This window comes from Zobellia russellii (assembly GCF_018728565.1).
Classification (GTDB): Bacteria; Bacteroidota; Bacteroidia; order Flavobacteriales; family Flavobacteriaceae; genus Zobellia; species Zobellia russellii.
In genome coordinates this window covers 1-115,343 of sequence record NZ_JACSOI010000008.1, presented here as the reverse complement: position 1 = coordinate 115,343, position 115,343 = coordinate 1, and the positions used below count along the sequence as shown (strand labels likewise).

At 38.4% G+C, this 115,343-nt stretch carries 114 protein-coding genes and 2 tRNA genes (1 of these 116 running past the window's edge); 48 read left to right on the top strand and 68 right to left on the bottom strand.

Translation table 11 applies throughout. The features are described from left to right. Positions 1–472, top strand: the 3' end of a protein-coding gene (ald, locus tag H9565_RS17275) for an alanine dehydrogenase (RefSeq protein WP_215441528.1). 608 nt of this gene lie to the left of the window's left edge; 472 of the gene's 1,080 nt are visible here — the last part of the coding sequence; its start codon lies beyond the left edge, outside the window; the stop codon is at positions 470–472. Between the two features lie 66 nt (positions 473–538). Here the strand turns inward: ald and H9565_RS17270 are convergent, their stop codons facing one another. The 3 genes from H9565_RS17270 to H9565_RS17260 form a co-directional block, all read right to left on the bottom strand. After that, positions 539–889: a hypothetical protein gene (locus H9565_RS17270; protein ID WP_215441526.1), complete on the bottom strand. Its 351-nt coding sequence runs from the start codon at positions 887–889 to the stop codon at positions 539–541. Positions 890–1,148: 259 nt separating this feature from the next. After that, on the bottom strand, positions 1,149–2,342 hold the full coding sequence (gene sucC / locus H9565_RS17265) for an ADP-forming succinate--CoA ligase subunit beta (RefSeq protein WP_215441524.1): 1,194 nt from the start codon (positions 2,340–2,342) through the stop codon (positions 1,149–1,151). 187 nt (positions 2,343–2,529) lie between these two features. Next, positions 2,530–3,168 carry an LON peptidase substrate-binding domain-containing protein gene (locus H9565_RS17260; protein ID WP_215441522.1) on the bottom strand — a complete coding sequence of 213 codons (639 nt, stop codon included), beginning with the start codon at positions 3,166–3,168 and terminating at the stop codon, positions 2,530–2,532. Between the two features lie 164 nt (positions 3,169–3,332). Between H9565_RS17260 and lysA the strand changes: the two genes are divergently transcribed. From lysA to H9565_RS17245, 3 genes are all read left to right on the top strand, one after another. Then, positions 3,333–4,574, top strand: a complete 1,242-nt coding sequence (gene lysA / locus H9565_RS17255; protein ID WP_215441520.1) for a diaminopimelate decarboxylase — start codon at positions 3,333–3,335, stop codon at positions 4,572–4,574. A gap of 59 nt (positions 4,575–4,633) precedes the next feature. After that, positions 4,634–5,167 carry a thioredoxin family protein gene (locus H9565_RS17250; RefSeq protein ID WP_215441518.1) on the top strand — a complete coding sequence of 178 codons (534 nt, stop codon included), beginning with the start codon at positions 4,634–4,636 and terminating at the stop codon, positions 5,165–5,167. Positions 5,168–5,325: 158 nt separating this feature from the next. Next, a complete protein-coding gene (locus H9565_RS17245; RefSeq protein WP_215441516.1) occupies positions 5,326–7,902 on the top strand; it encodes a M1 family metallopeptidase in 2,577 nt (858 codons plus the stop codon). A 27-nt stretch (positions 7,903–7,929) separates the two neighbouring features. On the opposite strand, the gene guaB is transcribed toward H9565_RS17245, so the two are convergent. The 5 genes from guaB to H9565_RS17220 all read right to left on the bottom strand — a co-directional run bounded on the left by guaB (position 7,930) and on the right by H9565_RS17220 (position 15,935). Continuing rightward, positions 7,930–9,402 (bottom strand): IMP dehydrogenase, encoded by a 1,473-nt coding sequence (guaB, locus tag H9565_RS17240; RefSeq protein ID WP_215441514.1) that lies wholly within the window; start codon positions 9,400–9,402, stop codon positions 7,930–7,932. A 230-nt stretch (positions 9,403–9,632) separates the two neighbouring features. Continuing rightward, entirely contained in the window at positions 9,633–12,107 is a 2,475-nt protein-coding gene (locus H9565_RS17235) for a TonB-dependent receptor domain-containing protein (protein ID WP_215441513.1), read from the bottom strand. Continuing rightward, positions 12,088–13,455, bottom strand: a complete 1,368-nt coding sequence (locus tag H9565_RS17230; protein WP_215441511.1) for an HTTM domain-containing protein — start codon at positions 13,453–13,455, stop codon at positions 12,088–12,090. Before H9565_RS17230 ends, H9565_RS17235 begins: the two co-directional genes overlap by 20 nt. 3 nt (positions 13,456–13,458) lie before the next feature. After that, positions 13,459–14,598 (bottom strand): imelysin family protein, encoded by a 1,140-nt coding sequence (locus H9565_RS17225; RefSeq protein WP_215441509.1) that lies wholly within the window; start codon positions 14,596–14,598, stop codon positions 13,459–13,461. 113 nt (positions 14,599–14,711) lie between these two features. Next, positions 14,712–15,935 carry a DUF4856 domain-containing protein gene (locus H9565_RS17220; RefSeq protein ID WP_215441507.1) on the bottom strand — a complete coding sequence of 408 codons (1,224 nt, stop codon included), beginning with the start codon at positions 15,933–15,935 and terminating at the stop codon, positions 14,712–14,714. Positions 15,936–16,216: 281 nt separating this feature from the next. Here H9565_RS17220 and H9565_RS17215 point away from each other — a divergent pair, with 281 nt between their 5' ends. Further along, positions 16,217–16,576, top strand: coding sequence for a hypothetical protein (locus H9565_RS17215; RefSeq protein WP_215441506.1), 360 nt, complete (start codon positions 16,217–16,219; stop codon positions 16,574–16,576). Between the two features lie 2 nt (positions 16,577–16,578). Here H9565_RS17215 and H9565_RS17210 read toward each other — a convergent pair whose 3' ends face one another. Together H9565_RS17210 and H9565_RS17205 are read right to left on the bottom strand one after the other, a co-directional pair. After that, positions 16,579–17,445 (bottom strand): hydroxymethylglutaryl-CoA lyase, encoded by an 867-nt coding sequence (locus H9565_RS17210; RefSeq protein ID WP_215441504.1) that lies wholly within the window; start codon positions 17,443–17,445, stop codon positions 16,579–16,581. Positions 17,446–17,503: 58 nt separating this feature from the next. Further along, complete coding sequence (locus H9565_RS17205; RefSeq protein ID WP_215441502.1) at positions 17,504–18,130, bottom strand: LysE family translocator; 627 nt, start codon at positions 18,128–18,130, stop codon at positions 17,504–17,506. 213 nt (positions 18,131–18,343) lie between these two features. On the opposite strand from H9565_RS17205, the gene H9565_RS17200 reads away from it, so the two are divergent. Beyond that, positions 18,344–18,763 carry a Dabb family protein gene (locus tag H9565_RS17200; RefSeq protein WP_215441500.1) on the top strand — a complete coding sequence of 140 codons (420 nt, stop codon included), beginning with the start codon at positions 18,344–18,346 and terminating at the stop codon, positions 18,761–18,763. Between the two features lie 39 nt (positions 18,764–18,802). Here H9565_RS17200 and H9565_RS17195 read toward each other — a convergent pair whose 3' ends face one another. The 3 genes from H9565_RS17195 to H9565_RS17185 all read right to left on the bottom strand — a co-directional run bounded on the left by H9565_RS17195 (position 18,803) and on the right by H9565_RS17185 (position 23,400). Further along, positions 18,803–19,840, bottom strand: coding sequence for a quinone-dependent dihydroorotate dehydrogenase (locus tag H9565_RS17195; RefSeq protein WP_215441498.1), 1,038 nt, complete (start codon positions 19,838–19,840; stop codon positions 18,803–18,805). Between the two features lie 120 nt (positions 19,841–19,960). Further along, positions 19,961–20,398, bottom strand: coding sequence for a hypothetical protein (locus tag H9565_RS17190; RefSeq protein ID WP_215441496.1), 438 nt, complete (start codon positions 20,396–20,398; stop codon positions 19,961–19,963). A 143-nt stretch (positions 20,399–20,541) separates the two neighbouring features. Continuing rightward, on the bottom strand, positions 20,542–23,400 hold the full coding sequence (locus H9565_RS17185) for a TonB-dependent receptor (protein ID WP_215441494.1): 2,859 nt from the start codon (positions 23,398–23,400) through the stop codon (positions 20,542–20,544). 143 nt (positions 23,401–23,543) lie between these two features. Here H9565_RS17185 and pepT point away from each other — a divergent pair, with 143 nt between their 5' ends. Both pepT and H9565_RS17175 read left to right on the top strand, forming a co-directional pair. Next, positions 23,544–24,773: a peptidase T gene (gene pepT, locus H9565_RS17180; protein WP_215441492.1), complete on the top strand. Its 1,230-nt coding sequence runs from the start codon at positions 23,544–23,546 to the stop codon at positions 24,771–24,773. 47 nt (positions 24,774–24,820) lie between these two features. Next, positions 24,821–25,420 (top strand): YdeI/OmpD-associated family protein, encoded by a 600-nt coding sequence (locus H9565_RS17175; RefSeq protein ID WP_215441490.1) that lies wholly within the window; start codon positions 24,821–24,823, stop codon positions 25,418–25,420. 48 nt (positions 25,421–25,468) lie between these two features. On the opposite strand, the gene H9565_RS17170 is transcribed toward H9565_RS17175, so the two are convergent. From H9565_RS17170 to nusB, 4 genes are all read right to left on the bottom strand, one after another. Beyond that, positions 25,469–26,818 carry a Gfo/Idh/MocA family protein gene (locus H9565_RS17170; protein WP_215441573.1) on the bottom strand — a complete coding sequence of 450 codons (1,350 nt, stop codon included), beginning with the start codon at positions 26,816–26,818 and terminating at the stop codon, positions 25,469–25,471. Positions 26,819–26,930: 112 nt separating this feature from the next. After that, complete coding sequence (gene yajC / locus H9565_RS17165) at positions 26,931–27,218, bottom strand: preprotein translocase subunit YajC (protein WP_215441488.1); 288 nt, start codon at positions 27,216–27,218, stop codon at positions 26,931–26,933. Positions 27,219–27,240: 22 nt separating this feature from the next. Continuing rightward, a complete protein-coding gene (locus tag H9565_RS17160) occupies positions 27,241–27,711 on the bottom strand; it encodes a DUF1573 domain-containing protein (protein WP_215441486.1) in 471 nt (156 codons plus the stop codon). 39 nt (positions 27,712–27,750) lie between these two features. Continuing rightward, positions 27,751–28,698 carry a transcription antitermination factor NusB gene (nusB, locus tag H9565_RS17155; protein ID WP_215441484.1) on the bottom strand — a complete coding sequence of 316 codons (948 nt, stop codon included), beginning with the start codon at positions 28,696–28,698 and terminating at the stop codon, positions 27,751–27,753. A 322-nt stretch (positions 28,699–29,020) separates the two neighbouring features. Between nusB and H9565_RS17150 the strand changes: the two genes are divergently transcribed. Beyond that, the gene (locus H9565_RS17150; RefSeq protein ID WP_215441482.1) at positions 29,021–30,775 is read left to right on the top strand and encodes an ABC transporter ATP-binding protein; all 1,755 of its coding nucleotides are present in this window, start codon (positions 29,021–29,023) and stop codon (positions 30,773–30,775) included. A 73-nt stretch (positions 30,776–30,848) separates the two neighbouring features. Continuing rightward, complete coding sequence (locus H9565_RS17145; protein ID WP_215441480.1) at positions 30,849–31,229, top strand: PUR family DNA/RNA-binding protein; 381 nt, start codon at positions 30,849–30,851, stop codon at positions 31,227–31,229. A gap of 77 nt (positions 31,230–31,306) precedes the next feature. Here H9565_RS17145 and H9565_RS17140 read toward each other — a convergent pair whose 3' ends face one another. The 3 genes from H9565_RS17140 to H9565_RS17130 are packed head-to-tail and all read right to left on the bottom strand — an operon-like array spanning position 31,307 to position 33,610. Next, positions 31,307–32,350 carry a 1-acyl-sn-glycerol-3-phosphate acyltransferase gene (locus H9565_RS17140; RefSeq protein WP_215441478.1) on the bottom strand — a complete coding sequence of 348 codons (1,044 nt, stop codon included), beginning with the start codon at positions 32,348–32,350 and terminating at the stop codon, positions 31,307–31,309. After that, positions 32,347–33,267, bottom strand: a complete 921-nt coding sequence (locus H9565_RS17135; protein ID WP_215441476.1) for a bile acid:sodium symporter family protein — start codon at positions 33,265–33,267, stop codon at positions 32,347–32,349. Before H9565_RS17135 ends, H9565_RS17140 begins: the two co-directional genes overlap by 4 nt. Before the next feature lie 4 nt (positions 33,268–33,271). After that, positions 33,272–33,610 carry a tRNA-binding protein gene (locus tag H9565_RS17130; RefSeq protein ID WP_215441474.1) on the bottom strand — a complete coding sequence of 113 codons (339 nt, stop codon included), beginning with the start codon at positions 33,608–33,610 and terminating at the stop codon, positions 33,272–33,274. 109 nt (positions 33,611–33,719) lie between these two features. On the opposite strand from H9565_RS17130, the gene H9565_RS17125 reads away from it, so the two are divergent. Next, positions 33,720–34,277 carry a thioredoxin family protein gene (locus H9565_RS17125; RefSeq protein ID WP_215441472.1) on the top strand — a complete coding sequence of 186 codons (558 nt, stop codon included), beginning with the start codon at positions 33,720–33,722 and terminating at the stop codon, positions 34,275–34,277. A gap of 22 nt (positions 34,278–34,299) precedes the next feature. Here H9565_RS17125 and H9565_RS17120 read toward each other — a convergent pair whose 3' ends face one another. Then, a complete protein-coding gene (locus H9565_RS17120; protein ID WP_215441470.1) occupies positions 34,300–34,842 on the bottom strand; it encodes a YfiT family bacillithiol transferase in 543 nt (180 codons plus the stop codon). Positions 34,843–34,951: 109 nt separating this feature from the next. On the opposite strand from H9565_RS17120, the gene H9565_RS17115 reads away from it, so the two are divergent. Together H9565_RS17115 and H9565_RS17110 are read left to right on the top strand one after the other, a co-directional pair. After that, positions 34,952–35,590 (top strand): peroxiredoxin, encoded by a 639-nt coding sequence (locus H9565_RS17115; protein WP_215441468.1) that lies wholly within the window; start codon positions 34,952–34,954, stop codon positions 35,588–35,590. A gap of 300 nt (positions 35,591–35,890) precedes the next feature. Further along, positions 35,891–36,085, top strand: a complete 195-nt coding sequence (locus H9565_RS17110; RefSeq protein ID WP_013994176.1) for a cold-shock protein — start codon at positions 35,891–35,893, stop codon at positions 36,083–36,085. 530 nt (positions 36,086–36,615) lie between these two features. Here H9565_RS17110 and H9565_RS17105 read toward each other — a convergent pair. The 3 genes from H9565_RS17105 to H9565_RS17095 form a co-directional block, all read right to left on the bottom strand. Beyond that, a complete protein-coding gene (locus H9565_RS17105) occupies positions 36,616–37,548 on the bottom strand; it encodes a peptidylprolyl isomerase (RefSeq protein ID WP_215441466.1) in 933 nt (310 codons plus the stop codon). Positions 37,549–37,655: 107 nt separating this feature from the next. After that, on the bottom strand, positions 37,656–39,038 hold the full coding sequence (locus tag H9565_RS17100; protein WP_215441464.1) for a M20/M25/M40 family metallo-hydrolase: 1,383 nt from the start codon (positions 39,036–39,038) through the stop codon (positions 37,656–37,658). Continuing rightward, positions 39,035–39,919 (bottom strand): PPK2 family polyphosphate kinase, encoded by an 885-nt coding sequence (locus H9565_RS17095; RefSeq protein ID WP_215441462.1) that lies wholly within the window; start codon positions 39,917–39,919, stop codon positions 39,035–39,037. Before H9565_RS17095 ends, H9565_RS17100 begins: the two co-directional genes overlap by 4 nt. Before the next feature lie 200 nt (positions 39,920–40,119). Here H9565_RS17095 and H9565_RS17090 point away from each other — a divergent pair, with 200 nt between their 5' ends. Continuing rightward, positions 40,120–40,806 carry a hypothetical protein gene (locus H9565_RS17090; RefSeq protein ID WP_215441460.1) on the top strand — a complete coding sequence of 229 codons (687 nt, stop codon included), beginning with the start codon at positions 40,120–40,122 and terminating at the stop codon, positions 40,804–40,806. 40 nt (positions 40,807–40,846) lie between these two features. On the opposite strand, the gene H9565_RS17085 is transcribed toward H9565_RS17090, so the two are convergent. The 10 genes from H9565_RS17085 to H9565_RS17040 form a co-directional block, all read right to left on the bottom strand. Further along, on the bottom strand, positions 40,847–42,010 hold the full coding sequence (locus H9565_RS17085) for a sigma-54-dependent transcriptional regulator (protein ID WP_215441459.1): 1,164 nt from the start codon (positions 42,008–42,010) through the stop codon (positions 40,847–40,849). A gap of 12 nt (positions 42,011–42,022) precedes the next feature. Continuing rightward, entirely contained in the window at positions 42,023–42,898 is an 876-nt protein-coding gene (locus tag H9565_RS17080; protein WP_215441457.1) for a DUF6268 family outer membrane beta-barrel protein, read from the bottom strand. After that, positions 42,891–43,826, bottom strand: coding sequence for a mechanosensitive ion channel family protein (locus H9565_RS17075; RefSeq protein WP_215441455.1), 936 nt, complete (start codon positions 43,824–43,826; stop codon positions 42,891–42,893). The genes H9565_RS17080 and H9565_RS17075 overlap by 8 nt, the downstream gene beginning before the upstream one ends. A gap of 2 nt (positions 43,827–43,828) precedes the next feature. Further along, positions 43,829–45,157 (bottom strand): ABC transporter permease, encoded by a 1,329-nt coding sequence (locus H9565_RS17070; protein ID WP_215441453.1) that lies wholly within the window; start codon positions 45,155–45,157, stop codon positions 43,829–43,831. Beyond that, on the bottom strand, positions 45,150–46,091 hold the full coding sequence (locus H9565_RS17065) for an ABC transporter ATP-binding protein (protein WP_215441451.1): 942 nt from the start codon (positions 46,089–46,091) through the stop codon (positions 45,150–45,152). The genes H9565_RS17070 and H9565_RS17065 overlap by 8 nt, the downstream gene beginning before the upstream one ends. Before the next feature lie 185 nt (positions 46,092–46,276). Beyond that, complete coding sequence (gene dnaJ / locus H9565_RS17060; RefSeq protein WP_215441449.1) at positions 46,277–47,410, bottom strand: molecular chaperone DnaJ; 1,134 nt, start codon at positions 47,408–47,410, stop codon at positions 46,277–46,279. Between the two features lie 9 nt (positions 47,411–47,419). After that, entirely contained in the window at positions 47,420–47,965 is a 546-nt protein-coding gene (locus H9565_RS17055; RefSeq protein WP_215441447.1) for a nucleotide exchange factor GrpE, read from the bottom strand. 203 nt (positions 47,966–48,168) lie between these two features. Then, positions 48,169–49,134 carry a TIGR01777 family oxidoreductase gene (locus H9565_RS17050; RefSeq protein WP_215441445.1) on the bottom strand — a complete coding sequence of 322 codons (966 nt, stop codon included), beginning with the start codon at positions 49,132–49,134 and terminating at the stop codon, positions 48,169–48,171. A gap of 127 nt (positions 49,135–49,261) precedes the next feature. Beyond that, positions 49,262–49,921: a tRNA (5-methylaminomethyl-2-thiouridine)(34)-methyltransferase MnmD gene (mnmD, locus tag H9565_RS17045; protein ID WP_215441443.1), complete on the bottom strand. Its 660-nt coding sequence runs from the start codon at positions 49,919–49,921 to the stop codon at positions 49,262–49,264. 1 nt (position 49,922) lies between these two features. Continuing rightward, positions 49,923–50,417, bottom strand: coding sequence for a DUF4920 domain-containing protein (locus tag H9565_RS17040; RefSeq protein WP_215441441.1), 495 nt, complete (start codon positions 50,415–50,417; stop codon positions 49,923–49,925). Between the two features lie 106 nt (positions 50,418–50,523). On the opposite strand from H9565_RS17040, the gene H9565_RS17035 reads away from it, so the two are divergent. After that, positions 50,524–51,588, top strand: coding sequence for a branched-chain amino acid aminotransferase (locus H9565_RS17035; RefSeq protein WP_215441439.1), 1,065 nt, complete (start codon positions 50,524–50,526; stop codon positions 51,586–51,588). 96 nt (positions 51,589–51,684) lie between these two features. On the opposite strand, the gene H9565_RS17030 is transcribed toward H9565_RS17035, so the two are convergent. Then, entirely contained in the window at positions 51,685–52,071 is a 387-nt protein-coding gene (locus H9565_RS17030) for a pyrophosphohydrolase domain-containing protein (RefSeq protein ID WP_215441437.1), read from the bottom strand. A 372-nt stretch (positions 52,072–52,443) separates the two neighbouring features. On the opposite strand from H9565_RS17030, the gene H9565_RS17025 reads away from it, so the two are divergent. The 5 genes from H9565_RS17025 (at position 52,444) to H9565_RS17005 (ending at position 56,117) form a co-directional block, all read left to right on the top strand. After that, on the top strand, positions 52,444–52,623 hold the full coding sequence (locus H9565_RS17025) for a hypothetical protein (RefSeq protein ID WP_215441435.1): 180 nt from the start codon (positions 52,444–52,446) through the stop codon (positions 52,621–52,623). Between the two features lie 55 nt (positions 52,624–52,678). Beyond that, the gene (crcB, locus tag H9565_RS17020) at positions 52,679–53,050 is read left to right on the top strand and encodes a fluoride efflux transporter CrcB (protein ID WP_215441433.1); all 372 of its coding nucleotides are present in this window, start codon (positions 52,679–52,681) and stop codon (positions 53,048–53,050) included. A 286-nt stretch (positions 53,051–53,336) separates the two neighbouring features. Then, the gene (locus H9565_RS17015; RefSeq protein ID WP_215441431.1) at positions 53,337–53,675 is read left to right on the top strand and encodes a P-II family nitrogen regulator; all 339 of its coding nucleotides are present in this window, start codon (positions 53,337–53,339) and stop codon (positions 53,673–53,675) included. A gap of 29 nt (positions 53,676–53,704) precedes the next feature. Further along, on the top strand, positions 53,705–54,937 hold the full coding sequence (locus H9565_RS17010; protein ID WP_215441429.1) for an ammonium transporter: 1,233 nt from the start codon (positions 53,705–53,707) through the stop codon (positions 54,935–54,937). A gap of 115 nt (positions 54,938–55,052) precedes the next feature. Then, positions 55,053–56,117 (top strand): porin, encoded by a 1,065-nt coding sequence (locus H9565_RS17005; RefSeq protein WP_215441427.1) that lies wholly within the window; start codon positions 55,053–55,055, stop codon positions 56,115–56,117. 77 nt (positions 56,118–56,194) lie between these two features. Here the strand turns inward: H9565_RS17005 and H9565_RS17000 are convergent, their stop codons facing one another. Continuing rightward, a complete protein-coding gene (locus tag H9565_RS17000; RefSeq protein ID WP_215441425.1) occupies positions 56,195–56,845 on the bottom strand; it encodes a DUF1684 domain-containing protein in 651 nt (216 codons plus the stop codon). An 83-nt stretch (positions 56,846–56,928) separates the two neighbouring features. On the opposite strand from H9565_RS17000, the gene H9565_RS16995 reads away from it, so the two are divergent. Continuing rightward, positions 56,929–57,669 (top strand): DJ-1/PfpI family protein, encoded by a 741-nt coding sequence (locus H9565_RS16995; RefSeq protein ID WP_215441424.1) that lies wholly within the window; start codon positions 56,929–56,931, stop codon positions 57,667–57,669. A 2-nt stretch (positions 57,670–57,671) separates the two neighbouring features. On the opposite strand, the gene H9565_RS16990 is transcribed toward H9565_RS16995, so the two are convergent. The 4 genes from H9565_RS16990 to H9565_RS16975 form a co-directional block, all read right to left on the bottom strand. Next, on the bottom strand, positions 57,672–59,084 hold the full coding sequence (locus H9565_RS16990; RefSeq protein ID WP_215441422.1) for an alpha/beta hydrolase: 1,413 nt from the start codon (positions 59,082–59,084) through the stop codon (positions 57,672–57,674). Between the two features lie 89 nt (positions 59,085–59,173). Next, entirely contained in the window at positions 59,174–59,998 is an 825-nt protein-coding gene (locus tag H9565_RS16985; protein WP_215441420.1) for a mechanosensitive ion channel family protein, read from the bottom strand. Between the two features lie 128 nt (positions 59,999–60,126). Continuing rightward, positions 60,127–62,196 (bottom strand): T9SS type B sorting domain-containing protein, encoded by a 2,070-nt coding sequence (locus H9565_RS16980; protein WP_215441418.1) that lies wholly within the window; start codon positions 62,194–62,196, stop codon positions 60,127–60,129. A 115-nt stretch (positions 62,197–62,311) separates the two neighbouring features. Beyond that, on the bottom strand, positions 62,312–62,758 hold the full coding sequence (locus H9565_RS16975) for an Lrp/AsnC family transcriptional regulator (RefSeq protein ID WP_215441416.1): 447 nt from the start codon (positions 62,756–62,758) through the stop codon (positions 62,312–62,314). A gap of 127 nt (positions 62,759–62,885) precedes the next feature. Between H9565_RS16975 and H9565_RS16970 the strand changes: the two genes are divergently transcribed. The 3 genes from H9565_RS16970 to H9565_RS16960 all read left to right on the top strand — a co-directional run bounded on the left by H9565_RS16970 (position 62,886) and on the right by H9565_RS16960 (position 65,042). Continuing rightward, complete coding sequence (locus tag H9565_RS16970) at positions 62,886–63,299, top strand: hypothetical protein (protein ID WP_215441414.1); 414 nt, start codon at positions 62,886–62,888, stop codon at positions 63,297–63,299. Between the two features lie 89 nt (positions 63,300–63,388). After that, positions 63,389–64,240: a formyltetrahydrofolate deformylase gene (gene purU / locus H9565_RS16965; protein ID WP_215441412.1), complete on the top strand. Its 852-nt coding sequence runs from the start codon at positions 63,389–63,391 to the stop codon at positions 64,238–64,240. Between the two features lie 97 nt (positions 64,241–64,337). Then, positions 64,338–65,042 carry a DUF4197 domain-containing protein gene (locus tag H9565_RS16960; RefSeq protein WP_215441410.1) on the top strand — a complete coding sequence of 235 codons (705 nt, stop codon included), beginning with the start codon at positions 64,338–64,340 and terminating at the stop codon, positions 65,040–65,042. A gap of 261 nt (positions 65,043–65,303) precedes the next feature. Here the strand turns inward: H9565_RS16960 and H9565_RS16955 are convergent, their stop codons facing one another. Next, positions 65,304–66,092 carry an alpha/beta fold hydrolase gene (locus H9565_RS16955; protein ID WP_215441408.1) on the bottom strand — a complete coding sequence of 263 codons (789 nt, stop codon included), beginning with the start codon at positions 66,090–66,092 and terminating at the stop codon, positions 65,304–65,306. Between the two features lie 352 nt (positions 66,093–66,444). Here H9565_RS16955 and H9565_RS16950 point away from each other — a divergent pair, with 352 nt between their 5' ends. Further along, complete coding sequence (locus tag H9565_RS16950; protein ID WP_289041435.1) at positions 66,445–66,675, top strand: hypothetical protein; 231 nt, start codon at positions 66,445–66,447, stop codon at positions 66,673–66,675. A 12-nt stretch (positions 66,676–66,687) separates the two neighbouring features. On the opposite strand, the gene pyrF is transcribed toward H9565_RS16950, so the two are convergent. Both pyrF and prfA read right to left on the bottom strand, forming a co-directional pair. Continuing rightward, entirely contained in the window at positions 66,688–67,497 is an 810-nt protein-coding gene (gene pyrF, locus H9565_RS16945) for an orotidine-5'-phosphate decarboxylase (protein WP_215441406.1), read from the bottom strand. A gap of 45 nt (positions 67,498–67,542) precedes the next feature. Beyond that, positions 67,543–68,619 (bottom strand): peptide chain release factor 1, encoded by a 1,077-nt coding sequence (prfA, locus tag H9565_RS16940; RefSeq protein ID WP_215441404.1) that lies wholly within the window; start codon positions 68,617–68,619, stop codon positions 67,543–67,545. Between the two features lie 387 nt (positions 68,620–69,006). On the opposite strand from prfA, the gene H9565_RS16935 reads away from it, so the two are divergent. Further along, a complete protein-coding gene (locus tag H9565_RS16935; RefSeq protein WP_215441402.1) occupies positions 69,007–69,654 on the top strand; it encodes an ATP-binding cassette domain-containing protein in 648 nt (215 codons plus the stop codon). Positions 69,655–69,681: 27 nt separating this feature from the next. Here H9565_RS16935 and H9565_RS16930 read toward each other — a convergent pair whose 3' ends face one another. The 5 genes from H9565_RS16930 to H9565_RS16910 all read right to left on the bottom strand — a co-directional run bounded on the left by H9565_RS16930 (position 69,682) and on the right by H9565_RS16910 (position 75,119). After that, positions 69,682–70,632 (bottom strand): FAD:protein FMN transferase, encoded by a 951-nt coding sequence (locus tag H9565_RS16930; protein WP_246560752.1) that lies wholly within the window; start codon positions 70,630–70,632, stop codon positions 69,682–69,684. A 35-nt stretch (positions 70,633–70,667) separates the two neighbouring features. Next, positions 70,668–71,102 carry a thioredoxin family protein gene (locus tag H9565_RS16925; RefSeq protein WP_215441400.1) on the bottom strand — a complete coding sequence of 145 codons (435 nt, stop codon included), beginning with the start codon at positions 71,100–71,102 and terminating at the stop codon, positions 70,668–70,670. A 28-nt stretch (positions 71,103–71,130) separates the two neighbouring features. Next, positions 71,131–71,583 carry a QcrA and Rieske domain-containing protein gene (locus H9565_RS16920; RefSeq protein WP_215441398.1) on the bottom strand — a complete coding sequence of 151 codons (453 nt, stop codon included), beginning with the start codon at positions 71,581–71,583 and terminating at the stop codon, positions 71,131–71,133. 50 nt (positions 71,584–71,633) lie between these two features. Continuing rightward, positions 71,634–72,815, bottom strand: coding sequence for an AIR synthase related protein (locus tag H9565_RS16915; RefSeq protein WP_215441397.1), 1,182 nt, complete (start codon positions 72,813–72,815; stop codon positions 71,634–71,636). 117 nt (positions 72,816–72,932) lie between these two features. Next, complete coding sequence (locus H9565_RS16910; RefSeq protein ID WP_215441396.1) at positions 72,933–75,119, bottom strand: glutamine synthetase III family protein; 2,187 nt, start codon at positions 75,117–75,119, stop codon at positions 72,933–72,935. A gap of 211 nt (positions 75,120–75,330) precedes the next feature. Here H9565_RS16910 and H9565_RS16905 point away from each other — a divergent pair, with 211 nt between their 5' ends. Then, positions 75,331–76,347 (top strand): glutamine synthetase beta-grasp domain-containing protein, encoded by a 1,017-nt coding sequence (locus H9565_RS16905; protein WP_215441395.1) that lies wholly within the window; start codon positions 75,331–75,333, stop codon positions 76,345–76,347. Between the two features lie 96 nt (positions 76,348–76,443). Here the strand turns inward: H9565_RS16905 and H9565_RS16900 are convergent, their stop codons facing one another. The 3 genes from H9565_RS16900 to H9565_RS16890 form a co-directional block, all read right to left on the bottom strand. Beyond that, the gene (locus tag H9565_RS16900) at positions 76,444–77,598 is read right to left on the bottom strand and encodes a glycerophosphodiester phosphodiesterase (RefSeq protein WP_215441394.1); all 1,155 of its coding nucleotides are present in this window, start codon (positions 77,596–77,598) and stop codon (positions 76,444–76,446) included. A 174-nt stretch (positions 77,599–77,772) separates the two neighbouring features. Next, a complete protein-coding gene (locus H9565_RS16895; protein WP_215441393.1) occupies positions 77,773–79,614 on the bottom strand; it encodes a M61 family metallopeptidase in 1,842 nt (613 codons plus the stop codon). Positions 79,615–79,641: 27 nt separating this feature from the next. Beyond that, positions 79,642–80,580 carry a calcium/sodium antiporter gene (locus H9565_RS16890; RefSeq protein ID WP_215441392.1) on the bottom strand — a complete coding sequence of 313 codons (939 nt, stop codon included), beginning with the start codon at positions 80,578–80,580 and terminating at the stop codon, positions 79,642–79,644. Positions 80,581–81,151: 571 nt separating this feature from the next. On the opposite strand from H9565_RS16890, the gene H9565_RS16885 reads away from it, so the two are divergent. Then, positions 81,152–81,304 (top strand): SsrA-binding protein, encoded by a 153-nt coding sequence (locus tag H9565_RS16885; protein ID WP_215441391.1) that lies wholly within the window; start codon positions 81,152–81,154, stop codon positions 81,302–81,304. On the opposite strand, the gene H9565_RS16880 is transcribed toward H9565_RS16885, so the two are convergent. Then, a complete protein-coding gene (locus tag H9565_RS16880) occupies positions 81,301–81,813 on the bottom strand; it encodes an adenine phosphoribosyltransferase (protein ID WP_215441390.1) in 513 nt (170 codons plus the stop codon). The two genes, H9565_RS16885 and H9565_RS16880, sit on opposite strands and share 4 nt — an antisense overlap. A gap of 130 nt (positions 81,814–81,943) precedes the next feature. Here H9565_RS16880 and H9565_RS16875 point away from each other — a divergent pair. The 5 genes from H9565_RS16875 (at position 81,944) to H9565_RS16855 (ending at position 84,474) form a co-directional block, all read left to right on the top strand. After that, positions 81,944–82,017, top strand: a tRNA-Arg gene (locus H9565_RS16875). Between the two features lie 192 nt (positions 82,018–82,209). Beyond that, the gene (locus tag H9565_RS16870) at positions 82,210–82,590 is read left to right on the top strand and encodes a hypothetical protein (RefSeq protein WP_215441389.1); all 381 of its coding nucleotides are present in this window, start codon (positions 82,210–82,212) and stop codon (positions 82,588–82,590) included. A 50-nt stretch (positions 82,591–82,640) separates the two neighbouring features. Then, on the top strand, positions 82,641–83,420 hold the full coding sequence (locus tag H9565_RS16865) for a DUF2971 domain-containing protein (protein ID WP_215441387.1): 780 nt from the start codon (positions 82,641–82,643) through the stop codon (positions 83,418–83,420). A 79-nt stretch (positions 83,421–83,499) separates the two neighbouring features. After that, positions 83,500–84,057, top strand: coding sequence for a YeeE/YedE family protein (locus H9565_RS16860; protein WP_215441386.1), 558 nt, complete (start codon positions 83,500–83,502; stop codon positions 84,055–84,057). Between the two features lie 3 nt (positions 84,058–84,060). After that, positions 84,061–84,474: a DUF6691 family protein gene (locus tag H9565_RS16855; RefSeq protein ID WP_215441385.1), complete on the top strand. Its 414-nt coding sequence runs from the start codon at positions 84,061–84,063 to the stop codon at positions 84,472–84,474. 14 nt (positions 84,475–84,488) lie between these two features. On the opposite strand, the gene H9565_RS16850 is transcribed toward H9565_RS16855, so the two are convergent. The 5 genes from H9565_RS16850 to H9565_RS16830 all read right to left on the bottom strand — a co-directional run bounded on the left by H9565_RS16850 (position 84,489) and on the right by H9565_RS16830 (position 88,240). Then, positions 84,489–84,764, bottom strand: a complete 276-nt coding sequence (locus tag H9565_RS16850; protein WP_215441384.1) for an ATP-dependent Clp protease adaptor ClpS — start codon at positions 84,762–84,764, stop codon at positions 84,489–84,491. A 27-nt stretch (positions 84,765–84,791) separates the two neighbouring features. Continuing rightward, the gene (gene prmA / locus H9565_RS16845) at positions 84,792–85,628 is read right to left on the bottom strand and encodes a 50S ribosomal protein L11 methyltransferase (protein ID WP_215441383.1); all 837 of its coding nucleotides are present in this window, start codon (positions 85,626–85,628) and stop codon (positions 84,792–84,794) included. Positions 85,629–85,785: 157 nt separating this feature from the next. Further along, a complete protein-coding gene (tpiA, locus tag H9565_RS16840; RefSeq protein WP_215441382.1) occupies positions 85,786–86,535 on the bottom strand; it encodes a triose-phosphate isomerase in 750 nt (249 codons plus the stop codon). Between the two features lie 57 nt (positions 86,536–86,592). Next, positions 86,593–87,690 (bottom strand): BT_3928 family protein, encoded by a 1,098-nt coding sequence (locus H9565_RS16835; RefSeq protein ID WP_215441381.1) that lies wholly within the window; start codon positions 87,688–87,690, stop codon positions 86,593–86,595. Between the two features lies 1 nt (position 87,691). Continuing rightward, a complete protein-coding gene (locus tag H9565_RS16830; protein ID WP_215441380.1) occupies positions 87,692–88,240 on the bottom strand; it encodes a DUF1599 domain-containing protein in 549 nt (182 codons plus the stop codon). Positions 88,241–88,347: 107 nt separating this feature from the next. Here H9565_RS16830 and folP point away from each other — a divergent pair, with 107 nt between their 5' ends. Both folP and H9565_RS16820 read left to right on the top strand, forming a co-directional pair. Then, positions 88,348–89,175 carry a dihydropteroate synthase gene (folP, locus tag H9565_RS16825; RefSeq protein WP_215441379.1) on the top strand — a complete coding sequence of 276 codons (828 nt, stop codon included), beginning with the start codon at positions 88,348–88,350 and terminating at the stop codon, positions 89,173–89,175. A 41-nt stretch (positions 89,176–89,216) separates the two neighbouring features. Further along, a complete protein-coding gene (locus tag H9565_RS16820) occupies positions 89,217–90,005 on the top strand; it encodes a diadenylate cyclase (RefSeq protein ID WP_215441378.1) in 789 nt (262 codons plus the stop codon). Here the strand turns inward: H9565_RS16820 and H9565_RS16815 are convergent. Then, positions 90,002–91,768, bottom strand: a complete 1,767-nt coding sequence (locus H9565_RS16815; RefSeq protein WP_215441377.1) for an ABC transporter ATP-binding protein — start codon at positions 91,766–91,768, stop codon at positions 90,002–90,004. The genes H9565_RS16820 and H9565_RS16815 overlap by 4 nt on opposite strands. Further along, positions 91,761–92,513, bottom strand: a complete 753-nt coding sequence (gene truA / locus H9565_RS16810; RefSeq protein WP_215441376.1) for a tRNA pseudouridine(38-40) synthase TruA — start codon at positions 92,511–92,513, stop codon at positions 91,761–91,763. Before truA ends, H9565_RS16815 begins: the two co-directional genes overlap by 8 nt. Positions 92,514–92,625: 112 nt before the next feature. On the opposite strand from truA, the gene H9565_RS16805 reads away from it, so the two are divergent. Next, the gene (locus H9565_RS16805) at positions 92,626–93,120 is read left to right on the top strand and encodes a metallophosphoesterase family protein (protein ID WP_215441374.1); all 495 of its coding nucleotides are present in this window, start codon (positions 92,626–92,628) and stop codon (positions 93,118–93,120) included. A 47-nt stretch (positions 93,121–93,167) separates the two neighbouring features. On the opposite strand, the gene H9565_RS16800 is transcribed toward H9565_RS16805, so the two are convergent. The 3 genes from H9565_RS16800 to H9565_RS16790 all read right to left on the bottom strand — a co-directional run bounded on the left by H9565_RS16800 (position 93,168) and on the right by H9565_RS16790 (position 95,333). Next, positions 93,168–94,028 (bottom strand): hypothetical protein, encoded by an 861-nt coding sequence (locus tag H9565_RS16800; RefSeq protein ID WP_215441373.1) that lies wholly within the window; start codon positions 94,026–94,028, stop codon positions 93,168–93,170. 126 nt (positions 94,029–94,154) lie between these two features. After that, positions 94,155–94,652: a DM13 domain-containing protein gene (locus H9565_RS16795; RefSeq protein WP_215441372.1), complete on the bottom strand. Its 498-nt coding sequence runs from the start codon at positions 94,650–94,652 to the stop codon at positions 94,155–94,157. Between the two features lie 270 nt (positions 94,653–94,922). Beyond that, positions 94,923–95,333, bottom strand: coding sequence for a DUF4293 domain-containing protein (locus tag H9565_RS16790; protein WP_215441371.1), 411 nt, complete (start codon positions 95,331–95,333; stop codon positions 94,923–94,925). A gap of 193 nt (positions 95,334–95,526) precedes the next feature. Here H9565_RS16790 and rho point away from each other — a divergent pair, with 193 nt between their 5' ends. Together rho and H9565_RS16780 are read left to right on the top strand one after the other, a co-directional pair. Next, positions 95,527–97,146 carry a transcription termination factor Rho gene (rho, locus tag H9565_RS16785; RefSeq protein ID WP_215441370.1) on the top strand — a complete coding sequence of 540 codons (1,620 nt, stop codon included), beginning with the start codon at positions 95,527–95,529 and terminating at the stop codon, positions 97,144–97,146. A 276-nt stretch (positions 97,147–97,422) separates the two neighbouring features. Then, the gene (locus tag H9565_RS16780) at positions 97,423–98,169 is read left to right on the top strand and encodes a hypothetical protein (RefSeq protein WP_215441369.1); all 747 of its coding nucleotides are present in this window, start codon (positions 97,423–97,425) and stop codon (positions 98,167–98,169) included. 792 nt (positions 98,170–98,961) lie between these two features. Here H9565_RS16780 and rpsT read toward each other — a convergent pair. From rpsT to proS, 3 genes are all read right to left on the bottom strand, one after another. Then, positions 98,962–99,213, bottom strand: a complete 252-nt coding sequence (rpsT, locus tag H9565_RS16775; protein ID WP_215441368.1) for a 30S ribosomal protein S20 — start codon at positions 99,211–99,213, stop codon at positions 98,962–98,964. A 51-nt stretch (positions 99,214–99,264) separates the two neighbouring features. Beyond that, positions 99,265–99,336: transfer RNA gene (locus H9565_RS16770), tRNA-Glu, on the bottom strand. Between the two features lie 69 nt (positions 99,337–99,405). After that, the gene (gene proS, locus H9565_RS16765; protein ID WP_215441366.1) at positions 99,406–100,884 is read right to left on the bottom strand and encodes a proline--tRNA ligase; all 1,479 of its coding nucleotides are present in this window, start codon (positions 100,882–100,884) and stop codon (positions 99,406–99,408) included. A gap of 95 nt (positions 100,885–100,979) precedes the next feature. Here proS and H9565_RS16760 point away from each other — a divergent pair, with 95 nt between their 5' ends. After that, entirely contained in the window at positions 100,980–102,227 is a 1,248-nt protein-coding gene (locus H9565_RS16760; protein WP_215441365.1) for a hypothetical protein, read from the top strand. Between the two features lie 40 nt (positions 102,228–102,267). Then, positions 102,268–103,785, top strand: a complete 1,518-nt coding sequence (locus tag H9565_RS16755; RefSeq protein WP_215441364.1) for an OmpP1/FadL family transporter — start codon at positions 102,268–102,270, stop codon at positions 103,783–103,785. A 48-nt stretch (positions 103,786–103,833) separates the two neighbouring features. Here H9565_RS16755 and H9565_RS16750 read toward each other — a convergent pair whose 3' ends face one another. Both H9565_RS16750 and H9565_RS16745 read right to left on the bottom strand, forming a co-directional pair. Beyond that, positions 103,834–105,258: a T9SS type B sorting domain-containing protein gene (locus H9565_RS16750; RefSeq protein WP_215441363.1), complete on the bottom strand. Its 1,425-nt coding sequence runs from the start codon at positions 105,256–105,258 to the stop codon at positions 103,834–103,836. Positions 105,259–105,378: 120 nt separating this feature from the next. After that, the gene (locus H9565_RS16745) at positions 105,379–107,181 is read right to left on the bottom strand and encodes a T9SS type B sorting domain-containing protein (RefSeq protein WP_215441362.1); all 1,803 of its coding nucleotides are present in this window, start codon (positions 107,179–107,181) and stop codon (positions 105,379–105,381) included. A gap of 201 nt (positions 107,182–107,382) precedes the next feature. Here H9565_RS16745 and folE point away from each other — a divergent pair, with 201 nt between their 5' ends. Both folE and cysS read left to right on the top strand, forming a co-directional pair. Next, on the top strand, positions 107,383–108,063 hold the full coding sequence (gene folE / locus H9565_RS16740; protein ID WP_215441361.1) for a GTP cyclohydrolase I FolE: 681 nt from the start codon (positions 107,383–107,385) through the stop codon (positions 108,061–108,063). Between the two features lie 15 nt (positions 108,064–108,078). After that, positions 108,079–109,557: a cysteine--tRNA ligase gene (gene cysS / locus H9565_RS16735; RefSeq protein ID WP_215441360.1), complete on the top strand. Its 1,479-nt coding sequence runs from the start codon at positions 108,079–108,081 to the stop codon at positions 109,555–109,557. A gap of 2 nt (positions 109,558–109,559) precedes the next feature. Here the strand turns inward: cysS and H9565_RS16730 are convergent, their stop codons facing one another. Next, positions 109,560–110,483 carry an AraC family transcriptional regulator gene (locus H9565_RS16730; protein ID WP_215441358.1) on the bottom strand — a complete coding sequence of 308 codons (924 nt, stop codon included), beginning with the start codon at positions 110,481–110,483 and terminating at the stop codon, positions 109,560–109,562. Between the two features lie 221 nt (positions 110,484–110,704). Here H9565_RS16730 and H9565_RS16725 point away from each other — a divergent pair, with 221 nt between their 5' ends. From H9565_RS16725 to H9565_RS16700, 6 genes are all read left to right on the top strand, one after another. Further along, positions 110,705–112,225 carry an aldehyde dehydrogenase family protein gene (locus H9565_RS16725; RefSeq protein ID WP_215441356.1) on the top strand — a complete coding sequence of 507 codons (1,521 nt, stop codon included), beginning with the start codon at positions 110,705–110,707 and terminating at the stop codon, positions 112,223–112,225. Between the two features lies 1 nt (position 112,226). Further along, positions 112,227–112,598 (top strand): DUF779 domain-containing protein, encoded by a 372-nt coding sequence (locus H9565_RS16720; RefSeq protein WP_215441354.1) that lies wholly within the window; start codon positions 112,227–112,229, stop codon positions 112,596–112,598. 157 nt (positions 112,599–112,755) lie between these two features. Then, positions 112,756–112,965 (top strand): membrane protein insertion efficiency factor YidD, encoded by a 210-nt coding sequence (gene yidD, locus H9565_RS16715; protein ID WP_215441352.1) that lies wholly within the window; start codon positions 112,756–112,758, stop codon positions 112,963–112,965. A gap of 81 nt (positions 112,966–113,046) precedes the next feature. Further along, positions 113,047–114,009: a prolipoprotein diacylglyceryl transferase gene (gene lgt / locus H9565_RS16710; RefSeq protein WP_215441350.1), complete on the top strand. Its 963-nt coding sequence runs from the start codon at positions 113,047–113,049 to the stop codon at positions 114,007–114,009. Between the two features lie 101 nt (positions 114,010–114,110). Further along, positions 114,111–114,599, top strand: a complete 489-nt coding sequence (locus H9565_RS16705; RefSeq protein ID WP_215441348.1) for a DUF192 domain-containing protein — start codon at positions 114,111–114,113, stop codon at positions 114,597–114,599. A gap of 6 nt (positions 114,600–114,605) precedes the next feature. Beyond that, positions 114,606–115,124, top strand: coding sequence for a GNAT family N-acetyltransferase (locus H9565_RS16700; RefSeq protein ID WP_215441346.1), 519 nt, complete (start codon positions 114,606–114,608; stop codon positions 115,122–115,124). The last annotated feature ends 219 nt before the right edge of the window (positions 115,125–115,343 follow it).

Sequence of the window (115,343 nt, the reverse complement as noted above, 5' to 3'; positions counted from 1 at the left end):
ACTTAGACACATAAATGATGTGATGCCCCCACATGTTATTACTGAGTTTTCCAATGAATTCAATATCCGTAAACACATAAAGACCCACGACCTAATTGTTGGCGGGGTTCTTTTGAAAGGTGCAAAAGCACCCAATCTTATAACTAGGGATATGCTTAAAGAAATGCGTCCGGGAACCGTTATTGTTGATGTTGCCGTAGATCAAGGCGGCTGTGTGGAAACTACAAGACCCACCACTCACGAAGACCCAATCTATATTATAGATGATGTGGTACATTATTCCGTGGCGAATATGCCGGGAGCTGTGCCCTACACTTCTACTGTAGCCTTAACAAACGTTACTTTACCCTATGTGCTGAAGCTCGCCAATTTAGGCTGGGCAAATGCAACAGATACCGATGCCTCGTTAAGAAAAGGACTGAATATCATTAATGGTGAAATTGTTTATGATGAAATAATGCAAGCATTTTAACCGACCAATAATCATAAAAAAAGGTCTCCAATGGAGACCTTTTTTCAATTATAAAATGATTGACTTTTATCGCTTAGCTACTTCAATTGGAATGCGATAAACAATACCCTTTTCAAAAGTTCCTTTTGATAATTTCTCAAAGTCAATAGCACTTTTCAAAAAATCTTTTAAGGCTTCATTCTCCGTTTCTATAGAAAGGATTCTTAGGTAATTCCCTTCATCAACAGCTACTCTAACTTCTGCTTTAGAGCCTCTAATATCATTAGGAATAACGTTTGTTCCTAACATCTCATAAATTTGTGAAGTAAGAACTTTTAATGCTTTTGGTTCGTGTACTTCAACTTCGGGTGTGTTGGCCAGAACATAACCTATGTTAAATACCATCATCACCATTAATGCATAAATTGATTTTTTCATGGCGTTTGTTGTTTTGTTTTGCTAATTCAGATAACTAATTCACGTTAAAGATATTACAAAATAGAGCCCGTATACTGACTATTTACTAAAATTTAACACTAGAAAACAGTAATGTCATAAAACGAGTAAAAAATCTAACGATACCTCAGCTTTTTACTCGACCTGAGTAAAACACAAATTGTAAAATGTTTAATTATGCGTATAAAAAAAGGGATGAACCATGTGATTCATCCCTTTCAAAATTTATAAAAAGATAGTTTTAGCTTAAAACTTCTTTTACTTTATCAGCAGCTTCTTGGAACTGTACTGCGGAATGTACCGCCAAACCGGAATTATCAATAATTTCCTTAGCAATTTCTGCATTGGTACCTTGCAATCTAACAATAATTGGAACTTTAATAGCATCTCCCATATTCTTGTAAGCCTCTACAATACCATTTGCAACACGGTCACAACGTACGATACCGCCAAAGATATTCACCAAAATAGCTTTAACACCTTCGTCTTTTAAGATAATACGGAAAGCTTCTTCTACCCTTTTAGCATCGGCTGTACCACCAACATCTAAAAAGTTAGCTGGTTCACCACCGGCCATTTTAATCAAATCCATCGTGGCCATTGCCAATCCGGCTCCGTTTACCATACAGCCCACATTTCCATCTAAATCAACATAATTTAGACCCAATGCACCAGCTTCAACTTCAATTGCGTTCTCTTCACGTAAATCACGCATTTCTGCATATTGCTTTCTACGGTAAAGCGCATTATCATCAATAGATACCTTAGCATCTACCGCCATTATCTTGTCATCCGATGTTTTCAACACTGGGTTGATTTCAAACATACTGGAATCACTCTCTACATAAGCCTTGTACAAAGAAGCAACAAATTTGGTCATTTCTTTAAAAGCAGTACCTGACAACCCTAGGTTAAAAGCAATTTTTCTAGCTTGAAACGGTAAAAGACCTGTAGCAGGATCAATTTCTTCAGTAAAAATAAGATGTGGAGTGCTTTCGGCAACCTCCTCAATGTCCATTCCACCTTCGGTAGAGTACATGATCATATTTCTTCCTGTACCTCTGTTCAAAAGAACTGACATATAGAATTCACTAGTTTCACTATCGCCTGGGTAGTATACATCTTCGGCAACTAAAACTTGGTGAACTTTTTTACCCGCCGCAGAAGTCTGTGGGGTAATCAGGTTCATTCCTATAATGTTTCCTGCAATTTCTTCTACTTCCTTAAGGTTTTTGGCCAATTTTACACCTCCACCTTTACCACGGCCACCTGCATGTACCTGGGCTTTTATAACGTGCCAACCTGTTCCGGTCTCGGCAGTTAATTGTTTTGCAGCCTCTACGGCTTCCTTTGAATTATGGGCCACGATACCGCGCTGAATGCGCACACCGAAACTGGCCAAAATCTCTTTTCCTTGGTACTCGTGAAGATTCATATATTAAGGTATATTTAGATTCGAAAGCAAAAATAGGAAACGTAGAGGATTTAGACTAATGAAATATAGAGTTAGTTGCGTAGATATATCCTAAGCCTTAAAAACTCTTACCTATAACTGGTCCATCCACCTAAATCACGTTCTTTTTTTTACTTTATAAGTTTTACAATGGTCTATGAGAACAGAATTATAAATTAAAATCCTTAAAATCTAAGGGGTCAAAGTTTTTAAAGTTGCCGTTCATTTCTATGGTCTTTTTGGTACGATTAACTTCGCTCAACATTGATATGGTTGAAATTAAATGCGACTTCATAAATAACAAACGATCCCGCTCACTTGGCATTTGCAATAATTGGTACTCTTGGTCAAACGAAAGCCCCATTTTATGTACCAATACATAACTATTGAACTTCTCTAACGGCAACGGGGTATAGGGCACGGCCATAAGCTCGTACAGTTCGTGAATCTTATCTAGCACCTCCTTTTTCAAGGATTTATCCGCATCTCTTACGCTATCAATAAATTTTATGGTTCCGCCTGCATAAAGCTTGCCATCCATTTGGTTTTTGAAACTTAGGATACGAAAAACTTGGCGTGCTACGCAGGTTACATCCATAGCTCCGTCTTCGTAAGTATTTACAATTTCTACCAATTGAACTTCTGTTCCATAAGTCATACTATCATTAATATAAACAGGAATACCAAAGGTAACCGCCTCATTTCTACAATCTTTAATCAATTGCTTGTAGCGGTCCTCAAAAATATGTAGCGGTACGGTTTCGCCCGGAAAAAATATAGATTGCAGTGGTAATAACGCCAATTTCATAGTGTAATATTTGCTCTAAAAATACGACCGAAATTACGAACCGCAAATTTAAATTACACAGACCCATGTTTCAAAAATAACAATTTGTTGTATTTTTTATATTTGTAACGGTTTTTTTGCCCATATAAGATTAACGGGTTAAATTTGCTTTAAATACCGAAGATATGAATAATGCCGATTTGCTAAATATAGCAAAAACATATGGAGACCCCGTTTACGTTTACGATTCGGAAAAAATAATTTCTCAGTTTGAAAGACTTACAAATGCCTTTAGCAGTGTAAAGAAGTTGAAACTTAATTACGCCGCCAAAGCTTTATCCAATATAGCTATCTTAAAACTAATGAACAGTTTGGGAAGTGGCCTGGATACGGTTTCCATACAAGAGGTTCAATTAGGTCTTCTGGCAGGATTCAAACCAGAATCTATCATTTTCACACCTAACGGTGTTTCTTTGGAAGAAATAGAGGAAGCATCAAAATTGGGGGTTCGCATTAATATAGACAACCTTTCTATTTTAGAGCAATTTGGCAGCAAGCACCCAGATGTTCCCGTTTGTATTCGCATCAACCCACATGTTATGGCAGGTGGAAATGCTAATATATCCGTAGGTCATATTGATTCCAAATTTGGTATCAGTATTCATCAAATTCCACATTTGTTACGCATTGTTAATGTTACCAACATGAACATTAACGGTATACACATGCATACCGGAAGTGATATTTTGGATATTGATGTTTTCCTTTATGCATCGGAGATACTTTTTGAAACTGCTAAAAACTTTAAAAACCTTGATTTTATAGATTTTGGTAGTGGTTTTAAAGTACCTTATAAAGATGGTGATATTGAAACCAACGTTGAAGAGCTTGGCAAAAAACTAGGTTCCCGCTTTAACGAGTTCTGTAAAGAATACGGCAAACAACTTACATTGGCTTTTGAACCTGGGAAATTCTTGGTTAGTGAAGCCGGTAATTTCCTTGCTAAAGTAAATGTAGTAAAACAAACTACTTCAACGGTATTTGCTAGTATTGATTCTGGTTTTAACCATTTAATTAGACCCATGCTTTATGGGGCTACGCATCGCATCCTTAACATATCCAACCCAGAAGGTAGGGAACGTTACTATTCTGTGGTAGGCTATATTTGTGAGACCGATACTTTTGCCAGTAACAAGCGAATAAACGAAATAAGTGAAGGTGATATTCTTTGCTTTAAAAATGCAGGGGCATATTGCTTTACCATGGCCAGCAATTACAACTCTAGGTTTAGACCTGCAGAAGTACTTTGGCATGAAGGCAAAGCTATTTTAATTAGGGAGCGAGAAACTTTTGATGACCTGATCAAACATCAAATAGATGTTAAAAATCTCTTTGCTACCAAGAAGGAAAAGGCCTTAGCAAAATAAACTTGTTGGATTTTCGTTAGTTTTGGTACATTAGTTGGACTAATACCGCAAAAATCAGAATGAAAATACGCACCACATACGCCTTAAAATTTGTCCTGTTTGCCTTTATAGGGCTAACTATCACAACCATGAACGCTCAAGAGGTAAAATGGTTGAGCTGGAACGAAGCGGCAGAATTAGTTGCAACGGAAAAAAATCCTAAGAAAATTTTTATAGATGTCTATACAGATTGGTGTGGATGGTGTAAAAAGATGGACAAGGATACCTTTCAAAATTCTGAGGTTGCTGCCTACATGGTCGATAATTTTTATATGGTGAAGTTAGATGGTGAAGGTAAGGAACCCATTGAATTTAAAGGAAAAACCTATAAGTTTATCCCCTCCGGAAGAAAAGGATATCATGAATTTGCCGCAGCCCTTATGCAAGGCAGGTTAAGTTACCCAACCACTATCTTTCTGGACGAAGAAATGAACATGCTTTCTCCTGTACCGGGCTATCAAAAACCAGAGCCTTTCTTAAATATTGCCAGATACTTTGGCGATAATATTTACAAGGACCAAGACTGGAAGACTTATGCCGGTGAAAGCAAATAAACAAAAGAGCTACATATAACATTTTAAAACCCTGATATTGTAAAATAATATCAGGGTTTTTTATTCTCTAAAAGTTAGATTAGTTAAACCTCTTGTATTCGTTTTTACTTTTAAGTACTTTCATTTCATCAAAGTAAATACTCCCCGTTCAAAAGTTCATGAAAGCACTCTATATTACATTAGTTACAGCCTTAATTTTCTTATCCTGTAAAGACCGTACCAACACAGCTCTTCAGTTAGAAGATGGGGTTTCTTTAGAGTTGGCAACTTACAGGAAAAACCAAGTTTCCAACGTCAATTATCAACTTAATTTTAAAATTCCGGAAGCGAAAACCCAGCCTATTCCGGCACAACTGGTTTTAACTTTTCAAATTTCTGACGTAGATACCCCACTGTATCTTGATTTTAAAGAACAAACTTCCCATTTAAAATCTATTGACGTCAACTCTAAAACCACAGTCATTGTTCACGAACATGAACACATTAAAATAGACTCCAAGTACCTAAAAACCGGGAAGAACATAATAGAGATAGATTTCATTGCAGGGGAATCTTCTTTAAACCGAAATGATGACTATCTCTACACCCTTTTAGTTCCGGACCGTGCCCGAACGCTCTTTCCATGTTTTGACCAGCCTAACTTAAAGGCTACCTATTCTCTGGAAATTACGGCGCCAAAAGATTGGACTGTACTATGCGGAGCTCCAGAAATAAGTAAAGAGGATAATAACGGGGTTACCACTCATCATTTTGGCCAAACGGACCTAATGAGCACTTATCTATTCTCTTTTGTAGCCGGTAAATTCAATCTTACGCATCAAAATCCAAATGGTTTTGACATGACTATGTTGTACCGGGAAACGGATAAAAAGAAGGTTGCCTATAGCACGGATACCATTTTTAACCTTCACCAACAATCCATAGCTTTTTTAGAGGATTACACCCAATACAAATTCCCTTTTCAGAAGCTGGATTTTGCTACCATTCCGGGGTTCCAGTATGGCGGCATGGAGCACGTGGGTGCAATACAATATAAAGAAAGTGTCCTGTTTTTAGATGAAACTTCTACTGAGAACCAAAAATTAAGAAGGTTAAAACTCATAGCCCATGAAACCAGCCATATGTGGTTTGGAGATTTGGTAACCATGGATTGGTTCAATGATGTTTGGATGAAGGAAGTCTTTGCCAATTTCATAGCGGATAAAATTGCCAACCCGGCTTTCCCGGATATAAACCACGACCTTTCCTTTATGACCACGCACTACCCAAGAGCGTACGGTGAGGATAGAACCAAAGGCTCCAACCCTATTCGCCAAGAATTAAACAACCTCAACAATGCAGGTTCGCTTTACGGAAGTATCATCTACAGCAAAGCTCCGATAATGATGCGCCAGTTAGAAACCATTTTAGGAAAAAAAACCTTTCAAAAGGGTATTCAAGAATACATAAAAACCTACAGTAATGGCAATGCCACTTGGAACGACCTTATACAGATACTTGCAAAAAACACTGAAGTAGATGTTGAAAAATGGAGTGAAACTTGGGTAAATGCTGCTGGGCGCCCTTTATTTCACGACCAAATAGTATATGATTCTAACCAAAACATAGCCTCTTTTGAAATAAGCCAGACCGCAGAAGACGATAGTTACCACATATGGCCCCAGACTTTTGATTTAACCTTGGTATACCAAGATAGCTTAGTAAACATTCCCGTTCAAATGACAGGGAGCAGCATTACCCTTCCTGAAGCCATTGGCAAACCCAAACCTTTATCTATCCTGTACAATTCCAATGGTATGGGGTATGGTGTTTTCCCGCTGCACGAATCAGAAACGGAAAACCTGCCTAAAATTACGGATGATGTGGCACGAGGATATCTGTTCATCAACATCTATGAAAATTTTCTAAGGGGTAATATTACACCAAAGGAGGCACTCCAATTCTATCGCAAGCACTTGGTCCATGAAAATAATGAACTTGTAGCCAATTTACTTTCGGGCTATATAACCCATATTTTCTGGACATTTTTATCCGCTGATGAAAGAACAGAGCATCAACCTATACTAGCCGAGCAACTTTGGTCCCAATTGCAATCGGACCTACCTTCCAATCTAAAGAAAACCTTGTTTTCAACTTTTCGTTCCATTGCCTACTTGAAGGAATCACGTACACAATTGTATCAAGTTTGGCATAAGGATATTACGCTGCCAAATTTAAAATTGAATACGGATGATTATACCACTATGGCAGAAAGCTTAGTTCTTTTTCATCACCCAGATTCGGAAAATATAGTATTGGAAGCCAAGAAAGCTATAGACAATCCTGATAAATTGGCGGAATTTAACTTTCTCCTCCCTTCTTTATCTAATGATGAAACGGTTAGAAATGAATTCTTCAACGCTCTTCTAAACGAAAAAAACCGACAGAAAGAATCGTGGGTCTTAGATGCCTTAAGCCATCTAAATCATCCGCTTCGCGAAAAACAAAGCCTAAAAAACCTGAGAGCAAGTCTTGATATACTGGAAGAAATTCAAAAAACCGGAGATATATTCTTTCCAAAAGGCTGGCTGAAAAATACCATCGGGAAACATACATCCGCTGAAGCATATACCATATTGGAGAATTTCCTAACCGAAAATCCCGATTTAAAACCAACACTCAAAAACAAACTAATGCAAGCTGCAGATGACCTTTATCGGGTACATACCTTAAAAAACAAAGGCCAAAACAATTAATTTTGGCCTTTGTTTTTAATTGATGAACTATCTACTATAGTTAGGTGATTCCTTTGTTATGGTTACATCATGCGGGTGGCTTTCATTAATACCGCTAGACGTAATTTTTACAAAACGCCCATTTTCCTTTAGCGTATCAATATCTTTTGCCCCACAATATCCCATACCGGCACGAAGACCGCCAACAAATTGGTGAATACTCTCGTACAACTCTCCTTTGTAAGGAACACGGCCAACAATACCCTCTGGCACCAGTTTCTTTATATCATCCTCTACATCTTGGAAATAACGGTCTTTACTACCCTCTTTCATGGCTTCAACAGAACCCATACCACGGTAAGACTTAAATTTTCTTCCCTCATAAATGATGGTCTCACCAGGAGACTCTTTTGTTCCTGCCAAAAGAGAACCTAACATTACCGTATCCGCCCCTGCAGCAATCGCTTTTGGAATATCACCTGTATAGCGGATTCCTCCATCGGCAATAACAGGTACTCCAGAACCTTTAATAGCGGCAGCCACTTCTAGCACGGCCGAAAATTGAGGAAAACCAACACCTGCAACCACACGGGTGGTACAAATAGAACCAGGTCCAATACCTACTTTAACGGCATCTGCTCCTGCTTCTACCAAATATTTTGCAGCTTCGCCTGTTGCAATGTTACCAACAATAACATCCAAATCCGGGAATTTCTTTTTCACTTCCTTTAAAACGGAAACCACACCTTTCGTATGTCCGTGTGCGGTATCTATCACTACGGCATCAACTCCCGCATTTACCAAAGCTTCGGCCCTGTCTACGGCATCAGGAGTAACTCCTATGGCCGCAGCAACACGTAACCTTCCGTAAGTATCTTTATTGGCTATTGGCTTTTGGGTAAGTTTTGTAATATCCCTAAAAGTAATTAGCCCAACCAGTTTATAATCCTTATCAACAACCGGTAATTTTTCAATTTTATTTTCTTGAAGAATATCTTCGGCCTGGGCCAATGATGTTCCTTCACTAACCGTAACCAAATTTTTAGAGGTCATTACCTCAGAAATAGGTCGGTCATTATTTTTCTCAAAACGAAGATCCCTGTTGGTAACAATACCTATTAGCTTTCCTTCATCATCTACAATAGGTATTCCTCCAATACTGTATTCTTTCATATTGGCCTTTGCATCACGTACAAAAGAATCTAGGGGTAGCGTAACCGGGTCTATGATCATACCACTTTCCGCACGTTTTACTTTACGCACCTTAATGGCCTGTTGCGCTATAGTCATGTTTTTATGAAGAACACCAATACCGCCTTCTTGCGCTATGGCAATAGCCATTCGCGATTCCGTAACCGTATCCATAGCAGCCGAAACGACCGGTACGTTTATTGTAATGTTACGAGTGAATTTGGTTTGAATATTTACTTCTCTTGGGAGTACTTCAGAAAAGGCAGGGACTAAGAGTACGTCATCATAAGTGAGACCTTCTCCAACAATTTTATTCAGGTGGGCTTCCATAGCAATTAAAGATTTAATTGCGTGCAAATGTAGTAAAATTAATTGGTTATCACCTTATTATCAATGTTGGATTACGAGCAAACTAAAACCTACAGAAATCACCCACATTCTTACGGCGAATATCTCTAATTCACATCAAAAAACTACTTCTATATATTTTGTTTTAAATCGATATAAAAAAGAAAAACACAACTACACGAATATCAACTGATTATATCTTTGGAAACCGTTTATAATTTAAGCTGAAGGGTGGTGTAAAATGTTCTTGGTTCAGATGGAATAATGCCCGGCCCGGGATAACCCGTAGCCCTCCGGGTAAAATAGGAATTGTCCAAAAGGTTGTTGACACCCGCTTCCAACTTCCATTTTTTATAGGTGTAAGAAAGCGAAAAATCTAAAATATCATACGCAGGAATTTCCCCCTCTATGCCTCTCTGGTTGTCCTCTACGTCCTGAAGGGCGTTGGTTGCATCTGTAAATTGTTTGTCAAAATACGTATACTGTAGGCTTCCCAACAGGTTTCCATACCCAAAGTTCAAACCTGTTTTTAGATTTACCTTTGGAATAAATTCTACTTCTTTCCCTTCCACATTATTCCTTTCGGAAGAAAGATACTCAGATTGTGTCAAAGCCAAATTAGCAAAATAATTAAGCTTCACCTTTTCCGACTGCGGAAAGAAAGTTTCTTTTAGACTCCAATTGGCAAAACTCTCCAGCCCATAAATAAAGGCGGTTCCTATATTTCCTCTTGCCCTTAGCAATCTTCCTGTAGAAACTTCTTCGCCAGCTGCATTAACCCGCGTTTCTTCTTTTAGAATTTCTCCCAGTCTATTGTCATAATACAGGCCATACACACTTACATCATAGGAGAGCACATCTTTAAACCTTCCTCTGGCACCAAAATCTGCCGTAAAACCATCTTCATCAGAAATATTCGGGTCAACTTGAAAAGAAGGATTCACTACACGTATATCACTAAAAGTTACAGAACGATAATTCTGCGAAAAGTTACCGTAGAGTTCTACGCTAGGCGACACTTTATAGGTAGCCCCCAAACCTAAGAGTAAAAATGTTCGCTCAAAATCCCTATTATCATCTACCTCTCTGTTCAACAGCGGGTTATCCGCCAAGTCTAACGTAATTTCTCGATAGCTCCCTATACTCTCAGTCTTAATATGTTCCAATCTAAAACCGGGTGTCAAGGCCAACCTATCCGAAAGATTGAAAATGTTTTCACCAAAAAAAGCGACATTAAAATTGGGAAAATTAAACTGGGATTGTCTCTCATAATTCGGGAAATCAACATCGGCAAATGTAAAATCAGCATCGGCGGCAGCGGTACCAGGGCCTTGCCTTTGGTCATTATCCGTTTTATAAATTTTGGAACCTAACAAAAGTGCAGATTCAGTGCCTCCTAAATTATAGCGGGTCAATACTCTTGCCTCTGCGCCCCAGTTACTAAAGTCATCTATCAATAATTCTCTAGGGGTGTCAATATTATCAACTTCAGAAACCCTGTTAGTTCGGAAACCCAAAGCTCTACGCGAGGCATTTAGACCAAATATGTTTAGGCTAAAATCTGTTTTGGCAGAAAACGCATGGTCTAATCGCAATGAATACAAACGCCAGTCTACTTCAAACCAGTTTCGGTCTCTATTGCTAAAAGTGGGGTCTGCATAAAACTGGGCATCGGTCAGTCCGCCAGGCTGCTTAGCCAAATAATGCATAAATGTGGTTTCCAAGCTCACCTTTGTCCTATCCGATATTTCATAGCCCAAATGGGTAAAATAATTCTTACTGTTAAAATTAGAATTAGGTCTAAACCCGTTACCATCCTTATAATTTAGATAAGTGTAATAACTGAACTTACCCACTGTACCACTTAAACTATTAAAGCTCGTAAACAAATCGTACGAACCAACGGTCTGGCGAGAAATGAGTTCTATTTCCTTATTTGGATTCGGTTTTTTGAACTTAAAATTAATCAAGCCTCCAAATTGGGTACCGTACTGCAAAGAAGCGGCACCACGCACCACCTGAATTTCCTCGAGGGATTCCGCAGGTGGGGTGTAATAACTTTCTGGATAACCCAGTACATCTGCACTAATATCATATCCGTTCTGACGCGTGTTAAAATTGGCGGTACGGTTAGGGTCCAATCCCCTACCCCCAATATTCAGCTGTAGGCCGGCATCGCCATTATCATAAATATTAAGCCCCACAACCTGACTATATATTTGACGCGCGTTATTGGCCGCAAGGTTTCCCGTAAGGCCTTCCAAAAGAACTACCTCTGTCTTCTTTCCTGCATATATAGCGGTACCCTCTACTTTTTTAAGTTGTTTTAAAGCGAATACTTTCTCTCGTCTTTCAGTTAGAACTACTTCTGAAAGCGCTTGCGACTTTATTCGCTCTAGCTGAATATTAAGATTGAAGGCCGTGTCAAAAGTCAGTTCCTTTTCATAGACTTCATACTCAAAAGCAAACACCACAATAGTGTATTTACCCCCCGGAATGTTGGAAAAAACAAAATTGCCATCTGCCTTTGTAGTTTCTAAAAGCCTGAGTTCCTTTAGGTAGACCTCTGCATCTTGTACAGCGTTACCTTTGTTATCTACCACTTTACCGGTAATACTAATTTGGCCAACAGCACTTAATGCGGTTAGAAATGCTATAAGTACAATACTAAATTCCCTTAATTTCATCAGTAAAAGGTATTATCCATTTTTTATGTTCAAACGACTCCCGCTCTTGGCCAAGGTCTACTTTGGGGTCTATATAGGTAGTGCTTAATCTACCATTTAGCGCCACCCGGCTATCTACAAATATTTGTACGTTTTTGTGCCCGTCATTTTCAAAATGCTTTTTCAGGTACTGGGCATATTCTAAAATAAAGTCTGGCTGAAAAGACATTTGCTTTTCCTGAAATGGCGTTAAAAAATCGGAATTATCCACGTAAAACCATTTACCTGAATCTTTACTGACTACTTTGTATTGTGCATAGCCCGATTTTTCCATTAACATTACCCGCCAAGAAAACCGGTAACCTTCTTCCGTCCAGAACAACTCTCCCGGGTATGCTAAATAACGCCAGGGCATTACCAACTGCACCACAAAAAACAGTGCTATTAAAATCAGTTTTGGGTTGGCTTTTTCCCTAACTGACAAAGCCAAAACCTTTCCATTATCAAATCGGTTTTTGTTTATGCGAAAAAAGCTTGCCAAGTAGTTTAGAAACTTATGGTGAAAAGACGAATCAAAAAATATTAAGGTTGATATGATCATGATATACGGAAACATGCCTATAGGGAACAACACCCGCGTCATCACATGAAAAATAACCACCATAATAAAAGCAAAAGGACGTGTTTTCTTGCACAAAAGCAAAAATGGAATTGCCAGGTCATATCCAGCTCCAAACCAGCTGAAAGCGTATTGCACCCACTCTTCATGCAAAAACTGCCCAAAAAAAGGCGTATCAAACTTGGAGGGCAACCAAATTTTTAGGGGCATGGCCTTAAGGAGCCAATCGGAATTTAGTTTGGCAAGTCCAGCATAAAAATAGACAATGCCCAACATGAGCTTTATACTGTTGACCGTCCACGCCGGAATTTTCTGAAATGCTATTTGCGGCCTTTGTTTGGCATCCAAAGAGAAATAGGCATTGGCCGGCAAAAAAATCATTAAAAAGCTAAGCAGACTTATAAAGTAGTAATGGTTAAGATAGGTAGTCTTATCCATTAGTTCTATGTACGTAAAGCTTAAAAAGAAGGTAACAATAGCCACTTTGTATTTATAGCCCAATGTCACAAAGATGGCAGATAATGCACAGATGACAAATATGAAATAGGTATAGACACCCAAGGGCTTGACCCATTCAAAACCATAATACGAGAAGAAAAATTTAGGCCGAATGTATAATTTTTCTATCCATCCATAACTCCAAAATCTTACAATACTAAGCAACATCATTACGCCAAATAAAATGCGAAAGACCGCCAAAGGGGCGGCCTCTATTGGGGCTGATATATGTTTACTAATGAAACGGGTCATTTTCTAATCGCCATCTGCATCAACAAAATCAATACTTACGCTCATGGCAGATACCATGTCTACCTTTAGCAATGGAACAATACGTTGCACCTCATCATAGGCCAAAAGCATATTGGTAGGTGGCACATTGTCTTCTATTTCTTTTCGAAAAGGCTCCAATTCCTGAACCTTGGTTCTTGCTAAATTAAACTGATCGTTTATCAATTTCTTTAAATCATCTCCATCCTTAACTGTGTTCAATGCATCTAAATAAGAGGCCAAACTTTCTCCGGAAGTGGTTTTACCATAATGAACACCATTGAAAAAATCCTGAACAGCTTCAAGCCCTTCTAAGAATAGTTCATTAGAAATATCTGCCTTATAATAGGCCTCTACGTTTTGAGGAAGTACATTTTCAGAAAAAGCACCTACGGGAATACCCATTTTTCCCGCTCTCAAAAATTTCTCATAGTAAAAAACATAGTCGTTAATAAAACGATCTACGGACGCGGTTGAGGACGCTCCGTTATTGGCCACAAAGGTTGCTCTGTATCCCGAGTTCCATTCTGCAAGAACACCTTGGGTAAGACTTACCATGTCTGCAATAATATCACCTGAATACGAAACCAAATTCTCTTTTTCGGTTCCATTGAATCTGTCCAAAATAGCTTGGTCCGTATCACCCAGACCATTAATCAGGTAGTCCAAAGCAGGGAAACCTTTTGCGTCCCTGTTAGAGGCCAAAGCCAAATCATACCCTCCTGAACTTATAAAACCGTCCATTTTATCATTATCCGCAGGGTAAATATTCATATTCAAACGAAAACCTACTGTTTCTGCCGGTCCAATTTCGAACATAGAAACCCTTTGCCACATTTTATAGGCGGACAACCATGATGCTCTAAAAGCAATAAAATTAGCCTCGTTTGAATCAGTTTTAAACGCATCAAACGCCGTTTGCAAGTCCGTTATTTCGGTAGAAAATGCCTCGTAAGAAGGTATAATTATATTATCTGCCCAATTCACCAGCATGGGGCCACGCTCAAAACTTACCGGATCCGGGTTTGGATCTACTACAACATCATCTGTGGGATCACTTCCTCCATCAGAGCTACAAGCCCAAATCATTGCCGCTACAGCTACAATGGCAAAAAACCTCCTCATACCTTATTTTTATTTATTCTAAGTAAGCAAAAATATAAAAAGCAGCCTGTTAAACCTTAACAGAAGCTGCTTTTTTTTTACAACACTTAAATTTTAGTAATTACAACCCTTTGTTACTCGGCTGCTTGGGCAACAGTAAAATCGAATCTTGATGCAATATCCTCTGAAATCATATCAATAGTTTCAGCCTTAACATCCCATAATCCATTAGCACCATCTCCCATTAAATCTTCCAAAAGTGCCTCAGATTCAGCTTTGGTAAAGTAAGGAGCATCCGTACCCGGTTTGCGGGTAAAACGTAAGCTATAGATAAAGCCGTATGCTTCAGAGAGAGCATGAAAAGCACTTCCATAATTTGGAGTCTCCTCGGCCAATGTTTCTTTCGCACGTTGCATGTAAAAAACACCTCTAACAGCAATTACTTCTGATATTTTTTCTCTAATTATATCTGCCTGAGCATCACGAACTTCGTAATCTCCAGCTACAATAGCAGCACGACCTAATTTAAAAGCCTGAAAAATCTCATCAGCAATTCCAGCAAAATCAGAATCCTCCTCTAATTTCCCGATGTACTCGTTCAAAAAGCTATCCGCACCAAGATCTGCATTAGGGTTGGAAGCATCGGCATTAAGTCCGTAAACGTATCCATAAGCTTCATCCCACTTATGCTCCATATTGGTATAGGACTTGCCTTCCAATACAGTTCCCGCGTCATTATCAGCACGGCTAGAACCTTCATCTAAAACCGCTGTGCTCAAATAGTTGTTTAATGCTTGATCGGTCATTAAGGCTCCAATCAACCCTTTGGCGAACAATTGATTGTATTCAAGACCTTTTGCATTTACGTAACGGGTTCTCTCCCCATCCGCCAATTGACCTGCAACTCCAGCTTCGGCAGCAACATTCCAGTTGGCAAAAACTTCATTTACCTGACCGTCTATCCATGATTCAAAATCTACACGAATAAGGGCTTGATCTGTTGCGTTGGTTGAAAAATAATCGGCAGAAGCCGCAGTCTTACTACGAAGACTCTTATCCGAAGCATTCAAATCTGCATCTTCAAAATCATCCGCACCCTCTTCATGGGCATACATAGCCTGCAAAGTTTCTGCAGTATTGGTATTAGTAGTGAAACCTCCTAAAAGCTCCTGAGCCATTAAGATACGTGTAGTCTGACCTCCAAAGCTAACCGTAGTTGCTCCATCTCTTTCAAAAGAATAACTAGTGGGGTTGTCAATCATGATATCTTCGTTCATATCCGAAGCATTATCATCCGAGCTACAAGATGTAAGAAGAACTGCAGAGCTAATAGCCAATGTGTAAAGAATCTTTTTCATTTTTATGTGCGAAATTTATTTAGACTTGATTTAAATAAAGCGCCAAATTTAATACATGAAAATGTGCCTCGCAACATTATTCTTATTAAATCTAAATAATATTGAATTTAGTATTTGCTCTGCCTAGTTATAGTGCGTGCATTAGCTATACTAAAATATATTTTGTTACTATTTATAATTAATCTAAATAAAAATACTACTTTTGAAATGAGACTTAAGGCACTGAAGTCTTGAATATTTTATCATAGAATTGTTTAACCCCAAATGAATTAGCACATATTATGGAAGACATTAACCCTATTTACCACAACCCTTTTGGCGTAGCTTTCCAATGGAAAAGAAACTCAACAAAAGATATTAGAAAAATACAGATTGTTTTTAGGGATACCGGGTTGTTATTGTCCCAAAACGAACTGGAACAGTTTAAAAAGAATATTGAATGCACAAAGAACAGTAATGCCATGTGCAGCGAGTGTGGCCAACACGAAACCTGCAGGTCTTTACTCTTAGACACTCCGGCTCCGCAAATAACCCTTGCCATGAACAAAAAAGAATTAGATGCCGTACATGATTTGGTAGATGGCACCTTGTTTCAATTAAACTTGAACAACTATCTGGACAAAATGTGTGGTGGACAATAGAATTAATGATAGGCAGTAAACAGTTCGGTAGCTTTGTTATAGGCAGCCTCGAACACCATCCAATTAACTCCTGAATCTGCCTTTTCCGCAGTAAAATAAGAGAGCATTTTTTCCGTAGGCATATTACCGGTCAACTCGTCCTTTGCCATAGGACAACCCCCGAAACCTTGAACGGCCCCGTCAAACCTACGGCAACCGGATTTGTATGCAGCATCTACCTTTTCGTGCCATTTGGTAGGTGTTGTATGCAAATGCGCTCCAAACTCTATTTCTGGGTACCTTGGTATTAATTGCGAGAAGAGATATTGAATAACTTCTGGTGTTGAAGACCCTACCGTATCCGATAGAGATAAAATTTTAGCTCCCATTGCACTCAATTTCTCTGTCCATTCACCTACAATATCCACATCCCAGGGGTCACCGTACGGGTTTCCAAAACCCATAGAAATATAAGTTACCACTTCCTTGCCCGAAGCATCCGCAATATTCAGTATTTCTTGAAGTATTCCTACGGATTGGTCTATGGTCTTATGTGTATTACGCATCTGAAAATTTTCGGAAATAGAAAAAGGATATCCCAGATACTGAATTTCAGGATGGCGAGAAGCATCTTCAGCCCCTCTAACATTGGCTACGATACTCAAAAGTTTACTTGTTGTTTTTGACAGGTCTAGTTGTGAAAGCACTCTGGCAGTATCCACCATCTGCGGAATAGCCTTGGGAGAAACAAAACTTCCAAAATCTATGGTATCAAAACCACAACCCAATAAAGCCTGAATGTACCTTACCTTTTCCTTGGTTGGAATAAAAGGTTTGATGCCTTGCATGGCATCCCTGGGACATTCAATAACTTTCACCTTTTCCATCATGCGTATTCCTTTCTAATGGACCGGCCATGCCAACCCTTAAACCTACTCAAAATTAGCATTAATTATCCGATACTAAAATATAGACGGCAATACCAATGAACACAATGATTTGAAGCCATTTTAGATACAGGCCCACTTTAGAATTTTCTGTAAAATAAGATGATATACTACCGGAAAGCACCGCTATTAAACTAAAAACGATAGAAGATATGAACATAAAAATAAGACCCAGCACATAAAACTGTACCGTAGTACTTATTTCTTCACTAAAGAGAAAACCAGGAAAGAACGCCAAAAAGAAAATAGTAACCTTAGGGTTTAACACATTCATTATAAACCCTTGCTTAAACAATTGCCAAAGTCCTTTTTTAGGTACGGAACCTTCCGTCAGCTCCAAGGTACTGCTACTTTTAAATACTTTATAGGCCAAGTAAAATAGGTATATGGCCCCCAGTAATTTTATACCAAAAAACAGCGTTTCACTTTCTTTTATTAGAACAGATACTCCAAAGGCTAACAAACTTGTATGAATCAAACAACCGGAAATAAGCCCGGCCGTAGTTGCCAATCCATACTTTTTGCCGTTTACCAAACTCTGCATCAACACATAAATATTATCGGGTCCCGGCGAAACGGACAAGGCTGCCGTAGCCAACATAAACGCATAAAGAGTTTCGTAATTCATGGTAATCTAATTCCTGCTTAAATTTAATACAAATCTTAGCCATCCCAGTTTTAGACTGGAAACCTTGTTATTTACGCTAAAGTAACTACTCTTTTTTATATCTTGTGTAAAATCTGGAGTTCAAAAAAAATGTGCTTGGATTGTATTTTTTTAGTTGGTCGCAATTCCCCTTATGCTGGACCATAACCGTTATTGCATCTTAAAAATAAGGCCATGAAACAAAGTCAGATTACCTTTACCCTAAGTTTAGTTCTAGTAGCGTTGCTTTTAGTGGCGTTTGAAATCAGGAACGAAACAAAACCCGCAGCCGAAACCGTTATGCAAAAAGATAGTTTATTACGCCATGTAGTATTGTTTAAATTCAAACCTGAAACTTCTAAGGAAGATATTAAAAAAGTGGAGGACGCCTTTACCGCTTTACCCTCAAAAATTCCACAAATTGTAGGCTACGAATGGGGATTGAACAATAGCCCCGAAGGTCTGAACGACGGTTTTACCCATTGTTTTTTCTTAACTTTTAATAGCGAAGAAGACCGTGCCACTTATTTACCACACCCAGACCACAAAGCTTTTGCAGATGCTCTAGGCCCATACCTAGATGGTGTTTTAGTGGTTGATTATTGGACAAAGTAAAACCGAGGACAATCTAATTAAAACTATATCCTTAGGTTTTTAGGACTGCTTTAGTATAGCCTTATTAATGCGCTTTATCAATGCTGGGCCTTCGTATATAAAACCCGTGTACAGCTGAACCAAATCTGCACCGGCTTCCAATTTATCCAAAGCATCTTTTTCGGAGTGAATTCCACCTACACCAATTATAGGGAAAGCTTTATTGCTTTTTTCCGCCAAGAAACGGATTACCTCTGTACTTCTTTGCGTTAGTGGTTTTCCGCTTAGTCCGCCCATTTCCTTCGTGAGCGATTCTTCGGATTTTAAATTTTTCCTTTCTATAGTCGTATTAGTGGCTATAACACCATCAATCTTTGTATCGGCCACAATAGCAATAATATCCAGCAATTGGTCGTCCGTTAGGTCTGGTGCTATTTTTAAAAGAATAGGTTTTTCTTTTTGCTGCTTCTGCGAAGCTAATTTTGAGTTTTCTTTTTTAAGTTCCAGTAAAAGAGCTGTTAAAGGTTCTTTATCCTGAAGCTCACGCAAGCCTGGCGTATTGGGAGAACTTACATTAACCACAAAATAATCTACATGGTCAAAAAGCGCATTAAAACAGATAAGGTAATCTGAAACGGCGTCCTCATTAGGAGTTATTTTATTCTTACCTATGTTGCCCCCAATAAGAACTTTATGTTCTTTTTTTAATCGTTCTACAGCATCTACGACCCCCATATTATTGAACCCCATTCGGTTTACTATGGCTTGGTCCGGCTTTAACCTGAATAATCTTGTTTTAAGGTTTCCTTCCTGTGGTTTTGGAGTTAATGTACCTATTTCAACAAAACCAAAACCAAAGTTGGACAATTCATTGTAAAGTTTGGCGTCTTTATCAAAACCAGCGGCCAGTCCCACTGGGTTTTTAAACCTAATCCCAAAAACTTCCTTTTCCAAGCGCGGGTCCTCAATCTTATAAATAGCCCTGAACAAACCGGAAAAACCGATCTTACAAAGAAAACGAACTAATGAAAAGGTAACGTGATGGGCTTTTTCTGCATCTAGCGAGAAAAGTAACGGCTGAAGAAAGGTCTTATACATGAAGGTGTGTAGTGTTTGCGCAAAAATACAAACTTAGCCTAGTATAGACACAACTTATTACAATTTTAAAATCCTAAGTACTGAATTGAAATAGGTCATCACGGCCTAACCGGCGACTCTTTACTCCTCCTCTACAGGTATTTCGTAACTCTTTGGCACCACTTTTATAGGAAGCCTTATAGCTTCGTTACAGAGCTGAAGATAACGCTCATATTGTTTAGTGTTGAAAGCAGATAGCAGTTTTTTATCACTATCATAAGCTGCCTGTACCAATTGCTGTTGCAGCCCTTTATATTTTTCGGCCAGTTTTATAAGATCTTCCTGCGTACTTTGCGGATGTTGCGCGAGTAGCTTTTCAATTTGCTCCTCAACACTTTTTGTAGTCACTGCCAATTCTCCCTGAAGCGCCTCCATGAGAACTATCTGCTCCTCGTTCAGTTGAAAAATCGTTTTAATGGTTTCACTGTTTTTTCCACCTATATCCAATGTACAACTTTGTGCATATCCCACAGAAAAAAACATCATGAATGCTATAAAACCATATATTTTACGATACATATAATCTTGATTAAAATTCAACTTCGTTTATATAAACAACTATTTAACCAAAAAATTATATTTCTCCTGTGTATGATTCATTTACATAAAAAAAGCTGCCCCAGTGGGGCAGCCTTTCTAAACTAATTTTTCTCTTTAAAGTCTTACTTTAATGTAAAGTTTACCCTAGCAAATAAGAAGCGACCTCCAATACCAAATTGTTGCGCTCTACGGGACCAATCAAAACGACCTGAACTACGGTTATTAAACTGCTCTTCCGCTCTATCCGGATAGATATCAAATAAATTGTTGGCTCCTACCGTAAGTGTTAAAGCATCCGTGGCTTTGTAACCAATGGAAAGATCCGTCACCAACTTGGTGCCAAAAACCTGCTGATTTTCCACAACCGTAGTGGCTTCCGTTACTTCTCCAAAGTATACGTTTCTTAAGAACATTATCCACTTATCGGAAGTTAAACTATTAGATAGGTTGATTTTTGTACGTGGCACGGCCTCTTCCAAATACACCCTGCTATCCTCTGGAAAATACGTATCAACTAAACCAGCATCCTCTAAAACCTGCGATGCGTTAATATCACCTATTTGATTGGTTTTAGAAAAAGTACCGGCTAAATCTGATTTTAACCTCCAATTATCGCTTAAGTTAGCTTGATGAGTAAGCACTACATCCAACCCACGAGACTCCGTATTAATAGCGTTCGCAAAGAAGGAGGCTGCGGTAGCATTGGCCTGGCGGAGCAAATTGTCCAATTCAGTTCCTGTACCTGGGCCGCTAAACTGTCCAGTATACACTACTCTGTCATTAATTTCTACATAATAACCATCTACCGTTAATGTAAGATTTGCATCTGGAATTTTCGCTGTGAATCCAACACTAACACTACTTGAAGTTTCTTCCTTCAATTCCGGAATTCCCAAAAGCTTTGCTGCTCTACTATCATTTGCAAAAGTTCCCACTTCCTGCGGATCTCCGTTCTGGTCAAAAATTGTAGAGGTGGAATTAAAGTTTATCTGATGTAAAGAGGGCGCTCTAAAACCTGTATTGGCTGCTGCCCTAATATTTAAGTTGTCATTGATTTTGTAACGCGTGGCCAATTTAAAATTGATAGTAGAACCAAAATCGCTATAATTCTCAAAACGCGTGGCAAAACTGGCCAAGAATTTTTCAGAGAAATCTGCCTCTATATCTATATAACCTGCAACACTGCTCCTACCTCTAGATAATTCATTATTAGGACTAAACCCAGGGAATACTTGAGAACCTCCTGGTCTTCCATTTCCAAAGAAATCTTGTGATGGCTGTTGCGATGCTAAAGTGATACGTTGACCATCTGCCGTATATTGAGAATACGAAGCTTCTTCTCCTGCTTCAATATCATAATTCTCAACTCTATATTCCCCTCCAAAGGCAACATTTAAACCAGATAATGCATCTTCAAAAAAACGGGAAACATCCAAATTGGCCGTATTCTGAGCAAATGAGAAACCACCTGCATCAAAAATTGTTGGCGAGGCATTTTGCATGGAAGCATTAAAAGTATTTCCTATAGTATATAGAAAAGAGTTTTTTCCATAGGTGTTGCTTAAATCAACATCCCACTCATTAATTTTTCCTTTAATCCCTACAGATAAAGACCTGTCTTTTATCGTGGAATTAATTTCAGGTAAAAATCCGTTATTATATGCAGGTGTAAATGTCCTGCTTTGGTTGGGTAATCTGTAAAAACCTGCAGAATTACCAGTTCTAGAACTAATACCCGCAAAAGAATACACTTCCGTTCCATTATCATCTAAAGGCATAGAAAAGTTGGCGAAAATTCGACCACCACGTAATGCAGACTGACCCACTCTCATGTTATAGTCACTTCTTTCCTGTCCCCTTGCAGCAAGTTCCGCGTCCGTTGCATCCGCAGATAAAATGGGCTGAAGTTCCGCTTTTGTAGATGCACCGTTCAAATTTATCCCTGCTTGATTTGCATATTGAATTACATCCGCCACATCATCATCCAATAAATTAGTCAAATCATAACCATCGTTCCTCGCAAACCTTTCAACCACGTTGTATTGATTAAAAACATCACCTTCCCACTCTCTCATTCTACTGTAATCCTGACGAACATCAAAATCACCGGAAAGATTTAAAAAGCCTCCATTTTGCCCCAATGGAACCCCATAACTTGCAGAAACGTTAGTTGTTGCACCATCAACACCACCCGTTTGATCGTTGGCATTTTTAGAGAAATTAGCTCCTGTTGTAACTGTTGTATTTAATTCGTTTACACTCTTGTTCAAGACTATATTAATAACACCTGCTATGGCATCAGAGCCATACTGGGCAGCTGCACCGTCTCTTAAAACTTCTATACGTTGAATTGCTGCCGCTGGTATAGCATTTAAATCCGTACCAACACTACCCCGTCCAAAAGTACCGTTAACATTTATAAGGGAAGAAGTGTGCCTTCTTTTACCATTGATCAATACCAAAACCTGATCAGGCCCTAAACCTCTTAAAGAAGCTGGGTCAATGTGATCCGTACCATCTGAAATGGTCTGGGTATTTGAAGTAAACGAGGGAGCTACATAATTTAAAATTTGGTTCAGGTTTACCTGAGGCGCAACGCTATTCAGTTCCTTCATACTGATTACATCTACCGGAACCATACTCTCCGTAGCCGTCCTGTTAGGATTACGCGAACCAATAATCACAACTTCGGACAACGCTACTCCTGAAGATAATTGCACACTCATGCCACCGGCCGCAGCGGTTACTTCTTTGGTTTCATAACCAATGTAGGAAATGACCAGCTTGTCCCCCACTTCTGCATCAATAGAAAATAAACCATCAAAATCCGTAGTAGATCCTGTAGTTGTACCCTTCACAACTACCGAAGCTCCGGGCAGAGGTTCACCATCTTCGTCTAACACCGTACCCGTTATCTGGGCACTAGCAATTCCTATGACACTCATAAAGAGCACATAGCACATTAAATACTGCTTTTTCATAATTAGTTATTTGAGTTAATTCATTGAAAAGTTAAGTATTTTTTATTTTTAACGTAAGAAAAACACTAAAAACATAATCTTAAAAAAAGTTTCTATTGTTTCTAGTACCCCCAATTTTGTACTTTTGGTTTAAAAATATACCAATGCAAAATATCATTGATCGCTTTCTAAACTATGTAAAAATAGATACCCAAAGCGACCCCAGTTCCAGCACCACCCCAAGCACCGAAAAACAATGGTATTTAGCAGATTTGCTCGTTGAGGAGTTATTGGAAATTGGAATGGAGGAAGTCTCTATTGACAATAAGGCCTACATTACAGCTACCTTGCCCAGCAACCTTAATATAGAGGTACCCACTATTGGTTTTATTTCTCATTTTGACACATCTCCGGACTATTCGGGAGCCAATGTGAACCCTCAAATTATTGAGAATTACGATGGAAAGGACATTGTTCTAAACCATATGGAAAACATTGTTCTTTCTCCTGATTATTTTGAAGATTTACTACAATATAAGGGCCAGACGTTGATTACTACAGATGGCACTACCCTACTTGGCGCAGATGACAAGGCCGGAATTACGGAAATAATCACCGCGATGGAATATCTTATTAATCATCCCGAAATAAAACACGGTAAGATTAGAATAGGTTTTACTCCTGACGAGGAAATAGGTAGAGGGGCACATCATTTTGATGTTGAAAAATTTGGCGCAGATTGGGCCTACACTATGGACGGAAGCCAAGTTGGTGAGTTGGAATATGAAAATTTTAATGCAGCTAGCGCCAAAGTAACCATCAAAGGAAAAAGTGTTCACCCGGGATATGCCAAGAACAAAATGGTAAATGCCATAAGCATTGCCAGCGAATTTTTAGAAATCCTGCCCCCGGAAGAAACACCCCAGAATACCTCGGGTAGAGAGGGGTTCTTTCATGTACACCATATAAAGGGCGAAATAGAACATGCCGAATTTGAATTGATTGTAAGGGACCATGATAAAACGCACTTTGAAAACAGGAAGCAACTGCTTCGTGATATCACCGAAAAACTGAACCACATTCACGGCAATTGTATTAGCTTGGAAATTAAAGACCAGTATTTTAACATGCGCGAAAAGGTAGAACCTGTTTTTCATATTGTGGAACTGGCAAAAGAAGCTATGGAAGCCATGCGTGTTACCCCGATCATAAAACCCATACGTGGCGGAACAGATGGTTCGCAATTAAGCTATATGGGGCTACCATGTCCTAATATCTTTGCCGGAGGACATAATTTTCATGGTAAATACGAATACGTTCCCGTGGAAAGTATGATAAAAGCTACTGAAGTCATAATTAAAATATGTGAGCTTGTAGCCAAAAGAGCGGTGTAAAGACAAATGCTTACCTTTAAGAGAGAATCTTAAAAGTCCATAAGCACATGGATACATCCGAAAAAATTGAGGCCTATTTTGCCGAAGAACATCACTTTAAAAAAGCCATTGGCCAACTGCGAGATCTGGTTTTAAAAACCGATGTTGTTGAGACCTATAAGTGGAATTTTCCAACCTATACTATCAACCAGAAGAATGTATTGGCCATTTGTAAATTCAAGAATCATTTTGGTATTTGGTTCTTTAACGGTGTCTTTTTAGGCGACCCCGGAAACATTCTTGAAAACGCCCAAGAAGGAAAGACCCAAGCCATGCGCCACTGGAAATTTTTCTCAGAAAAAGATATTGACCCCATTAAAGTTTCGGCATATATAAACGAAGCTATTGAAAACCAAAAGAAAGGTATTGAACTGGCCAGAAGTCCTAAAAGCAAAATTACCCGCGTAACCGTTCCTCCTGAACTGGAAAAGGTATTCAAAGCACAGCCCAAAGTAAAGGGGTGTTTTAAAAAACTATCGCCATATAAACAGAAAGAATATGCGGAATACATTGCAAACGCCAAGCGAGAACAAACGAAAGCAAGTAGAATGGAAAAGATTTTACCTATGATAATCGAAGGCAAAGGCCTTAACGATTTATACCGATAAATAATGCTCCCAAACTTAAATAGATGTTAGGTTTGGAAGCATTTTTCTCTACAACATTGGTAATTTCCAGCCGTTTTGATAATTGGCCGTAATGAGCTTGTTTGCTTCTTCTTCTTTAAATTTTCCGGAAGTACCGTCCCAATAGATACGGTTGCCCGTTTTAAAGGCCACATTGCCCATGTGAGAAACCAAAGCGGCATCATACCCGACTTTAATAGGTGCATTTAGTTTAGAATTATCCCTGGTTTTTACCGCTTCAATAAAATTCTTGGTGTGTAGGTCCAATCCGCTCGCATTTCCTTTATCATACGAGACAGCTTCCATTTTAGGGGTTCCTTTTTTACCCCATCCGGCAAACTCTTCCTCAGGTATTACTTCCCACCCGTTCCGATCTACGACCAGTGTACCGTTATTACCTATAAAGGCTATGCCGTGGTTACGTCCATAATTGCCGCCATCAATGCCAGTGGCATGTTCCCAAAGAATAGAAAAACCATCATATTCAAAAACGGTCTGTAACGTATCCGGTGTTTCGGAAGCATCTTCCGGGTAAGCAAACTTCCCTCCTAATGCCATAACCGATTTTGGAGTTCCCGCTTTCATTCCGTACAAGGCATAATCCAACAAATGTACTCCCCAATCCGTCATTAATCCGCCAGCATAATCCCAAAACCACCTAAAGTTAAAATGGAATCGGTTTGCATTAAAAGCACGTTCCGGAGCGGGACCTAGCCACATTTTATAATCTACACCTTCTGGAACAGCAGAATCCGGAACAACGGGAACAGGTTTCATCCAACCTTGATAAGCCCATGCTTTTGCCAGACGTATATTTCCTAATTTACCCGAATGCACAAAATTAATAGCATCCACAAAGTGCGGCTGACTACGTTGCCATTGGCCAATCTGTACCATGCGATCACTCGCACCTACATAATTAAGCATGATATTGGATTCCTGTATTGAATTTGCTATTGGTTTTTCACAATACACATCCTTACCTGCCATAAGGGCATCTGTTAACTGAAGACAATGCCAATGATCGGGAGTACCAATAATGACCACATCAATATCTTTGTTTTCTAAAAGCTTCCGATAGTCACGATACCATAGCGGCTTATTAATTCCCGCTTTTTCAAGGTCAGCAGTTCTAGTCTTTAGAACGGCTTCATCTACATCGCAAAGTGCAATCACATTAATTTCGCTAATCTTCAGCATAGAGGTTAGGTCACTAAACCCCATACCCTTACAACCAATAAGCCCAACATTGATTTGGTCATTGGGTCCTACCCTTTTTCTTAAAGTAGCCAAAAGCTCCATTGGAAATAAAAATGCGGCACTAGAGCCTGCTAAGGCCAAAGTACTTTTTTTGATAAAGTTTCGTCTATTATGGTACATCATTCCGGTTTGTTTGTTCAGAACATGAATATACTAATTTACCTTAGCACAAGACCAAAAAAAAACACCGCTACTAATAGCGGTGTTTCTTAACATACATTAAAGTGTACGCTTATTTCTTTTCGGGTGCGTTCAGTTTTTTGCTCATTTCCATAGAAATAGCAGAACGGTCAAATTTTAATTTACCGGCCATAGTTTCAAGAATGCAAGAAAAGTCATTGTCATTCAAATCCATGATTTTACCGTGTAAACCACTTTTAGTAATTACCCTATCGCCTCTTTTTAATTCAGCTGCGAATTTCTTTTCATCCTTTTGACGTTTCATTTGTGGGCGTATCATAAAGAAATACGCAACCACAAAAATCAAGATCATTGGAAGAAACTGTCCTATATCACCCATAATTTTATTATCTGATCAATTATTATTTTGTTGGTCCTACCGGAGCAGCTCCTTTAGGATTTACAAACGCTTTAATACGTAATTGCTCTGTACCTTTCTCGGTATTTGCGTTTACAGTAATGGTTTTAGTTACTTGGTTCTGTCCTGATCCATTAAACTTAACTACCAACTCACCTGTTTCTCCTGGTGCGATAGGGTCTTTTGGAGGATTAGGAACCGTACAACCACAAGAACTAGTTGCGTTTGTAATTATCAAAGGTGCGTTGCCCGTGTTTTTAAAAGTAAAAACAGTTTCTTGGGGCGTACCTTGCTCAATAGTACCAAAGTCATGTTCCGCTTTTTCAAATTCCATTACCGGAATTTGCTTACCAGCCTCATCACGTTGTGCAGCTTCTACAACGTTATCCGTTTTTACTTTGCTCGATGCATTTTCTTTACAGGAAGCGAACGCGATAAGCGAACATAAACTCAGGGCAAAAAATGTTTTTCTCATATCTCTAACTTTAATTTGAGGTAAAATTAATCAATTATTTTAAATCAGCCCCCTACCTATTTTGTTAAGCTTTCCTTCCTTTTTGTATTCTTTTACAAGGTTATCCAAAATACCGTTAATAAAAATGCTACTCTTTGGAGTAGAATACTCCTTGGCTATTTCCAAAAACTCATTAATGGTAACTTTTTCGGGAATTGACGGAAAGTTCAATAGTTCGCAAATGGCCATCTTTAAAAGAATTGCATCCATATCGGCAATCCGATCCTTGTCCCAATTAGGTGTTTTACCCTCTATTTCTTTGGTAAGCTCCCCATCTTTTAACAATGTTTTCCTAAGAAGTTTTTGGGCAAACTCCATATCTTCTTTATCCTTTAATAAACGAGGCAGAAAGAAAGATGTAGATTGATCGTTCTTTACCTTCTTGAACATTTTTAAGATATAGGTATTTACGATAGGAATATCATCTACCCAAGTAAGGTTATTATCTTCAAAATAATCGTAGATTTTTTCGTCTGGAGCAATGACCTCTTTGAACAACGTAATTATAAACTCTTTGTCCGCCGAATATGTGCTGCCTTCCGTGGACATATATTTTTGGTAAGCATCACTTGCAACAATGTTGTTGTAGATAATTTTCACATATTCTTCGTTCAAATACCAATTATCCAACTTTCGCTTCTTAAGCTCAGCTTTTAAAGGCTCATTGTGCACCAACTGAAGCAATAGTTTGTTGTTTACAAATTTTGCCTTATCCGGAAAATCATCCGATGCGTTAGCCAAATATTTTTTAGAGGAAATCCGTAATTGGTCCGATCCTCGTTGCTGAATTTCTATGATCAAGCTCAGCATTAAGAGGTAGAGCGTATACATATTGTCTATGCTAAACCGCAGAAATTTTTCTTGTTTCTCTAAAGATTCGTCTTTAGATTGGGTAATTGCATAAATACATTGCATTACTTTTACCCGTATATGTCTTCGTGTTAGCATTTTAAAGAACTTTTTTGGAATAGTATTGGTTTGACTTTCACGTGGCAAAAATAAGAATAAAGCCCAAAAGACTACTATACAAAACGATGAAACAACGGCTACTTTTTCCAATCCCCACCCACCAACACGCCAAAGCCTTGTTTTTAAGCCTTTTGAGGCTTGATAAAATATAAAATGTTACCGTAAATTTAACTTTCGGAAATCGTTGAATCGAATTTAAGACTAATTAAGTCTCCTAACATCTTATGGTATTTATAACATATGGTTTATCACCAAACCCTTATCTTTGATCCATTAAAAATAGCTCTAGCCTAAACCTTTCATGAAGGAACTTGCACACCTAAACAAATACTTTAAAAAATATTGGTCTAAATTATTGATCGGGGTAGTCATAACCATTGTTGCTCGTGTGCTACAATTGGTAATGCCCAGATACGTAAAAGAGTCTATCCAAGTCATTGAAAACTTTATGGACGGGCAGGTTGGTGAATCGGCTGCAAAAACACTACTGTTAGAGTATATTCTTATAATTGTTGGTGCCGCACTGCTTTCCGGATTTTTCACCTTCTTGATGCGCCAGACCATAATTAACGTATCCAGATATATTGAATACGACCTTAAGAATGAAATATTTGATCACTACCAGTTTTTAAGCCTCAATTTTTATAAAAAAAATAGGACCGGTGATTTAATGAACCGTATTAGCGAAGACGTAAATCAGGTTCGGATGTACACGGGTCCGGCATTAATGTATGGTATAAATACTATTACACTGTTTGCCTGCATTATTCCTATTATGTTTATGACGGCCCCCACATTGGCCGCATATACACTAATTCCATTACCTATTTTATCCGTACTTATCTATTATATAAGTAAAGTTATTCATGAACGCAGTACCATTGTTCAGCAATACCTCTCCAATTTATCAACCTTCACCCAAGAAATATTTTCCGGTGTTTCCGTAATAAAGGCATATGCTTTGGAACCGCAAACAAATAACGACCTAAGTGCCTTGGCAATTGAAGGAAAAGACAAAAGCATGAACCTGGCCAAAGTAAATGCATGGTTCTTTCCCCTAATGATCTTATTGATAGGTATTAGCAATATATTCGTTATTTATATAGGCGGAAAACAATATATAAATGGCGAAATAGCTTCCGCCGGTGTCATTGCCGAATTTGTTCTTTATGTGAATATGCTAACGTGGCCGGTAGCTATAATTGGTTGGTTAACCTCCATTGTACAGCGTGCCGAAGCTTCTCAAAAACGTATAAACGAATTCTTGAACGAAACACCGGATATTACGAACACCGTTCTTGAAGAAACACCGATCAAGGGAAAAATAGAGTTCAAAAATGTAACATTTACCTATGAGGATACAGAAATAACCGCCCTTAAGAACATTTCCTTTACCATTAATGAAGGGGAAACTGTAGCTATTCTAGGCAAAACCGGCTCCGGAAAATCTACAATCCTAGACCTTATTGCCAGATTGTACGATGTAACTTCCGGAGAAATCTTAATTGATGACACCCCTATAAAGCAATTGAACATTGACAGCCTCCGAAAATCTATTGGTGCCGTTCCCCAAGACGCTTTCTTATTCTCGGACTCCATCAAGAACAACATCAAGTTCGGTAAGGAAAATGCTACTGAAGAAGAAGTTATGGAAGCTGCCAAAAATGCTGTAGTACACCAAAACATAAGTGGTTTTCAAAAAGGATATGAAACTGTTTTGGGAGAAAGGGGAATTACCTTAAGTGGAGGGCAAAAACAGCGGGTTTCCATTGCAAGGGCCCTACTTAAAAAACCAGAGGTTTATTTATTTGATGATTGCCTATCTGCGGTAGATACCGAAACCGAAGAAGAAATCCTCAACAATCTTAAAAACGCCTCCAAAAACCGCACCACACTCATCGTTAGCCACAGGGTATCATCGGCTAAAAATGCAGACAAGGTACTGGTTCTCTCCAATGGAGAACTTCTTCAAGAAGGCAACCACACTGATTTAAACGGTGTTGAAGGGTATTACAAAGAGTTGTACTACACGCAACTGTCAGAGAAAGAAAACTAAAAAATTGTTGTCGTATTGGCTTTTTTTTTACATTTTTGAAAGATTAACAACTATTAACTAGACACTAAACGCGATGAACGAAAAAGATTCAATGGACCAGGAGGAAATTCATTCCAAAGTATTACGGGCAGGAAGACGAACCTATTTCTTTGATGTACGAAGTACAAAGGCAGGCGATTATTATTTGACTATTACCGAGAGCAAAAAATTTACACATGATGACGGCTCTTTTCATTACAAAAAACATAAAATTTACCTCTACAAAGAAGATTTTGAGGCTTTTAGGGAAAACGTAGAGGAAATGATGAACTTTATTATTGAGGAAAAAGGCTCTGAAGTTATCTCTGAGCGTCACCAAAAAGATTTCAAGAAAGAAGAAGAAATCCCAACTAACGGAGAGTTGAAATCTACCGAAACAGGAAGCTTTACAGATGTTAGTTTTGACGACATCTAAAGCTCATATAATCAATATAAAAACGACCCTTAAAGGGTCGTTTTTTATTTTATAGAGTCTTGTTTCGTCATCAAAAATCAGTTATTACGAACATACGCCCAGTTGTAAATAAATAGGAACAATATTACCATTAGTCCTACAATACCACTGCACAGTAAAGCAATTACGGTAAACAAAAGTGCATAGTATACAGGATAGGCCAATAGCGCAAATCCAAAACGTAACGTTCCCATAAACTCAGGCTCCCAAACTTTAGGCTTGGCCCATTTTCGCCATATAAAAAGTATGGGGAAATTTAGAAATGTAAAAAGAGTATTAACCAAGATTCCTAGAATTCCTTTTTTCTTTTTTACAGGCTCCACAGATATAGAGCTATCTAAGGTTCCTACAACCTTATTGGTCTCAAAAGGATTCAAAAAATCTATATCCAAAGCATTCAGTTGCCCAGAAATGTTTTCATAGGCCTTTTCATCTTCAATATGTGTTGTAAGTTGCTTCAACCTATCGGATACTAGCCCTTTTACATTATTTACAGAACCTTGCACGTCATCAGCATCATACATAGTATTCACTAAAATACTTTTATCAAAGTATATGGCCACTTGATCTGGAAAGCCCGAATTGCTCTTATAATTAAGTCCTACGGGTACAATATGTATTTCCGTATCCGGCAATCTCTCTACGGCATTAAAAAGAATACGTGTAAAACCTTTACTCAAGGGGCGTACGCGACGCTTAATATTATGATTGGCTTCTGGAAACATTACAATAGCATGCCCGTTCCCGAAAATTTCCGCACATTGATCAAAAACCGCTTGGTTGTTCTTTAAGGCTTCCCTCCCATCCCTAATCCTATAAATGGGAATCATTCGTAAATAGGCAAAAAATTTCTTTAGCGTAGGTTTTGTAAACACATCTGATCGCGTTAGAAAGAAAGGTTTCCTATTGCAATCTACCGCAATTAGGAGTACATCTAACAATGCGCTTTGGTGGTTTGGCAAAAAGAGCACTGGTTTATTTTTTGGCACATTTTCCAGTCCTGAGACCTGTATTTTACCGTAGTAGAGATACAATCCGGTCTTAATCCAGGTTTTCAATAGTTGATAGCCTATATTTTTCAAGTCAGTGTTTCTGTTTTAATTGGTTTATAGCTCCAAACTGCAGCAAGCACAAGACCTGAGATCAAGTGCCAAATTCCCCAAAATGCGGCCAACAGGGCCATTCCGCCTAGGCCGTCAAAAAAGGAAAAAATTAAAAGTAAGCCCAGTCCAGAATTTTGAATACCCGTTTCTATAGTTATTGAGCGTATATTTCTTTTGGATAGTCCCATAACTTTCGCAAACGAAAATCCCGTTACAAAGGCCAATATATTATGCAAAACTACAATCCAGAAAACATACATTACATAATCATAAAATACGGCCCTATTGTTATACAGTGCCAAAAATACCAATAGTATAAAAAACACCAATGAAACCACTTTAAGAACTTTACCCAAAGTCCTTGCAAATTCAGGTCTTAGGTAGTTTACCCATATACCTAAAACCAATGGCAGTCCCAAGAGCAATGAAACCAGTTGAATCATTTGCCAAGGAGACAGAGCTACTTCCTTTAGGATTTGATGGGTTGGTTCATACAGACTTCCCCAAAACTGAAGATTTAAAGGCGTAAAAATAACGGCCAACAAGGTTGCCGCAGCGGTAAGACTAACGGACAATGCCGTGTTTCCTCCAGCCAAATGCGATATGAAATTAGAAATATTACCACCAGGGCAAGCCGCCACCATAATCATACCCAAAGCAATACTGGGTATAGGCTCAATTAACCATACCAAGACAAAGGTTAATAGAGGAAGTAAAATAAATTGACTGATCAGTCCCGCAAAAATGGGCTTGGGATTTTGGAAAAGGCCCTTAAAATCGGAAACAGAAATTTCTAGTGCAATGCCAAACATTACCAAAGCAAGGGAAATATTCAGTACCCATTGTGCTTGGGCATCAAAATTAAGTGGTACGTTATCTAGAAGGTTTTCTGTCAATCAGTTATGATATTTTCAATCCGTTGGCAACAACTGCTTTTGGTTCTAAAAGCTCTACATCTTTGCCGTTGACAGCACCCAATATAAGACATTCGCTCATAAAATTTGCAATTTGTTTTTTAGGAAAGTTAACCACTGCAACTACCTGTGAACCTAAAAGTTGTTCTTTGGTGTAAAGTGTAGTGACCTGGGCAGATGTCTTTTTTACTCCAATTTCCTCACCAAAATCTATATGTAATTGATATGCCGGATTTCTGGCTTCCGGGAAATCTTCTGCTCTTACAACCGTTCCCACACGCATATCTATTTTTGCAAAATCTTCCCAATTTATCGTTTTCTCCATGTTATAAAAAAATTAACCCACTTCTAGAAGATGAAGGTAAAAATAGATTACGGTTTGGCAAAGACACTCAAAATTCTTTTTATAACTTTAAGCTTTAAACATAATAAAAATGGCAAATACACCCAGTAACATGCTCCCGCTTGGCACTATAGCACCGGATTTTAACTTATTGAACACCATAACCAATTCCCAAGCCGGCCTAACCGAACTAAAAGGTAGCAAAGGAACGGTTATTGCTTTTATATGCAACCATTGCCCTTTTGTAAAACATGTAAACCCTGAACTGGCTAAAATGGCCAAAATCTATCAGACCAAAGGAATAGGTTTCATTGCCATCTCAAGTAACGATGTTATAAACTACCCACAGGATGCACCACATCTCATGAAAAAAACAGCTCAAGAAGAAGGGTATACTTTTCCTTATTTGTATGATGAAACACAAGCTGTAGCTCAAGCTTACGATGCCGCCTGTACTCCTGATTTTTATGTATTTGATGCCGATTTAAAGTTGGTATACCGTGGGCAGTTTGATGATTCCAGACCTGGAAATGGAATACCCGTAACCGGGAATGACCTAAAAAATGCCCTTGATGCCTTAATAAATAATACGCCGGTAAATGCACTCCAAAAACCAAGTATTGGCTGTAATATAAAATGGAAAAAATAGTCCCCAACTTTTGGATTACCGGCTACCAGCCCTTTCTCTCTATTAAATTAAAAATTTGGGCAAAATGATGTCTTCCATGCCATGCATAATGACCAATATTAAGGTCTAGAGGTACTTGAACATTTCCGCTGGGATGGGTAAATGTTCTTTGGAGTTGTACATTTGAGAGTCCCTTTAACAAGTGAACCAGTTTACCGTGCACCGCCTTTAAATGATCAAGTGATAGCTGAATAGGTGCCGTTCTAGTATCAAAAAGTTCGGCCCAAGCTTTTTCATCGTAAGCTTTTATGACGGGATTATCCTCTGTTAGTGCCCATTTAAAACGAATATAGCTGTTGTGGTGACTGTCTGCAATATGATGCACCGTTTGTCTTACCGTCCACCCCTCAGGACGGTATGGTGTCTCTAACTGTTCTTCGGTTAAATTCTTGACCAAATTCTCCAATTCTTGAGGAATCATCTCCAAAACATGAATCCATTCTTTTATGTGTTCATGGGTTATTTGCGCAGGCGCCTCAAATTTTCCTATTGGGTATTTTAACTGTTCCAACTCGTTCTTTTCCATGCTTTAAAAGTAAGAAACTTTAATACATTTTTAACCATAAAATTAAGGTTGTGCTTCATTAATCTACTAAATTTATAGGATTAAATTTCAACCCTAAAAACATATTATAATGGCAACAATACGATTGGGCGATAAAGCCCCTAACTTTACGGCAGACAGTTCCATAGGCGAAATTAACCTATACGATTATCTAGGTGATAGCTGGGGAATTCTATTTTCCCACCCTGCAGACTTTACACCGGTTTGTACTACGGAATTAGGTACCGCTGCACAATTTAAAGGCGAATTTGATAAACGTAACGTTAAAATGATTGCACTGAGTGTAGATGGTGCCGCATCTCATGTAGAGTGGATCAAAGACATTAATGAAGTTCAGAATACTAATGTAGAATTTCCGATTATAGCAGATGAAGACCGAAAGGTTTCCGATTTATATGACATGATTCACCCAAAAGCGGATAGTACACTAACTGTACGTTCCGTATTTATTATTGCTCCGGACAGAACGGTTAAACTTATGTTGACCTACCCTGCTTCTACGGGTCGTAATTTTTATGAATTGTTACGGGTTATTGACTCATTACAACTTACTGCAAATCATAAGGTAGCAACACCCGCTAACTGGAAAAATGGTGAAGACGTTGTTGTTAGCCCGGCAATTTCTACAGAAGATGCCAAAACAATTTTTAGTAAAGGCGTTAATGAAGTAAAACCTTATTTACGTATGACACCGGACCCAACTGCATAAAAAGGTCCTTTAATATTTTTACAGAGCCATCTACTTTTTAATTAAAATAGATGGCTTTATCATTTCTAAAATTCTTACATAAAAAAGTAGCTTAACTTACTAGGTCCAAACTAAAAAACTTTACTGGATACTTAACGATAGGATGTAAGAAACTCAAAGAAAAGCTATTAGGTAGGTTTTGGCAAAAACAGAAAGTTTAACCCTAACCCTCAGTTAAAGTAAAGATAACTTGGTAAAAATCATTGAATTAATTTTTTATAGTTATCTTTGCGGCATAATTTAATTTAATTTTTTTGTATTATGAGTAAAGGAACAGTAAAATTCTTCAATGATTCCAAAGGTTACGGATTTATCACTGAAGATGGTTCAAGCGAAGATCACTTTGTACACATTTCTGGTTTAATCGATGAAATTCGTGAAGGTGACGTTGTAGAATTTGAGCTACAACAAGGTAAAAAAGGACTGAACGCGGTAAATGTGAAAGTAGTTGACTAAGAAAGACGCAAAAACTTTTTTTATACAAAAGCCCTGTTACCAATGGTAACGGGGCTTTTTTCTTTCCCACATACAAGAAATTCTATTTTTGTCGTAATTTTCGTACATTTGTTTTTAAGTTTTTAACGCAACCCTTTTACTTATTGTGCGTCTAGTTAGAAACTAGGTTTTCCCCACTTAACCAAACAATAGAATATGCTTACTTTTTTTGGTATTATTTTCGTATTGCTTGTAGTAAATATTGTTTTACTCATATTAAGCACAAATAGAGCCAAGAACTCCCGATAATCATTATTGGCGGGGGCATTGATTCTTTAGCAGAGCGACCTAAAAATTGCGCTGCCCTTCCTTCTTTTGTTTTTTTCCAGCATAAATTTCAGCGTTTATATAACTCCACCTGCTTTTACATAGGCTGACAAAGCTTAGAATAAACTCTTTATTCTAAGTACAGCTTCCACCTATAACATAAAAAAGCCCTGACATTTCTGCCAAGGCTTTGTATACTGTAACAAAGAATAAATTACTTTTCTTTATTTCACATCCATCAATTCTACATCAAATAATAATGTGGCATTAGGAGGAATAACCCCACCTGCACCAGCACTACCATATCCTAAACTAGACGGAATAACCAATCTTGCTTTGTCTCCTACTTGCAGAAGTTGAATACCTTCATCCCATCCTGGGATTACTTGGCCAACCCCTAATTGAAAATCAATAGGTTGATTACGCTTGTACGAAGAATCAAAAACTTGGCCGTTCACTAAAGAACCTTCATAGTGTACTGATACGGTTTTACCATTTTCAGCTTGCACACCACTCCCTTTTTGAATCATTTTGTAACGTAACCCACTTGCAGTTTCATCAAAACCTGCAGCTATTTTATCTAATTCTGCAGCTTGCTTTGCTTTCTCTTCCGCTAGGCGCTCTTCCTTGGAACTTTTAAATTTTTCAAAACTAGCCAGTGCATCCCAATTTTGGGCTTCATCACCTACACGAACAATCTCTAAACTATTTATTTTATCGCCTTGAGCAATAGCATCAACCACATCTTGACCACTTTCTACATGACCAAACACAGTATGTTTATTATCTAACCACGGTGTTGGCACATGCGTAATGAAAAACTGGCTACCGTTGGTTCCAGGACCGGCGTTAGCCATAGAAAGTACTCCTGGTGCAGAATGGTTTAAGTCCGGATGAAATTCGTCATCAAATTTATAACCGGCATCACCTGTACCTGTTCCTTGAGGGCATCCGCCTTGTATCATAAAATCAGGAATTACCCTATGGAATTTTAATCCATCATAATAAGGTTCACCTGCTGCTTTTGCAGTATTTTCTTGTTTTCCTTCGGCAAGGGCAACAAAGTTACCTACCGTACCCGGAGTTTTATCATGGGTGAGTTTTACTACTACTTCACCTTTGTCCGTATTGAATTTTGCGTAGATTCCGTCTTGCATTTTTCATTTTTTTAATGAGCGGCAAAGATAAGCAAATTTGTTCGGAAAAATTGGAGGGAAAAGTCTCCTTACAACTATTCCGTTACGCTCCCAAATCAGTTAAAAAATTACTTTACAATACCATATTTATCAAACAAATACACTAAACTGGCCATACTGGCGGCACCTAGTTCCAGCTCACGTTTATTAACATGTTCAAAAGTATCGTTCTCTGCATGGTGATGCACAAAATAGCGTTGTGAATCCGGTCTTAAGCCGGCCAATACCATTTGGTCATCTTTTAACGGGCGAATATCCGCACCGCTATAGCCTTTCTCAAAAAGGTGAATATAATACGGTTCAAACAAAATTTTCCAACTTTGAACCTGTTTTAGGTTTTCATCGGAACAATCAAAAGAAAATCCGCGAGGGGTAAAACCACCTGCATCACTCTCTAAAGCAAAAACGTGTTTTTCTTTTTTATTGCTGGCTACCTCGGCATACTTATTACCACCTCTCAATCCGTTTTCCTCGTTCATGAACAAAACCACCCTTATAGTTCTTTTAGGTTTATAACCCGTAGTTTTCAACAAGCGTAATACATCCATACTCTGTACACATCCCGCTCCGTCATCATGAGAACCGTCTCCAAGGTCCCAAGAATCCAAATGTCCTCCTACTACCATAATTTCGTTCGGGAACTCGCTCCCTTTAATCTCTCCAATTACGTTAAACGACTCCACATCATCAAACTGTTTGCAGTTCTGTTTAAAATAAAATTGAGTATCCTCACTCAACTTTAAGGTTGTACTCAACAGCTCTGCTCCCTTTGTGCTAATGGCCGCAGCCGGAATCCTTTTTGACACAGGTGTGTCTCCATACCCCATAGATCCCGTATGTGGGTAATCATCCAATCGCAAATTCATTGATCTTACGATTACACCAACCGCTCCATACTTAGCGGCTTCCTCCGCTCCGGAATAACGTTGATCTACGCAACCCGTATATGCGGCAAATGTGCTGATCAGCGTTGGGTCCATAGGACGGTTATAAAAAATAATTTTGCCCTCTATTTTTGATTTGCCCAACTTTTCCAAGTCTTCTATTCCTTGTACTTCTACCACACCAGCTTTTAGTCCGCCCAATGGAGTAGCCACAGAACCTCCCAAGGCACAAATTGACACGTTTGTAGATAAGCCCGGACTGGTTTCAAAATATGCGAATTCAGGAGTGCCCCGTACCCATTTTGGAACTTTTACCGGCTGAAGCCATACTCTATCAAGACCCAAGGAATCTAACTGTGCCTTAGTATAATCTACTGCCAATTGCGCCTGCACACTGCCGGATAACCTACCTCCTATCTGATTGGAAAGGTAATTGAGCCAATCATAAGCCTTCCCTTTAGTAAGCGCTTGATTATATATTTTTTTTATTTGTTTCTCATCATCGTTCTGAGCGTATCCATAGGTACTAAAGATTAAGCCCAACAAGAGAACTATAACTTTCTTCATTCTGCTTCTTTTTCCAATTGTTCTTTATAGAGTGCCAAATTGGCCTTTATCTTATCGTCTAGCTCCGGTTCCTTAATATCCTTATACTTTTTAAGTTCTTCCAGTAAAACGGATGCTACAATAACCCGTGCCGCTTTTTTATTGTCCGCAGGTACAATGTACCAAGGCGCATGGGCTTTGGATGTTTCATTAATAGCTTCTTCGTAACAGTTCCGGTACGTATCCCAAAGTTTGCGTTCTTTAAGATCTCGCGGGGAAAATTTCCAATTTTTACGTTTTAAAGCTAGCCTTCTAAGTAATCTTAAGCGCTGTTCCTCTTTAGATAGGTGCAGGTAAAATTTAAAGATAATCGTACCATTTTCGGCAATGTGGCGCTCAAAATTATTGATTTGTTCAAAACGTTTATCCCAAAATTTTTGATCTATATCTGCTACCGAATGAATCCCAGGAATGTGCTCTCCCATAATATATTCAGGATGTACACGGGTTACCAGGACATTCTCATAATGTGTTCTATTAAAAACCCCAAATTTACCTTTGGCAGGCAAAGCTATGTAATGCCTCCACAAATAATCATGGCCCAGCTCCAACTCCGTAGGCACTTTAAAACTGTGTACCACAACACCGCGTGCATTAAAGTCCTTGAATACCTCCCGGATCAAACTGTCCTTACCAGCGGTATCCATACCTTGTAGACAGATAAGAACACTATACTTCCCATGAGCATATAGTGTGTCTTGAAAATCACCTAGCTCTTCACGGATGTTTTCTAAATCCTTTTTTAATTCTTTATCGGTCTTACCGAAATCCTCTCTCGTGGGCCGCTCTAGAAGTTTAACCTTCCCGTCCACTCTAAATGAAGTAATTTTTGACTCGTACATAGGTTGAATATAAAACTATTTTACCGTTGAACGGTATCAAATGTTAAAAAAAATGACCGTTTAACAACAGAACTGCCCGGTTTATCCAAAATACCACACACAGTAGGTTGTCCATCGAAAAAACTGCAGGTTAACAAGCTGGCGTGCTTAACTTTACACCGTAAATAACCCCAAATTTTACAGCAGAAAAAGCCTAGCCTATGAAGTTATACTACTTTATATTATTTCTTTTCATGTTTTCATTTTCGCACTCTTTTGGAGCCACCCAAGATTGCGATTATGCCAACTCTAACTTGGGCTACGTAAAAAATCAGACCAAAAAAGCACTTTCTATGAAAGATTTGCAAATGGCTAGATTCTATACATTTAAGGCCCTAAATGCACTTGAAAAATCTAAAAATCAAATAGCGGATTGCGGTTGTGAATATGCTTCGGACAGTGTCATAGAGAATATTGAATATCTAAAAAATGCCACCAGAGCCACCTCTCTTGCCGGTACCCGTATATTACTTAACAAAGCGCTTGAATTCAGTAAAGAAAGTTTAGAAGCCATTGCCAACCATGATGAGCATGGCAGCATATATGGTTCCAATAATCTGGTCATGAATGTTGAAAATCCTGAAGAAGAAGTTACCATGTCCTTCCTTGATAATACCAAAATACAACAAAAGATAGATACTTCTTTATTGAAGTACAAAGCTTCATTGGACAAGGTTATAAATACAGTAGATTGTGCCGAAGCCAGAGCATTTGCACAAAACATCTATGAAAACTGTGAGCAAGAACTTCTTAAGCCGCACCTGTCCGAAAGTAAGAAATACTACAATCTAAAGACAAAAGAGATAACCGCACAAGCCTTGGAGCGTTTAGGTAAATGTGGAAGATAGAATTCTTCTTAACCTTTGCTTATTTCCATACACACGCTTGCTACTTGCTTGCGAAGAGTTTTACATCCTCTTCCGTAACTTCTTTTCCTCCCAAGATAATTAAACGTTCAACTACGTTTCTAAGTTCTCTTATATTCCCGGTCCAATCGTAACTTTTTAAAAGTTTTATGGCTTTCGCCGAAAACGTTTTGGAGGCACTGCCCTGTTCCGAAGCTATTTTTTTCGCAAAATGTTCAATAAGCAAAGGAATATCATCACGCCTATCGTTCAAAGCTGGAACCTGAATTAATATAACCGCCAATCTATGGTATAGATCTTCACGGAAATTACCTTCTTCTATTTCCTTTTTTAGATTTTTGTTGGTTGCCGCTATAACGCGTACATCTACTTTTATATCCTTATCCGTTCCTACACGAGATATTTTACTTTCCTGAAGCGCTCTCAGTACCTTAGCCTGAGCAGATAGACTCATATCACCAATTTCATCTAGAAAAATGGTTCCTTTGTTGGCCGCCTCAAATTTACCGGCACGATCGCGAACGGCAGATGTAAAGGCGCCTTTTACATGGCCAAAGAGTTCGCTCTCTATTAATTCCGAAGGTATGGCCGCACAGTTCACCTCAACAAAAGGAGCTGAACTTCGTTCACTCTTTTCATGCACCCAATGCGCAACCAACTCCTTACCGGTACCATTTGAGCCCGTAATCAGTACACGGGCATCCGTAGGCGCAACTTTTTCAATCATATCTTTAATGACGGTGATTTCTTTACTCTCACCTATCATCTCGTAATTCTTGCTTACCTTTTTCTTTAACTTCTTATTCTCTACCACCAATACTTTTCTATCCACCGCATTACGAACGGTAGTCAGAAGCCTATTAAGGTCCGGTGGTTTTGAAATGTAATCAAAAGCTCCTAGCCTCATTGTATTGACCGCAGTATCCAAATCTCCGTGCCCGGAAATCATGATAAATGGTGTTTCCGGTTTTATCTTACGAGCTGCCTCCAACACTTCTACCCCATCCATTTTAGGCATTTTTATATCACAAAGCACAAGATCATAATCATTGTTCTTAACTGCCTCTAGACCTTTAACTCCATCTTCCGCCTCTTCTAACTGATAGCTATCGCTCTCTTCTGAGAGAATCTTGACCAATACACGTCTAATTGCGGCTTCGTCTTCAATTATTAAAATTTTGGGCATAGTATCTTAATTTTAAAGTCCTATTCTAAATCCTGTTCTAAAATAAAAACTAGGGTTATCGTTTAACGTAAAAATATCATTTCTTTCTTCATCTCTCAAAACACCGTCTTGAAATACCGTATGACCAGCGTAGGCGTAAACGAACGTACTCGCCGCCAACTTAAACTGGTAACCTACCGTTACCAAGGCCGCAGACGAGGATACGGAAGAAGCACTTATCGTATTTGGCAGCACTATATTATTCTGCAAATTCACATAATACCCATCAAATATAAACTCCGTTTGAAATTGGTGTCTTTCTTTTAAATGGTATTTCATTCCCGTTTTGGGTATCCCAACTACAAAACTCCAGTTTTTATGAAAACGCTGTTCGTAATAAAAAATAGGAATGGGGACACGAAGTGCTACCGTAGAATTATAGGCAAGACCTAACACCATTATACTTGGTTTGTCTATATTTTTCTTCTCTTTTAAAAAACCGATTGTTGAGTTCACCGAAAAATCCCCATTCTCAATTGGGTTTGTTAAGGTAGATGACAAACGGGGCGTGACTACTCCAATAAAGCGCCAATTTGGATTGAATTTCCAAACATAGGCCATATTAAAATCCACTACATGAAACTGTTTTAACCCTGCATTACTGAACGGAAGCTCCCGCGCGAGATTATAGGCTAGACGGTTATACTCCGCTCCAATAACAAGGTTATTGGAATCCTTAACTTTTATTGGCACGTTTACCAAAAGCTTCATTCGGGACAACTCCGCATCGGAATTGTTCCTTGGCATCATCATGTACTCTAATCTTACTACGTCGGGGGTTTGTCCGAACCCCACAAAAGACCATAAAAGAAAAAAGATAATACGGGCACTAAACTTGCTACTATTCACCCTGTTTTGGTTCAATATTACTTGTATTACTATATTGAAACGGCTTTTGCTGAATAATATGTATATCTCTTTGCGGAAAAGGTATAGAAATATTGTTACTTCTAAATTCCGCGTCTAACTTATAACGCATTTCACTTTTTATTTTGGGGACACTAAAACTATCGTTCGTATAGAAATTAAGGGAAAACATTAAGGCCGAATCGCCAAAATCTTCAAAAATTACAAATGGTTTGGGGCTTTTTAACAGCCCTTTTTGCTTTGCAGCAATTCCTTCTAAAATACTGGTGGCCAAATTAACATCACTACCATAAGCAATTCCTATTTTAATCTGCTCCCTAGTGGTTTTATGGTTTTGGGTGTAATTGTAAATTATATCACTAATGAACTTGTGGTTGGGAATAATAATAACCTTATCATCTCTTGTAATGGCGCGGGTGGTTCTCAATTTTATTTCAAACACCTTACCTACCTTACTGTCTACCTCTATAATATCCCCAACATGGAGAGACTTGTCAATTATTATAAAAATACCACCTATTACATCTTGAAAAAGCTCCTGTAAAGCCAACCCCAAACCTACAAAAAGTGCTGCCGAAGCCGTAAGAAGCAGAGTTATATCTATTCCTGCCGCACTCATGGTCAAAAGTATGACCACCATATAGACAACGTACCTAATAAACTTGAAAACGCTAATAAACTTAAGCTTATCGTCTCCGGACATACGCCTGGTTAAAAGGGTACGCAACCATTTTAAAACCACTCCGGTAATCAAAAATGCAGCAACTAGCAAAAGTAGAAGACCAATGGTTATGTTAATGGTGTTCTCGCCTTCGCCATATTTGAGGCCTAGATTAAGAAAGTCTTTAATGGCTCCCCAAATATCTTCTTCTATTATTTCCTCTACTTTACTTTGTGTGTCCTGAATCATGATCAATATCTTAACCACTTGAACAATTCTTTGTAGGTTGGCTTTTTACCGTACATAAGGATACCTACTCTATATATTTTTGCCGCCAACCAAACGATACCTATAAATGTAACGATTAAAAGAATAATAGATGTTATCAACTCCCAAACAGGCACACCTCCTTCTCCAATTCCTCCAGGTAAGCGCATGAGCATAACAATTGGAGATGTTAATGGAAATAACGAAAAACCAACTGCTATGGGGCCATGAGGATTACTAAAAACCGAAAAGAAACCCACGTAAATGGCCAACATTAGAGGAAGAATAATAGGAAATATAAATTGCTGAGTATCCGTTTCATTGTCTACCGCAGCACCAATAGCTGCATAAATTGAACTGTAGATCAAGTATCCCAGAACAAAATAGATAAGAAAGAAGGTAATGAGCATTACCCATGGAATCTTGAACAATTCCTGAGCGTACAGTTGCATGGTATGATCCACGGAAGGTAACCCGCCCCCCATACTGGAAGCTATAGTAGCCCCAGTATTTAGAGCCACAGGATCAATGTCAAAAACCGCAAATGATATTAATAAAAGAATACCTGCGGAGATAATCCATATGGCAAACTGAGTGATTCCCGCCAAGGAAGTACCTATAATTTTACCCAGCATAAGTTGAAAAGGCTTAACGGAAGAGATAATAACCTCAATAATACGGCTGGTCTTTTCCTCTATTACACTACGCATTACAAAACCACCATAAATGATTATAAACATCATGATGAGATAACCAAAACCTCCACCAATAAAAGCTTTTATTTCATTGATTCCCTTAAGATTGGTTTCCCCCGAAAAGGTTGCGGTGTTCATCTCAAAATTTGCATCCATCTTGGCAAAATCTGCTGCCGAGATACCCATTTCGTGTAACCGTTCTTGCCGCAATCGTTCTTGGATGGTATTCTCCAAACGTTCTACCACCTGTGTAGGTGGAGCGTCTTTGGTATAAAAAAACGAATTTTCAGTTACTTCTCTTAAACTAGAGTCCTTAGGAAGGTATAGCAGCCCATCAAAGCCTAAACTGGCGACGGAATCTTTTGCTTCCTCTAAGGTTACATCACTAAACTCTACAAATGAAGTAGTCTCACTAGGAACAAAATCATTTGAAAAATAATCGCTTTGGTTCAATATACCGATAACCCTAGATTCATTATCGTTCACTTTGGCCAGATATGCAACAAGCACCACCATGGCAACCATAAGAATGGGACTTAAAAATGTCATTATTACAAAGGACTTATTCCGCACCTTTGCCAAATACTCCCTTTTTATAATAAGTGATAGCTTATTCATTTAGACCTTTACTTTTGCTTTGTACGGTTTGTATAAAAATTTCGCTTGTAGACGGAATGGTCTCTACAAAGTGATTGATGTTTGCTTTGGACGATAAATAGGTGAGCACCTCACGAGAATCATTAGTGGGTAATTGCAGTGTAAGATCCAACTGATTTTCTTCGGCGTCAAATTGGGAGGTGTTAATGGTAAATTTATCCGTTAGCTCTTTTAAGAGCATATCTGCATGCTGGGTCTGTAAGCCCACTTTAAAAACATTGTTTTTATATGCTTTTTTAATGTCCGATAGCTTACCGTCCAATATTTTTTCGGAACGATGAATCAGTGCAATGTACTCGCAAAGTTCCTCTACAGATTCCATCCTATGCGTAGAAAAAATAATTGATGTACCCTTCTCCTTCAACTTAAGAATTTCATCCTTTATAATATTGGCATTAATAGGATCAAACCCACTAAAGGGCTCGTCAAAAATCAATAATTTGGGTTCATGTAATACGGTTACAATAAACTGTATCTTTTGAGCCATACCTTTAGAAAGTTCCTGGATTTTTTTGTTCCACCAATCCCCAATTTCTAAACGCTCAAACCAAAATTTAAGTCTTTTTTTAGCTTCAGCTTTAGATAAGCCTTTTAATTGTGCCAAGTAGAGTGCTTGCTCGCCCACTTTCATGCTCTTGTAAAGACCCCGCTCTTCCGGCAGATATCCTATTTGTGCTACGTGTTCCGCCTTTAAGGGTTTCCCATCAAACAAAACCTCACCACTGTCCGGATACGTAATCTGATTTATAATACGAATAAGGGTAGTCTTCCCAGCACCGTTTGGACCTAGGAGTCCGTAAATACTATTTTTGGGAATCTCTAACGATACATTATTTAGAGCGGTATATTCCCCAAATTGTTTGGTGACCTCTTTAGTGACCAAAATATTATCCATGTAAGCAATTTTGTCAAAGATAGTTTTTTGTCCTCACAAGACATTGCCAATATATTCCTAAAAACAAAACCCACCCTTAAGCAAATAAGGATGGGAAAAAAATTGCTATGAAAAAGAAAATCAATATTGGAATACCAATATTAAATCAAATATACGTTTTTTATTTAAAACGCAATTCATATGAATTATGAGAACATATCTTTTACTTTTTCAAAGAAAGATTTGTCAGATTTCTCAGGTTTTGGCAAAAAGTTTTCATTGTTCTGCATTCGTTCAAAGAACTCTTTTTGCTCTTTGTTCAACTCTTTTGGAGTCCAAACGTTAACATGAACCAATAAATCACCACTACCGTAACCATTAATACTAGAGATACCCTTACCTCTTAAACGTAATATTTTACCGGACTGGATACCTGACTCTAATTTTATACGCACCTTTCCACCAACGGCATCAATTTCTTTGGACGTACCTAAAACGGCTTCTGAAAAGCTAATATATAGGTCATAGTGAAGGTTGTCTCCCTCGCGCTTTAAAGTCTCATGATCTACGGTTTCAATAGCTACCAACAAATCTCCTGGAACGCCATTGCCCGGAGCATCGTTACCCTTATTGGGCACCTTTAACTGCATACCCTCCTCAACCCCTGCAGGAATATTTATTGATACGGTTTCCTCTGCTACCTTAAGCCCTTGTGCATCTGCATCACTAGGCTTTTTATCCAAAACCTGACCGCTACCACCACATGTGCTACAAGTAGCTGCAGTCTGCATACGTCCAAGAATTGTATTGGTGATTTTGGTAACCTGTCCCCTACCACCACATGTTGCACATGTTTTATAGGTTACACCACTTGCCTGGATTTTTCTTTTAACCTTTATTTTTTTCTCTACGCCGTTGGCAACTTCCTCAAGCGTTAACTTTACACGGATGCGAAGGTTACTTCCTTTAACCCTACGTTGACCACCGCCACCAAAGCCGCCGCCGCCAAAACCGCCAAAACCACCTCCGCCACCGCCAAAAGCGCTACCGAAAATGTCTCCAAATTGGCTGAAGATATCATCCATATTCATTCCGCCGCCTCCAAAGCCGCCAGAACCGTCAAAAGCACCATGCCCAAACTGATCGTAACGTGCTCTTTTGTCAGGGTCGCTCAACACTTCATATGCTTCCGCAGACTTTTTGAACATTTCCTCAGCCTTGGTATCTCCCGGATTTTTATCCGGATGATGCTGCAACGCCTTTTTTCTATAGGCTTTCTTTATCTCTGCTGCGCTGGCACTTTTACTTATGCCAAGTACGTCATAATAATCTTCCTTCATCCTTGCTTTTTAGTTTCCTACTACCACTTTTGGGTGACGAATGATTCTATCACCAAGCTTAAACCCTTTCTCAACCACATCAACAATCTTTCCTTTAAGTTTTTTGTTAGGGGCAGGTATTTGTGTAATAGCCTCATGCACATCTGCATCAAAAGCATCGCCTATTTCGGCACTTACCTCTTCTAGTCCTTTAGATTTTAAAGTCTCACGGAACTTTACTCTAATAAGTTCTACACCTTTAAACATCTCTTTATCCTCAGATTTGGCCATCTCTTTTAAAGCGCGTTCAAAATCATCTAAAACAGGCAACATGGAAACCATAATTTCCTGTCCAGCGGTCTTAAATAAATCCATTCGCTCTTTTGAAGTTCGTTTCTTGAAGTTTTCAAACTCAGCAAACAACCGTAGAAATTTATCTTTTTCCTTAGCAAGGTCCTCTCTTAATTGTTCTTCCACACTTAGTTCTTCTTGCTCTATATTATTTTCAGACGTTGTTTCTGCTTGGTCTTTATCCAATACCTGATCAAGGTCTTCTGTATTTTGTTTATCGCTCATTGTGATACAATTTGAATTCTCGCTTTTAGGTTGGCAAAAGTACTGCCATTTCTTTAAAAATGTCAAAATGTCACTAAAAAAAGAAATCAAAAAAATATCTCCAAAGTTTCTACAACCCCAACAAACCACACCGTTAAATATTAAAGCAAAAAAATACCTGCCTAAGCAGGTATCCTATACTTTATTATAACCCAAATAATTTACTAGGGAATATATTCTTTTGATAAAGCTTTAATGTTAGATGTTTTAGTGCATTCCTTACTATTATATATAGCTTCCAGGGCAACACAAACATTGGGATAGATAAAATTGAACCCCTCTTCCTCTATTTTCTTGCAACTTACGCGCTGACTAGCAAAGAGTAGATAAGACATTTTACCCAAAATAATTCTCATAGCCATTCTTGGAATATTAGGAAGTATAACTGGCTTTTCTAGAACCTTAGCTATCTCTTTTACCAATTTATTATTGGTAACAGGGTTTGGCCCTACCCCATTAAACACGCCATCCAGACCATATTCTACAACAAACAAAAACATTCTTGCCAAATCCGAAATATGAACCCAAGACTGCCACTGCTCTCCACTACCAAATGCAGCTCCCACATAATTCTTAATTGGTTTTGCCATTTCCGGAAGCGCTCCTCCCTTACATGACATTACCAAACCTATTCTTACCTTGGCCACATTAAAACCAAAGGTATTGAAGCGATCTATTTCATTTTCCCACAATGCTACAACTTCACCTAAAAAACTATCATCAACCTCTGTATCTTCTTCGGTATAAAATTTACTTAAAGAATCTGGGTATCTACCAATTGCAGATGCTGATACGAAAGATGATATTTTACTGGTATCTACCTTTTCTAATGCCGTATATAAAGTCCTTAAGGAATTGACCCTGCTGGATATTATCTTTTTTTTATTGCTAGATGTCCATCTTTTAGAAATGGAAGACCCCGCCAAATTTATAATAGCAGAAACCCCAGTTAGACAATCCAAATCAATTTCGCCTTTATCAGGGTTCCAATAATACCCCTTGTATTCTGGCTTTGAAGAAATTTTACTTTTACTTGTAGTAAGGTAATTTACGGCAATACCCTTCCTTTGACATTGCTCCACAATCGCACTGCCCACTAGACCTGTTGCCCCTGTAATCAGTATTCTCATGATTCAAAGGTATAGCTTTTGCAAACTAGCTGACTATCATTTAATTCGGATTTAACACTAATACGTGCCAATATGTTAAGAAATGCCGATAACCCGTTTATAATTAACCTTTTATTAGTACAAACAGTTACTTTTTAGCCCTTAACATTTCTCTTTTTCCTGGAGGACCAGGCAGGCGTTCTACCTCAAAACCAACTGCTAACATTGCCCTTCTAACACTGCCTTTGGCGGCATATGTAACTAACACTCCGTCTTTTTTCATAGCACGGTACATCTTGGAAAAAATATCCTCTGTCCAAAGTTCAGGTTGCACCCTTGCGCCAAAGGCATCAAAATAAACCAGGTCAAAAACATTTTCATCATCAATATCCGCAAAAAACTTCTGTTCCTTTTTCAAGAGAAAATTTTCCGAAATCCGAACATCATTTTCCCATGGAGCGGTATGCATTTTCTCAAAATCCGACCTGAATTCTTCGGCTTTTAACTCGGATATATAATTGAGTTGTTCCAATTCTTCTGGTGAGACCGGATATGCCTCTACCCCCCTATAAGTAATTTCAGTGGGATTTTTCTTTGATTCTATTCGAGTAATAAGCGCATTGAGTCCCGTCCCGAAGCCTATTTCAAGAATATGTATGTTTTTTCCAAAAAAAAGAGATAAACCATGTTTTATAAAAACGTGATACGCCTCTTGAACCGCCCCGTGTTTTGAATGGTACTGTTCGTCCCAATCAGAAATCTGAATGGTCTTTGACCCATCGCCCGTTGTGATAATTTTTCTTTCCAAACTATTTATTTTCTATCAAAACACCATCTGCCTCAAAACCTAGAGTTTTTTTTGGCTCCTTGATTTTTGCGATTTCAGACTCAGACTTCCCCCCATCTTTTGCGTAATGTTTTTGGTCCTCTACGCTCATAGACTCTACATATGCATAACCATTAACGATTACTTCCTTACCCGTAATATCACTTGGCATAAAAAAGCCATAATCCTTAAAGCGGACCATAGTTTCCCGTCCGTCGTTCAATTGCAACTTCATCCAACAGCCCTTAACCTTACAAACATCTGTTACCGTAGCTTTAAATTTTGTGTGTAATGTATCCTGCACGGACATACCGCTAAATTTTCGGGCCATTTCGGCACTGGTCAATGCATTGGAGGCTTCCAAATTCTCGCCAATCATTTTATAGTTGACGCCATTGTAAGTTATCTCTTTGGTTTCTTGCCCACTACAGGCCAAAACCACCATAAAAACCGCAAGTAAATTGTTAAATACACGCATTTCCTATAAAAATTAGATAAGTACCGCAAAACTGGGCATTTTTCAACGAAAAAAGAAGAACAGGTAAGGATAAATCGTTAATTTTAATCCTTTAATTTAAAAAGTTATGAACTCGACCATGCAAAAAATCAGCATTGAAAAGGTAAAAGAATCAAAGATCGAACAAGTAGATTTCAACAATCTCGCTTTTGGGAGTGTATTTACTGATCACATGCTGGTCTGCGATTATAAAAATGGTGCTTGGGAAACTCCAAAAATAACTCCCTACCAGCCCATTAGCCTTGACCCGTCTGCAAAAATTTTCCATTACGGGCAGTCTATTTTTGAAGGAATGAAAGCCTACAAAGATGATAATAACAAAACGTGGCTTTTTAGACCGTTGGAGAACTTTAAAAGATTGAACATCTCCGCAAAACGTATGGCCATTCCGGAATTGCCCGAAGAATTTTTCATGGAAGGCCTAAAGGCGCTATTGGAATTGGAAGAAAAATGGATTCCGCAGACCGAAGGGAGCTCTATGTACATAAGACCTTTTATGTTTGCTTCCGGGAACGGTTTTCACGCTTCTCCTGCAAATGCTTATAAATTTATAATATGTCTTGCACCATCTGGATCCTATTTTTCCGGAAAAGTCAAAGTACTTATTGAAGAAAAATATTCGCGTTCCGCGAACGGAGGTGTAGGTTATGCTAAAACTGGTGGCAATTATGCCGGACAGTTCTACCCAACCCAATTAGCGGTTGAAAAAGGATACAATCAAGTTATTTGGACCGATGACCACAATCATGAATATATTGAGGAAGCCGGTGCCATGAACATTTTTGTTCGTATTGACGACACTTTAATTACAGGCCCAACAAGTGACCGTATATTAGACGGTATTACACGAAAAAGTATTTTGCAGCTGGCAGAACAAAAAGGTATTAAAACCGAAGTAAGAAAGATAACAGTTGCCGAAGTTGTTGAAGCCGCCAAGAACGGAAGACTTAAAGAAATATTCGGAGCGGGAACTGCTGCCGTAGTTTCACCAATTTCCGCATTTGGCTACAGAGGTGTAGATTATGATTTACCGGAATTGGAAAACAGTTTTGCTTCTCAAATAAAGAAAGACATTACGGATATACAATACAACCGTGCCGAAGACCCATTTGGTTGGAGAGTAGGGCTTTAAAATAAGACCGTTTACATAAAGTGAACATCTTATTATAAAGGATAAAAAAACGGGTGCTAAATTTAGCACCCGTTTTTCATTCTCATAAACGTAGAATTATTTCTCCAAAATTTCCGCAATATTAGGTTTAAAATAGTTGGGGCCTTTTAACACCTTACCATCTTCGCGGTAGATAGGCTTACCATCTTGCCCCAATTTACTCATATTACTACGTTGTATTTCATTGAACACTTCTTCTATTTTATGTTGCATACCGTGCTCAAGAATAGTCCCGCACAAGATGTAGAGCATATCACCAAGGGCATCTGCAACTTCTACCAGGTCATTATTTCTTGCCGCCTCCAGATATTCTTGATTCTCCTCATCCATCAAATTAAACCTAAGCAGGTTCTTGGCTTCCCCTAAATCTGCACGCATGGTTTCTGAGACCCCCAACCCAAACGAGTTGTGGAAAAGCGCTACCGCACTAATTTTGTTTTTCATATATAGTTGTATTGATTTAAAAATAGTTTCTGCCAATAATAGCGTAATTTTGCATAAAAATAAAGAATATGTTCACCACCGGACAAATCGTTTTTGCCGCGCTTTTTGCCATCTGTTTTATCGTAATTATCTTTTTGTCCTACAAAAAAGACAAAAAACTACACGCAAAAAACTACAAAGGGGTTAAATGGGTGGGACTTTTATTCATATCCTTCGTAGTAATCCTACTTTTTATTAAGCATTTCCTTAAAAATTAGGACAATATTTATAGTCTCGATAAAAACACCGCTTTTCACGACTAAAAGTTATTTCTTCTCGTATAACATAACAAATAGCGTAATTTTGCGTTATGTATTCCAAAGGGGTAAAAAAATGATGACTTTCTTCACAATACTTTTAGTTTTAATCGGGGCAAATGCTTTGTTTATGGTATTTAGCTTAAGTGGAATATCTAATGGAGCAAAAAAGACGGAAGAGAATGCATCCAAATCCGCATCATCTAAAGTTTATACGCTTAACAATCTTTCTTCCAAGTTTAAGAAAGCCGTTTAAAACTATCCACAAAAAGCATTACCAAGCTGACAAATTATTTACGTAATTTGCGCAGATGAAACAATTGTTACTTGTATTCTTTGGAGGTGGTATAGGTAGCATACTTCGCTATCTGGTTTCAAAATCGCTCAACAATCACTTTCAACATTTCTTTCTAGGTACTTTTATTGTAAACGTTCTAGGCTGTTTACTAATAGGTCTTATTTTAGGTCTTTCTGTTAAGACAAATTATTTAACCTCTAACCAGACACTTTTGTTCGCTACCGGTTTCTGCGGAGGTTTTACTACATTTTCCACCTTTGCTTTTGAAAAGCACTCACTTTTAACTTCAGGAGAATTTATAGGTTTCTTTACCTATCTTATTTCTAGTGTTGTTGTTGGCATTTTAGCCGTTGCACTAGGTCTTTGGTTGTCAAAATTGGTCTAAAGGCCTTTATTCACCCTTTTTCTATCCTATCAAAAGTTCAAAGTTTTAGGCAATCAACTTATGATTATCTAACCTTATGACATTTTTTATCCATTTTTTTCAATATTCCATTAGATTCTCTGATTTTATATCATCAAAAATACATTTTGAACAAATTTTATTAAGATACCCCAAAAAAATAGGGGTATAATTTCACATAAACATAAAAATAAAGCATAACACCCCAAAATTTATGGGGTGTTAATTATTTTAACATACATTTGTTTCTCTAATTAATACAATTATTATGAAACAAATCGAGGCAATCATTAGAAAATCGAAGTTTGATGACGTAAAAAAAGCGCTTCATCAAATAGAGGTGAACTTCTTCAGTTACTGGGATGTAACAGGGGTAGGAAACGAAAAACAAGGTCATGTCTATAGAGGAATCTCTTATAGTACGAGCGACATTCAAAGAAGATACCTTTCTATAGTAGTATCCGATGAATTTGTTGAGCGTACGGTTGATACCATTCTTGAAGCAGCTTATACCGGTAATGTTGGAGATGGAAAAATATTTGTTTCCGAGGTTCTTGAAGCTTACAGAATACGAACCAAAGAAAGCGGGCAAGCTGGAATCAACTAAAAAAAACCAATAACTAAACTTTAAAGAAAATGGACGCAGGATTATTTACAGCAAATAACGTTTGGATGATGTTGGCTACCGCTTTGGTATTCTTCATGCACACCGGATTCGCCTTTTTAGAAATAGGCCTTACCAGACAAAAAAACACAATAAACATATTATTTAAGAACATCTTTATTATTACAGGTGGACTTTTACTTTACTACGCATGGGGCTTTAACATGATGTACCCAGGCTTTGAAGAAGGTTCTTCAGGTATATTCGGATTTGCAGGCTTTGGTATTGCAGCTCCAGAAAACGGAATGACTCCTGAATATGCAGATGGCGGTTACACTTGGTGGACAGACTTCTTGTTTCAAGGTATGTTCGCGGCTACAGCAGCAACTATCGTATCCGGTGCCGTTGCAGAACGTATGAAAATTGGTGCCTTTATGATCTTTACCGTAATCTACGTAGGTCTTGTTTACCCAATAGTAGGTGCTTGGAAATGGGGTGGTGGTTTCTTGGATTCATGGGGTTTCTATGACTTTGCAGGTTCTACTTTGGTTCACTCCGTAGGTGGTTGGGCAGCATTGGTTGCTATCTTCTTACTAGGATCACGAATTGGTAAATTTGACGAAAACGGTAAGCCTAAGGCCATACCAGGACATAACATACCATTAGCAACCGCAGGTGTACTTATCCTTTGGTTAGGATGGTTCGGGTTTAACGGTGGATCTGTACTTTCAGCCGACCCAGAATTAACTTCACTTGTATTGGTAACTACAAGTTTAGCAGCAGCTGCAGGTGGTTTTGGAGCCTTTATCCTATCTACCATACTATATAAGAACTTAGATTTAACCATGTTCCTTAACGGTATTCTTGGCGGCCTTGTAGGTATTACCGCTGGCGCGGACCTTATGTCTCCTAACGAAGCAATTATAATTGGATTCTTAGCCGGTCTTATCATCGTCTTAGGTGTTGCCCTAATAGATAAATTAAAACTAGATGATCCTGTTGGTGCCGTTGCAGTTCACTTGATCTGTGGTATCTGGGGAACATTAGCAGTAGGAATCTTTGGAGCAAAAGCAGGTGGTGAGCAATTCATGACCCAATTGTACGGAGTATTGATCGTAGGTGTCTTCTGTGTAGTTTGCACGTTCGCTATACTTGGAACCCTAAAAGCAGTAATGGGACTTAGAGTGAGCAAAGAAGAAGAGATCGAAGGTCTTGACATTCACGAGCACGGTATGGATGCTTACCCAGATTTCATAAACGACTAATAACCATATTAATTAGAAACGGAGCGTTTTGCAGAACGCTCCGTTATATAACCCTTTCAAAATCTTTACAGATTAAAATAATCATTCCACACAGGGATAACTAAACAAAATTCAGATGAAAGCGATTACAAATACAAAATACGTAAAAAATCTATTTTTCCTAGCAATACTACTTTTCTCTGCAACAGCGGTTGTTGCACAAGAGGAAGAAGAATCAAAGCCAAAATTTTCTTTCAGTGGTTCTATTGATGCGTATTATAGAGCAAATTTAAATGCACCTAACGGAGAAGATGCTCAAGCTCCAGGAAGCTCATTCGCTAACCTACCAGGATTCGCCTTAGGTATGGCCAATGTTATTGGTGCTTACGAAGGTGAAAAAGTAGGTTTTGTTGCCGATTTGGTTTTTGGTCCTAGAGGAACGGATGCCATTTTTGCTTCTCCAATGTATTCTTCTACAGGAAACATTGTTAACCAATTGTATGCTTACTGGAATGTAAGTGATGCCGTAACATTAACCTTTGGTAACTTTAACACCTTCTTAGGTTACGAGGTTATCTCTCCGGTTGCCAACTTTAACTACAGCACATCTTACTTGTTCTCTTACGGTCCGTTTTCACATACCGGTCTTAAAGCAGATTTTGCTTTATCTGATGATTTCAGCTTAATGTTAGCGGTAATGAACCCAACTGATCTTACAGAGTTCAACCCAACAGGACAATACGCTTGGGGAGCTCAATTAGGCTACAGCGGTCAATATTTGAACCTTTTAATTGATAACGGTTCTTACGAAGTAGATTTCACAGGTGGTTTTGACCTTTCCGATACTTTCTTCCTAGGACTGAACGCTGCTTATTTTGATGGTGACGAAGATGACGGTATTGGTAGCTTTGCAGGTGTTGCGGTTTACCCACAGTTAGCAACTTCCGATACCTTCTCAATAGGCTTAAGAGGTGAATATTTTGCTGAAACCGATTTCTTTGGAGCAGTTGGTGGATCAGATGCTGATGGCGATGCAAGTGTATTTGCTGTAACTCTTACCGGTAGCGCAACTATTGGTGACTTGATCATCAAGCCAGAATTAAGATTAGACAGTGCTTCAGAAGAAGTATTCATTGACAATGATGGAAACCCAATTGGAGGTCTTTCTTCTTTCGTGTTGGCTGCGGTCTACTCTTTCTAACAAAGAATTATAATGGTTAAGTGTTTATAATTTAAAGCTAATTCAAGTAAAGGCCCTGACGTTTAACGTTGGGGTCTTTATTTTTTATTAGGTTCGAAAGCTTTTACCCCGGCACGAATCTCGGTATCCAAATTATTCACACTGGGCACAATAGGGCAAGAAAACTTTTTATTATAGGCACAATACGGATTGTAAGCTTTATTGAAATCTATAACAATGGTATCGCCATCAGGTATTGAAAGATCTATATATCTCCCGCCTGTGTACGTCTGCTCTCCATTAGTATTATCTGTAAAAGGCAAAAAGAGATAATCCCTATACCTTTCCTGCTGCATTAGTTCTTTGTTTTGATACACCTCTAACTGTCTGTTCTTTCCATTTAATGTAAAATGTGCAATACCGTAAACGGTTTCTTCAGATGCCTCACCAGTAGTGCTGGGCATTAAAAATGGCAACGCCTCAGGTGTACGTACAAACTTGGCGGTTACTACATAATTGGTGTCGGGAGCAAAGAAATCCAATGCTTCAAAGTCTTTTCGGTAACGGTCTGGCAAGGGCGATGTTTCCGGATCCTTAAATTCCTCATTCAATTTTTTCTGATGGTCCAAAATAGCCTGCAAGGCATCGGTTTCAAGAACCACCTCTTTTTTCTCAGGTGCATCATGATACTTTTTATCGGTCTTGCAACCTATAATCATAAAGAAAAAAAATAAAACAAGAATTCTCATATACTTAATTTTTGAAACAAAAATACAACATTAAGTAATTAACCTAATCGAACCGGTTGTACATTGCAACCCAAATGAATAAAATGAAAGCACTTTACACCATCCTACTCGCCCTAACCTTGTTTTTCTCGTGCAACTCGCCCAAAAAAGAAGTCAAAATAAAAGCCGAAACGGAAAGAGTTATGCCCGAAATATTACCCGATCGCTATAACGTAGCTTTTCTAATCATGAACGGCACTTTCAACACTGAATTAACCGCTCCGTTCGATATTTTTCAGCATACCAAATTCAGAAAAAATATAAAAGCTATGAACACTTTTACCGTAGCCAATACCTTAGAACCCGTTACCACTTTTGAAGGTATACGCCTACTACCGGATTTTGACTATACCAAGGATCAACTGCCCCCAATAGATATTTTGGTAGTTCCTAGCGCAGAACACCATTTAGATACGGACCTAAGAGATAGCATAATGTTGAATTTTGTGCAAAAAGTAGATAGCTCTGCTTTATTCATGACCAGCCATTGCGATGGAGCTTTTGTTTTGGCCAAAGCCGGTGTGCTGAAAGGGAAAACCTCAACCACCTTTCCTAGTGATATTGAAGCTTACAAAGAAATGTTTCCCTCTCTTAAAGTTGCGGACAGTGTTCTATTTGTTCATGATGGAAAGTACATTACTTCTGCAGGAGGCGCAAAAAGCTTTGAAGCCGCACTTTATTTATGCGAGTATTTATACGGAAAAGAGGTTACCAATGCTTTAGCTCAAGGCTTGGTCATAAATTGGGATTTAAACGAGGTTCCTCATCTTAAAATAACCCCATAAGGTTACTCTTCAAAAATAGAATACCTAGCTTCTTTTAAATACTTCTCTACCAACTCATTAAACTCTGGCGTTATGCGTAATAAGGCCGTATTTTCCAGAGCGTAGAGCTCACCACGATTGGTATACCCTCTTTTCAAAAGTTCTTCTAAATAGAAAAGCGCCGTTCCATAATCATCGGTTTTAGCTGTATAGGATATAATTTTCAAGTAGCTCTCAAAATTATCCGGCTCAATTACGGTCTTTAACATCCATAAAAAGTTAAGTGCTTCGCCATCAATAGGACTCTCCGCACTTAATATATCTACATTATCGGAAACCAACGCTTTTACATAGCCTTCCAATCGTTTCCCCATTTTTTGCTGCAGTATATTTGGGTTTTTCTGAAATTTCTGAAGTTCTTCCATCTGATACTTCCACCACCCCAAATTGTTATAGTTGTAGGTTAGGATATCTTCTTCAAGGTAATAGTTAAACTCGTCCTTAAGAAAACTTTCCTTTAAAAAAATTGAATTCTGCGCCCTATTTTGATTTCTGAACAGCCTGCTTTTTCTAAGCGTCTTCCTACTGTTCTTTATAGAATCTAAAGAGACAAAAGGTTGGTACATTTCCGTCATTTCCTCTAACCAACCATCTGCTAACAAAGGTTTATTAGTAGTATATAATTTATTTACCTTTAGTAAATCCGCATTATAACTCTCATCTATATAAGCTTCATCTTTAGGAGTCCTTCCTTTTGCCATAGCCGCCAAGGTCAAAATTTTGAGAGCAGAACCAAGTTCTTTTGTACTTGGCCATTGGTGACCTCCCTCAAAAACCAATACCTGATTAGGAAACTTCATCTTACTCAATATTTTTTCTACAGATAGCATTTCAGAATAACTGAAATCCTCATCCCCCACTATACCTATAAAATGAAACGGATTTCTACTGGTAAGCACCTCAACGTTAGCTACTGCTGCTCCACAAGCAATTACTCCCTCAACACCTTTTATGAACGTGGGAACCAAAGTAGAAAAACGGCCACCCGCAGAGAAACCTCCAGTATATATACCGTTCTTTCTAATGGGCAACATAGTGGCTACCGTATTGAACATTCTACTGGTAACCAAAATGTTCTTTGAAATAGATAAGGTATCACTAACATTATTAGACGCTGCAAGAACATAACCTTGTTCTTCCGCAGCAGCACTGAACATGGCCAAAGCCTGTCTACCCCTGCCATTCATATCAAAAACAAACACCACTGGCCATGTTTTTGAAACATCAAACTTTTTTGGCAGGTACAAAGAGAAGGTTTCCGGAATTGTATCATTAACTGCCAGAGAATCTATTACCACGCCTTTTTTTAAGGTGATATTTTGGGCAGAACCAATAAACATAGCACTAAAGGCCAGTAACAATAGTATTCTTTTCATAAAAATTAAATCATCAAAAATCTAGCCAAAAGACAGACATTCATAGATTTTTGCTTAACGTGAGCGGGCAGTAAAAAATTAATTCAAGGCTACTCCCCTATTTTTCCTATTTCCACACCTTCCGAGTAAGCCACTTTAACATCATGTTCGCTAAAGGCCTTTTTAATGGCTTTATTGGCATTAAACGTTACTTCCCAAAAATCATCTGGCAACACAAACGGCCTTACGATCAATTGCACATTGTGCGAATCAAAATCCAAAATTCCTATTTCCGGCGCAGGTTCAGGTAGAATTTTCGAAACTTCTTTTAGGGCATTCTCTAAAACCTTTTTTACTTTAGGAAAGCTCTCTTCATAAGGCATGGTAACCTCTAACTCCAACCTAATCATTCCCTTTTCCGAATAATTGGTCACTACGGATTCAGTAATCATAGAGTTGGGAATAATCAATATTTTATTACCAGGAGTGAGCACATCCGTACTAAAAATGCCTATTTCCACCACCCGGCCAAACTTATCTTCTACTTGAATCCAATCCGATACCTTAAAAGGCTTAAGCGTTAAAATTAAGATACCGGAAGCAAAGTTGCCTAAGCTCCCCTGCAATGCCATCCCTACCGCAAAAGCCGCTGCCGCCAATATGGCAAAAAGACCTGTAAGGTCCGCTCCTAAAACGGTTGCTATAATAAACAGAACCGTACCTTTTAGCAGCACCCCTACAATTGAAGACAAAAATGGACGGAGGGTTTCCGAAAACCCAGTTTTTTCTAAGGCTTTCCTTACGAGCTCTACTACTTTCTTGGCTATCTTAAAACCAATCCATAAAATCAGCCCTGCTAAGAAAATGCGAGGTATATAAAAAACCGCTTTATCTATTGCAATTTGAGCGTACTCATTAAGTTTATCCAAATCCATGAATTAAAATTAACAATAAGAGAGCGTTCTTCTATAGAAAGTTTGTGTTTTTTATACACTTGATACTGAAAAAGTTTAAAAAATAGCACCCAAAAGGAAGTATCCATGCCTAGCAAAGGGTCACCCTATTACCTTTTTAAAGAAAAGTGACTCTTAAATTCTTTCCGAACCCCATCTTTTGTGTATTCCACTTTAAACCAATAATCGCTAGACGGAGCCGCCTGCCCATTAAAAGTCCCATCCCAGCCCACGTTTCCGTTTAACTGATACAACAACCTACCATACTGGTTGAAAATACTAACATCCGGATTCTCTATTTGAGAAAAACCTGTAATGGTCCAAACATCATTAACACCGTCTCCATTGGGGGTGAAAAATCTAGGAAAATCTACTACAGTGAATTCTTCGGACAACGTACTGCAATTATGAATGTCCGTCACATAGGCCGTATGCTCTCCCGGACTTAGGTTTTCAAACCTATTATCCGACACAAAATCAAAACCATCAACACTGTAAAGGTAACTTCCGTTTCCTTCCGCCATGAGGTCTACCGTATTATTATCTGTAAAAGGATCTGAAACAAAGACCACTTCAAAAACTTCGGGTTGTTGGGAGCTAACTACTTGAGTAGCTATAGAAAACTCACAACCCAATTCAATATTTTGAAGCTGCACCACATAATTTCCTTCCTCATTTGCTGCGTAAAAAGCATCCGTTGCCCCGGTTATTAAATTATCGGCGGAAATAGTGTCTTTATACCAGGCAAACCTATAGGCCGAAGCGGAAAGTCCCGTATTTAAAACAGGTAATGGGTCTAGTGTTTCACCTTCGGCATCCAAACAAAGAACATACTCCTCCTCAAGTTCCGATTGAAAATTAAGTCCAAGTAAATTAATCTCAAAAGAGGCAATTTTATAACAACTGTTCCCGGAAGATATTCTTGCAAAAATAGTCTGGGACTCGCTTACCAACTCATAGGTTTCTGGGGTTTCAATAGCATTTTCAAAATCCTCTGCATCCTTTAGAGTTATATAATATGTAACCTGATAAATGTTGGTATCTTGCCCACCTAACATAGGCTGACTATTAACTGTAAGATCTATCACCTCTCCAGAAGCATCATCAATATCGCAAAAAACTAAATCCGCTGGTGCTTCCGTAATAACGGGAGCCGGAATAAACTCTGCTTTTAAGGTTCCAGAAGCCACGCAAGATTCAGAAAAAACCAGTTCTACGCGGTAATCTCCACTCTCGGTTACATTAACAGTAGCAGTTCCTGACCAATCTACAATTTCAACATCATCTTTATACCATTTGTAATCCGTAACCCCTTCTACCGTGGCGTTTAATTCAATAACCTCATCTATACATACAGGATTACCACTTTCTACGGTCCTGTCCCCACCTAAATCATACCCCAGTGAAAAACTTCCTGCCTCTAAAAAAACGGCCGAATCTACCTTAGAATCCCTATTATCAGCAATTACCAACTTAATAGTATATGAACTTCCGGGAACTACGGGAGATTCTGCGGTTAAACTTGTAGTTTGGCCATGAAAGGAAATAGCTGAATCTTCGCCATTTATTTTATCAAAGTAGGCGATGTTTTTTCCTCCGCACTCCCCATCAACACCAGGACGTATAGAAGTTACACTTACCGGCAGTTTATTTGTGGGCAATACTGCCAAATTTGTAGACACCCCTTTTGAATCCGTTAGGATAAAAGCAAAAACATCTCCAAAAGTACATTGATAGTTTTCTTGATATTCTTCCGAAGCGAATAAAAAATTAAAGCTGATATGATTGGTATGCGGAACAAAATCGAACTGTAGGTAAGAAGCATTGAAAAGTATATCGGAGCCCGTTATGGATTTCAAATCGGCATCACCAGGCCACTGCTCGCTACCAGCATCATGAATGTTGTCATTAGGACCCTCGGCAAACTTGGCCTGCCCCGTACTTAATACAATACCCTCTTCATACGGAAAATCGGAACCATTTGCCTCAAAATATCCTATACCATTTAGACCCTCGGCTAGACCTGTCTTTGACGTGTAATTACCCGTTTCCGCACAATTGCTGTTAATCAGTACGTTTTTCACCAATTCTTCTACCGAATAACCGGTATCATCTACCTTAATCTGGCCCATTAGCCCACAAGATGATAGTAGCACTAGCAAAAATCCTAATGTTTTCATTTTCTATAGCGTAATTCCGAAAAAACCGGAATGCTAAATATAAGAAACTCTTTACTAGTTCTAGGCACTTATTTCTAATATAGCTGTTAGGCAATAGTTAATTGCTTAAACTATATTAAAATGTATTCTTGCCTATGGGAGCACTGGACACCACGTTGGACAAAATAATATGGGTACGTGTTTCTCCATATTGAATAAGTTTATCTATGAACCGCTCTAAATGAAATTGGTCCTTTAAAACCACCTCCATAACTATATTCTCGTTTCCGGTTATGCGATAACAGTTTACCACCTCTTTGTAAGTTTTTACCGTTTCCAAAAAAGGTTTTAGTTTCCCCATAAAAGCCCGCAAGGTTATAATAGCTTTTAGATGATGACCTGTCTTTGCATGCGAGACTTTGGTGTTATAGCCTTCAATAATTCCAAGGTCCTCCATTTTTTTTATACGCTCCGCCACAGCGGGTGCCGTAAGCCCTACATGCCTACCAATATCCGCAAAGGTTTCGCGAGCGTTTGCTTGAAGTCTTTTGAGTATTTTCCAGTTTAAATCATCTATATTCATTATCGAAAGTAAAATTTAAAAATAGATTGTTATCCAAAGCTAAATTACAAAATAGCTTTTGATTCTAAAGACAAAACTTGAAATCTGGCCGTAACTTTATTAATCTAAATTGGTAGTTAAAGAAAAAATGTCTTACAAGAACCTTCGTGCCTTACCGGTCTATAAAAAAGCTTTGGAACTCTGTCATATGAGCAGGGAAATTGCTTCGTACGTTTCTTTGAACAAAGACCTTCTTAACCTCTACCAATCTAATAGCCATAGAGATAGCATTGCAGATTCCCTATTAACGGATGCTATTCTTATTCCAAAAAAAATTGCTTCCGCAGAAATTAGCGGTTGTCATATAGAGCGTATGAAAAGTGCCAGTTTCATTAATATAATGATACGCAACATTAACTCATATTGCAATGGCCTGGAAAAAGATGGCGTAAAAGAAAAAGAGTACCTGAACCTCTTAAGAACCGAAATAAAGAGCTTTAGACGGTCATTTAAAAAATGGCGCAGTTCTTTTCCGGACGGAGGTGCCAATTATTTTAATTGAAAACCTTCCCCCTCATTTTTGTTTTAAATTTTATAACATACTAAAATTGTAAGTTTAAAGTTCTAATTTTGGATTTTAAATTATCGATTTTGAAAACAACTATTCTTATTCATTGTCCTGACCAAGCAGGGATTATAAGTACCACCACCAACTTTATCCACCAACATAAAGGGAACATCGTTTATCTTGACCAACATGTTGATAAGGAGGCCAACGTATTTTTCATGCGCTTGGACAGTGATTTTGAAGACCCCTCATTTGCTACCGAAACCTTTAAACAAGAGTTTCAGAAAGAACTTGCAGATAGGTACCAAATGCAATGGAGCATGCATGAAGGTGGGGTGAAACCGAGGATGGCCATTTTTGTTTCCAAATACAACCATTGTCTTTATGACCTTTTAAGTAGATTTAACTCTAGTGAGCTAGAAGTTGAAATTCCCTTCATTATTAGCAACCATCCAGACCTTAAACCTATTGCTGACCAGTTTAACATTCCCTATTACCACATACCGGTAACCAAGGAAACCAAGGAACAGGCAGAAACAAAGCAACTGGAACTACTGAAAGAGCATCAAGTAGATTTTATAGTTCTAGCTAGGTACATGCAGATTGTAAGTCCTAAAATCATAAGTAATTTCCCCAACCGCATCATTAACATTCACCACTCGTTCCTACCTGCGTTTGCCGGTGCCAAACCGTATCATGCCGCTTTTAAACGGGGTGTAAAGATTATTGGAGCCACAAGCCATTATGTTACGGAAGAACTGGATGCCGGCCCAATAATAGAACAAGACGTTACTACGGTAACCCATGCGCACAGCATTAAAGATTTCATTGCTAAAGGGCGCGATTTAGAAAAAATTGTGCTTTCTAGAGCTGTTAAACTACATATTCTTAGAAAGACTATGGTCTACAACAATAAGACCGTCATTTTTTCGTAGTATATATTTAAAGAACATCTTATAACAAATCTATAGCAACCATTACTATAAAGGGTTGTGTTTCCTCTATTTCTTTACTGAATCAAAAATTAAAGCTATGAAAAAACTAATTATACTATTTTTTGCCCTGAGCCTAACCTCATGTCATGAACTACAACAGGTGGTAAACCAATTACCTCAGGGTGAAACGGCATTAGGTAACGACCAAATTGCCGCTGGCCTTAGACAAGCTTTAGACAAAGGTATTCAAAGTCAAGTAAGCAAACTAACCCAAGAAGATGGTTTTTTAAAAAATGAAGCTGTAAAAATTCTGTTACCCGAAGAACTTCAAAAAGTAGATAAGACGTTACGTGATATTGGACTAGGAAGTCTGGCAGATGAAGGGTTAAAGGTGTTGAACAGAGCCGCAGAAGATGCGGTTGGTGAAGCCACCCCTATTTTTGTTGATGCCGTAAAAGGCATAACTTTTAGCGATGCAAAAAACATTTTATTGGGAAGCGACAATGCAGCCACACAATATTTAACCTCAGCTACGCAAACACAACTTTACGCTAAATTTAATCCCGTTATCAAGAATTCCTTTAGCAAAGTAGGGGCCGATAAAATTTGGAGCAACCTTATTACCAAATACAACAACATACCGTTAACAAAGAAAGTAAATCCTGATCTAACGGATTATGTTACCCAAGAAGCACTTAATGGTGTTTATACCATGATAGCTGTAGAAGAAAAGGAAATAAGGAACAATGCCACCTCTAGAACAACAGACCTTTTAAGGCGTGTTTTTAGCCTCCAAGATTAAAGCCAAATATTTTACACAAACCCTACAATAACTTGAAAATTAACCCGTTAAATTCATAAGTAGTCTTTACAGATTACAACTTTAACAACCTTGTTGATTGTAAAAATTATATATTAAAATACTGAATTTTTTGAGTTAGTAATTTTTGAGTTAGTTAGTTTAAAACCGGTGGGAGCACCGGTTTTTTTTATTCTATTAATCAAAATAATATCAGCAAATTCTTACAGTCCTAATAACAGTATTGAACTACAATTTGCTAAACTAACCTCTATTTACGTCTGCAACAAAGTCTATTACAAAACGATTGAAAAGTTGTGGCTGCTCCACGTTTACCACATGACCACAGTGCTCAATAGTCAACAAACTGGATTGAGATTGTTTTTGAACCATTTTCTTAACGGAAGGAAGAAAAAGGTAATCTTCACCTCCCATAACATATAATGTAGGGATATTGATATCTCCAGCTCTAAAAAAACGTAAGAGTCTATTGATTTGCGAGCCCATTTTGTACCATCTTACAAATTCCTTTTGGTACATTCGTTTGGCCTCCCTTACAAAAAGCAACCTAGACTCTTTATGATTGCCATCTGGCATAATCGCAAAAGTAAAAAGCTTGTACAACCATATATAAGGTACCAGTGATTTAAATAAGCCTCCAAAGCCCATTAGAAGTCTAAAGCGCATATCTAACCGAATAATTGCACCGCCCAACACCATACTCTCTACACGTCCCGGATATTTTTCCGCCAAGTTCCTTATCAGTACCGTACCTAATGAAATACCAATGAAATGCGATTTTTGGATTTCAAGAAAATCAATCACCTCCAATATATCTTCCGTAATGTAATCAAAAGTATATTTATCGTTAAAGGCGTCCTTAAGACCAGGTTGGGAATCACCATGCCCCCTAAGGTCCAAAAGCAATACATTAAAGTGCTTTTTAAACTCCCTTAGCTGTTTGTACCAAATAGAAGAACTGCCCCCAGCTCCATGTACAAAGGTTACCCAAGAATCCGATTCTTGGTTTAGATATGTTACATAATTCAACAAAGTGTTCTCTCGTTTTCTCCCATTAGGGAATCTTGCAATGTATTAAATCTTTTGATCCATTTTAGAATTGAGTAAAAAATATAATTCACAAAGACATGAAAAAACGAAAAATTCAAGAAAAACGTAAAAAACTTAAGAATCTGGTTTACAGTCGACTGCAAACCCTGATGCCCATTGTTAATATCTTATCGTTTTAACAAAAAAATAAATCACATATCCGCAAGGAAAAATGAGTTATTAACAAGACTTAAAACAGATTCGCAACCATTGTATTTGGTAACTGTTAATAAATCATCAATTCAACTTAATTTTTGCTATCTACAGCGATTATCGAGATCCAAAGATGATTTACGTGCGTATATTTGTAATAAAGGAATTTAAGACTATGGAAAATCAATATTGCAAAGTAGGAACAGTTACTCCAATCGCTTCAAACAGAAACGCGATTTCACTTTTAGAGTACCAGTATCAGACCTTTTTGAACAAGGCTAGCGACATGAAGTATACCGATGCCAAATTGGTAGAATTTTTTGAGCAAAAAGCTGAAAAAATCCAAAGGGTTCTAGAAAATATGATGAAGTAATTTCTTCGTAAATTATAAAAGTTCGGCCATTTGGCGTTGTAGTTCCAAAGCTTGGTACCTTGCTGCGTCTGCAAAATCCGAACCTGTTGAGGCATATATTATACCTCTTGAAGAATTTATTAGAAGACCTACATTTTTACTCATTCCATTTTCACAGACCTCCTTTAGATTGCCCCCTTGTGCGCCAACACCTGGCACCAACAAAAAGCTTTCAGGAATAATTTTTCGGATATCTTTCAAGTATTCGGCTTTGGTAGCCCCTACTACGTACATCAAATTTTCAGCATTGCTGTACGTTTTTGAGGTTTCAAGTACGGTTTTATACAATTCCCTACCCTCTACCAGCTTCGTTTGAAAATCAAAAGCACCCACATTAGAGGTCAACGCCAATAGTATGGTATGCTTATCCTTAAAAGCCAAAAATGGCTCAACGGAATCCTTTCCCATATACGGAGCTATAGTAACCGAATCAAACTCCAAGTCCTCAAAAAATGCCTTGGCATAACGTGTTGATGTGTTTCCTATATCCCCTCTTTTAGCATCTGCTATAGTAAATATTTCCGGATAATTGGTATTGATATAAGTTATTGTTTTCTCTAACGCCTGCCACCCCTTTATACCATAGGCTTCATAAAAAGCAATGTTAGGTTTATAGGAGACACAAATATCATGCGTGGCATCTATAATCGCCTTGTTAAAAGCAAATATCGGGTCTTCTTCTTCAAGTAAATGAGGCGGAATTTTCTCTAGATCGGTATCAAGACCAATACATAAAAACGACTTTTTTTTTCTAATCTGGGCAACAAGTTGTTCTGTAGTCATAGAAACGCTACGCTATTATATTAGAGTTTTCAAGAATAAAGAGGCTTAGAAAATTTCGGAAGCTTCTTTTAGTTTTTCGGTATTTTCTACAAAACTAAGTTCATCAATGATTTTCTGGATATCACCATCAATTATATTTTGCAGATCATAGAGGGTTAAACCAATACGGTGATCAGTAACCCGTCCTTGCGGATAGTTATACGTTCTAATCTTTGCCGAACGGTCTCCACTACTTACCTGGGAATTACGTTTTGCCGCATCTTCTTCTTGCTTTTTGGCCAGTTCAAGGTCATAAAGACGTGAACGTAGTACCCTAAAAGCTTTATCCTTGTTTTTATGCTGCGATTTCTGATCTTGGCATTGCGCTACCAATCCGGTAGGAATGTGTGTTAAACGCACCGCCGAATATGTGGTGTTTACAGACTGCCCACCAGGCCCTGAAGAACAGAAAAAATCTATCCGTACATCCTTAGGATCTATTTGTACATCAAAATCTTCCGCCTCTGGTAAAACCATTACCGTTGCGGCACTGGTATGCACCCTACCCTGGGTCTCGGTCTGGGGCACACGCTGTACACGGTGAACGCCCGCCTCAAACTTAAGTGTCCCGTAAACATCTTTCCCGGTTACCTCAAACTGAATTTCCTTATAACCGCCGCTTGTACCTTCACTTAAATCAATAACATTGGTCTTCCAACCTCTGTTCTCACAATATTTGGTGTACATACGGAACAAATCTCCAGCAAAGATACTGGCTTCATCGCCACCTGTCCCTGCCCTAATCTCCACTACCACATCTTTGGCATCCTCCGGATCCTTAGGTATAAGCATCAATTTTATTTCCTCCTCTAGCTGGGGCAGGTTTCCCTTTGCTTCTTCTAGCTGCATTTTGGCCATTTCCACCATTTCCGCATCACTACCGTCCGCTATTATTTCCTCAGCCTCCTGAATATTGTCCATAAGCTCTACGTACTGCTCCCGCTTACCGACCAGTTCCTTCAGGTCTGAATATTCTTTAGTCAATTCTACATAGCGCTTCTGATCGGAAATAATATCCGGTTGAATAATTAGGTCAGAAACCTCATCAAAACGCTGTTTAACAATATTGAGTTTATCTATCATTATCTTACATCACTTGTGCTGCGAATTTACGACAAATTTGTACATTTATTGATATCCCTTTATTTTGATGAAAAGCATTTTCCATCTACGTACTTATCGATTGGCTTTTATCTTTTACCGGTCGTTGATGGTTTTTTCCATAATAATCACCTTAATCCAGTACTTCTCCCTTCAACCCACCAGCCTTCCTAAGGCATCGATAAAAATTCTGAGTGCAAAATTTATCTTATTCTTTCTGTACTTTCTTTTTACTTTTTCACGCTCATTATCGCAAAAATTCGTTTTTTATAAAAACTTTGGAATCTCCCCCGGTCAATTGTTCTTTCTCTGTTTTTGCATGGATATCCTTCACACAATAATCACCATTATAGTCCTTAATTTTCTATTTTGATAGTTGAAATAGACAATATAGAGCTAAGTTTCAAACAAAGACGAATTCTGTACGGTGTCTACCTTAAGGCCGAAACAGGAAAAATTACAGGAATACTAGGAAGAAACGGGAGCGGAAAAACATCTTTGATTCAAATTTTGTTTGGAACCTTGACTGCAAAATATTCCAATATCAGAATTGATGGCAATCATTTAAAAAAAGAACTATACAAAACAGGAATAGCCGCGTATTTACCTCAACACCAGCTACTACCCTCTAACTTAAAACTGAACAGGGCATTTTCCCTCTTTGACTCGGACTGGAATTCGTTCACTACCCTTTTTCCATCGTTTAAGAAATATGAAAAAATAATTGTGAACAAGTTGAGTTCAGGCGAGCGACGAGTAATAGAAACTTATTTAACAATTGATTCAAATAAAAAAATAATCTTATTAGATGAGCCTTTTTCATTTATAGCTCCTGTATATGTAGAAAGGATAAAACAACTAATCAAAGTAAAATCAAAAAACAAGGTCATAATTTTGACCGACCATTTTTACAGAGAAATCATAGAAATGAGTGATTCCGTATACTTATTAAAAGAAGGACGCAGCAGGCAAATACATTCAGAAACTGATTTAAAGACTATGGGATATATTCCATAACCTATTTATACCCCAGAATTATGGTTTCTAATCATTCAACAAAATACCACTGCTATTATATCTCTCATTATTGGCATCTACCAGAATAACCTCGGTACCGCCCAATTGATTTATTAGCGCAAGACCATCTTCTTTACCCATAATATACACAGCGGTTGCCAGTGCATCACATAATTCTGCGCTTTTGGCGAAAATGGAAACACTATTGACCCCTGTTGTAGGATAACCGGTTCTAGGGTCTATAATATGTGAGTATTTAACCTCATCAAAAAGAACATATTTTTCAGAATTCCCCGATGTGGCTACGGAGGACTCAACAATGGGCAGCCAAGAAAATATTTTTTCATCACTTAATGGGTTGGCTATACCTATTAACCATTTTTCTCCAGTTGCTTTTGTACCCCACGTAGTAAGGTCTCCAGCGGCATTGATGATACCTCCCAACACTTGTTTGGACACCAAAAGCTCCTTGGCCTTATCCGCCGCATACCCTTTACCAATAGCCCCAAATGATATCTTCATACCTTTTTGACTTAGATATACGGTATGGTCTACAGGATTCAATATTATTTTTTCATAGCCTACATTCTTCACTGAAGCGCTAACTTCTTCCGGAGTAGGAATTTTTGCCATTGACCCATCAAACTTCCAAACGACATCCATAGAAGCGAAAGAAATATCAAAAGCACCATCCGTTATTTCAGAAATCTGTTTGGCCCGCTCTATCAACATAAATAATTCCAGACTTACTTTTACCGGTTTTATTCCAGCATTTGAATTGATCAATGAAGTTTCTGATTCCGGGTTCCATGCAGAAATCATATTCTCAATACGCTTAATTTCTGCAGTAGCCTCTTCTATATTTATATAACCTAAATCCTCATTGGTGGAAACAACGGTTATATCAAACCGGGTACCCATAAGCTCCATAGCCTTATGTACGGTAACCAGTTTTTTCTCCTGAGCAAAATTGCTCAAAAGACAAAAAAAAGATATTATGCATAGTAGTTTCCTCACTTTAAAAAAGTCTTTAAGTGATTTACATACGCTTCCGGAGTAAGTTTAAGATAACCTGTATTCCCTAGAACCTTACCATCTTCATTTAAAAGAACAACCAAAGGAAAGTGCCCTTGCGGATTATATTTTCCTGCCAAATCTGCATTTTGGACAACTAAATCCTTACTAAGTTTATTGACTTTCTTTCTCGGAAAATCCGCTTTGTAGAGCACCAAATCCGTCTTTGCAAACTGTTTAAAATTTGCAGATTCCCAAATAGTCTTTTCCAGTTTTATGCAAGGTGCACACCAATCTGACCCAGCAAAAACCAATAATAGGTTTTTGTTGGTTTCTTTTGCCAGAGCTTGGGCTTCTGTATAGTTCTCTTGCCAATTTTGGGCAAAAAGAGAACTAGCAAAACTCATACATAGTAAGAATACGACTTTTTTCATATCTGGATTAAAACAAATTCAATGCCATTTATTCAAATACGCGTAGCATATTATCCGTTAATTCGGTTTTAAAAATTTTCAATGCCTTGGGTGTAGCACTGTCTACCTTGTTCTTTGGAGTACCATCTTGCTCAAATTGGGAACCATGCACATCACAATAAAAAATACCTCCATGCAAATTGGCAAAACGCACTTCTTCATATCCCTGATGACTACAAACTTGACTAGCAGCAACAAATTCTCCTTCCAAATTTTTAGCCACCACCACTAAATTTTTCAAAACAAAACCGCCATTACTGGCTAGTTTCGCATTTTCCGGAGCGTCCAAATCAAGAGTGAAATCTATTCCAGTAGGTATTGGGGTGTTTCCCTCTGCTTCCCCATCATCGCCACTGTCACTAGAGCAGCCATGTAAACATGGAAAAGCCAAGGCAAAAGCTGCACTGGCCCCTAGGGTTTTTAAGAACTGTTTTCTCTCCATAGTACTACTGTTTACTATAGAAAACGAAGTATTGAAACGATTCGTATGCTTTAATAGACAAACTTGCCATAAGTACTCTCTATGGTCAGTTTTTTAGAAGGACTTGCCTCTACCCTACCTACAATTTGAGCATCTACACCAAAGCTTTCGGAAATTGCAATAAGATCTTTGGCTACGGCTTCACTGGTATAAATCTCAAGACGATGACCACAGTTGAACACCTGGTACATTTCTTTCCAGTCCGTACCGGATTGTTCTTGAATTAATTTAAACAGAGGTGGCACAGGAAAAAGATTGTCCTTTATAATATGAAGCTCATCTACAAAGTGTAGAATTTTAGTTTGCGCACCACCACTACAGTGTACCATACCATGAATATCCTGGGAAGAATATTTGTTTAAAATTTTCTTTACGATAGGTGCATACGTTCGGGTAGGTGACAATACTAATTTACCCGCATCCAATGGTACATTTTCATCAACTTTATCCGTTAATTTTGTGCTCCCTGAATACACCAAATCATCTGGTACGGAAGCATCAAAACTCTCTGGATATTTCTCAGCAAGATATTTAGAGAAAACATCGTGCCTCGCAGAAGTCAACCCGTTACTGCCCATACCCCCGTTGTACTCCTTTTCATAGGTTGCTTGACCAAAGGAGGCCAAACCAACAATAACATCTCCTGCCTTTATATTGGCATTATCTATGACATCTGCTTTCTTTAGACGCGCCGTAACCGTAGAATCTACAATAATAGTCCGAACCAAATCACCTACATCTGCCGTTTCTCCCCCCGTAGAACGAATGGTCAACCCATGGGATGCCAAATCTTTTATAAGTTCTTCGGTGCCGTTTATGATTTCGGATATAACTTCACCCGGAATCAAGTTTTTATTACGCCCAATAGTAGAGGAGAGCATAATATTATCTGTTGCTCCCACACAGATAAGATCATCTATGTTCATGATAAGGGCATCTTGTGCTATACCTTTCCAAACGGATAAGTCTCCGGTCTCTTTCCAGTACATATAGGCCAACGAAGATTTTGTTCCTGCCCCATCTGCATGCATCACCAAACAATAGTCTTCATCATTGGTTAAATAATCCGGAACAATTTTACAGAACGCCTTTGGAAAGAGTCCCTTATCAATGTTTTTTATGGCATTGTGCACATCTTCTTTTGAGGCCGAAACCCCTCTTTGGCTATATCTTTCACTAGTAGACGAACTCATTATTACGGCTTTTTGGCAAAAATAAGGTATTCACCGAATAATCCTTGCTTGACAAAAAAAACTTTCCAAAAGTTCTTAAATACAGAAGAATTTTCACTGAACACCTATACCATGGCTTTATTTAATAGACAATAATTCCCTGTACTTGGTTAATGGCCAAAAGCGGTTATCTACCAACCTTTCCAGCTTATCGCAGTGCATCCTTATCTCATCAAAATAAGGTTTTACATTATCACTGTATGCAAAAGCTTTTTTATGGGTGTCCGTATATTTATTGGCTTTTCTTCGAGCATCGGTCATAGCATCCGTTTGTTTTTTTAGCTCGGCAATATGTTCCGCTATTTGCTCAATAATTCCGGACTGTCCGTCTGTTAACTTACGGTGTGCCGCACCATAAATTTCCTTTAGGCCCAAAACATTTTTAATCAACATATTCTGATACTCAACAACCGATGGAATTATATGATTGTATACCAATTCATTAAAAACTCTACCTTCTATCTGAATATGTAATATATAGGCCTCTAGCTCTACTTCCTGCCTAGCAGCAACCTCTTTTTCACTCATAACGCCCATAGACTCAAAAAGGTCCAGACTTTCCTTTGAGGTCAGAACCTGTAAGGCTTGCGGCGTATTTTTATTGTTACTTAATTTTCTTCGTTTTGCTTCCTTTTCCCATTCATCGCTATAGCCATCGCCATCAAAACGAATGCGCTTAGAGGTTTTAATATACTCACGGAGAACATTAAAAACAGCCTCATCTTTCTTCAGGCTCTTTTTGTCTACCAATGCATCTACCTCCTTTTTAAAGTCCTGTAGTTGCTTAGCGACTATGGTGTTCAGAATAGTCATAGGCTTGGCGCAATTGGTCTTTGAACCAACGCCTCGCATCTCAAATTTATTTCCGGTGAACGCAAAGGGCGATGTACGGTTACGATCCGTATTATCCAGTAATATTTCCGGTATTTTCCCAACAACATTAAGTTTAAGTTCTGTTTTTTCCTCCGGTGACAATTTACCTTTGGAGACTCCCTCCAACTCATCTAGAACACTACCTAACTGCTTACCTACGAATATGGATAGAATTGCCGGTGGTGCTTCATTTGCCCCCAACCTATGATCGTTACTAGCCGATGCAATGGAAGACCTCAACAACTCCTCATACGTATCAACCGCCTTTATCGTGTTTATAAAAAAGGTCAAAAATTGAAGGTTTTTCATGGGCGTAGAACCCGGACTTAAAAGGTTTACTCCCGTATCTGTGGCCAATGACCAATTATTATGTTTACCGGATCCATTAATCTCAGCAAACGGCTTTTCGTGAAAAAGTACCTTTAGATGATGTTTATCGGCTATACGATCCATCACATCCATTAAAAGAAGGTTGTGATCCACCGCTAAATTGGCTTCCTCAAAAACCGGGGCCAACTCAAACTGATTGGGAGCCACCTCGTTATGTCTTGTTTTAACCGGAATACCGAGGCGCATACACTCCACCTCTAATTCTTTCATAAAATTAATGGCCCGTAGCGGTATTACACCAAAATAATGATCATCTAACTGCTGACCTTTAGCCGCAGAATGACCCACCAAAGTACGACCGGTTAAATTTATATCTACGCGAGAAAAAGCAAGTTCTTTGTCTATTAGGAAATATTCCTGTTCCCATCCCAATGTTGCGTTTACCTTAACCACGGTTTTATCAAAGTATCGGGCAACTGCAGTTGCCGCTTCATCAACCGCACTTAATGCACGTAACAAAGGCGCCTTATTATCTAAAGCCTCTCCCGTATAGGAAACGAAAATCGTGGGTATACATAGGGTAGTATCATACACAAACGCGGGACTAGTTGGATCCCATGCCGTATACCCCCTCGCCTCAAAAGTATTTCTTATTCCTCCACTGGGAAAACTGGAAGCATCTGGTTCTTGCTGCACCAATTGTCCACCACCAAACTTTTCCAAAGCCCTGCCATCAGGCATCAAATCAAAAAAAGCATCATGCTTCTCCGCTGTAGCTCCGGTAAGCGGTTGAAACCAATGTGTATAATGGGTTGCCCCCATTTCAATAGCCCAACATTTCATAGCCTCGGCTACTTGGTCCGCTATTTTTCTATCAATTTTTGAACCTGAAAAAATAGCACCCTGCACACTTGCCAATGCATCTTTGGTAAGATATTGCAACATTCGTTCACTATTGAAGACGTTGCTGGCAAAAAGCTCCGATCTACGGCCCTTTTCATCAACATTTATACGCTCTCTCTTTCTGCTCTCGGCAATAGCATCAAATCGCTGTCTAGACATACTTTCACAAAATTTTGAACGGCTAAAATAAGGATTAACGATTTAATAATAAAAACTTAAAATAATCAACTTACCACAAAATACCCTGTCAAAAATAGGGCTATCCTAAATTATACTCAATTTTTTGATATTTACCCCCCTAAAAATTAGTATAATTCAACAAAAAACATATTTTTGTTTGTCTTTAAATTTAAAATTAATTACCGTAATTATGAGCAAAACTAAATTAGAGTACATCTGGTTGGATGGATATTTCCCTACACAGAATATGCGTAGCAAGACCAAAGTCGTAAACGATTTTGGAGGAAAATTAGAAGATTGTGAAATGTGGTCTTTTGATGGAAGTTCAACAAGACAAGCAGAAGGTGGATCTTCAGATTGTTTATTAAAGCCAGTTGCCATTTACCCAGATCCTGCACGTAGAGATGCATACTTGGTAATGACCGAGGTTTTAAATGCCGATGGAACACCACATGTATCTAACGGTAGAGCAACTATTGATGATGATGATAACGATTTCTGGTTCGGGTTTGAGCAAGAATACTTTATTATGGATACGGCCACTCAACTTCCTTTAGGTTTCCCTATTGGTGGTTACCCTGCTCCACAGGGAATGTACTACTGTTCCGTAGGTGGTAAAAACACTCACGGTAGAGATATCGTAGAAGAGCACGCTGACCTTTGTATTGATGCAGGATTGAACTTTGAAGGAATTAACCAAGAGGTTGCTTCTGGACAATGGGAATTTCAATTATTTGCTAAAGGCGCTAAGAAAGCCGGAGATGAAATCTGGGTTGCTAGATACCTTTTAGATAGATTAACAGAGCAACATGGTTACTATATTGAGTACCACCCGAAACCATTAGGAAAAGACATGGATTGGAACGGTTCTGGTATGCACGCTAACTTCTCTAACACTACATTAAGAACTTGTGGCGATAAAGAAACTTACGAGAAAATTTGTGAGGCTTTCCGTCCAGTAGTAAAAGAACATATTGCCGTTTACGGTGAATTTAACGACCAACGTTTGACCGGTCTTCATGAAACTGCTTCTATTACCGACTTTAGTTATGGTATTTCAGATAGAGGTGCTTCTATACGTATTCCAATCATTACAGTTGAACAAGGCTGGAAAGGTTGGTTAGAAGATCGTAGACCAGCTTCTAACGGTGATCCATACAAAATTGCAGGTAGAATCATCAAGACAGTTAAGTCTGCAGATGTATAATTGCATATAATTTTTTTGTTGTTGACATAATGTAAAACGTCCGAACCCCATGGGTTCGGACGTTTTTTTTACATCTAGTTATTTTAATAGGAGAATTTAATCCTCCTTAAGTCCTTCCCAAGTACGCACTGCATTTACGGCCTCATCCGTATAATCCGTAAAAACGCCATCTACACCGGCATCAAAGAACAAGTGGTATTCAGCTTGAGCATTACCGTTGCTCCACTTCTCATCTTCGTTTCTAAAGGTATAAGGGTGTACATCTAAATCATACTTATGGGCCAAATCAATAAAATCGGTTTTTGGCAGAACAGTAATTGCCCCACTCTCATCCCTCGAAAAGGAAATTACAAAAGGTTTCCATGGTCCTATCCCATCTGCATATTCAGAAACAAAACGCATACCTTCTTCCGTAGAGAAATACTCATAAGTTCTAGCATCGCCATTGGCATAAAAATCAAAAGGAGCGGCATACGAAATAAAATCGCCCTCAGGAACATTAAAATCTAACGTACCATCTGCATTTACATTATAGGTTGATATAAGCTGAACCAACTTTACATCTGACTTTGAGTTGATGTACTGCAAAGGAGCCACCTCAAAACACTGTACAAATACAGGCGAATGGTAAGAGTTTAATTTTGCTTCGGACAACTTCTCCAACAAAGCATCTTCTATAGCAAGCCCCAATTGATTGTGAAAGTACGGATGCTTCATTTCTGGGTATATCCCCACTTTTTCTCCTTTTGTAGTTTTTCTTGATTTTGCCAAGGCGATGATTTCGTCCAAAGTTGGAATCTGGAACATACCATCAAAACTATTAGAACGATCGGAACGCGCCTGCTTCGCCTTTAATTTTTTGATTTGCTCCAAAGTAAAATCGGACACAAACCAATCCGTTATTTCCTTTCCGTCTAGGTTTTTGGTAGTTTTTAAATCAGCAAACTCCGGTAAATCCGCAACATTGGTGGTACCCGAGATAAACGGTTCGTGTCTTGCAATTAAAACACTATCCTTGGTCATAACCAAGTCCGGCTCTATATAGTCCGCCCCCATTTCAATAGCTTTTGCGTAAGCCTTTAAGGTATGTTCAGGGTAAATAGACTGTGCGCCCCTATGCGCTATTACCAATGGCTCTTTACGCTCCTTGTCCTGAGCTCCTCCTCCGATAAAATCATCTAACTTATCGCAAGAAGTAAATAAGGATAAAAAGCATAATCCGGCCATTGACAAAAATTTCATTTTTTTCATTTTAGTGGTTTTTAAGTTGACACTAAAACAACAAAACACATATTAGCCAAGGGTTAATTTAAGTTACCATATCTATACGTTTAGCCATAGAAATCTTTAGGAAATTGTAAACTCTATTTACCTATAAAATAATTCAAAGTTGAATTAATCATATCGATCAAAAATCCTGATTTCTTAGTTAGTTTCTGGTCCTAAACCGAAAAACATATTTCTATATAACCTTTGACTTTGAGATACATTCTTCGCCTCCAATACAATGGGCCCTCGTATTTTTTTTAGCTTAGGACTGGATTTTACTTTAAAAACCACCCCTTTACGCTTAAAAGTTACTGACAAGGTATCTGAAAGCCGCGGATTTAAAATTACCCCATCATTATCCTTATTTGATAAAAAAAGATACGCAGGCACATCATTTATTTCTAAAACAGAATCTCCTTTTTTAAGTCCTAGAGAATTCCTTTTTGCCCAACTTACATAACATCCGGAATTAGCCTTATTCTTTTTAATATTAAAAGCCCCATAACTTGGAAGTTTGGATTTTGATGGGTAATAAACATATCCAAGCTTTCTAAGGTATTCTTCATATGGTGGTATTTCGGCACCTTCAATATATCTCCTAAAAAAAACATCTACCCCAGGAACTCCATTCTCAATTAGAATACCCTTTAAATCATTCTCTAAAAAACCAGTATTCTTATATTCTCTCTTAAGCTCCATTAAAATATTGATCAGTCTTTTATTTCCATTGGATTTTTCCATGATTGCCATATCCAACCCCATGGCAATTAATTTACCTTTTTGATAAAAATTACTGAGCTCTTGCATTTTGGTGAACCAACTGACCACATTATTTTTCCTTATGATATCTTCTGCGCTTTCTACCATGCTTTGCCGCGTGTGCTTTAAAGAGTAACTAATTGCAAACTGCAAATCCTGTTCAGGCTTTTTGGACAAGTATTTTGCATTTACCAAAAAGGCAAAATAATCCGTAGCACCTTCATACAACCAAACGTGTTGTGACATATTAGGCTCGCGAAAATTAAAATTTTCAATGAGCTTACTATGAAAACCTATGGGGGTTATAGTATGAAAATACTCATGTGTAGCAATATGGTCATAGTTGGAAATAGAATTATTATTAGGCGGATAATCCAAATCGTAATATACAGAACTGTTCGCATGCTCCAATGCCGACTCTACACCGAACGATTTTAAAAATCCTCTTAAACGCTCTTCATCAACAAAGTATAATATAAATGTATAATCATTCTTTGAAGTAAAACCTGAATATTCAGAAATGGATTTCATTATATTCTGAAAGCCAGCCTTTAATTGCAACGCAGAATTATTCCCCTTTTCTGAATGAACAGCAATATTAAATTTATGTCCTTTAGTTACAAATGATGTAGTATCTGGTTCCGCATATAAAACAGGTTGATCAATTAGGGCCCTGTAATCCGTAGCAAATAAAATATCCGTAGAATCATTCAAAATCCTTTTTTGCATTGATGTAGCGCCGTAAAAACTTTTGGGCCGCACTACTTTTATCTTAAATGGTGCATTTTCAAAATTTTCAAAATATCCGGTTACCAGTTGAAAATTCAACAAAGCACTTTTAGCCGTAATAACGGTTCCGCCGCAGGGCAAAATATTATCCCAGAATTTCCTATTACCTAACGATGGTTGAACCGTATACTCAAGATACCCCAATGCTTGTTTTCCTTGAACCGAAAAAACATTATCCTTTCTAGAAATCATCATTTCATCCCCGGATATATCAAATGCCCTAAAGTTGGAATAAAATTTTACATAATTCACTTTCATATAAGTACCAGGAATGATTTGTGGCACTACAAATTCAAATTTACTGAAGACATCCGGAGGATAAACACGAACATTAAGTTCATCATCAAGACTTTGATTCAATTTGATGGTTACATTCGTTTCGTACGATACATTCTGACACATACTTAAAAGAGGCAACAAATAAGTTACGAAGAGAACAAGATTTTTCATAGGAACACGAGTTAAATCGAACAAAACCTATCGAACCGTAATATAAACAAAGGTGATATAGCAAGCTAACAAGACCAACCCGTCTCGCCATCCCAAACGCAAACCTTTAGGAATGAACACCAAAGGAAGGATAAGAAAAGAAATACCCAGCATCCAAAAAATATCATTACTCAACAACCCTTCATCTACCACTTTAATAGGGGTGATTATAGAAGTGATTCCCAATACCGCTAGAAGATTAAAAATATTGGACCCAAGAAGGTTACCTAAGGAGATTGCTTTTTCTTTTTTAATAACTGCGATTACAGATGCGGCCAATTCCGGTATACTTGTACCAACAGAAACAACCGTTACTGCAATTACACGCTCACTAACACCGTATAGTGTAGCCAAACCTACAGCCCCGCTAATAAGCAGTTCAGAGCCTCCCCAAAGTGCTGTACCCCCTAGTCCTAAAAACAGTACCAATTTATATAGAGGCAAAGGTTCGTCATCTTCGGGCGCTTCATCCTCAACGGCCTGCTTTTGAAAACGGAGTAAATACACCAAGAACAGAAATAAACCTACAACCATAATTATTCCCTCATACTGCTGTAATTCTCCATCAAAAAATATAAACCCGAAAAAAAGCAATGACGCAACCATCATAACAGGCCAATCTGTTGTGTAAAATGTCTTACGCACATCTATACTTCCCATAAGTACGGTTACCGCCAATACCAGTCCTAAGTTGGCTATATTGGACCCTACTACATTGCCCAATGCCAAATCCGGGAAACCATCAAGAGCAGCTTTAATACTAACAATAAGCTCAGGAGCGGAGGTAGCAAAGGACACCACCGTCATACCTATAACAATTTTTGGAATATTCAATCGTAATGAAAGTGCCACAGCCGATTTTAAAAGCCAGTTACCGCCGGAAATTAAAAGTGCTAGGCCTAGAACAATAAAAAGAAGATTTTGCATGTACTGGTTTCAGGGCATTATGTAACAAAGATATATGAACATTTTAACTTATTGATAGCTTTCTTTCCGGGCCAGCCAAGCATCATTTACCGTAAAACAACTTACTGCCCAAAAATGGTTTTACCCAAAAAACATCAATTCTTAACCAAAACTATGCTTAAAAAATAAAACAGCTCTAAAAACACCCCTTCACACATTACACTCTAGAACATTTTAAGCTTATTTAAATTTCAATTTAAAACATTACTGAAGAATAAATTTTTAAATTATAAACTTAATTCATTTATACGCTTATAAAACCGCATTCAAATTGAATAATTCGTATCAATTCATTAGGAAATGGGCATTTCTTTTAATTATCTTGATTGGATAATCGATTATTACCAGCTATCTATTAACCCTAAAAACCCCTAATTATGATTACACTTGCTAAACTTCTATTATTAATTCTAGTATCGCTGATCACGATAGTAGCGTAAGTTAAATCATATAGGCCTATATAATAAAAGACCGCCATATGGCGGTCTTTTACTTTATTTTCAATAAGTTAGTAGATGAGATAAACTAACAGATGAAAAAAGCGTTTTTTAAATTTCTTGCCAAAGCAAACCAAGTACTACTCCCCTCTTTTACCAAAAGAAGACTAGACCTTTCCAAGGCTTCAAAATTTCAGTTGGCTTTAATTGGTTGGCGTTATTTTGTTACAACCCGGGCATTGGACTAGTAATGCAAAAGTGCCTGAGCAGGAATATCACCTAGTTTTTGTCTTCCATTTAAAAAATCCAGTTCAATTAAAAAATTACATTGGACTATTTCACCGCCCAAACGCTCAATTAAATTACAGGTGGCTTTTGCCGTCCCGCCAGTGGCCAATACATCATCATGTACCAATATTTTTTCTCCAGGTAGAATTGCATCACTGTGAATCTCCAGTGTATCCGTACCATACTCCAAATCATATGTCTGACTGGTTTTTGCAGCTGGAAGTTTGTTAGGCTTTCGCACAGGAACAAACCCGGCATTAAGCTTTTGAGCCAATAGCGGTGCAAAGAAAAAACCACGACTTTCCATTCCTACCACTTTATCTATAGCAACATCACCTACTAACTCTAAGAGTTTATCCAATGTATATTGCATGGCCCGGGCATTTGCCAGCAAGGGAGTTATGTCTTTAAAGACAACTCCTTCTTGCGGAAAGTTGTCAATATCCCTAATAAAGGTTTTTAAATTCATTTAATAAGTAACTTATATTTTGCCGTAAATGTAAAAAGAAATATATTTGCACCCCGTTAGGTAAAAAGCTGGCAATATTCAGTTTCTTTTTTCTTCTACTAAGAAGAAACCTAATCAAAGTTATTTTATTGGTCCTGTGGCGCAACTGGATAGCGCATCTGACTACGAATCAGAAGGTTACAAGTTCGAATCTTGTCAGGATCACTTCTAAACCCCTAGAAACACCCGTTTCTAGGGGTTTTTTACTTTTAAAACCGTCCATTCGTCCGAAACCTTCCCGACTTTAATCTAAGTCATATCAAAACATCATTAACACAAGTTGTATTGTATTTTATTTGTGTTTACACAATAATATGATAATTTTGTTGTGCAAACAATCATTTAGAAACTTATATTATGAACAAAAAATCTGACTCGGAAAAACTTCAAACAGTTTTAGACGCACTAAATTTATCCGCTAATGCTTTCTACAAAAAACTTGGATACAAAAGCCATGCTTCTGTATATCATGTATTAGACCCTGAAAAAAAGGCTAAACTTAGCCAAAGTATGATTGAAAAGATAGTAAAGGCATTCCCAAATATTAACAATGATTATCTAAAAGAAGGTGAACTTCCTGTATTACTTGATGACAACAGTATCATATCTCAGGCAAATAAATTAAATATCCCCATTCAGACTGATACTGACATCTTTAAAATCAAGAGAATATTGGATATTCCTGATCAACTGGATAGAATAGAATCTAAACTGGACCAATTATTAAGTAAACAATAACACTTTTAAGCAAAGACGATAGTCTACTAACCCTTAAATAATTCACAGCAATGCCTATAATCAAATCGGTAGTAGATTCCGGCCTGGAATATTACCCAAAAACCAATTATACTATTGCTAAATACTTAGATCTTACCAAATTCATATCTCTACTTTCTTTAAACTCTTTATTTTTTTGTCGTCTGGATAAACTAGAAGACCATTTTGAAGGAACTACATCAAAATTTAATATAGAACGTAGAAAGCGAAATTTTAAGAAACAGCGTTCATTGAGTGTTAATTTACCTAAATTATCAGAAGAAGAACTAGATGAAAAAGTAAAAATAAGCATTGACGCTGATAGAAAATTTAAATCTGTAAGTTGTGTTTGTTGTTGGAATAAATATGATTCTGAATCTTCGGCATTGTGGAAAATCTATTCAGATTTCAATAAAGGTATAATGATTAAATCGAATATAAACAAAATCGAAAATGCCTTTGAACACACCCCAGAAAATTTAAGCTTGAGTGAAGTTAACTATATAAATTATGATACAGACAGTATGCCTCATGGTAATAGAATGCACCCTATAACACATAAACATGAAGCTTATAAATACGAAAATGAAATTAGACTAATTCATGTTGTCAAATACGGACATGGATTTTCCTATGACTGGAACAAAGAAAAAATTAAATACGGAAAAAATTTAACCGTAAATCTAAATGATTTAATATCAGAAATAGTCATAAGTCCTCTATCCGCAGATTGGTATATAGATTTAATAAAAGATATATGCAGTAAATATGGGCTACAAAAGAAAATTAGAAAATCCGATTTAGCCAAGTAAAAGTACAAACAACTTGTCAATGTAACATCTATTACATTGCCCTAAACGCTTTAGCTTTACATTTGTACAAATTTTTAATATGGATAGCATACTTCAACCCTGGCCATGGTACGTTTCGGGCCCGTTAATCACCTTAGTAATGGTTTTCCTTATCTATTTTGGAAAGACTTTTGGTATGTCTTCCAACCTAAGGACCTTTTGTAGTATTGGTGGTGCTGGCAAATATTCCGACTTCTTTAAGTTTGATTGGAAGGCCCAAAAGTGGAATCTTACCGTAGTTCTTGGTGCTATTATAGGTGGTTTTATTGCCGTTAACTTTCTATCGGATGGTTCTGCTATAGAACTTAACCCACAAACCGTATTAGACCTAAAAGAACTGGGTTTTGAAAATGCCGGCACTTCCTTGCTACCGGCCGAAATCTATGATTGGAACCATGTATTGACCTTAAAAGGTTTGGCTGTTTTAATCATTGGCGGCTTTCTAGTTGGTTTTGGCACCCGTTATGCCGGTGGCTGTACTTCCGGGCATGCCATTACCGGCTTAAGTAACCTTCAACTACCTTCTTTAATTGCCGTTATTGGCTTTTTTGCAGGAGGACTTATTATGACACACTTTCTATTACCCCTAATTTTTTAAAGCATGAAGTTTCTAAAATTCTTATTTGTTGGTATATTTTTTGGCATTGTATTGGTTAAATCAGAAGCTGTTTCTTGGTACCGAATATTTGAAATGTTCAAGTTTCAATCATTTCATATGTATGGAATCATCGGCTCGGCCGTGGTACTAGGAGCTATTTCCGTGTGGGCAATTAAAAAATTCCGTGTAAAAAGTATAGAGGGGAAAGAAATAAATCTTCCCCCTAAAGATAAAAGTTTTACCCGTTATATAATGGGCGGTACCATATTTGGATTAGGATGGGCGCTAGCGGGTGCATGCCCGGGCCCTATGTATATACTCTTAGGAGCTGGGTTCTTTAGTATGCTCATTGTTATAGCGGCCGCCACGCTTGGCACATTTACCTATGGCCTGCTTAGAAACAAACTTCCACACTAAAACCTATAGAAATCCTAGACGATTTCCGCACTTAGACCCGCCTGTAGCAACTTGCTACATCTAGGTTCTAAATCTTTGTACTCACCTGTCTTTACGGTACACTTACCATTATAATGTACAATAAGGGAGCATTGCTCCGCTTGCACAGGTGTATGATCACATACATCAACCAAAGTTTCTATAACATGGTCAAAAGTATTTACATCATCATTAAAAACAACAATTTCATTTTGTTTTACTACTTCTTCTTCTAATAGTAGCTCTTCCGATACTTTTTCTTTGAAACTCATACAATCAATTTAAAATAGTATACCCTTCTAAAATACGTATTTTACTGCAACCCAATTATTTTTTTGCAGATTTTTTTCAAACTTTAACCCTGACTTCAGGCACTGTTCCGAAATTAAGGGAATATCTTCTTCATAGAAACCGCTTAAGAATAGGATTCCGTTTTCCCTTAAATTTTCAGCGTACACCGGTATATCCGCCAGCAAAATATTTCTATTGATATTCGCTAGAATGATATCATATTTCTGTTTACCTAAAAGCGAAGAATCACCTTCAAAAACGGAAATATGTCCGCAATTATTACGTTCTACGTTTTCCTTGGCGTTCAAATAGCACCAATTATCAATATCGATAGCATCTACATGACCGGCATTTTTCATTGCCGCCAATATGGCCAAAACTCCGGTACCACTACCCATATCCAAAACGTCCTTTCCTTCAAAATCATTTTCCAAAATAAACTGAAGCATCATATGAGTGGTTTCATGATGTCCGGTACCAAAGCTCATTTTAGGTTCAATAACAATATCATACTGCACATTGGGCTTTTCATGAAACGGAGCACGAACAACACATTGGTCCGCTACTTGAATTGCCTCAAAATTCTCTTCCCAAGTGGCATTCCAGTTTTCCTGTTCAATCTCTTTTACAGCAAAGTTTACGGTAAACAGCTCATTATCCAGAATTTCAACCGTTTCAAGAATACTCTCGTTCCAGTCGTCTTTCTGAATATAGGCCAACACTCCATCTTCATTTTCCACAAAACTCTCAAAACCAACCTCGCCTAACTCGGCAATTAAAATATCCGAACCAGGCTGCATTGGGGTTACGGAGAAATTATACTCAATATATATAGTGTTGGACATCCTAGTACTTTTTGACCGATGTTTAGTCGGCTTTTCGTTCGTTAACTTACAAAACTCCCTTGGCTTTGCTATTTAGTATATGGTCATTTCTTTGTTAAATAAACAACCCTTTCCACACACTGGGAAAGGGCTATTAAAGTAACGTTCCGATCTAAATTTAGATTGCTTTTATAATGGCTACAAAATCATCTGCCACCAATGACGCACCACCAATAAGACCACCGTCTACATCTGGCTTGCCAAAAATCTCTTCTGCATTAGCTGGTTTTACACTACCTCCATAAAGGATAGAAACATTATTAGCTATAGAAGCATCATAAGCTTCCGTAATGGCCTTGCGGATAAAGGCATGCATTTCCTGTGCTTGTTCCGGTGAAGCCGTTTCACCTGTTCCAATAGCCCAAACCGGCTCATAGGCCAAAACTATTTTACTCCAATCCGATGCGTCCAAAGAGAAAAGTGCATTTTTCAACTGACTTTCAACAACTTTAAAGTGGTTATCGGATTTTCTATCTTCAAGCTCCTCTCCAAAACAGAACATAACACGAATGTTCTTAGCCAAGGCAGCCTTTACTTTTTTTGCCAATATTTCATCGGTCTCTCCAAAGTAAGCCCTTCTTTCCGAGTGTCCAATTATCGCGGTATCAATACCAATACTCAACAACATGTCTGCAGATATTTCTCCGGTATACGCACCACTTTCCGCAAAGTGCATATTCTGGGCAATAACCTCTATAGCCGAAGATTCTAAAGTTCTTACGGCAGATGCCAAGTTTACATAAGTTGGCGCAACCATAACCTCGGCCTGCGTATCCGGTAACTTAGCCCCTAATTCGGTCAACAATGCTTCAGTTTCAGCCAAGTTTTTATTCATTTTCCAGTTTCCTGCAACAATTTTGCTTCTCATTTTTTAAGTGTTTAGTGTTATTGTATGGGGTTGATTCATTTTCATCGACTTCTGAAATTATTCAAAAACCAACTCATCCAAATCGTTATAATGTACTTTTTGTTTGATTGTTCCTTTCTCCAAGACCAAAGCCCCTGGGTTGGAACGTACTATTGTTTTTAATGCGGTTTCATCCGTGAAATAGAATTCGAAATTCAATTTATATTCTTTTCTTAATGCGCCTGTCAACTCATTATTTGAGGCGGACATACCTATGACCTTATACCCTTTCTTTATAGCCTTGTCCGTAACTTTTTTCACCTCAGAATATACATCCTTATTGGTTTTTCTAAGGTCATAAGCTATAATCATAACCAACTTGGGTTCTTGCAGCAAGGTATCCGCAAGGTTCACACCTTCCTGCTCTATGGTAAAATCATGAATAGGAGGCTCGTATCCCTTTTGGACTTCTGTAGTTTCAACATCAATGAATTCTCCATCTACCTGCGGATAATCTCCTTGGGTTACTATAATTTTATCCTCTCCATTCACCTTAAACCGCCAAGCATAATCATAAATAGGCTTGGGTGCATCATCCGGAACAATCATTCCTTCGTTAATATTCGCCCCAATCTTATAGGGTCTAAAGTCTATAACTGGTAGATGGTTTAACACATAGACACAATACCCAATACACAAAACCAAATAGGCAAGCGTAACAATTCTTTTAGCATTGGCACCAATTATTGGTGTTATATATTGCTTACCCTTAAAAAGGATTATGATGAACACAAGAAGAATAATGTCTTTCGTAAACGATTCCCAAGGCGTTAGTTTAATTGCATCTCCAAAACAACCGCAATCCGTAACCTTATTGAAATAAGCGGAGTAAAAGGTTAGAAATGTAAACCCTATAATCATGAGCAGCAGACTCCAAACGGTAAATTTTACCCTAAAACCCACTAAGAGCATCACACCCAAAAGCACTTCAAAAATCACGACAAAAATAGAAATGGCAAGTGCATGAGGTTCAAAAAATGCAAGGTCAAGAACTCCCGGACTAAAATATTCTTCTAGCTTGAACGAAAAACCAACCGGATCGTTCAATTTTATAAAACCACTGATAATAAAAAGTATACCTACGATTACTCGGCTAATGCCAACAAGATATTTCATATTATGATTTAGAGTTTACACCTAGATGAATCATTGCAAAAATTGCGTAGTTGACCATATCCTGATAATTGGCATCTATACCTTCGCTCACTAAGGTCTTACCCTTATTATCCTCAATCTGTTTTACACGTAAAAGTTTCTGTAGAATAAGATCTGTTAAGGAACTTACCCTCATGTCTCGCCATGCCTCTCCGTAGTCATGGTTCTTATTTTCCATTAGGGCTTTAGTAACCAAAGCATGCTTGTCAAAAAGTGCCACTGCCTCTTCTACGGATAGGTCTGGTTGATCGGCCACGCCTTTCTCCAACTGAACAAGCGCCATTATGGAATAGTTGATAATCCCAATAAATTCAGAACGTTCGCCCTCATCCACCTTATGAACTTCGTTTTCCTGAAGACCCCTAATGCGCTGGGCCTTAATAAAAATCTGGTCGGTTAACGAAGGAAGTCTTAGTATACGCCAAGCACTACCGTAATCCTTCATTTTCTTTTCAAAGAGGTCTCTACAGGTTTTGATCACCTCATCATATTGTTCGGAAGTCTTCTGCATGGCTATCCTTTCTAATTTGCGTAAATTTCACTCAAAATTCTGAATTTTTCAAAGTTCGTGTTTTAAACTTGGTTAATCAAGGGAATACCGCTTCAACTTTATCATATATGACACTAAATTGCAAAGGCCGCCTCATCCAATTATCCACCCCAAAAGTGATGGGCATATTAAACTGTACTCCAGACTCGTTTTACGATGGCGGAAAATACAGGGACAACAACTCCATTTTAAAGCAGACCGAGAAAATGCTGAATGATGGTGCCACCTTTATAGATGTGGGCGGTTACAGTTCCAGACCGGGTGCCGAACATGTTACGGAAGAAGAGGAAATAAAACGTATGCTTCCCCTAACAGAACTGTTACTGAAGCACTTCCCGGATATTATTCTGTCCATTGACACCTTTAGAAGTAAAGTGGCCGCTGCCTGCCTTGATGCCGGAGCTGCCATGATAAATGATATTTCCGCCGGAAAGCTAGACGACCAAATGCTCCCGACCGTAGCTAAACATCGTGTGCCCTACATAATAATGCACATGAAAGGTACACCCCAAACCATGCAACAGCAAACCACGTACAATGACCTTCTAGTTGATATAATTTCCTATTTCTCCGAACGAATCAATGCCGCTAAGGCCTTGGGAATTGTAGACATTGTTATAGACCCTGGGTTTGGGTTTGCAAAAACCTTGGAGCAGAATTATGAAGTTTTACAAAAACTTGGGCTTTTCAAAAATCTTGAGCATCCATTGCTTATAGGCCTAAGCCGAAAATCCATGATTTACAAAGTACTTAAAACCGATGCAAAAAATGCTTTAAACGGAACCACTGCCCTTAATATGGCCGCAATTATGAACGGCGCCAATATTTTAAGGGTTCATGACGTTAAAGAAGCGTATGAATGTGTTAAACTTGCAGAAGAATTAATGCCTTGTTAAAAGTGTATGGATTTCACTAATTTTACAAAAACACCTCCGGATTGGACTTTCTGAATTTTCTAGAATTTAAGATTACTGATATACTAGACATTATTCTAGTAGCCATACTCTTGTACTATGTTTACAAGTTGGTACGGGGTTCTGTTGCCATTAATATCTTTATTGGAATTGTAATTGTCTGGGGATTCTGGAAATTGACCGAACTCTTGGGCATGGAAATGATCAGCAGTCTGGTTGGTGCCTTTATGCAAGTGGGACTTATTGCCCTAATCATAGTTTTTCAGCAAGAGATAAGGAAGTTCCTATTAATGATCGGTTCTACCAATTTTGCCAATAAGCGAAACTTTATAAAGCATTTTAAATTTTTAAGGCAAGATGGCGTAACCGTGAGTATGGATGTAGACGCCATTGTTGCTGCCTGCAAAAAAATGAGCTCTACCAAAACCGGTGCTTTGATCGTACTGGAGCGAAACAACTCTTTGGATTTCATTAAATCCTCAGGCGATAAAATGTTCATTGAAGTGAACAAACCAATTCTTGAGAGTATCTTTTACAAGAACAGCACGCTACATGATGGCGCCGCAATAATAGAAAACAACCACATTGTAGCTACACGTGCAATTTTACCGGTTTCCAATGAACGTAATATTCCATTGCGCTACGGACTTAGACATAGGGCCGCCGTTGGGGTTACTGAAAAAACAGATGCCTTGGCACTTGTTGTAAGTGAAGAGACCGGAAATATATCTTATATAAAAAACGGAAGATTTGTTGATTTTGGCAGCATGGACGAGCTGACTGCAATAATAAAAGAAGACTTAATAGACTAAGCTACTTCTTCCGAAAGAAACTGTGCCTCGTAAAGGTTACTGTAATATCCTCCTTTTTTCAACAGCTGCTTGTGGGTTCCCGTTTCAACAATTTTACCGGCATCCATTACAATAATAGTATCGGCTTTTTTAATCGTAGCTAAACGATGCGCAATTATTATAGAGGTTCTGCCTTCTGTTATTTTCTCCGTAGCCCTCTGTATAAGTTGTTCAGAATAGGTGTCTACGGAAGACGTTGCCTCATCCAAAACCAAAATACTGGGGTTACTTACATAGGCCCGTAAAAATGCAATAAGTTGGCGTTGCCCACTGGAAAGCATTGTTCCCCTTTCCTTTACATTATACTTATAGCCATCCGGAAGACTGGTAATAAATTCATCTACCCCAATCTGTTTGGCAGCTTCTTCAATAAGCTCTAAAGTAACATTTGAGTCCTTTAAGGATATATTGTTCTCTATAGTATCCGCAAAAAGGAACACATCTTGAAGAACAACTGCTATTTGAGACCTAAGAGATGCCAAACTAAAATCTTTAATATCCACTCCATCAACTAAAATAGAGCCTGAATTAATCTCATAGAAGCGATTCAATAAATTAATTATTGTGGATTTTCCGGCACCTGTGGCTCCTACAATTGCTACCGTCTCCCCTGCTTTTACTTCAAATGAAATACCATGCAAGACTTCCTCATCTTCCAAATATCCAAAACGTACGTTCTTAAAGGTTATATCTCCTTTTACATTCTCTTTGACCACAGTACCCACATCCTGTATATTACTTTGGGTATCTAAAATTTTAAAGACCCGGTTAGCCGCTACCATACCCATTTGCAACGTATTGAACTTATCCGCAATTTGGCGCAAGGGCCTAAAAAGCATATCGATCAATAGTATAAATGCAAATAACGTACCCAGCTCTTCCTTAGAAAGGTCGGATACATTTTGGAGTCCGCCGTACCAAACAATTAAACCCACAGCAATTGACGAAACGATTTCTGCGATCGGGAAAAAGATGGAGTTGTACCAAACCGTTTTTAACCAAGCGTTTTGGTGTTTCTCATTAATGACCCTGAATTTCTCGCTTTCAATTTTTTCACGCGTGAACAACTGCACGATTTTCATGCCCGTTATTCGTTCCTGCACAAAAGAATTGAGATTGGACACTTGGGCCCTAACTTCTGCAAACGCCACTTTCATTGCCTTTTGGAACAAACGTGTTGCATAAAGAATTAACGGCAAAATGGCAAAAACAATAAGGGCCAGCCGCCAGTTCATTATCAACATTACCACGGCAGCCACGAACATTTTCAATAAATCCGCAACAATCACAAAAAAGCCTTGGCTAAAAATTTCACCGATCCGCTGCATATCCGCAACGGCCCGTGTTACCAGCACGCCCAATGAGGAATTATCAAAATATTTCATTCTGAAACCCAGCATATGCTTAAATAGGTTGATACGGATATCCTTTATAACAGATTCCCCTAACCAGTTGGCGTAGTAATTAAACAAAAGCTGACAAATAACCTGCCCCAAAAGAACACCTGCCATGGCCATAGTAAGAAACAAGAGCTTGTCTTCGTCTCCCAATTTAATGGCATCATCAATAATTCTCTGAACAATTATTGGGGTCATCACGGCAAATCCGGATAACAGAATAGCCGCAAGGGCTACCCCGTAAAAAGTAACTCGATACGGACGTGTATGCGCTAACAGCCGTTTGAACAGCCTCATGTCAAATGCTTTTCCCGAATCTTTATCCATGTTTTTCAGTAATCTTTTTGGGGTATAAAACAGAGGTCAAATATAGCCCTTTTGCCGGTACCGATGGGCCGGCATTGCCCCTGTTCTTGCTATTTATGATTGATTTAACATGGGCCGGTTTTATTTTTCCCGTGCCTACATCCAGTAACGTACCAACCACGGCACGTACCATATTTCTTAAAAAGCGATCTGCAGTTATAGTAAACACCAATTTATCGTCTTTTATTTCCCAAACCGCCTTTTTAACATCGCACAAATAGGTCTTTACGTCTGTATGTGTCTTGGAAAAACATTCAAAATCACTGAATTGTAAAAGGAATTGAGCAGCATCGTTCATAGCTCCTATATCCAAGGGGTGTTTTACGTAATGGGCAAAATCAATATAAAACGGATTTTTATTTTGTAGCACCCAATATTCATAGGTACGCTCTTGGGCATCGAAACGGGCGTGGGCATCTTCATGAACAGCAAAAATATCATGAACGGCAATAGCTTCGGGCAAAAGCGAATTCAACCTATAAACCAATTGCTCCAAGTTTTGAATCTCGTCAACCTCAAAATGAGCGAACATTTGTTTGGCATGCACACCCGCATCTGTCCTTCCCGCACCGGTCAAAGCCAGAGGAGTCCGTAACAAAGTAGAAAATGCCTTTTCCAGAACTTCCTGTACAGAAATTGCGTTGGGCTGGTTTTGCCAACCATGGTAATCCTTGCCCAAGTATGAAAATTCAACGAAATATCTCAACCGAAACCTTTAATTTTGTGAGCAGCAAAGATACTTTTCTTTGAACAAACGAAACAAGGCACTATAAAATAGTAGCCAAGCCACAACCCATCATTTAATTTCAAATCCGTTTATGACCAAGATTCTATTGCTATCCGACACCCATTCGCATATGGATGATACGATTTTAAAATATGCCCGTCAAGCGGATGAAATATGGCATGCAGGTGATATAGGCACTTTGGAAGTAACCGATACCTTAAAAAAAATTAAACCCCTAAGAGCGGTTTACGGAAACATAGACGACCATGTTATTCAAAAAGAATTTCCATTAGATAGTCGTTTTTTCTGTGAAGGTGTTGAAGTTTATATGACCCACATTGGCGGATACCCACCCAAATACAATATTAGAACCCGCGATGTTATTAAAGCAAACCCACCTAAACTGTTCATTTGCGGACATTCACATATCCTAAAAGTAATGATGGACAAAAAATTGGGTGTGCTACATATGAATCCCGGTGCCTGCGGAAAGCACGGTTTTCACCAAATGAGAACAATGCTTCGTTTTGTAATTGATGGAAATGACATAAAGGATCTAGAAGTAATAGAAATTGGAAAAAGGTAAAAATATAGGGCACCAAAACCATTGGGCGCCCCAATTTTTCACCCTAGCTAATATTCCAAAGAAAGGCCCAATGAAAAAGTGCCCCCGTCATATATATTCTTTCGTTCTACCAAAAAACCTGAATAATCGGAATAGTTGGCTAATAAATTCAAATGGTTCGTTAACTTGTAGATAGACGTTAAACCAAAATTGGTAAACGTAGTTCCTTCACCATATAGAAAAGAACCGCTTTGAACATTGTTTTCGGACGATAACCGTTCTTGAATTTTTAATTTCCCTATTAGATACAGCTTATCAAAAAACAAGTGCCCTACCTCTGCTCCAAACTGAAGTTGATTGCTAAAAGACTCTGTTCTGAAATTGATGCTTGTAAAGGCGGAAGCATACGTTTTTCCATTAGCAAAACCATGAGATGCCGCTAAGGTGGTCCATACATTAAACTCCCCATCTGAAAGCGGAAGGTTAATTTCGTTAAACTGGCCAAAGTCATCCGCAGTGTTGGATCGCGCAAAATTCTCACCATCATTACTAGGTATATCAAACCCAACTTGGAGCGATAACGGAAAGCTCTTTAACAGTCTATATTTTATTGCCAATTGAATGTTACCTACCCCTGCAACGGTTTCGGTGGTACTAAAACTATTCAACCTTACCAATGGCACATCCAATATAGCGGTAAACCTATCGGAAATACCGTACTCACCGTAAATCAAAAGTCCGCCACTGTTGAACGTACTGCCCTGATCGGCCAGTCTACCTTCTGTAGTATAGTAATCATTAGAGGAAAAATATGATGCAGTAGCCTGAACATAAAATCCCTTTGCTTCTCTTGTCCACCCACTCTGCGCCTGTACATAAGCTGCACAAAAGGAGAATACCAAGAGAACTATATATTTATTATTTTTCATAACTCTGTTTTATTTGTTTGGGCGAGCTAACCTATTTGTTCGCTTCACCCAAAAAAGAAAAAGCCTTTGGGAGACATAGAAAAACAGAATCATGTGTCTCTATTCCCAAAGGCCATAAAATTCTAATTACTGCAATTGTACATTTCCAAAAGGAATGTTTGCAGTAGCACACCATAAAATAATGTGAGTATATTTATCCTCAGGAGCTGCATCTAACTTAATGTACATTTCACCATTACCCTGTACGTTGCCGATCAACATTAAATCTGGGTTTCCATTGGCAGGATCAGCAGTAAAAGTTTCTGAAGTAGAGAAAAAGATACCTACTGTACCTGTTCCCAATTCTGTCATAAAGTCATCATCAAAATGCACAAAATTGGTGCTTTCCGTATCTGCTCCCAATTCTACAAGACCTTGGGTAGGCGTACCACTCTCTGCTGTTAAGTTTCCGCTTCTAGTTACTGTTAAATCACCAATTGGCATAGATGAATCTACTTCAACGGTTTCTGTTTCGGTAACCGTTTCTGTTACTGTTACTGTTTCTACATCGTCATCCGAACAACTAACTACAAAAGCTGTCATGGCAAAAGCTACTAGTGCGAAAGAAAATTTTCTGTTTTTCATAATCGTAAAATTTTAAAATTGTTTAATTGTTTTTTGAAACAGTTTCGATACCGACTATCGATAGCTCCGTTGTTTCTTGGGACAAACATAGAAAGGTGGTATCACGAAGAATTCAAGAAAAGATGAAAAGTCTATCACATTAAATTCGCATTCTGCGATACTTTTGTGATACTTTACAAACCGGAACGGTTTTTCAACTAAATGGAAAGCATAAAAAAAACCCGGTAACTACTCCGGGTTTTACGCACTAATACTACTAAGATGTAAGGTTTATCGCAAACGATCAACAGATTTTACAAGATCCTCATCCTTCTTAATGGCTCTATTGGCAAGAACCAAGAAAACGATAGAAATAATAGGAATGAGCATCCCAATACCCTTCTCCGAGACCGAAATCTCTCCGGATAAATTTAGCGACCTGTACACGAAAAATCCTAGTAAAAAAAGATTCAATATCATATTCAATCTGTTCATCACAAATTGATTTTTTCTATTTTTAAACAGCACAATTGCAATAAGCGCCAGTAAAGCGGAAACATAAAACGCTCCCGATATAAAAACGTCATTTTTTGCAAAAATTTCATTTCCCTCCGCATCTGACCACAAATTTACCCAGAACGGCAATACCCCTGCAACAAGAACTACTACTAATAAAAAAACCGTCTGTATTCTTTGAATCATTCTCTAAACGCAATTTTGCTCCACAAAAATACACGTCTTTTTGAAAAAAAACGGTGTCACAAGCAAAATAATTCGTAATATTGTGAGATTATTAGTTATTACACTTACCTATTGGGAAATCTTTCCCTCGTAATACTCGGATAACAATTCACTTCTTATCAATACTAGAGACGTATAATTTATATCATACTTAATGTTTGAAATTTCAGATTTAAAAGCAAAAAAACTGCCTGAATTGCAGGAAATTGCCAAAGGCTTAAATGTGCCAAAGTTCAAAACCTTAAAAAAGCTGGACCTTGTTTATCAAATCTTGGATGTACAAGCAGCCAACCCCAAAGTTGTAGCAGAGGTAACCGCCCCAAAAACTGAGGAAAAACCTAAACCTAAGCCAAAACCAAGAGCGCGTAAGCCTAGGATAGCTCCTGAAGCCAAGAAACCCGAAACTAAAACCGCTGCTCCCGCTCCAAAGGAAAATCCGGAAACCAAAGAATCTACACCAGCACAAGCAGAAGTAAAAAAACCCCGCCCAAGACCTGTTAAAAGGGAACCTAAGAACAACCCTCAACACAAAAACCAGAACACTTCCAACGGCAACAACAATTCCAACAATAAAAATCAACGTCACCAAAAGTCTACTTATGACAAGAGTAACTTTGATAAGGACTTGAAAAACCGATACAAAGAACCAGAATTTGAGTTTGACAGTATCATAGAAAGTGAAGGTGTTTTGGACATCATGCAAGATGGTTATGGCTTCTTACGCTCTTCTGATTACAATTACCTTTCGTCTCCAGATGATATTTACGTATCACAATCACAGATTAGGCTTTTTGGTCTTAAAACAGGAGATACCGTTTTAGGTAACGTAAGACCTCCAAAGGAAGGCGAAAAGTATTTTCCGCTGATCAAGGTGAACAAAATAAACGGGATAGACCCTCAAATCGTTAGAGACCGTGTGTCCTTTGAGCATTTGACCCCTCTTTTCCCACAAGAAAAATTTAACTTGGCCGACAGGCAAAGTAATATCTCTACTAGAATTATTGATTTGTTCTCTCCTATAGGAAAAGGACAAAGAGGTATGATCGTATCCCAACCAAAAACGGGTAAAACCATGTTATTAAAAGCTGTTGCCAATGCAATTGCTGCTAATCACCCTGAGGTTTACCAAATAATTTTACTTATTGACGAACGTCCTGAAGAGGTAACGGACATGCAACGTAACGTACGTGGCGAAGTTGTAGCCTCTACTTTTGATAAAGAAGCTACGGAACATGTACGTGTAGCCAATATTGTTTTGGAAAAAGCAAAACGTTTGGTAGAATGTGGCCATGATGTTGTTATCCTTTTAGATTCCATAACCCGTTTGGCCAGAGCCTATAACACGGTACAACCGGCATCCGGTAAGGTATTGAGTGGTGGTGTAGATGCCAATGCACTTCATAAGCCTAAAAGATTCTTTGGTGCTGCAAGAAATATAGAAGGCGGTGGATCACTTTCTATCATAGCAACCGCACTAACAGAGACCGGTTCAAAAATGGACGAGGTTATTTTTGAAGAATTCAAAGGAACAGGTAACATGGAACTTCAGTTAGACCGTAAGATTTCTAACAGAAGAATTTTCCCCGCGATAGACCTTACTTCTTCAAGTACCAGACGTGATGATTTGCTGTTGGACGAAAGTACAATACAGCGCATGTGGATCTTAAGAAAATACTTGGCAGATATGAATCCTGTAGAAGCTATGGAATTTATTGAACAACGTATTAAACAGACCAAAAACAACGAAGAATTTTTGCTTACAATGAATCAATAAACACAGATTCATTTACTGAAATATCAAACAATAGAATCCTGGGTTCCCAATTAAAAAATGGGAATTCAGGATTTTTTTATGGACAAAATTCTTAACACCTATCTTCAAAGAAGAACCAAAACCCTACATTTTTCCATCTATATAATCACCTAAAAATTACGGAATTCTGTAGCCTAAACCCGAAATATCCGTTTTTTCGGATATCTTTATGGAGCAAAAATTTTTCTTCCCCCGAATTTTGCATGTATAACAAGTAGAACTTTAAAAACTTATGTCATGAAAAATTCGTTAAAACCAGCGCTGGCTTGCGCAACATTATTTCTTTTTTTAATGGTTACCGGTTGTGTTGAAAAAAATAGCAAACCTTGTCCGGAATGCCCCGGTGAAACTGCTGTGGACACTGCTTACAGCAACGGTATTATCATGCCTGAAAAGGCCCACAAACTATACGTCAACTACAAAGATAGACGCGTAGACCTTATTCAAGATTATGAAGATGCCATAGACCGCAATAACAAAGATCCTAAACAGCAGTACGACAAAAAATCACAAAGTACCGAAAGTGGCAATGATGATATCGCTAACCCGGGAAAATTTAAAGTAGCGCGCTATGTCTCCTATGAATATGAAGACCTTAAAAAATACATGGCCTATATTGAAAAGGAAGCCGAACTCTCTGGAGAAAAATTAACCACCTTACGCTTTTACTTTGCCAATTATGCCAACGAAAAGAAATTTGAAGATGGCAAACCGGTAAAGCATCCAAGACAAAATACGGTTATGATGTCTCCTACAGTAAAAAGAGATGGTGGCAACCATATATTTTATATTGACGATTCTAAAAAAGGAAGAGAAAGAATTGTTCTCCTAAAGGACAACTTCAATGACATGCACGGCAAAGGAGACCAAATGACTCCGAACAGCAAAAATGAAGCTTCATTTTTACCTAACCTGTTCTCTGCTCCCAAGCCATACTTTGCCCCTAAAAGCACTACAAAGAACGAAGGGCACTCAAGCGATTAATAATCAGAATCTTAAATTAATATTTATCTTTTGATAGATCTAGATTACTTTTTGAAAAATTCGCTAATCCCAATGTATGTAATTACATTGGGATTGGCTTTATTTAGGTACCCAAAGTATTTTGATTCAAAACTTAAATACCTGCCAATAATATTCTTTTACACCTTGTTAAATGAATTCCTTGGCTACCTTATAAACAACTATGAAGAATTCAGCTTAATTTCTGCAAACACCTATCGTAACAACAACATGGTGATTTACAATATCTATATGCTGATATTTTATCTCTACTTCTATTATATTTTTAGATTTTATATTGACGATTCAAAACAAAAACAGAATATACTATATGGGGCCATTTTCTTCTTGTTCGTCTGTTTAATAAATGCCTTTATTGATGACTTTAGTAGACTCCCTCAAGTATATTCCTATCTAGCTGGCGGTATAGTTCTCATTTACACCTGTACATTGTACTTAAAGAAATTCTTTGCAATAGATAAAATTTTTCCAACCAAAGAAAACCTTTTGTTCTGGTTAAGCACCGGCTTAATTATTTTTTACACAGGTTACCTGCCAATAAAAGTCATTAGATACATTCATTCAATTCAAGAAACACCAACTCCACCGATAGTAAAAAGAATTCATCTAACGCTAATAATCGTAAGCTACCTCTGTTTTGTTATAGGCTTCATAAGAATGAGACGAAAACTGCGCAGCTAAAACCAAACAAATAGAGCACAAAAAAAGCCCTGATGCAATGCATCAGGGCTTTTTTAATATATTATATAAATCTTATAAAGCAGCAACGTGCTTTGCCAATTTACTTTTTAAGTTAGCCGCTTTATTATTATGGATAATATTACGCTTAGCCAATTTATCGATCATACTAACAATGCTAGGCAACAAAGCTTCAGCATCTTTCTTGTTCTCTTCACCACGCAACTTTTTGATAGCATTACGCGTAGTTTTATGCTGATATCTGTTACGAAGACGTACCGCTTCGTTTCTTCTGATTCTTTTTAATGCTGACTTGTGATTTGCCATCTTCTTCTAACTTGTTATAATTTTTTTAAAAATTCCTTCTAGAACCTTTTGTAGTCCGTAGGGGAATCGAACCCCTGTTACCAGGATGAAAACCTGGCGTCCTAACCCCTAGACGAACGGACCATACTTTGCGCAATTGCGGATGCAAAAATACAATTATTTTTTACTAACGCAATAGTTAACTTAATTTTTTTAATAAGCTTTTGCAAAAAGTACTCTTTTTGCGGAAGGTTCTCCTGTTACCATGCACTTACCATCAGTGTTTTCGGCATCTAACGGGATACATCTAATAGTTGCTTTGGTCTCTTCCTTTATTTTTTCTTCGGTTTCATTAGTTCCGTCCCAATGGGCAGATATAAACCCTCCTTTTTCTTCCAAAACTTTCTTAAATTCCTCGTACGTAGCAACTTCGGTAATATGCTCTTCTCTAAATGAATGCGCTTTTTGATAAATATTTTTTTGAATATCGTCCAAAAGAAATTCAATTTTAGCAACTACATCTTCCGCTGGCACGGTATCTTTTTCCAAAGTATCCCTTCGAGCAACTTCATACGTACCATTTTCTAAATCTCTCTGACCAATTGCCAAACGAACGGGAACACCCTTTAACTCATATTCGTTAAACTTGAAACCCGGTTTATGGGTATCTCTATTATCAAACTTAACAGAAATACCTTTGGCCCTTAATTCTTTTACCAAAGGTGCAACCCTATCTGAGATAGCATCCAACTGATCGGTTCCTTTATAAATTGGCACGATTACCACTTGTATTGGCGCTAATTTTGGTGGTAAAACTAATCCATTATCATCACTATGGGTCATAATCAAAGCTCCCATAAGGCGTGTAGACACCCCCCATGAAGTAGCCCAAACGTATTCTTGCTTACCTTCTTTTGTAGCAAACTTCACGTCAAAAGCTTTAGCAAAGTTCTGACCTAAAAAGTGTGATGTTCCTGCCTGTAAAGCCTTACCATCTTGCATAAGCGCTTCAATACAATACGTTTCTACCGCACCGGCAAAACGCTCACTTTCTGTCTTTAGTCCCTGTATAACGGGCATTGCCATGTGTTCTTCAGCAAATGCCGCATACACTCCGTTCATTGTTTCCGCCTCTTGTATAGCTTCCGCTTCAGTAGCATGGGCCGTATGCCCCTCTTGCCAAAGAAACTCCGCGGTTCTAAGAAATAGGCGTGTACGCATTTCCCAACGAACTACATTGGCCCATTGGTTGATCAACAAAGGTAAATCTCTATATGATTGGATCCATCCTTTATAGGTATTCCATATAATAGCCTCACTAGTGGGGCGCACCACTAACTCTTCTTCTAATTTTGCATTAGGGTCAACTCTTAATTTTCCAGGTGCGTCAGGGTCATTTTGGAGCCTATAATGAGTAACTACAGCACATTCCTTGGCAAAACCTTCTGCATTTTTTTCTTCGGCCTCAAACAAACTTTTAGGTACAAAAAGTGGGAAATACGCATTTTCATGACCCGTTTCCTTAAACCTCTTATCCAGCTCTGCTTGCATTTTCTCCCAGATAGCAAAACCGTACGGTTTGATTACCATACAACCTCTTACAGCTGAATTTTCGGCTAAATCGGCTTTTACCACGAGTTCATTATACCATTTGGAATAGTCCTCGCTGCGCTTTGTCAAATTCTTACCCATTATATTTAGTTTGGCACAAAACTTGTGCTTATGTTAGCAAAATAATTGGGTAAAACTACTTATTTTTACTATGTTCAACAATAAAAATTGCACCCATGATACATTTACCACCCAGCAGTAAAATTCGGCTTGTTGCACTTTGTACCTTAACCGGCATTGTTGCAGCGTCTTGCGGCTCGTACCAGTCTGCCTCATATTATGATAATGATGGAATTTATTCTAGCGACAACCAAGTTAGCGTAGAGCGCCAGACTAGACCTCAGCAGACAAAAAAGCTGGATAACGGAGAACCCTATTCCGATTATTTTGGACAACAAGCGGGTCAATATGACCAAATGCTGGAAGGTGAAATATTTACGGATATAGATTCATACTCCAGTGACACTGCCCAAGACAGCATTTCAGACGGGCAACTTACAGATTATTATAATAACAACAATGATTACGCCGGATATGCAGGATGGGGTGATAATGCAACTGGTGTAAACATCAATATTTACGATAACGGATGGAACAATTTTGGCGGTTTTGGCTGGGCTTCACCTTGGCTATATAACGGCTATGGTTGGGGAGGTTACGGATATGGTGGTTTCTATAATCCTTGGAGATACAGATACAGCCCTTGGGGATGGGGAGGCTACGGATACGGTGGTTTCTATGGCGGATATTATGGCTGGGGCGGTTACGGAACTTGGTGCCCTCCATATGGCTATTACAATGGTTTCAACAACTACTCCTACCGAAACCGAAACTACGCCTACAATCGCAGCAGAAGGGGTTACCAACATAACACCAATGCTATTGTTGGAGGCAACTCAAGATATGTTTCACGTAGTTCCAACGTAAATCGCAGCAGTAGGTCAACACCAAGATACTCTGCTACTAACTCAAGAAGGACCAGTACCAACAGAAGTTCCGCTTCTGGAACTTCAAGAAGCTACAGCAGCAACCGCTCGTCCGCATCTAGAAGAACTGTAGGCGTTGACAGGAATAACTCTTATAGAACAAGCAGAAGCACAAGAGCTACTCCCAAATACAACAGTTCATCAAGAACCAGCACTTCTAGAAGCAGCGCAACTACACCGCGAAGAACCTCTACATACAGAAGTTCAGGAACTAGAACTAGCGGTAACAGTACATATAGAAGCACTTCTCCTAGAAGCAGCTCCTACAGATCTTCGGGAACAAGCAGAAGCAGTTCCAGCGGAAGCACCTATAGAAGTTCTGGCCGCTCTTCAAGTAGCTCGGGCTCTTACAGAAGCTCAGGAAGTTCAAGCAGATCTTCATCTGGATCAAGCTCTAGATCTTCTGGATCAAGGTCATCATCAAGTAGAAGAAACTAAGTCCAAAATCAAGAAGTAACTTACTTTAAAATTGCTAGGAATGAGAAAATATATAACATTCATAGGGCTATTTGCATGTGCCATTGCAAGTGCCCAGACTATAAATGATGTTTTGCGCTACAGTACCGAAAACCTTCAAGGTTCGGCACGTTTTCAAGCTATGGGAGGAGCTTTTGGTTCTCTAGGCGGAGATTTATCGGCCCTGAACATTAACCCTGCCGGTAGTGCAGTTTTTAACAACGGACTATTTTCTATATCCGGAACTAACTATTCCAGAAATACGGATTCCGATTATAACGGAACTTTAAACAGCACCCGAAACAACAATTTTGACATTAACCAAGTGGGTGGTGCATTTGTATTTAAATCTACCGATCCAGATAGCAAATGGAGGAAATTATCCCTTGCGGTGAATTATGACGTTGTCCAAAATTTTGACGACCAAATTACAACTTTGGGCAGTAGTAACGAAGCTATAGACAATTACTTTCTTGACTATGCGGATGGCATACGCCTTCAACCCTTAAAATTACAGCAGAACGAAACTATTGGTGAAGCCTACTTGGATATAGGTGCAACCAATGGTCTTGGTTTTTTTGGACAGCAAGCCTTTTTAGGGTTTCAAGCAGGTATTATTGAGCCAACCGTTGATGACGACGATAATACAAGCTACTTTTCCAACGCAAATTATCAGAGTGTTAACCAAGATTTTAGACAAACGATATCAGGATATAACAGCAAGTTTACGGTTAATGCAGCCACGCAGTATGGTGAGAATTTCTATTTTGGAGCTTCCCTCAACTTTCACACTATTCAATATGATCGTTTGAACAGATATGACGAATCTCTTACGGATACCGACACCCAAGAAATAAGGACCGTAGCTTTTGACAATTTGTTGGTTACGGAAGGTACAGGCTTTTCGCTCAGCCTTGGTGCAATTGCAAAAGTAAATGACGTTATTAGATTGGGCGCTAGCTACCAGTCACCAACTTGGTACCGTTTGACCGATAATTTTTCGCAAGGAATAGACTCTAACTATCCTAATAAAGAAAATAATTTCAATTTTTTTGACCTGAATTACATTAACATTTTCGATTATCAAATTAAAACACCCGGAAAAGTAACAGGAAGTATTTCTGCTATTTTTGGCAAAAGCGGACTTTTAAGTGTTGATTACGGCTATCAAGACATGTCTAACGCAGAGTTAAGACCTACAAGCGATTCTGGTTTTGCAGATGAAAATGAATTTATCTCCGAAAGCCTAGGGGCGGTATCATCTATCCGGATTGGAGGCGAATATCGTATACAACGAGTTAGCTTAAGAGCTGGATACCGTTATGAGCAGAGCCCTTATGAAAGTGGAAATATTATTGGAGACCTAAATGGGGTTTCCGGTGGACTTGGATATAATTTTGGTAGAAGCCGATTGGATTTAGCGGTAAACCGTACCGAGCAAGACGTACTCCAATACTTCTTTGATACTGGGATAAATACTCCTGCTCTTTTAAATAGAGTTAATACCAATGTTACTATTGGCTACACTTTAAATTTCTAGAAGAATAAAACTATATATGTTCTTAAAAGTCTGGCAACCGCCGGACTTTTATCTTTTTAGGGCAAAGTGTGCCTTTGTAGTTTTTGCTACTTGAACGTTATTTTCTTGCTCCCCGTACTCCAATTTAAACCAATAGGTAGAGGAAGGCAAAGGGTTACCGTTTAGAGTTCCGTCCCAACTTGAATTTACCCCTAGTTGTGCCAGCAATTTTCCATAACGATCAAAAACAAAGACTATAGGATCAGTTAACGTCTCTATTCCTTTAATATTCCACGTATCATTGGCCCCATCATTATTAGGGGTGAAAAATTTAGGATAGCCTACCACCAAAAATTCAATAGGTTCTGTTGTTCCGCACCCATTTTTATCATTGATTACCAAAGTATTTATACCGGGAGGAACATCGTTAAAAACGGCTTCATCCTGAAATTCTCCTTCGTTAATAGCGTATTCATAATCACCATCGCCATCAACAAAAATTTCAATGTTGTTCAAATTCGGGTCTAAGGACAAGTTGGAGTTTAGGGTCTCAACACGATCAAGAACGGGTATTCCATAATAGGTGATAAGAATATCGTCTAAAATATGTCCACCGGCATCCGTAGTTATATCCACAAAATACCTTCCCGTATCCGGACTGGAAACAGAGATTTGGGTGGCAGATGGACCCGACCCTAACGGCGCATCTATGGTACCATCATCATCATAATCAACAGACCATGCTATATTGGAAATATCCGGTCCCGCCGGTGAATTCAAAGCACTCAATGTAATATCCGGGTCGCCTTCGCAAGCTGCTATATCCAAGCCTAAAAATTCATCTCTGAGGGTACAGTCCAAGGCCGTATTCTGATCGGCCGCTACGGAACTTCCTGTAAAGGTGAGCATAAATGGCTCGCGCTCGTCATCAAAATTCGTATTAAAATTATTGATTAAAATGTAATACACCTCTCCTGGCAATACATCTAAATACTCATCATAGGTATTGAGGTTCTGAGTAACGGAAGGTGATCCCGCTTGACCATTTTCAGGATTCACCCCTAAGCCAGTAAACCTAGTATTGTTCACTTCGTAATTGCACCGTATGGGCTGCACTGCTCCGGTACCTATAGCCGTGCAATCTACATCAGGACCGTAAACGGCAAAATCCCATTCCGCCGTTGGCGTACCAGAACCACTCACGGGCAATGCTTCCAAATCAAACCCAACTTGGCCTTCGGTGCCCGCCCTAAAAACAAACCAAGATGTATTGTTCTCAATATTAGCATTACTAACGCTACCCTTCTCAAGACAACCTGTTTCCGTAATTACTTCCGGATCAAAATCATCTATCACGCCCGTACCGTCTGCATATCCCATAATGGGAGCATCGGCACATACGGGAATGGCCGTCCGACAATCAGCTGAGTTTTGGGCTTGAATTTCTGTACAAAGAAAAAAAACCGCACAAGTAACAGATAGTAAAAAGCGCATAGGTATGGGGCTAAAACAATACTATTAAATAACTCAAAGACAGTAATTTTAGTATGCTTAAGCATAAATAATAGACGGTTTATCGATAAAATACCCAATCTGAAAGTAGATTCCAGAGACCTATCGCTTCAAAGAAAAATGATTATTGATGTATTTGGCCGTCACGGTCTGGCCATCGGCTGCCGTATAGGTAAGCTTGAACCAATAATCCGTTTCCGGCAGCGGTTTCCCATCAAAAGAACCGTCCCATTGCGAATTACTAGGATCCAATTGAGCCAATAGCTTTCCAAAACGGTTATAAATGGTAAGTATAGGAGAATCCAATAAATCCGCTCCGGTAATGCTCCAGAACTCATTGGAACCATCCCCGTTAGGAGTAAAAAATTTAGGAAAGCCTATCACCACAATTTGTTCGGACACATCTCCGCATCCCTGCGGATTATTTACCGTAACCGTATGCATTCCCGGTTCAACTTGATAAAATTTATTTCCGGTTTGATATGTTCCATTGTCCAAGCGGTATTCATATTCCACAGAAGCATCCGTTAACACGGTTACCGTATTATTATTCTGTAAATCTTCAATTTCAATATCTATGATCTCAGGCGGTCTAGATGTTAAAACCGTTACCGTTCTGGAATCACTACAACTCAAACCAGACTGTGAGTAGGTAACCGTTAGTTCGTAATTACCTTCTACGGACACCAATATATTGGGGCTCGTTTCACCAGAGCTCCATTGATAACTATAGTTAGGGTTGGTATTTTCCAAACCGATACGTACCCCGGCATCCGCTTCACATAAAAACACTTCCGATGGAAAATCCAAAACAGGTGCTTCTATATTGGTCAATTGAAATTGCTGTGAAGCATCATAACATCTTGAATTACCTATGGAAGTAACCCGTACAAAAATGGTTTGAGAACCAGATTGAGTTTGATACTGTTTAGGCAAAGCATTTGCACCACCAACCGCATCGGCCATAGTGGCATGGTAGGTTACTAAAAACTCATTGGGGCTTTGAAACCCCAAAACTTCCGAATCTTTCTGAGAAAGGTCATACATGGCCAAGCCTCCACACGAAGCATCGTCCGTGATGGTCTGAGCCACTGGCACATCCGTAAAAAACACCTGAACATCACTAATAATAGTTTCCGAAGGACGAATAACTTCTATCCTATAATTTGCCGAAGTACTTACTTCATACGTAGGGCCATTTTCGCCAACTACTTCCGTAAATCCACTACCAGTATCTGCAAACCACCTATATAAAGATGCTCCCGAGGTAGTACCGTCCAAAATAACCGTCTCATTTTCACAGGCAGCTATTGGTGGCCCAAGAAGGTTATTGATTATGGAACAATCCAAAGCATCAAAAGGATTGGTCACAAAAATATGACCTGAGAACTGTATGGAAAATCCAGAGTTGTTATTACTGAAATTGTTAATGAGTAAATAATAGTCTTCTCCAGGTTCTACATCCAACCAAGCTTCATATTGAACATTCTCCGCATTTCCGGTAGGGTCCTCTCCCACTCCAATAAATGTATTCTCATCCTGATTATCAAAAAAGTTGCATCGTACAGGCTCCCCTAAATTACTGCAGTCATTAGATCGGTAAAGTGCAAAATCCCAATCTTCCAGCGTATCTATTCCAATATTAAAACCCAATTGTCCGGAAGCCCCTGTTCTAAATCGGTACCAAGCAGAATTAGACTCAATAGCACCGGTCAAGGTTTGTTCTAAACAACCACTAACAGACGCACCGTTAAAATCATCTATACCAAAACCTGTTGTACCTCCGTTAACCGGGGTATTGTTACAAATGGGTATAGCATTGCTACAATCTGGGGAAACCTGTGCTTGCACAGTACCTATTCCCAGAAAGAGCAACATGGCCCATAAGATCGCAAAACGATTCATTTAACAAATTACACCTTGATATACCATAAAAGTAACTTGTTCCTTTTCTTAACAGCAATTTATGTTGTGTATCAGGACATATAGAACATAAAGTGCCATATTATGTATATCTTTGCAGTTCGTTTTACTCGGCACGAAGTGTAATGTATTGAAACTTTTTAAGACGAATTGGGCATTAGAAATGCCAATAGATATAAGCAGATGAAAATTGATAGTACTTTGGAAAAGCAATTTGAAGATTTAGGAGACGATCACGTTTCCACATCAGAGGACACCCCTTTACGTAAAGATGCATTCGTGTTGAGCGATGATGAAAAGATTGAAAGAATACAGGATAACATAAGGGAGGTATTGCTCACTTTAGGTCTTGATCTTGATGATGACAGCCTAAAAGGCACACCCAATAGAGTTGCTAAAATGTTCGTAAAAGAGATTTTTGGCGGGCTTCACCCGGACAGAAAACCAAAAGCCTCTACGTTCAGCAATAAATATAAATATGGCGAAATGTTAGTTGAAAAGAACATTACGCTTTATTCTACTTGTGAGCACCATCTTCTACCCATCGTAGGCCGTGCCCACATTGCCTACATCTCTAACGGAACGGTTGTTGGTCTTTCCAAAATGAACCGTGTAGTAGATTATTTTGCTAGAAGACCTCAAGTACAGGAACGTTTGAACATCCAAATTGTACGCGAACTTCAGAAAGTTTTGGGTACAGATGATGTTGCCTGTGTAATTGACGCTAAGCACCTTTGCGTAAATTCAAGAGGTATACGCGACATAGAAAGCAGCACTGTTACAGCAGAATACGGAGGTAAGTTCAAAGAAGAAGCCGTGCGCCGCGAATTTTTAGATTACATTAATTTAGATACTACTTTTTAATAGCTCTAGCATAACATGCAATTGTACCTGAACCAGAAGTTAAAGATTTACAATTCCCTTTCCGGTAAAAAAGAAATATTTGAACCTTTAAACGAAGGCCATATAGGCATGTACGTCTGCGGACCTACGGTTTACAGCAACGTCCATTTGGGCAACTGCCGTACTTTTATGTCCTTTGACATGATTTTTAGGTACCTTAAGCATTTAGGTTACAAAGTGCGTTATGTGCGTAACATTACGGATGCCGGACACTTGGTAGATGATGCGGAGGACGGCGAAGACAAAATTGCAAAAAAAGCAAGGTTGGAACAGCTAGAACCTATGGAAGTGGTACAGCGTTACACTATAGATTTTCACAACATTCTAGAGCAGTTCAATTTTCTGCCCCCAAGTATTGAGCCAACCGCTACGGGCCATATTATTGAGCAGATTGAAATCATAAAGGAAATTCTTAACAAAGGTTTTGCCTACGAAGTAAACGGATCGGTATACTTTGATGTTTCAAAATTTAACGACAGCCATGAGTACGGTAAGTTAAGTGGAAGAAAATTAGAGGACATGATTGCCAATACCCGAGAATTGGCCGCTCAGGACGAGAAAAATAGTCCGCAGGATTTTGCTCTTTGGAAAAAAGCGGAGCCACAACACATTATGCGCTGGCCTTCGCCCTGGGGCGATGGTTTTCCCGGTTGGCACTTGGAATGTACGGCAATGAGTACCAAATATCTGGGCGAAACTTTTGATATTCATGGTGGCGGTATGGACCTTAAATTCCCGCACCACGAATGCGAAATAGCCCAAGCCGAAGCGTGCTACGGTCATTCCCCCGTAAGATACTGGATGCATGCCAATATGCTGACTATGAATGGCAAGAAAATGGCCAAATCTACAGGAAACAACATACTTCCCGGCGAAATTTTTACCGGTGAGAATGATATTCTAAGTAAAGCCTTTTCACCTTCAGTGGTTCGGTTTTTTATGATGCAAGCGCATTATACAAGTATCCTAGATTTAAGCAACGATGCACTTCTAGCTTCTGAAAAAGGGTTTAGCCGCCTAATGGATTCCCTTTCCATTTTAGATGGATTAGAAACTGGCTCCAATAGTAATTTTGATGTTGAGGCATGGAAGCAGCAATGCTATGATGCCATGAACGACGATTTCAATACACCTATTTTAATTGCGCATCTTTTTGAAGGAGTCAAGCATATAAACCTCATTAAGGAAGGCAAAGAAAAGATTACTGTAGCCGATAAGGATACTCTCACCCATACCTTAAATGCCTTTATATTTGATATTTTGGGCTTGGAACAAAAGGGAGGTACTTCTGAGGATGCAGGAAAACTTTCAGGAGTTATAGAACTATTAATAAAACTCCGAAAGGAAGCTCGTGAAAACAAGGATTTTGCGACCTCCGATAAGATTCGCGACCAGTTGGCAGAACTTGGTATTCAACTAAAAGACGGTAAGGAAGGCACCACTTTTAGCATCTAAATTTACATCTGATTTCTAAAATTCAATGTTTTTGCTTGATAATCACTTGGTGAAAGTTGCTGGTGCGCCTTAAACACCCGGTTAAAATACGAGCGGCTTTCAAAACCACATTGCAGGTACACATCTTTTATACTTCGTTTGGGGTCTTGAAGTAAACCCACAGCAAGCTTGATTCTTTCATTATTAATGAACTCAATTGGAGAAATTCCCAGTTCGGTCTTAAAGACCCTATGAAAATGTGAGGGACTCAAACAAGCTTTGTTACTTAGCTCCTCAACGTTTAAAGGCTCGTGTAAATGCTCCCGAATATATCGTATTACCGTAGCCAGCCTACTGCTAGCATCTAATTGTAATGTTGAATTTGAATAAATTTTACGTTCATTGGTCTGTAAAATGCGAATAATCAGTTCCCGGAGCATATTGTCCACAAAAAAATCTTTAGATGGGTGATTTTCACTGAATAAAAACAAGAGTCGTTGTAAAATTTGAAAAATACCCGCATCGTTTACAAAATGAAAATTGTAGTCCATTAAGCCCCATTCCCTATTGTCGTGCTTTGGCATATTTTCGTTCATGAGTTGTAGCACCCGATTAATTTTATCCTCGGAAATAGCCAGTGCCAAACATCGGGTAGGGTTCCTTTTCATGGCCTCCGGAAAATCTATACACATAGTTTCATTAGAAGGCAGCACTAAAGACTCTCCCGGCAAAAAATCAAAGGACTCGTAATCCCTAAGGTGCATAATTTTCTTTCCCTCTATCATACTCGCCAAAACTGGCTGATCAAACTTTAGCAATACCCTTTCCGCCTGTTGGTGCGTTTCAAAAACATGCAACGCTGCATTATTTAAGGTATAGGAGGTTTGATTCTCAACTAATGTTTCCAACTTTCGGTTCGAAAGAAATTTATCCGATAATCCAATCATAACAGAACAAGTATCAATTCAACTCAATAATTACTAAGAAATATACAAAATAAGCATCAGTAAAATACCAATTTAACAAAGAATGATAGTATTGGTCATACTAATGGTAGAAATGGTCAGATAATTTGATTCTAACTCCACTACATTTAGAAAATCATTTATATATAACTGATATACAGATATATAATCAAGAACATTCTATTAATTTAACACCCTTAGTTATGAGCACACAAACAGTTGAAAAAGACGTTCTACAAAAACCTAAGTTTAAGAGCCAGTATGAAAATTATATTGGAGGAAAATGGACCGCTCCTAAAAAAGGAGAATATTTTGAAAATTTATCACCCGTAGACGGGAATGCTTTTACAAAAATAGCGCGCTCCACATCGGAAGATATTGAATTGGCCATTGATGCCGCTTGGAAAGCCGCTCCGGAATGGAATTCCTCTTCTGCCACTACAAGAAGTAATATGCTCTTAAAAATTGCAGATGTTATGGAACGCAACTTAGAAACATTGGCAAGAGCCGAAACTTGGGATAATGGCAAAGCCATTCGTGAAACTATGGCTGCGGATATTCCATTGGCCATAGACCATTTCAGATATTTTGCGGGCGTTATTAGAGCGGAAGAAGGTTCCGTAAGTGAATTGGACTCCAATACCGTAGCCTTGAACGTAACGGAACCTTTGGGCGTTGTAGGGCAAATCATCCCTTGGAACTTCCCCATACTAATGGCCACTTGGAAATTAGCACCAGCGTTGGCGGCAGGTAACTGTGTTGTGCTAAAACCTGCGGAACAAACCCCCGTTGGTATCATGGTGCTTATGGAACTTATTGAAGGTATATTGCCAGATGGTGTACTGAACGTTGTAAACGGTTTTGGTGCAGAAGCGGGAAAACCACTAGCCTCAAGCCCTAGAATAAACAAAGTTGCCTTTACCGGAGAAACCACTACAGGTCAGCTTATCATGCAATATGCTTCTAAGAACATTACCCCGGTAACTTTAGAATTGGGCGGAAAATCTCCCAACATTTTCTTTGAAAGTATTATTGATGCCGATGACGACTTTTTTGACAAGTGCCTGGAAGGTGCCGTTATGTTTGCGCTTAACCAAGGAGAAGTCTGTACCTGCCCTTCTAGAATGTTAGTACAAGAAAGTATCTATGACCGTTTTATGGAAAGGGTAATTGAACGTACAAAGGCAATTAAACTAGGTCATCCGCTAGATCCTACTACCATGATGGGTGCACAGGCCTCCAACGACCAATACGAGAAAATTTTAAACTATATCAACATTGGAAAAGATGAAGGTTGTGAAGTTTTAACGGGAGGTGAAGCCGCATACAACGAAGGCCTTGAAGGCGGCTACTACATTCAGCCTACCATACTTAAAGGCAACAATAAAATGAGAGTTTTTCAAGAAGAAATTTTTGGACCTGTAGTCTGTGTTACCACCTTTAAAGATGAAGCCGAAGCTATTGAAATTGCCAATGACACTTTATATGGGCTAGGCGCCGGGGTTTGGACTAGAGATACGCATCAGGCTTACCAAATATCCAGAGCGGTACAAGCGGGTAGAGTTTGGGTAAACTGCTATCACCTATACCCTGCCCACGCTCCGTTTGGCGGCTATAAAAAGTCTGGAATAGGCCGTGAAAATCATAAAATGATGTTGGCGCACTACAGACAGACCAAAAACATGTTGATTTCATACGATAAAAAGGCTATGGGCTTCTTTTAAGATGAAAACGCAAAGAGTTTTAGTTTCAGATGAAGCAAAGGAGATTATCCAACAATTGAAAGAAACACACGGTAAGCTCATGTTCCACCAGAGTGGTGGATGTTGCGATGGCTCCTCACCTATGTGTTTTAATGAAGGGGAACTCATGCTGAACGAGACAGATATTTGGTTAGGCAATATTGCGGACTGTGACTTTTACATGTCCAAAGATCAGTTTGAATATTGGAAACATACCCAATTAACTATTGATGTTACTCAAGGAAGAGGGGCCAGCTTTTCCTTGGAAATTCCATTAGGAGTTCGGTTTGTTATAAAATCAAGATTGTTTACCGAAGAAGAAACACTTGATTTGGAACCGGTACACCATGCATAAAACCGATTAAAATCTGTAATCATAGCTAAAAATCCGCATATTAAAATGCGGATTTTTTTATTTGGGACATCCTTATACCCCCTATAAACAATTAATCAATTTATCGTACTTTTACTGCTCTAAACACAATGTCTTGGCCCTATCCCTAAAAAAAATAATGATAGCCCCTTTTGTATTTTTGGTCAGGTTCTATCAACTTGCCATCTCACCGTATACACCGGCAACGTGTCGCTACTCCCCTACTTGCTCACAATACACTTTGGAAGCCCTAAAAAAACACGGTCTTTTTAAAGGAGGCTGGTTGTCCGTAAAACGAATTTTTAGTTGCAACCCTTGGGGAGGAAAAGGCTACGACCCGATACCTTAAAATTTATAACGTCGATTTAAGATACAGTAAAGCCCAACGGCTATCTATTTTATTATCTTAGTGCCCTTAAAACACCTTAACATGTACTTTTTAGGTATCATCTGGAATCCGAACGAAACACTTTTCACACTCGGCCCGTTACAGATTAAATATTACAACTTACTTTGGATTACCGCTTTTGCCCTTGGTTGGTACATTATGAAGCGTATTTTCACTAACGAAAATAAAACGGTTGAGCAATTAGACTCTCTTTTTATCCACACCGTTCTTGCCACTATGTTGGGCGCACGTCTGGGGCACGTGTTCTTTTACGACTGGCCCTATTACAAAAACCACCTACTAGAAATATTACTTCCAATACGGGAGAGTGCTTCCGGCCAACTCTTTGGTTTTATCAACGGCTACGAGTTTACCGGTTTTACGGGGCTTGCCAGTCACGGTGCAATTATAGGTGTTCTTATTGGCACCTACTTATATCAAAAGAAATACCCGGATATGAAAACCCTTTGGTTGTTAGACCGTATGGTCATACCATTTGCCATAGGTGCTTTCTGCGTACGATTAGGTAATTTTTTCAATTCGGAAATCAATGGAAAGGTAACCGACGAATCGTTTATTTTTGCCACTAAGTTCCTTAGAGACTCAGATGATCTTCATCCATCAAAAGCATTGGCCATAACGCAGGAAAAAACTGTGAATGCGGCCTATAGTGCCATAGAGAACAATCCACAATTTGCTGACCAATTGGCACAGATTCCGTTTCGTCATCCAGCGCAGTTGTATGAAGGAATAGCCTATATTTTTGTTTTTATACTTCTGTATTACCTCTACTGGAACACGGACAAAAAGAATAGCACGGGATACCTTTTTGGGTTGTTTCTGGTCTTACTTTGGACAATTCGTTTCTTTGTGGAGTTCGTTAAGAAAAGTCAAGGTGGCTTTGAAGAAAGTTTAGGTTTACTTTCAACCGGACAGTGGTTGAGTATTCCGTTCATTCTAATTGGTCTTTATTTTATGTTCAGGCCAAAAGCTACTAAATCATAATTTACATTGATTTCTTTTAAGACTAGAAACTAAAATCAGTGTTTTTTCTATGAGCAAAGCACCTCATTTATCATCGGCTTTTAAGCATAAGCGATATTAAAATGAAATACTTCAAAACATATTTATATCTGAGCCTTGCTGCACTCTTCTTCATTGCATGCAAAGAAGAGCCTAAAAAAGTAATTAAAGCGGAACCTGTAGTCTTTAAAAAAGAGGGGGAACTTTCTATTTTCAAACAGAAAACTGATAGTTTAATCACTTCTTTTGATATTGAAATTGCCGATAGCGAGTACGAAACCCAAACTGGACTTATGTACCGTAAAAGTATGAAGACCAACCGCGGCATGCTATTCATTTTTCCTGATGTGGCTGCACATTCTTTTTATATGAAGAATACTGAATTTCCTTTAGACCTTATTTTCATTAAGGAAGATATGACAATTGCCAATTTTCATGAGAATGCACAACCTTTAAATGAGTCTAGCTTACCTTCTGCCGGTCCGGTGCAATATGTTTTGGAGCTAAATGCCGGGCTCGTTCAAAACTTTGGTTTACAACCGGGTGATAGTGTCGCATTCACCAAATTATAATCTCAAATGGATTTGCTTTTAGAAGGAAAAGAAACCCAGCGGCTGCTATTCCGAAAAGTAATTCCATCTGATTTTGACTTATGGCTACCTTTTCATGAAGATAAGCAGTCCAACCAATTTTGGGAAGGATTACCCAAGGACCCAAAAATTGCCTGCCAGCAACAATTTGATCGCATATTTGAGCGGTATAAAAACAATTTAGGCGGCATGAATGCCTTAATTTCAAAATCAACTGGAGAATTTATTGGTTTATGCGGCCTACTTAAACAAACCGTAGACAGTATTGAAGAATTGGAAATAGGCTATTCCATCCTACCAAAATATTGGCGACAGGGTTATGCTAGTGAAGCTGCTCTAGCATGTAAAACGTACGCTAAGCACTCACAATTAGCCGATTCCTTGATTTCTATAATTCAGGTAGATAATATTCCCTCTCAAAAGGTAGCCCTAACCAACGGAATGCATTTAGACAAGACCACTACATATCATAACAATACTGTACATATATTTAGAGTTCTTTTATGACGCAAATACTTCTAATTTTATAGGGTTAATTGAAAGTATTCCTTTCTTTCCATAAGCTTTCACCTATTCAAATAAAATTACTGAATGTTATGGATAATAGCGATAAGTGAAATAATCACAAATTCAATATCCAGTAATTCCATCTTATCCAAGAAAGGATACGTTTCATCGTTGTTCATTATCAAAAAAGTTCCTTGGTTATGCACGGTTGGAACGGAT

Coding starts and splice junctions, on each gene's coding strand:
- H9565_RS17270 (WP_215441526.1), bottom strand. CDS start 889: ATGAAAAAATCAATTTATGCATTAATGGTGATGATGGTATTTAACATA.
- sucC (WP_215441524.1), bottom strand. CDS start 2,342: ATGAATCTTCACGAGTACCAAGGAAAAGAGATTTTGGCCAGTTTCGGT.
- H9565_RS17260 (WP_215441522.1), bottom strand. CDS start 3,168: ATGAAATTGGCGTTATTACCACTGCAATCTATATTTTTTCCGGGCGAA.
- lysA (WP_215441520.1), top strand. CDS start 3,333: ATGAATAATGCCGATTTGCTAAATATAGCAAAAACATATGGAGACCCC.
- H9565_RS17250 (WP_215441518.1), top strand. CDS start 4,634: ATGAAAATACGCACCACATACGCCTTAAAATTTGTCCTGTTTGCCTTT.
- H9565_RS17245 (WP_215441516.1), top strand. CDS start 5,326: ATGAAAGCACTCTATATTACATTAGTTACAGCCTTAATTTTCTTATCC.
- guaB (WP_215441514.1), bottom strand. CDS start 9,402: ATGGAAGCCCACCTGAATAAAATTGTTGGAGAAGGTCTCACTTATGAT.
- H9565_RS17235 (WP_215441513.1), bottom strand. CDS start 12,107: ATGAAATTAAGGGAATTTAGTATTGTACTTATAGCATTTCTAACCGCA.
- H9565_RS17230 (WP_215441511.1), bottom strand. CDS start 13,455: ATGACCCGTTTCATTAGTAAACATATATCAGCCCCAATAGAGGCCGCC.
- H9565_RS17225 (WP_215441509.1), bottom strand. CDS start 14,598: ATGAGGAGGTTTTTTGCCATTGTAGCTGTAGCGGCAATGATTTGGGCT.
- H9565_RS17220 (WP_215441507.1), bottom strand. CDS start 15,935: ATGAAAAAGATTCTTTACACATTGGCTATTAGCTCTGCAGTTCTTCTT.
- H9565_RS17215 (WP_215441506.1), top strand. CDS start 16,217: ATGGAAGACATTAACCCTATTTACCACAACCCTTTTGGCGTAGCTTTC.
- H9565_RS17210 (WP_215441504.1), bottom strand. CDS start 17,445: ATGATGGAAAAGGTGAAAGTTATTGAATGTCCCAGGGATGCCATGCAA.
- H9565_RS17205 (WP_215441502.1), bottom strand. CDS start 18,130: ATGAATTACGAAACTCTTTATGCGTTTATGTTGGCTACGGCAGCCTTG.
- H9565_RS17200 (WP_215441500.1), top strand. CDS start 18,344: ATGAAACAAAGTCAGATTACCTTTACCCTAAGTTTAGTTCTAGTAGCG.
- H9565_RS17195 (WP_215441498.1), bottom strand. CDS start 19,840: ATGTATAAGACCTTTCTTCAGCCGTTACTTTTCTCGCTAGATGCAGAA.
- H9565_RS17190 (WP_215441496.1), bottom strand. CDS start 20,398: ATGTATCGTAAAATATATGGTTTTATAGCATTCATGATGTTTTTTTCT.
- H9565_RS17185 (WP_215441494.1), bottom strand. CDS start 23,400: ATGAAAAAGCAGTATTTAATGTGCTATGTGCTCTTTATGAGTGTCATA.
- pepT (WP_215441492.1), top strand. CDS start 23,544: ATGCAAAATATCATTGATCGCTTTCTAAACTATGTAAAAATAGATACC.
- H9565_RS17175 (WP_215441490.1), top strand. CDS start 24,821: ATGGATACATCCGAAAAAATTGAGGCCTATTTTGCCGAAGAACATCAC.
- H9565_RS17170 (WP_215441573.1), bottom strand. CDS start 26,818: ATGTACCATAATAGACGAAACTTTATCAAAAAAAGTACTTTGGCCTTA.
- yajC (WP_215441488.1), bottom strand. CDS start 27,218: ATGGGTGATATAGGACAGTTTCTTCCAATGATCTTGATTTTTGTGGTT.
- H9565_RS17160 (WP_215441486.1), bottom strand. CDS start 27,711: ATGAGAAAAACATTTTTTGCCCTGAGTTTATGTTCGCTTATCGCGTTC.
- nusB (WP_215441484.1), bottom strand. CDS start 28,698: ATGCTAACACGAAGACATATACGGGTAAAAGTAATGCAATGTATTTAT.
- H9565_RS17150 (WP_215441482.1), top strand. CDS start 29,021: ATGAAGGAACTTGCACACCTAAACAAATACTTTAAAAAATATTGGTCT.
- H9565_RS17145 (WP_215441480.1), top strand. CDS start 30,849: ATGAACGAAAAAGATTCAATGGACCAGGAGGAAATTCATTCCAAAGTA.
- H9565_RS17130 (WP_215441474.1), bottom strand. CDS start 33,610: ATGGAGAAAACGATAAATTGGGAAGATTTTGCAAAAATAGATATGCGT.
- H9565_RS17125 (WP_215441472.1), top strand. CDS start 33,720: ATGGCAAATACACCCAGTAACATGCTCCCGCTTGGCACTATAGCACCG.
- H9565_RS17120 (WP_215441470.1), bottom strand. CDS start 34,842: ATGGAAAAGAACGAGTTGGAACAGTTAAAATACCCAATAGGAAAATTT.
- H9565_RS17115 (WP_215441468.1), top strand. CDS start 34,952: ATGGCAACAATACGATTGGGCGATAAAGCCCCTAACTTTACGGCAGAC.
- H9565_RS17110 (WP_013994176.1), top strand. CDS start 35,891: ATGAGTAAAGGAACAGTAAAATTCTTCAATGATTCCAAAGGTTACGGA.
- H9565_RS17105 (WP_215441466.1), bottom strand. CDS start 37,548: ATGCAAGACGGAATCTACGCAAAATTCAATACGGACAAAGGTGAAGTA.
- H9565_RS17100 (WP_215441464.1), bottom strand. CDS start 39,038: ATGAAGAAAGTTATAGTTCTCTTGTTGGGCTTAATCTTTAGTACCTAT.
- H9565_RS17095 (WP_215441462.1), bottom strand. CDS start 39,919: ATGTACGAGTCAAAAATTACTTCATTTAGAGTGGACGGGAAGGTTAAA.
- H9565_RS17090 (WP_215441460.1), top strand. CDS start 40,120: ATGAAGTTATACTACTTTATATTATTTCTTTTCATGTTTTCATTTTCG.
- H9565_RS17085 (WP_215441459.1), bottom strand. CDS start 42,010: ATGCCCAAAATTTTAATAATTGAAGACGAAGCCGCAATTAGACGTGTA.
- H9565_RS17075 (WP_215441455.1), bottom strand. CDS start 43,826: ATGATTCAGGACACACAAAGTAAAGTAGAGGAAATAATAGAAGAAGAT.
- H9565_RS17070 (WP_215441453.1), bottom strand. CDS start 45,157: ATGAATAAGCTATCACTTATTATAAAAAGGGAGTATTTGGCAAAGGTG.
- H9565_RS17065 (WP_215441451.1), bottom strand. CDS start 46,091: ATGGATAATATTTTGGTCACTAAAGAGGTCACCAAACAATTTGGGGAA.
- dnaJ (WP_215441449.1), bottom strand. CDS start 47,410: ATGAAGGAAGATTATTATGACGTACTTGGCATAAGTAAAAGTGCCAGC.
- H9565_RS17055 (WP_215441447.1), bottom strand. CDS start 47,965: ATGAGCGATAAACAAAATACAGAAGACCTTGATCAGGTATTGGATAAA.
- H9565_RS17050 (WP_215441445.1), bottom strand. CDS start 49,134: ATGAGAATACTGATTACAGGGGCAACAGGTCTAGTGGGCAGTGCGATT.
- H9565_RS17040 (WP_215441441.1), bottom strand. CDS start 50,417: ATGCGTGTATTTAACAATTTACTTGCGGTTTTTATGGTGGTTTTGGCC.
- H9565_RS17035 (WP_215441439.1), top strand. CDS start 50,524: ATGAACTCGACCATGCAAAAAATCAGCATTGAAAAGGTAAAAGAATCA.
- H9565_RS17030 (WP_215441437.1), bottom strand. CDS start 52,071: ATGAAAAACAAAATTAGTGCGGTAGCGCTTTTCCACAACTCGTTTGGG.
- H9565_RS17025 (WP_215441435.1), top strand. CDS start 52,444: ATGATGACTTTCTTCACAATACTTTTAGTTTTAATCGGGGCAAATGCT.
- crcB (WP_215441433.1), top strand. CDS start 52,679: ATGAAACAATTGTTACTTGTATTCTTTGGAGGTGGTATAGGTAGCATA.
- H9565_RS17015 (WP_215441431.1), top strand. CDS start 53,337: ATGAAACAAATCGAGGCAATCATTAGAAAATCGAAGTTTGATGACGTA.
- H9565_RS17010 (WP_215441429.1), top strand. CDS start 53,705: ATGGACGCAGGATTATTTACAGCAAATAACGTTTGGATGATGTTGGCT.
- H9565_RS17005 (WP_215441427.1), top strand. CDS start 55,053: ATGAAAGCGATTACAAATACAAAATACGTAAAAAATCTATTTTTCCTA.
- H9565_RS17000 (WP_215441425.1), bottom strand. CDS start 56,845: ATGAGAATTCTTGTTTTATTTTTTTTCTTTATGATTATAGGTTGCAAG.
- H9565_RS16995 (WP_215441424.1), top strand. CDS start 56,929: ATGAAAGCACTTTACACCATCCTACTCGCCCTAACCTTGTTTTTCTCG.
- H9565_RS16990 (WP_215441422.1), bottom strand. CDS start 59,084: ATGAAAAGAATACTATTGTTACTGGCCTTTAGTGCTATGTTTATTGGT.
- H9565_RS16985 (WP_215441420.1), bottom strand. CDS start 59,998: ATGGATTTGGATAAACTTAATGAGTACGCTCAAATTGCAATAGATAAA.
- H9565_RS16980 (WP_215441418.1), bottom strand. CDS start 62,196: ATGAAAACATTAGGATTTTTGCTAGTGCTACTATCATCTTGTGGGCTA.
- H9565_RS16975 (WP_215441416.1), bottom strand. CDS start 62,758: ATGAATATAGATGATTTAAACTGGAAAATACTCAAAAGACTTCAAGCA.
- H9565_RS16970 (WP_215441414.1), top strand. CDS start 62,886: ATGTCTTACAAGAACCTTCGTGCCTTACCGGTCTATAAAAAAGCTTTG.
- H9565_RS16960 (WP_215441410.1), top strand. CDS start 64,338: ATGAAAAAACTAATTATACTATTTTTTGCCCTGAGCCTAACCTCATGT.
- pyrF (WP_215441406.1), bottom strand. CDS start 67,497: ATGACTACAGAACAACTTGTTGCCCAGATTAGAAAAAAAAAGTCGTTT.
- prfA (WP_215441404.1), bottom strand. CDS start 68,619: ATGATAGATAAACTCAATATTGTTAAACAGCGTTTTGATGAGGTTTCT.
- H9565_RS16925 (WP_215441400.1), bottom strand. CDS start 71,102: ATGAAAAAAGTCGTATTCTTACTATGTATGAGTTTTGCTAGTTCTCTT.
- H9565_RS16920 (WP_215441398.1), bottom strand. CDS start 71,583: ATGGAGAGAAAACAGTTCTTAAAAACCCTAGGGGCCAGTGCAGCTTTT.
- H9565_RS16915 (WP_215441397.1), bottom strand. CDS start 72,815: ATGAGTTCGTCTACTAGTGAAAGATATAGCCAAAGAGGGGTTTCGGCC.
- H9565_RS16910 (WP_215441396.1), bottom strand. CDS start 75,119: ATGTCTAGACAGCGATTTGATGCTATTGCCGAGAGCAGAAAGAGAGAG.
- H9565_RS16905 (WP_215441395.1), top strand. CDS start 75,331: ATGAGCAAAACTAAATTAGAGTACATCTGGTTGGATGGATATTTCCCT.
- H9565_RS16900 (WP_215441394.1), bottom strand. CDS start 77,598: ATGAAAAAAATGAAATTTTTGTCAATGGCCGGATTATGCTTTTTATCC.
- H9565_RS16895 (WP_215441393.1), bottom strand. CDS start 79,614: ATGAAAAATCTTGTTCTCTTCGTAACTTATTTGTTGCCTCTTTTAAGT.
- H9565_RS16890 (WP_215441392.1), bottom strand. CDS start 80,580: ATGCAAAATCTTCTTTTTATTGTTCTAGGCCTAGCACTTTTAATTTCC.
- H9565_RS16885 (WP_215441391.1), top strand. CDS start 81,152: ATGAAAAAAGCGTTTTTTAAATTTCTTGCCAAAGCAAACCAAGTACTA.
- H9565_RS16880 (WP_215441390.1), bottom strand. CDS start 81,813: ATGAATTTAAAAACCTTTATTAGGGATATTGACAACTTTCCGCAAGAA.
- H9565_RS16870 (WP_215441389.1), top strand. CDS start 82,210: ATGAACAAAAAATCTGACTCGGAAAAACTTCAAACAGTTTTAGACGCA.
- H9565_RS16865 (WP_215441387.1), top strand. CDS start 82,641: ATGCCTATAATCAAATCGGTAGTAGATTCCGGCCTGGAATATTACCCA.
- H9565_RS16860 (WP_215441386.1), top strand. CDS start 83,500: ATGGATAGCATACTTCAACCCTGGCCATGGTACGTTTCGGGCCCGTTA.
- H9565_RS16855 (WP_215441385.1), top strand. CDS start 84,061: ATGAAGTTTCTAAAATTCTTATTTGTTGGTATATTTTTTGGCATTGTA.
- H9565_RS16850 (WP_215441384.1), bottom strand. CDS start 84,764: ATGAGTTTCAAAGAAAAAGTATCGGAAGAGCTACTATTAGAAGAAGAA.
- prmA (WP_215441383.1), bottom strand. CDS start 85,628: ATGTCCAACACTATATATATTGAGTATAATTTCTCCGTAACCCCAATG.
- tpiA (WP_215441382.1), bottom strand. CDS start 86,535: ATGAGAAGCAAAATTGTTGCAGGAAACTGGAAAATGAATAAAAACTTG.
- H9565_RS16835 (WP_215441381.1), bottom strand. CDS start 87,690: ATGAAATATCTTGTTGGCATTAGCCGAGTAATCGTAGGTATACTTTTT.
- H9565_RS16830 (WP_215441380.1), bottom strand. CDS start 88,240: ATGCAGAAGACTTCCGAACAATATGATGAGGTGATCAAAACCTGTAGA.
- folP (WP_215441379.1), top strand. CDS start 88,348: ATGACACTAAATTGCAAAGGCCGCCTCATCCAATTATCCACCCCAAAA.
- H9565_RS16815 (WP_215441377.1), bottom strand. CDS start 91,768: ATGGATAAAGATTCGGGAAAAGCATTTGACATGAGGCTGTTCAAACGG.
- H9565_RS16805 (WP_215441374.1), top strand. CDS start 92,626: ATGACCAAGATTCTATTGCTATCCGACACCCATTCGCATATGGATGAT.
- H9565_RS16800 (WP_215441373.1), bottom strand. CDS start 94,028: ATGAAAAATAATAAATATATAGTTCTCTTGGTATTCTCCTTTTGTGCA.
- H9565_RS16795 (WP_215441372.1), bottom strand. CDS start 94,652: ATGAAAAACAGAAAATTTTCTTTCGCACTAGTAGCTTTTGCCATGACA.
- H9565_RS16790 (WP_215441371.1), bottom strand. CDS start 95,333: ATGATTCAAAGAATACAGACGGTTTTTTTATTAGTAGTAGTTCTTGTT.
- rho (WP_215441370.1), top strand. CDS start 95,527: ATGTTTGAAATTTCAGATTTAAAAGCAAAAAAACTGCCTGAATTGCAG.
- H9565_RS16780 (WP_215441369.1), top strand. CDS start 97,423: ATGAAAAATTCGTTAAAACCAGCGCTGGCTTGCGCAACATTATTTCTT.
- rpsT (WP_215441368.1), bottom strand. CDS start 99,213: ATGGCAAATCACAAGTCAGCATTAAAAAGAATCAGAAGAAACGAAGCG.
- proS (WP_215441366.1), bottom strand. CDS start 100,884: ATGGGTAAGAATTTGACAAAGCGCAGCGAGGACTATTCCAAATGGTAT.
- H9565_RS16760 (WP_215441365.1), top strand. CDS start 100,980: ATGATACATTTACCACCCAGCAGTAAAATTCGGCTTGTTGCACTTTGT.
- H9565_RS16755 (WP_215441364.1), top strand. CDS start 102,268: ATGAGAAAATATATAACATTCATAGGGCTATTTGCATGTGCCATTGCA.
- H9565_RS16750 (WP_215441363.1), bottom strand. CDS start 105,258: ATGCGCTTTTTACTATCTGTTACTTGTGCGGTTTTTTTTCTTTGTACA.
- H9565_RS16745 (WP_215441362.1), bottom strand. CDS start 107,181: ATGAATCGTTTTGCGATCTTATGGGCCATGTTGCTCTTTCTGGGAATA.
- folE (WP_215441361.1), top strand. CDS start 107,383: ATGAAAATTGATAGTACTTTGGAAAAGCAATTTGAAGATTTAGGAGAC.
- cysS (WP_215441360.1), top strand. CDS start 108,079: ATGCAATTGTACCTGAACCAGAAGTTAAAGATTTACAATTCCCTTTCC.
- H9565_RS16730 (WP_215441358.1), bottom strand. CDS start 110,483: ATGATTGGATTATCGGATAAATTTCTTTCGAACCGAAAGTTGGAAACA.
- H9565_RS16725 (WP_215441356.1), top strand. CDS start 110,705: ATGAGCACACAAACAGTTGAAAAAGACGTTCTACAAAAACCTAAGTTT.
- H9565_RS16720 (WP_215441354.1), top strand. CDS start 112,227: ATGAAAACGCAAAGAGTTTTAGTTTCAGATGAAGCAAAGGAGATTATC.
- yidD (WP_215441352.1), top strand. CDS start 112,756: ATGATAGCCCCTTTTGTATTTTTGGTCAGGTTCTATCAACTTGCCATC.
- lgt (WP_215441350.1), top strand. CDS start 113,047: ATGTACTTTTTAGGTATCATCTGGAATCCGAACGAAACACTTTTCACA.
- H9565_RS16705 (WP_215441348.1), top strand. CDS start 114,111: ATGAAATACTTCAAAACATATTTATATCTGAGCCTTGCTGCACTCTTC.
- H9565_RS16700 (WP_215441346.1), top strand. CDS start 114,606: ATGGATTTGCTTTTAGAAGGAAAAGAAACCCAGCGGCTGCTATTCCGA.